Here is a 115,343-nt window from a genome sequence, read left to right as displayed (position 1 = left end):
ACCACCCGCATCGTCGCGGGCGTGGGCGTGCCGCAGGTCACCGCGGTGGCGATGGTCGCCGAAGCGCTGCAGGACCGCATCCCGCTGATCGCCGACGGCGGCATCCGCTACTCGGGCGACATCGGCAAGGCCATCGTGGCCGGCGCCTCGACGGTGATGATCGGCGGCCTGTTCGCCGGCACCGAGGAAGCGCCCGGCGAAGTCGAACTGTTCCAGGGCCGCAGCTACAAGAGCTACCGCGGCATGGGCTCGCTGGGCGCGATGGAGCAGGGTTCGAAGGACCGCTATTTCCAGGATGCCTCCGACGCCGACAAGCTGGTACCGGAGGGCATCGAAGGCCGCGTCCCGTATCGCGGCCCGCTGCGCAACGTCGTGCACCAGCTCGCCGGCGGCCTGCGCGCCACGATGGGCTACGTCGGCTGCGCAAGCATCGAGGACATGCGCAAGAAACCGAGCTTCGTGCGTATCACCAATGCCGGCGCGCGCGAGAGCCACGTGCACGACGTGCAGATCACGAAGGAACCGCCGAATTATCGGGCCAGCTGACGCTGGCCCGACGTGATTCGTGATTCGGGATTGGTGATTCGAAAGAGCCGATCCCGGCACAGTCGCCGGGCTTCTCCTCGAATCACGAATCACCCATCACGAATCACGCCCGAATGACCAACATCCACAGCGACAAGATCCTCATCCTCGATTTCGGCGCGCAGTACACGCAGCTGATCGCCCGCCGCATCCGCGAGATCGGCGTCTACTGCGAAATCTGGGCGTGGGACCACGATCCGGCGGAGATCGCCGCGTTCGGCGCGAAGGGCATCATCCTGTCGGGCGGTCCGGAGTCGACGACGGAAGAAGGTGCACCCCGCGCCCCGCAGGAGGTGTTCGATTCGAACCTGCCGATCCTGGGCATCTGCTATGGCATGCAGACGCTCGCCGCGCAGCTGGGCGGCGCGACCGAAGCGGCCGACGCGCGCGAATTCGGCCACGCTGAAGTCGAACTCGTCGCGCACGACGCGCTGCTGGGTGGGCTGACCGACCACGACGGCGAGCCGCGCATCGACGTGTGGATGAGCCACGGCGACCATGTCGCCAAGGCGCCGCCGGGCTGGACCGTCACCGCCGTAACCGACCGCATCCCGGTCGCCGCGATGGCGCGCGAGGACAAGCGCTGGTACGGCGTGCAGTTCCATCCGGAAGTCACGCACACCAAGCAGGGCCAGACGCTGCTGCGCCGCTTCGTCGCCGACATCTGCGGCTGCAAGACGCTGTGGACCGCGGCGAACATCATCGAGGACCAGATCGCCCGCGTGCGCGAGCAGGTCGGCTCGGACGAGGTGATCCTCGGCCTGTCCGGCGGCGTGGATTCCTCCGTCGTGGCCGCGCTGCTGCACAAGGCGATCGGCGAGCAGCTCACCTGCGTGTTCGTCGACACCGGACTGCTGCGCTGGAACGAAGGCGACCAGGTGATGGCGATGTTTGCCGAGCACATGGGCGTGAAGGTCGTGCGCGTGAACGCCGCCGACCGCTACTTCAAGGCGCTGGCCGGCGTCGAGGATCCCGAAGCCAAGCGCAAGATCATCGGCAACCTGTTCGTCGAGATCTTCGACGAGGAGTCGGCCAAGCTCGCCAACGCGAAGTGGCTGGCGCAGGGCACCATCTACCCGGACGTGATCGAGTCGGCCGGCAGCAAGACCGGCAAGGCGCACGTCATCAAGAGCCACCACAACGTCGGCGGCCTGCCGGAAGACATGAAGCTGCGCCTGGTCGAACCGCTGCGCGAGCTGTTCAAGGACGAAGTGCGCCGCCTCGGCGTCGAACTCGGCCTGCCGCGCGCGATGGTCTACCGTCATCCGTTCCCGGGCCCCGGCCTGGGCGTGCGCATCCTCGGCGAAGTAAAGCGCGAACATGCCGAACTGCTCGCGCGCGCCGACCACATCTTCATCGAAGAGCTGCGCAAGGCCGATCTCTACGACCGCGTGAGCCAGGCCTTCGCCGTGTTCCTGCCGGTGAAGTCGGTGGGCGTGGTCGGCGACGCGCGCGCCTACGAATGGGTGATCGCGCTGCGCGCGGTGGAAACCATCGACTTCATGACCGCGCACTGGGCGCACCTGCCGTACGATTTCCTCGGGCGCGTATCGAACCGCATCATCAACGAGTTGCGCGGCGTGTCGCGCGTCGTGTATGACATCAGCGGGAAGCCGCCGGCCACGATCGAGTGGGAGTGAACGGCTCCGATGTGAAAAGCCCCGCGTTTGCGGGGCTTTTGTATTGACGTTGGCGAAGGTCGAAGATTTGCGTCCTCCTGCAACCGGGATCGCTTCGGCGCCGTCAGTCTCGAACACGCATCGGCCTTTGTAGCCCGCGTAAGCGAAGCGCACCCGGGAAGCCGCCGAATCGCCAAGAGAATCGCAGTTCGCCGGTGCGACGCGCTGCGGCGCGTTCATCGCCACCGGGGCGGATTGGACAGTGGCGCGGTGCGCTCCGCTTGCCCGGGCTACAACTGCGTGTTCAGAACGAATCCGCCGGCACCCGCACCCAGCCTTCCATCAGCACGCGCGCGCTGCGGCTCATGATGGCTTTCGTCACGGTCCACTGTCCGTCGACGAGCTTCACCTGCGCGCCCACGCGCAACGTGCCGGAGGGATGGCCGAAGCGCACCGCCTCGCGTTCGCCACCGCCTGCCGCGCGATTCACCAGCGTGCCGGGAATCGATGCCGCCGTGCCGATGGCGACCGCTGCCGTGCCCATCATCGCGTGATGCAGCTTGCCCATCGACATCGCGCGCGCGCGCAGATCGATGTCGCCGGCCGCCACCTGCTTGCCGCTCGACGCAACGTAGTCGGCCGCCGGCGCGACGAACGCGACCTTCGGCGTGTGCTGGCGGGTCTTCGCTTCGTCCAGGTGTTTGATCAGGCCCATGCGCAGGGCGCCGTGCGCGCGGATCTTCTCGAAGTTCGCCAGCGCGGTGGCGTCCTTGTTGATCGCGTCCTGCAGTTCGCTGCCGGTGTAACCCAGGTCCGCGGCGTCGAGGAAGATCGTGGGAATGCCGGCGGTGATCATCGTCGCCTTGAACGTGCCCACGCCGGGTACTTCCAGGTCGTCGACGAGATTGCCGGTGGGAAACATCGAGCCGCCCGCATCGCCGTCGTCCGACGGATCGAGGAATTCCAGCTGGATTTCCGCGGCGGGGAAGGTCACGCCGTCGAGTTCGAAATCGCCGGTTTCCTGCACCTGCCCGTTCGTCACCGGCACGTGCGCGATGATCGTCTTGCCGATGTTCGCCTGCCAGATGCGCACCGTGCACAGGCCGTCCTGCGGAATGCGATCGGCGTCGATCAGCCCGGCGGCGATCGCGAACGGACCGACCGCCGTGCTCAGGTTGCCGCAGTTTCCGCTCCAGTCGACGAAGGATTCCTCGATGGCCACCTGGCCGTAGAGGTAATCCACATCATGCCCCGGCACGGACGACTTCGAGATGATCACGCACTTGCTGGTGCTCGACGTCGCACCGCCCATGCCGTCGGTGTGCTTGCCGTACGGATCGGGCGAACCGATCACGCGCTGCAGCAGCGCATCGCGCGCCTTGCCGGGCACGCGCGCGGCTTCGGGCAGGTCGTCCAGGCGGAAGAACACGCCCTTGCTGGTGCCGCCGCGCATGTAGGTGGCGGGGATGCGGATCTGCGGTGCGTGGGTCATGGTCTATTCGTTCGTAGGTTGCTTTTCGATGCCATTCCGGCGAAGGCGGAAATCCAACTTGCCGACGCGTCACACTTTCGCAGGTCAAGACATGCCGGAGAGTTGGATCCCCACTTTGCGCGGATGACGCCAGTCATCACGCCCCGTCCGGGATCTCCGGCTCCACCAGCTTCGCCAGCATCTCCAGCGATTCCTGCCAGCCGAGGTAACAGAACTCGACCGGGATCGAATCCGGAATGCCCTTCTGCACGATGCTCACGTCGGTGCCAACCATCCCGGGCTTCAGCGTGACTTCCACTTCCATCGTGCCCGGGAGCTCTGGATTGTCGAACTGGTCGTCGTAGCGCAGCTTTTCGCCCGGGACCATCTCGCGGTATGTGCCGCCGAAGGAATGGCTGCCGCCGGTGCCGAAGTTGGTGAACGACATGCGGTAGCTGCCGCCGACACGCGCGTCCATCGAATGCACGTCGCCGGTGAAGCCATGTGGCGGAAGCCACTTGACCATCGCCGCGGGCGTGATGAAGGCACGGTAGATGCGCTCGGCGGGGGCGCGGATGACGCGGTGCAGGGTGACGGTGCCGGGCATGTCGCTACTCCTTGCGGGTTGGGAAGGGACGTTGCGAAAGCGGGCGCGCGACGGTCAGGCCGCGCGCGCCGACGATTCCAGGAAGTCCTGCGCGAAGCGCTGCAGCACGCCGCCGGCTTCGTAGATCGAGACTTCCTCGTCGCTGTCGAGGCGGCAGGTGACCGGCACCTCCACGCGCTCGCCGTCACGGCGATGGATCACCAGTGTGAGATCCGCGCGCGGCTTGCGCTCGCCGATCACATCGAACGTCTCCGTGCCGTCGATGCGCAGCACGGTGCGGTTGAAGCCGGCCTTGAACTCCAGCGGCAGCACGCCCATGCCGATGAGGTTCGTGCGGTGGATACGCTCGAAACCCTCGGCGACGATCGCCTCCACGCCCGCCAGGCGCACGCCCTTGGCGGCCCAGTCGCGCGAAGAGCCCTGGCCGTAGTCGGCGCCGGCGATGATGATCAGCGGCTGCTTGCGTTCCATGTAGGTTTCGATCGCTTCCCACATGCGCACGACCTGGCCGTCCGGTTCGATGCGCGCCAGCGACCCCTTCTTCACTTCGCCGTCGACCACGGCCATCTCGTTGACCAGCGTGGGATTGGCGAACGTCGCGCGCTGCGCGGTGAGGTGGTCGCCGCGATGCGTCGCGTACGAATTGAAGTCCTCTTCCGGCAGGCCCATTTTCGCCAGGTATTCGCCGGCGGCGCTGTTGCGCAGGATCGCGTTCGATGGCGACAGATGGTCGGTGGTGATGTTGTCGCCCAGCACCGCCAGTGGGCGCAGGCCGCGCAGCGTGCGCTCGCCGGCCAGCGCGCCCTCCCAGTAAGGCGGACGGCGGATGTAGGTGCTCTGCGGGCGCCAGTCGTACAGCGGGCTGACGCGCTCGCCATGTTCGACGCGGAGGTTGAACATCGGCTCATAGACGCGGCGGAACTGCTCCGGCTTCACGCTTTGCGCGACGATGGCGTCGATCTCCTCGTCGCTCGGCCAGATGTCCTTGAGCGTGACCGGCTTGCCGTCGGCGTCCGTGCCCAGCGCGTCGCGTTCGATATCGAAACGCACGGTGCCTGCGATGGCGTAGGCGACCACCAGCGGCGGCGAGGCGAGGAAGGCCTGCTTCGCGTACGGATGGATGCGCCCGTCGAAGTTGCGATTGCCCGACAGCACCGCCGTCGCGTACAGGTCGCGGTCGATGATTTCCTGCTGGATCGCCGGATCCAGCGCGCCCGACATGCCGTTGCACGTCGTGCATGCGAACGCGACGATGCCGAAGCCGAGCCGTTCGAGTTCCGGCAGCAGCTTCGCGTCTTCCAGGTACAGCTGCACGGCCTTCGAGCCCGGCGCGAGCGAGGTCTTCACCCACGGCTTGCGCGTGAGGCCGCGCGCGTTCGCGTTGCGCGCGAGCAGGCCGGCGGCGATCACGTTGCGCGGGTTGCTGGTGTTGGTGCAGCTGGTGATGGCGGCGATGATCACCGCGCCGTCGGGCATAAGGCCTTCGGCTTCCTGGGCGCGCGCGGCATCGAGGTTGCCGGCGATGCCGCGCTCGGTAAGGTCGGACGTCGGCAGGCGCTTGTGCGGATTCGACGGCCCGGCCATGTTGCGCACGACGCTCGACAGGTCAAACGTCAGCGTGCGCTCGTACTGCGCGTGCTTCAGGTCGTCGGCCCACAGTCCTGCGGTCTTCGCGTAGTTTTCCACCAGCTTCACCTGCGCGTCGTCGCGGCCGGTGAGTCGCAGGTACTCCAGCGTCTGGTCGTCGATGAAGAACATCGCCGCCGTCGCGCCGTACTCCGGCGCCATGTTCGAGATCGTCGCGCGATCGCCGAGCGTCAGGCTCGCGGCGCCTTCGCCACGGAATTCCAGGTACGCGCCGACGACCTTTTCCTTGCGCAGGAATTCGGTGAGCGCGAGCACGATGTCGGTCGCGGTGATGCCGGGCTGGCGCTTGCCGGTGAGTTCGACGCCGACGATGTCCGGCAGGCGCATCCACGACGCGCGGCCGAGCATGACGTTTTCGGCTTCAAGCCCGCCGACGCCGATCGCGATGACGCCCAGCGCATCGACGTGCGGCGTGTGACTGTCGGTGCCGACGCAGGTGTCGGGGAACGCGACGCCGCCTTGCGACTGGATCACCGGCGACATCTTTTCGAGGTTGATCTGATGCATGATCCCGTTGCCCGGCGGGATCACGTCGACGTTCTCGAATGCGCGCTTGGTCCACTCGATGAAATGGAAGCGGTCCTCGTTGCGGCGATCCTCGATGGCGCGGTTCTTCGCGAACGCATCGGGGTCGTAGCCGCCGCATTCGACGGCGAGCGAATGGTCGACGATCAGCTGCACCGGCACGACCGGGTTCACCTTCGCCGGATCGCCGCCCTGGTCGGCGATGGCGTCGCGCAGGCCGGCCAGATCCACCAGCGCCGTCTGGCCGAGGATGTCGTGGCATACCACGCGCGCGGGGAACCACGGGAAGTCGAGGTCGCGGCGGCGTTCGATGAGCTGCTTCAGCGAGGCGACCAGCGTGGTCGGATCGCAGCGTCGCACCAGATTCTCGGCCAGCACGCGCGAGGTGTAGGGCAGGCCGGCCCAGGCGCCGGGCGCGATGGCCTCGACCGCCTCGCGCGCGTCGAAATACTCCAGCGACGTGCCGGGCAGCGGTTTGCGGTGTTGGGAGTTCATGGGCGTGGAATTCATGGACGAAGCGCGGTCCTGGTTTGGCGGGCGGCCGTGGCGCGGGGCCGTCGGTGGCTGGCTGTCCGCGAGGCGCGGGGAACGTCAATTTTAGCGGTTCCAAGCGCGCGGCGGCTGATCGAATGGGGCGCAACGAGCGGGATTCGCGCCTGGAGCGTGGCGGGGGCGCGCGGGCTCGGGCATCCTGTCGCGATGGTTCAGGAAACGACGAATACCCGGCCTGCGGACGACGACGAGCGCTGGATGCGCCACGCGATGGCGCTGGCCGAACGCGCCGAGCGCGAGGACGACGAGATCCCGGTCGGCGCGGTGCTGGTGTCCGCTGACGGCGAGGTGCTGGGCGCGGGCTGGAATCGCAACATCACGCTGCGCGATCCGACCGCGCACGCGGAGATCGTCGCGATGCGCGAAGCCGGGCAGCGCGTGGGCAATCACCGCCTGCTCGGTTCGACCCTGTACGTGACGCTGGAGCCGTGCGCGATGTGCGCGATGGCGATGGTGCACGCGCGCGTGTCGCGGGTGGTGTACGGCGCACGCGATCCGAAGACCGGCGCGGCGGGAAGCGTGTTCGACCTGCTGGCCGATCCGCGCCACAACCACCGCGTGCAGGTCACAGGCGGTGTGCTGGGCGAGGAGTCTGGTGCGCGGTTGACGGCGTATTTCAGGCGCAAGCGGGGGAAGGTGACCCCCGCGTCGCCGCAAGGCTAGGCGTTTGTAGCCCGGGCAAGCGAAGCGCACCCGGGTTGGGCGGGACAGGTCCCGGGTGCGCTTCGCTTACCGGGGCTACAAGAGCGGTCACGCGCCATCGTCGCAGGCATCGCAAGCGCGCGTTGACTCTCCACCACCCTCACCCCAACCCCTCCCCGGAAGGAGAGGGGCTGAAAGCCTCACTCCCGCATTTCAAGCCTATCCTTCGCGAGCTGCTCGTCCAGCTCCCGATCCAGCATCCGCAGCCCCAGCTTCGCCTCATGCCCGAGGCAAAGCGACGCCGCGAACATCAGCAGCACACCCACCACCGCAAGCCCGGTCGGCACCAGATCCAGCCGATAACCGAAGAACGCATCCACCGCGATGCCCAGGCTGGTGCCGACGAACGCGCTGATCGCGGCATACAGCATCCGCACCGACGCCAGCACCAGGTAGGAGCGGCGGCGATGGATCGCGATCCGTGCTTCCTGCTCCACGCGCGCCGGGCCCTGCGGCAGGCCGCGCAGGACCTCGATGTCCGCACGCATCCGGTCCACGACGCGCGCGAGCCGGTTGTTCGAGGAGATCAGCATGGAACTGGCGGCGGTCAGGAAGAACGCCGGGGTGATCATGGCCGAGACGACGGCGTAGTGCGAAGGATCGATCGCGACGGGCGAGGGCATGCGTGGCGTTTCCGTGAGCGCGGCGCGAAGCCGACGGGCGGGCTGGCTGTATGATGCGCCGGACCTCATTCCAGTGCGAGCGCATGGCGGCCGTCCCTTCACCGAACGACGAACACCTGATCTGGATCGACCTGGAAATGACCGGGCTGGACACCGATCGCGACTCCATCCTCGAGATCGCCACGGTGGTCACCGACAAGCAGCTCAACGTGTTGGCCGAAGGGCCGGAACTGGCGATCGCGCATCCGCTCGCGCGACTGGAAGCGATGGACGAGTGGAACCGCAACCAGCACGGGCGTTCGGGCCTGTGGCAGCGCGTGCTCGACAGCAAGGTTTCACTGGCCGATGCCGAAACGCAGACGCTGGCGTTCCTGCAGCACTGGGTGCCGGCCGGCAAGTCGCCGATGTGCGGCAATTCGATCTGCCAGGACCGCCGCTTCCTGCATCGCCTGATGCCGCGGCTGGAGAGGCATTTCCATTACCGCAACCTCGACGTCAGCACCATCAAGGAACTCGCGCGCCGCTGGGCGCCGGACGTGCTCGCCGGCGTCAACAAGGACGCGCGCCACACCGCGCTCAGCGACGTGCGCGATTCCATCGCCGAACTGCGCCACTACCGCGGCTTCATGGGCCGCCTCGGCGGCGACCCGCTGCCCTGAGATCCTCAGCGCGGACCGGGCGGCGTCTGCTGCTCGGGTGAGGGCGACGAGGTCGAGGACTGCTCCTCGGGCGACGGCGTCTGCGAGGCATCGGTCACCCCCGCCGCGCTGGTCACCGACGATTGCACCGCTTCGAGCACGCGCCGCTGCGCGCGGATGTCGCGCTGTGCCTGCTGGATGCTGATGCCGGCCTTGTCGAACGCCTTCTTGATGCGCTCGTTGAGGTCGCACCTGGTCGCGAAATGGTCGGCGTTGCTGACGTGGCAGCGCACCCCCAGGCGCACCGCGATGTCGGCCAGCTCGTACACGACGACGTCGGGCGCCGGCGTCTCGTGGATGCGCTTGTCGGCCTGCATGATCCGCATGATCGCGGCGCGCGCCGCGTCGATGTCGTCCTCGTAGCCGATGCCGATGATCAGCTCGATGCGGCGCACCGTGTCCGGCGTGAGGTTCACGATCGGCGCGGTGGTGATGAGGTTGTTCGGCAGCACGATGGTCTGGTTGTCGGCGCCGCGCAGCTTCGTCTGGAAGATGCTCACCGCCTCGACCGTGCCGCTGCTGCCGCCGATCTGCACGACGTCGCCGACGCGGAACGGCTTGAGCGTCACCAGCATCACGCCCGAAGCCACGTTCGACAGCGAATCCTTCAGCGCCAGGCCGATCGCAAGACCCGCGGCGCCGAGGATCGCGATGAAGGAGGTCGGCGCGATGCCGAAGAAGCCCTGCAGGATCGCCAGCAGCAGCACGATCAGCAGCGCGATGTAGATCACGCGGCTGATGAACTGCAGCGACGTGGCTTCGACATGCGCGCGCGTGAGGCCGCGGCCGGCGGCGCGCACGATCCACTTGGCGATGTGGTGGCCGATGTAGAAGACGAGCAGGGCGCCGCCGACCTTGATGCCCACGTCGATCGCCCAGGCCCAGAACTGGTCGGCGGTCATCGCGCTGAGATGGACGGGCGGCGCGAGCCCGTTGGCGAGATCGGGCAGCGTGGGCTTCGGCGTGGATGCGGCGGTCAAGACTGCCTCCTTCGATGCATCGGCAGGGAACGGCGGGCGAGGTGCCCTCACAAAATACGACGCCCCGCATAAGCGGGGCGTCGATGCGGCGATGCGGGCCTCAACGGCGCGCGATCACGCCACGGCCTTCGCCTTGGCCTTCGCCAGGCGCAGCCAGGTATCGACGACGGTGTCGGGATTGAGCGACACCGACTCGATACCCTGTTCCATCAGCCATTGCGCCAGGTCCGGATGATCGCTCGGGCCCTGGCCGCAGATGCCGACGTACTTGCCCTTCGCGCGCGCGGCCTTGATTGCCAGCGACAGCAGCTTCTTCACCGCCGGATCGCGCTCGTCGAAGAGCTTGGCGACAATGCCCGAATCCCGGTCCAGGCCCAGCGTGAGCTGCGTCAGGTCGTTCGAACCGATGGAGAAGCCGTCGAAGATCTCGAGGAATTCGTCGGCAAGCAGTGCGTTGGACGGCACCTCGCACATCATGATGATCTTCAGCCCGTCCTTGCCCTGTTCCAGGCCATTGGAACGCAGCACCTCGACCACCTTGCGGCCTTCGTCCAGCGTGCGCACGAACGGGATCATCACCCAGCAGTTGGTCAGGCCCATCTGCTCGCGCACCTTCAGCACCGCGCGGCATTCCAGCGCGAAGGCCTCGGTGAAGCTCGGATCGACGTAACGGCTGGCGCCGCGGAAGCCGATCATCGGGTTTTCCTCATGCGGCTCGTAGCGCGAGCCGCCGATGAGGTTGGCGTACTCGTTGGACTTGAAGTCCGACAGGCGCACGATCACCGGATACGGCGCGAACGACGCGGTGATCGTCGCGATGCCTTCGGCCAGGCGGTCCACGTAGAAATCGACCGGGCTGGCGTAGCCGGCCATCTTCTCGTCGATCTTCTTCTTCGTCGCGGCATCCTGCTGGTCGTATTCGAGCAGCGCCTTGGGGTGCACGCCGATGTGGCTGGCGATGATCATTTCCAGGCGCGCCAGGCCCACGCCCGCGTGCGGCAGCATCGCGAAGTCGAACGCGCGCTCGGGGTTGGCGACGTTCATCATCACCTTGAGCGGCGCCTCGGGCATCTTGTCGAGGTCGGCCACGTGGCGCTCGAAGGGCAGGGTGCCCTTGTAGATGAAGCCGGTATCGCCTTCGGCGCAGCTCACCGTGACTTCCTGGCCGTCCTGGATGGTGTCCAGCGCGTTGCCGGTGCCCACGACCGCCGGCACGCCGAGTTCGCGCGCGATGATCGCCGCGTGGCAGGTGCGGCCGCCGCGGTTGGTGACGATGGCCGCCGAACGCTTCATCACCGGCTCCCAGTCGGGGTCGGTCATGTCGGCGACGAGCACGTCGCCCGGCTGTACGCGGTTCATGTCGGCCAGCGAGCGCACGACGCGCGCCACGCCGGTGCCGATCTTCTGGCCGATGGCGCGGCCTTCGCACACCACGTCGCCGCGCTGGGTGAGCTGGTAGCGCTCGATCTGCGTGGCGTGGCCGCGCGACTTCACCGTCTCCGGACGCGCCTGCACGATGAAGAGCTTGCCGCTCACGCCGTCCTTCGCCCATTCGATGTCCATCGGACGGCCATAGTGCTTCTCGATCGTCAGCGCCTGGCGCGCGAGTTCGTGCACGTCCTCGTCGCTGATGGAGAACGTGTTGCGAAGATCTGCCGGCGTTTCCTCGGTGCGCACGCGCTCGCCGGGCGTGTCGGAATAGACCATGCGCAGCTGCTTGGCACCCATGCCGCGGCGCAGGATGGCCTGCTTGCCCTGCAGCAGCGTCGGCTTGTAGACGTAGAACTCGTCCGGATTCACCGCGCCCTGCACGACCATTTCGCCCAGGCCATAGCTTGAGGTGATGAAGACGACGTCACGGAAACCCGATTCGGTGTCGAGCGTGAAGAGCACGCCGGAGGAGCCGACGTTGGAGCGCACCATCAGCTGCACGCCGGCCGAGAGGAACACGTCCTCGTGCTTGAAGCCGTGGTGCACGCGGTAGGCGATCGCGCGGTCGTTGTACAGCGAAGCGAAGACTTCCTTGACCTTGTGCACGACGTCGTCGGCACCGGTCACGTTGAGGAAGGTTTCCTGCTGGCCGGCGAAGGACGCGTCCGGCAGGTCCTCGGCGGTGGCGGAGGAGCGCACGGCCACGGCGACGTCGCCACCGCCGTTCTCGTCGCACAGCTGGCGGTAGGCCTTGCGGATGTCCGCATCCAGATCAGGCTGCAGCGGCGCGTCGATCACCCAGCCGCGGATCTCGCCGCCGGCGGCGGTGAGCGCGTTGACGTCCTCGACATCCAGCGAAGCCAGCTTGTCGTAGATGCGCTGGTGCAGGTTGTTGTGCGCGATGAAGGCCTTGAAGGCCTCGGCCGTGGTGGCGTAGCCGCCGGGCACGGAGACGCCCAGGTTCGAGAGGTTGCCGATCATCTCGCCCAGCGAGGAGTTCTTGCCGCCGACGCGGGCCAGATCGGTGAGGCGCAGCGCGTGCAGCCAGAGGATGTTCTCGTTCAAGCGGGCGATCTCCAGGCGATCGAACAGGGAAGTCGGTGTGCGGCCGGCGCGCCCTCGGCGCGTGCCGCGCAACGATCCGGATATGATCGCCCGGGCGCCGGAGGCAGACAAGCTTGATTCATCGGCGTTTTTTGTATTGTGAACGCCCAGTTCAGGAGAAAACCGATGGCCGGCGTGCGTCCCGTCTTCTATGTATCCGATGGTACCGGTATCACGGCCGAGACCATCGGCCACAGCCTGTTGACCCAGTTCACCCAGACGCGCTTCGTCACCGACCGCATCCCGTTCGTGGACAGCGTGGGCCGCGCGCATGAAGTGGGCGAGAAGATCCGTGCCGCCGCCGAGTCCTACGGCGTGCGCCCGGTGGTGATCAATTCGTGCATGGACGCGGAGGTCAGCGCCGCGCTGGCCGAGAGCGGGGCGCTGATGCTGGACGTGTTCGCGCCCTTCATCGAGCCGCTGGAGCGCGAACTGGAGCAGACTCGCGAGCGCCGCATCGGCCAGGCGCACGGCATGGTCGATTTCGACACCTACCACCGCCGCATCAACGCGATGAACTTCGCCCTGACCCATGACGACGGGCAGAGCATCGATTACGACGATGCGGACCTGGTGCTGGTTGCGGTATCGCGCGCCGGCAAGACGCCGACCTGCGTGTACCTGGCGCTGCATTACGGCGTGCGTGCGGCCAACTACCCGCTGACCGAGGAAGACCTGGAGCACGACCGCCTGCCGCCGCGCCTGCGGCCGTACCGGAACAAGCTGTTCGGGCTCACCATCGATCCGGTGCGGCTGCAGCAGATCCGCCAGGAACGCCGGCCGAATTCGCGCTACGCCCAGCTGGAAACCTGTCGGCGGGAAGTGGCCGCCGCCGAGGCGATGTTCCGCGCCGAGCGCATTGCGACGCTGAGCACGACCAATACCTCGATCGAGGAAATCTCGAGCAAGGTCCTGACCACGCTGGGAATCCACCGCGAGATGTTCTGAACGGCGGGGCGCCGGAAAGCCCGGGAAAAACCGTGGCGGGGAATGCTTACCGTAGGCCGATGGCCGGCACGCGTCAACGCTGCCGCGCGGAGGTTGTGCCGTGTAGCATCGCCTCCATATCGGTGTCCATGCCCATGTCCCTTGCCACCCGTCGCGCACGCATTCCCCGGCTCAGCCGCTTCGGCTGGCTGATGGGGCTGTACGCCGAAAACCATGTCCGCTTCTCGCGCCTGTTCCCGTCCACGGCGCTGGCGGTCGGTACGTATCGATCCAGCGTCGGCGATGGACTGGACCTTCAGCTGGACGTGATCGAACGCCATCCGTACACGACCGAGCTGCGCCTGACCTACGCGATGCGCGATCCGGTCACCGGCGAGCAGGATCCGTCGGCCTACCTGCGCCTGTACCACGACGCGCGCCAGCTCGAAGTCACGAACTGTTACGTCGGCCGTCGCTGGCAGGACGTCATCGGCATGTACCCGCCGGCGGCGGAAGTGCTCGACCACCGCACGCGGATGAACACGTTCCTCGGAAAGTGGCTCGAGTATCTGGCGGAGCGGGGACATGGTGTGGCAACATTGCGCCCCGTTGACGCCGGCACCACCGCCGGCGACTTCGACGAAAAAAATCTGGCAGCGAACGCTTGACGACATCGCTGAACGCCCGCTAGAATTTTCGTCTTTCCAGCAGCAAGTGGGGCCATAGCTCAGCTGGGAGAGCGCCTGCATGGCATGCAGGAGGTCGCCGGTTCGATCCCGGCTGGCTCCACCATCTCTTCGGGGATGATGCTGAAAAACCAGTTTTGTCCCCATCGTCTAGAGGCCTAGGACATTACCCTTTCACGGTAGCGACCGGGGTTCGAATCCCCGTGGGGACGCCAAATGGTTGACGACGCAGGGCTCCGGAAACGGGGCCCTGCGGCGTTTTGTGCGTTTGGTTTTTTACTCGGGCTTGGTGATTGGTGATTGGATCGATGATCCGCGAATCCACTTCACCGTCATCCCGCGAAGGCCGGGATCCGGGCCCTCACCCTGCAGGCACTCCCTCACTCGCCGTCATCACCCCGTGGCGGCTTCGCAAGATCTTCCAGGATCGGACACTCCGGACGCTCATCGCCGTGGCATCGCAGCGCGAGGTCCTGCAGCGTCCGCTGCATCGCCTGCATTTCGGCGATCTTTTCCGCCAGTTCGTCCACGTGCGCCTGAGCCAGGCGCTTCACTTCCGCGCTGGCACGCGAGCGGTCGTCCCACAGGCCGAGCAGCGCCTCGATCTGTTTGATCGAAAACCCGAGCCCGCGCGCGCGGCGGATGAAGGCGAGTCGATGCAGGTCGGCTTCGTTGTAGAGGCGATAGCCGGCGAAAGTACGGCCGGCGGGCGGGATCAGGCCGATGCTTTCGTAGTGCCGGATCATCTTCGCGCTCACGCCGCTCAGTCGCGCGGCTTCGCCGATGTTGTGCAGGCCCTGGTCGCGTGCGTCGGCGAGTTCGGGTCGTGGCATGCGGGGCATGAGCGGCTCCTTGCGATTCAAACGTGCGTGGTTCATGACGAAGTGCGGTTCAAACGCGATGTGGGGCGCCAGCGACGCAGCAGCAGTGCATTGGTGACGACGCTGACCGACGAGAACGCCATCGCCGCGCCGGCGATCACCGGATCGAGCAGTCCGAACGCCGCCAGCGGCAGGCCGACGACGTTGTAGACGAAGGCCCAGAACAGGTTCTGGTGGATCTTGCGCGTGGTGCGGCGCGAGATTTCGATGGCATCGGCGACCAGCACGGGCTCGGCGCGCATCAGCGTCACGCCGGCGGCATGCATGGCGACGTCGGCGCCGCTGCCCATGGCGATGCCGACATCCGCGGCGGCCAGTGCGGGCGCGTCGTTGATGCCGTCGCCGACCATCGCGACCGTGCCGTCGCGACGCAGTCGTACGATCGCGTTCGCCTTCTCTTCCGGCAACACGTTGGCGCGCACATCGTCGATGCCCAGCTGCGCGGCGATCGCGCGCGCCGCGCCTTCGTGGTCGCCCGACACCATCACCGTGCGCAGTCCCAGCGCATGCAGGCGTTCGATCGCGTCGCGCGCGCCGGGCCGCGGCATGTCGCGGAACGCGAGCAGCCCGTGCAGGCGAGGGCGTTCGCCGTGTTCGCCGACGGCGACCCACGACACCGTGTGACCGCTGGCGGCCAACGCTTCGGCGCGTGGCGACAGCAATGCGGTATCGACGTCCGCTTCGCGCATCATCCGTTCGCTGCCGATGAGCACCGCTTGCGTGTCGATGTCTCCGCGCACGCCTCGACCGGGCACCGCATGGATGCCGCGCGCCGAGACCGCCGGCGCGTCCTGCGCCGCCTGCAGCACCGCCGCGGCGAGCGGGTGTTCGCTGCCGCGCTGCACTGCCGCGGCCCGGGCCAGCAGCGATGCGGTGTCGCCATCGAGCGCGACCGCTTCGGTCAACGTCGGCCGGCCCTGCGTCAGCGTGCCGGTCTTGTCGAAGGCGACGATGTCGATGCGCTGCGCGGTTTCCAGCGCCTGCGCGTCCTTGATCAGGATGCCGGCGCGCGCGGCGACGCCGGTGCCGGCCATGATCGCGGTCGGCGTTGCCAGGCCCAGCGCGCACGGGCAGGCGATGACGAGCACCGCGACGGCGTTGAGCAGCGCCTGGTTCCAGTCGCCGGTCGCAAGACCCCAGCCGAGCAGCGTGACCAGCGCGATGCCGAGCACCACCGGCACGAACACCGCGCTGACGCGATCGACGATGCGCTGGATCGGCGCCTTCTGCGCCTGCGCGTCCTCGACCAGGCGGATGATGCGGGCCAGTGCGCTTTCCGCGCCGACGGCGGTGGTTTCCACCACGATGCGGCCTTCGCCGTTCACCGCGCCGCCGGTGACGCGTTCGCCTTCCGAACGCGCGACCGGCAGCGATTCGCCGGTCAGCATGGATTCGTCGACGTGCGTGCGGCCTTCCAGGATGCGGCCGTCGGCGGGAATGCGTTCGCCCGGACGCACGACGAGTTCGTCGCCCACGCGCACCTGCGCCAGCGGGACGTCGGTTTCGATGCCGTCGCGACGCACGCGCGCGGTCGCTGGACGCAGCGCCTGCAACGCGCGGATCGCGGCGGTGGTCTGGCGACGCGCGCGCGTTTCCAGGCGCTTGCCGAGCAGGACCAGCGCGATCACCACGGCGGATGCCTCGAAATACAGCGGCGCGTGATGTCCGCCTTCGAGCAGATGCCACACGCTGAGCCCGTAACCGGCGCTGGTGCCGAGCGCGACCAGCAGGTCCATGTTGCCGCTGCGCGCCTTCAGCGCATGCCAGCCGGCACGATAGAAACGCGCGCCGAGCCAGAACTGCACCGGCGTCGCCAGCGCGAACTGCACCCAGCCCGGCAGCATCGCGTGCACGCCGAACGGCATCGCCAGCATCGGCAGGACCAACGGCAGCGACAGCGCGAGGGCGAGCCAGAGATGGCGGCGTTCGCGTGCATCGCTTTCGTCGGTCGCGTCGTCGTGCGGTTCGCCCGTGGCGTCGGCGGACTCCGCGTCCGGAGCACTCGCGCGATAGCCGGCCTTTTCGACGGCGTCGACCAGCGCTTCGATCGACACCGACGGCAGCACGCGCACGTGCGCGCGTTCGGTGGCGAGGTTGACGTTCGCTTCGATCACGCCCGGCACGGCCCGCAGGGCCTTTTCGATGCGGCCGACACAGGAGGCGCAGGTCATGCCGCCGACGCGCAGTTCGAACGTGCGCTCCGGAACCGAGTAGCCGCTGCGTTCGACGGCCCGGGTGAGGACGGGCGCCGCGACGCTGCCGTCGGTGGCGACATCGGCGGTCTCGGTGGCGAGGTTCACGGTCGCGCGCAGCACGCCCGGCACGGCGCCGAGGGCGCGTTCGATGCGGCCCGCGCACGAGGCGCAGGTCATGCCGGCGATCGGCAGGCGCAGGGCGGTGGTGGTGGTGGCGGTATTCATGCGTGCTCCATCGGGTGCGAGCTCCATGGGAGCCGGGATGGACGCAGCCTGAGCCTTCCCACGATGGGAAGGTCAACGCACCGCCGACCGCCGCCGCCGTGGAAACGGGGCAGGACCGGCCGGCGGTGCGTCGCGACGCGCATGTCAGAACCAGAGCCGCAGGCCAGCGACGACGCGGGTGTCCTCGACGTGCTCGCCTTCGTCGCGACGATGGTCGGCGGTGCCTCCGTACGCGCGTTCCCACACCAGCCCGACGTAGGGGGCGAACCGGCGGGTGAACTCGTAGCGCAGGCGCAGGCCGGCCTCGGCCGTGGACAGGCCCGAGCCCGTGCCGCGCACCGGATCGTCCTTGCCGAATGCTTCCAGCTCCACGCGCGGCTGCAGGATCAGCCGGTTGGTCAGCAGCACCTCGTACTCGGCCTCGACGGTTGCCGCGGTCGCGCCGCCTTCGCCGAGATACGCGGTCGCGCTCACTTCGAACTTGTACGGCGCCAGCCCCTGCACGCCGAAAGCGGCCCAGTCGCGCGACGGGCCGGGCTTGAAGTCGTGCTTCAGTCCCGCGACCACGTCCCACCACGGTGTGACGCTGCGCCCGTAGAGCACTTCCAGGTCGGCCGATTCGGTGCGTCCGCGTTCGCGTTCGCCCTCGCTGCGCAGCCACAGGCGGTTGAGGTCGGAGCCGACCCACGCCTGCGCTTCCCAGGCTTCGCCGCGACCGTCGTCGAGGTCCACCGCCTCCAGACGATCGAACAACACGAAGGTGTTGATCTCCGGCGCGTGGTGCATGCCGTGCGCGATCGGCGGGAACGCGGCGGCGCGATCCGCGTCGGTGACGGGCGGGATCGGTTCCACCGGTTCATCGCGCCCGCCGTGTCCCATCGCGGCGTGATCGACGTGCTGCTGGTGCGCGTCGTGGTCCATCGCGGCGTGATCGTGCGACGTCGACGGTTCCGGCTGCTGCGGCGGCGCGTGGTGATGCGAATGGTCCTGCGCCCAGGCCGGCGCCAGCGCGAGCGACAACGCGCAGGCCAACACGCCACGTGACGCGTTCATGCGTATCGCCTTCATGCGCGCTCCTCCACGCGCACTTCGCGCATCATCCCGGCTTCCATGTGGTAGAGCAGGTGACAGTGGTACGCCCAGCGACCCAGCGCATCGGCGCGCACGCGGTAGCTGCGCTTCGTTCCTGGCGGCATGTCGACGGTGTGCTTGCGCAGGTGGAACTCGCCGGCCTCGTTCTCGACGTCGCTCCACATGCCGTGCAGGTGGATCGGGTGCGTCATCATCGTGTCGTTGACCAGCACGATGCGCATGCGCTCGCCGTAGTTGAGCCGCAGCGGTTCGGCGTCCATGAACTTGAGACCGTTGAACGACCAGGCGAACTTCTCCATGTGCCCGGTGAGGTGCAGTTCGATCGTGCGCGAAGGCTCGCGGCCGTCCGGATCATCGAACAGGCTGCGCATCGCGCCGTAGGTGAGCACCGTGCGGCCGTTGTCGCGCAGGCCGATGCCGGGGTCGTCGAGCTTCGGCGCCGGCGACATCGTCTGCATGTCGATCAGCGGATTGCCATTCTCGCTCGCCGGGTGCGATTGCATGCCGCCGCCGTGATCCATGCCGGCCATGTCGTGACCCATCGCCATGTTGGCGCCGCAGCCGCCTTCCATGCCCTTCATGCCCATGTTCGCGCCGCAACCGCCTTCCGTGCCTTTCGCGCCATGGTTCATGCCGGCGTGGTCCATGCCGCCGTGACCCATGTCGTCCATCGTCAGGATCGGTCGCGGGTCCTGCGCCGGCAGCGGCGCTTCGATCCCGTGGCGCACGGCCAGCGTGCCGCGTGCGTAGCCGGTGCGGCCCATGTCCTGGGCGAAGATCGCGTACGCGTCCTGGCCCGACGGCTCGACGATCACATCGAAGGTTTCCGCCACCGCGATGCGGAATTCGTCCACCGTCACCGGATGGATGTACTGCCCGTCAGCGGCGACCACGGTCATCTTCAGGCCCGGAATGCGCACGTCGAAGTACGTCATCGCCGAGCCGTTGATGAAGCGCAGCAGCACCTTCTCGCCGCTGCGGAACAGGCCGGTCCAGTTGCCCGACGGCGCGGTGCCGTTGAGCAGGTAGGTGTAGGTGTTCGCGTTGATGTCCGACAGGTCGGTCGGCGTCATGCGCATGCGCCCCCACTGGCCGCGGTCGCGCAGCGTCGCCGACAGCCCGTCGCGCGAGACGTCGTCGAAGAAGTCGCCGACCGTGCGCTTATGGAAGTTGTCGTAGCCGGCCATCTTCTTCATGCGCCGGAACAGCGCCGCCGGTTCCAGGTCGGTCCAGTCCGACAGCAGCACCACGTGCTCGCGATCGAACGCGTACGGCGCCGGCTCGCGCGGGTCGATCACGATCGCGCCGTACAGGCCGGCCTGTTCCTGGAACAGCGAATGGCTGTGGTACCAGTACGTGCCCGACTGGCGGATGTCGAAGCGGTAGGTGAACGTCTCGCCGGGATGGATGCCGTCGAAGCTCAGGCCCGGCACGCCGTCCATGCCCGCGGGCAGCAGGATGCCGTGCCAGTGCACCGAACTCTGCACCGGCAGGCGGTTGGCCACGCGCAGGGTAACGGTGTCGCCTTCGCGCCAGCGCAGGATCGGCGCCGGCAGCGAGCCGTTGACCGTCACCGCCGGACGCGTGCGGCCGGTGAAATTGACCGGGGAGGCGTCGATCGCCAGGTCGAACTGCCTGCCGGCCAGCACGGCGGGTGAGTTGGCGCCGGCGACGGACGCCGCGCCTGGCAGATGCCACAGGCCCGCGCCCGTGGCGACGCCGCCGGCCGCCAGGCCGGTGACGAAACGTCGTCGCGACGGCGAGGCCGCGCGACGGCTGGATACATCGGATGTCATGGACTGCTCCGTGCAGATGATCGGAATGCGTGCGCGGGCCGTCCTGCGGCCGTGGCGCTCGCGTCGGGATCGGCGCGCGGGAACGCGCGCCCGGAGTCAGGCGATGGGTGGCCGCAACAGGTTCGGCAACGGTGGCGCGCGGCGATCCGCAACGCCAGGTTGCGCGATTTCGCCACCGGGCGGCGGGCCGGCGGGCAGGGCGACGACCGCCATCGCGGCGGTCGCATGCTGGAGGCAATCGCACACGCACTGCGAGGACTGGCAGCAATCCGGCGCGGCGGAACCGGCCTGGCCGGTGTCGCAGTCGGCGTGCGAATGCTGCGTAACGCCCGTGTTGTCCGGGGTTTCGGCGTCGTGGCAGGGCGACGCGGCCTCGGCTTCGTGCATGGCCATCGCCATCGCGAGATGCGCGACGTGCATGTCCGTGGCCGCCACGGCGTAGCCCGTCCCGTTCAGGACGAGCAGCACGCAAAGCAGCAGGCGGACGGCGAGGCGACGCATGGAAACAGTCTAGCCTGAATGGTCGTCGCGGACGTCACGAAGCCTGAACGGGCGGGTATATACTCCCGCCGAATGCGAGGGCCGACGCCGGCCACCATTCCGAACGGGCTGCTTCGAGGCGCCTTCCGCGAGTGAGCCGCGTTGCAAGTGAAGCTGAGGAGCCCGCTTGGTTTTCCATATCGTTCTCGCCGATGACCACCCGATCGTCTCCAGCGGCGTGCGTGCGCTGCTGGAGCAGAGTCCGGGTTTTCGCGTCGTCGCCGAGGCGACCTCGCCGGACGAGCTGATCCGCGTGCTCGACGGCACCGCCTGCGATCTGGTCGTCACCGACTTCAACATGCCCGGCGAACACGCCGCCGACGGGCTGAGTCTGCTGCAGCTGCTCGGCCGCCGCTGGCCGGACCTCAACATCGTCGTGCTCACCCAGCTCGCCAACCCGGGCGTGCTCAACAACATCGCGCGGCTGTCGAACGTGCGCGGCGTGGTGAGCAAGTCGGATGCGATGAAGGAACTGCCCACCGCGGTGACCGCCGCGACTGCCGGCCGCAGCTACCAGAGTTCCGCGGTGCGCAAGCAGATCGAATCGGCGCAGGGCGAGAGCCCGGATTCGACCACGGCGCTGTCCAAGCGTGAAGCCGAAGTCATGCGCCTGTTCGCGCTGGGGCATACCGTGTCGGAGATCGCCCGCCAGCTCAACCGCAGCGTCAAGACGGTGAGCAGCCAGAAGGTCGAGGCGATGCGCAAGCTCGGGGTGAAGAGCGACCTGGAGTTCTACGCCTACGCGCGCGAGCACGGGCTGGGATCTTGAGGCTGAGGAACGAGTAGGAAGGAACGGGTCGGGAGAGACGTGCTTCCTCCAGGTCCTCGTTCCCGACCACTCGTTCCTCGCACCCTCAGTGCCGCTTGAGCATCTCGTCCCGCGCCTGTTCCGCACGCGAGGCGCCGATCGCCGTTTCGACCTGCTTCACCTCTTCCGGCGGCGGCAGCACGGCCGGGAAGCCGAGCGACTGGATCCACAGTTCACGTGTCCAGCCCTTGGTGTGATAGAGGTGGTGGTCCTCGTCCTTCTCGACGGACTGGTACGCCTGCTTGAGCACGTCGGCGTACTCGGCCTTCGCCTTCAGCGCGACCTGGCCGATCAGTTCCCAGTTCGAATGATCCTTGGTTTCGGCGAGCACCACGCACTCGGCCGCGACGAGTTCGGCCGCCGCGGGCTCGGCGTTCTCGATTGCCATCTCGATGGCGGCAACCAGCGACTGCCCCAGGTGCGCGACCACGGCGCGGCCGGGGCTCTGCTCCTCGGTGTCCATGCCCAGCTGTTCGAACACGCGCGTGAGCACTTCCTCGTGCGTCTGCGTTTCCTCCAGGTATTCCTGGAATTCCTTCTTGAGATCGGGGTTCTGCGCGGCCCGGATCGCCGCGTTGTAGACCTGGATGCCGCCGCGCTCGGTTTCCAGCGCCTGCAGCAGCAGTTCGTGGACCTGGGCCTGATCGAACTTCGAGGTACGTGCCATGGATGGAGTCCTGTCGTGTGGGAGCGTGCGTCCGTTATAGGAATCCGCGCAGCCACGTTGCGTGAAGAATCGCGCGCGCGATCGTTCAAGCGTGCGATGCATCGCATGCGAACGGCGCGAATGTCGGGTTCAGGTTTGTCGCGTCCGCATCACGCATTGTGATGCGCGCGTGCATCGCGCGATTCACGCCGGGCGGCCGAGCAGCTCCGAAACGCCCAGCCACGTGATCTCCACGCCGATGCAGAAAATCACGAAGGCCATCAGGCGCACGGTGATCTGCGTCCCGGTGCCGCCGAGCATGCGGCTCAGCGCGCCCGCGTAGCGCACGCAGACATAGATGCACGCACCGAGCAGCGCGATCGCGCATGCGACCGCGACGATGTGCGTCGCGCGCAGGCCGTCGCCCGGTGAACTCGTGCCCAGCGCGATCGCGACCGCGATCGAGCCCGGACCCACGGTGATCGGCAGCGTGAGCGGAAAGAACGCCTGGTCGGCGAGCGATGCGTCGCCGTGCGCGTCGGGCACCGCATCGACGTTCGCGTGGCCGACCGCCGCAGCGGCCGTGTGGTCCACGCGCGCCGGCGCCTGCAACAGCTTCCAGCCCGCCGCCGCGACGACGAGCCCGCCGGCCACGCGCAGCACGGGAATCGAGATTCCGAAGAACGCGAGCACGTAGGCGCCGACCCAGATCGACACCGTGAGCAGCACCACGCCGTAGAACGCTATCCGCGCCGCGAGGCCCGCGCGTTGTTTGTCGCTGGCATCCGGCACAAGGCTCAGCACCACCAGCGCCGTGCTCGGTGGATTGATCACCGGCAACAGGCCGGTGAACACGACCAGGAAGGCGTGCGCGAAATCGTTCCACATGCGCGGAACCCCGGACGGGCGCGGGCGTGGCGGACAGGGTAGCGCGGGGCGTCGATGTGGCGTGAAGGTGGTCGATCGTTTTCCGGACTGGAGATTCGGGATTCGTGGTTCGCAGGAGCAACACACACGTCATCCCGGCGAAGGCCGGGTCCAGGCATTCCATCCGAAGACCAGCGCAACCGGTCGCGGTGGCCGTTGCGTCTACTCCTTCAACTCCATCCGCCCAAGCGGTTCTCCCGCCGGCCCATTGAGGATCGCTCCCGTCGACGCTTCGAATCGCGAGCCATGGCACGGGCAATCCCACGACTTCTCCTCGCTGCTCCAGTGCACCACGCAACCCAGGTGCGGGCATCGCGCGTTGAATGCGTGCAGCTCGCCATCGCCGCTGCGGTACACCGCAATCCGATGCACGCCGCGCCGCAGCACCGCGCCGCTGCCCAGCGGGATTTCGTCCGTTCTGTCGATCGCTGCCGGCCGCAGCCAGTCGCGGAACTGCAGCGCCGCGTTCGCGTTCTCGCGCACCCATTCGCCCGCCGCGCGCACCGGTTTGCGCGCGGGGTCGTACAGACCGGCCCACGGATTGTCGCGGCCCTGCACCAGGTCGCACACCAGCAATCCGCCGAGCGTGCCGTGGGTGAGCCCGTTGCCGGAATCGCCGGTGATCAGGAACACGTTGTCGTGATCCGGATCGGCACCGATGAATGCCAGCCCGTCGATCGGTTCGATGATCTGCCCGGACCACGCATGCGTGAACGGCCCCGCGTCGGGGAAGCGCTCCAGCGTCCATTCGTGCAGGCGGGCGTACGCGGTCGGATCGTCGTCCTGCCCGGTCTTGTGGTCCTCGCCGCCGACGATGATCCAGTCCGCGCCGTCCTCGTCGCGATACCGGCGGATGTAGTGGTAGGGATCGCCCGTGTCCCAGAACAGCGCGTCGGCGAGATCCGAAGGCGCCGCGCCCGCGACGACGTAACTGCGGTATGGCGCCTGCTTCATGTAGGTCGCGTTGGTGTCGTGCACCGGTACGTCGGTGGCCGCGACCACCGTGCGCGCCGATATCGTGCCGCCGCCGCGCAGCGCGATGCGGCAGGGCGAACCGCCTTCGATGCCCGCCACTTCCGCGCGCACGAACACGCCGCCGGCATCGCGCACTTCGTGTGCTAGCAGCCGCAGGTACGCGGAGATGTCGATTCGCGCCTGGTGCTCGAAACGCAGCATCGGCCCGAGCATCCCGGGCGCCCGCGCGCCGGCGTCGATCATCGCGACCTCCAGGCCGGCTTCGGTCGCTGCTTCGAGTTCCTTCTGCAGCACCGATACATCGCCGTCGTGCGTGAACAGATACCCGGGAATGCGCTTGAAACCGCAATCGTGCACGCCGTCGCGGCAGAGCGATTCGATCCAGTCGATCGCAGCCGCGTGGCTTGCTGCCGCGAGCCGCGCGCCGTCCTTGCCGTGCTGTCGCGCGAGCGTGTAGTAGCGGTCGTCGAGCGCGTTCGACAGGTGCGCCGAGGTGCGCAGGGTTTCGCCGGCGCCGATGCCTTCGCGTTCGATCACCGCGACGTGCCGGCCCTCGCGCAGCAGCGACAGCGCCGTGGTAAGGCCGGCGATGCCGGCGCCGACGACGGCCACGTCCAGCGACTTCGCCTTGTCGGGCACGGACCAGCCGCCCGGCGGCGCGTCGATGGATTTCCAGACGGGAAGGGTGCGTGCAGTGCTCATGCGCGGACTCCCGGTGATCGGCGGATGAGTCCGATGCTCGGCGATGCGCGGTGAAGCAACGGCGAATGCGCGTTTCGTTCACGCCCGCATGGCCGGACGCGTCACCCCGGTTCGCCCGTCACCGGCCAGACGCCGTGCGAGGCGGCTTCGACCTCGTCGATCCGCGCCATCGCGATCCGCAGCATCGCCTCGCGGGCGCGCGTGCCAGCCGCGGCGCGCGACAGCCCGGTCAGGTGAAGCGTCGCGAGGCAACGGCTGGGCGAGGTGGTCGATGCGATCGTCGCCTTGCCGCTCCACGGGTCGGCGACATCGAGCCGGTCGAGCACGATCGTCACGCGATAGCCACGATGGATCGCCGCCGGCGCGCACACGATCGCCAGCGCATCGGTGTTCGCCCAGCGCTGGCGCGAGCATGCGTTCGCGCGGTACGCGCCGACGCGCGCAAGTCGCGAGACGATGCGACCACGCGCCGCGGCCTGCCGCCGCGTTCGCGCCGTCGTCACTTTCATCGATACGGTTACTTCCATCGGGCTTCACTCTCCACAACTCATCGCTCGTGTAGCCCGGGTAAGCGAAGCGCACCCGGGAAATGCCGCTCGGCAGACCCATGCATGACTCCGCAAATAAACTCCCGCAAGTCCCATGCCAGCGCGCAGCGGGCTCTACACGGGACGGACGATCGAGCGAAACGCCCGAATTTCCCGCACCCGGAACATCTTTCCACCGCGAGCGCTCAGGCCGGCCGCGCCACCATCAGGTAGAAGATCACCAGGAAACTGATCAGCGCAGGCACGCCCAGTGCGGCCCATGCGCCGAGATAGCCGTCGTAACGCAGCGGCAGCGGTTCGTTCTTCGCCGCCGCTTCCACCGCCATGTCGCGCAGCCGCATCTGCAGCCAGACCACCGGCAGCCAGCACAGCGCGGCGATCGCGAACAGCACGATCGACCAGTACAGCCACGGCGACGTGAGCGGATATCCGAGCCGATGCGCGAGGTAGAGCCCGCTGATCGGCTGGAAGACGATGGTGGTCGCCGTGAAGATCCAGTCGGCGACGACGACATAGCGCGAGATCGCGGCGATCACGCGCACGTCGCGCGCGCGGCTGGCGACCAGCAGGTAGAACGCGGTGCCCACGCCCGTGCCGAACAGGAACGTCGACGACAACACGTGCAGGTACTTAACGACGATGACGTCCATGCGGTGCGTCCAGTTCGCGGGCCAGTACTATCGCCGCCAGCAGCGGCAGGTTCTTCAGGATCGGGCCGTACGGATGCGCCCATTGTTCGGGCAGGAAGATGGTGATGATCACGGTGTAGGCGGCGATCAGCAGCAGCTGCAAGGTGTACGACAGCCGCCGCCATCGCGGCGCGAAGAGCATCAGTCCGAGCAGCGCATCCAGTGCGGCGGCGCCGTACAGCGCGATGCTCGCGACGTCGCCGTGCAGGCCGGTGCGCGCGAGCAGCGCCAGGCTGTCGCGCACCGGATAGACGAACGCCGAGACGAACGCGGTTCCCAGCCACATCGCTATCAGCGACAGGCGCAACAGCGGGCGCAGCCAGTGCAGGGTGGCGGCGCGTCGGAGTCGGGCGCGGTTGCCTTCGTCGACGAAGGTGTCGACGTCGCGCGGCTCGCGTCCGAGCAGGTGGGTGAACGGCGCCGCCGCCGCGGTGGAGCCCGCTTCGAGCATCCGCATCGTCTCGCCCGACAGCCACGGGCTGAAGCGTCCGAACGCGTGAGACATCGCGCGCAGCAGACGCAGGGGAATCGTCATGAAGACGCCACGCGCGCCCAGCGCATCGCGCAGGGTCGCCAGGTAATGCCGCAGCGTGATCGCGCGTGGCCCCACGGCCACCAGCTCGGACGGTACGTTCTCCGTTTCCACGAGGCGCACGATCGCCTGCGCGAGGTCGTCGAGGTGCACCGGCTGGATCGGCTGTCCGCCGCCGCCGGGAAGCGGGCTCAGCGGCAACACGGCGAGCGCCGCGAACCATTGCGTGCTCGGCCCCTCGGGCGAGAAGACCAGCGACGGCCGCACGATCGTGCTTTCGATCTTCAGCGCCGCCAGTTGCGCGTCCGCGCGGCCCTTCGACGACAGGTACGCCTCGTCGCGATACGGGCTGGCACCCAGCGCCGACACCTGGATCACGCGCCGCACGCCGGCCAGTTCCGCCGCGCGGAACAGCGCCACCGGCCCCTTCACGTGCACTGCATCGAAACTCTGGCCTGCTTGCTCGGTGAAGATGCCGACGGTGTTGATCGCCACGTCCACGCCGCGCAGGTAATCGGACCAGGGCGTCGCCTCACTCCCGGGCGCATCGCCGAACTGGCCGTGCACCACCTGTGCGTGCGGCCAGCGCGCACGCGCCGTCTCCACATCGCGCACGACGAGCACGAGTTCATGCCCCGCATCCGAAAGACGCCGCACCACCGCGCTTCCGATCAGGCCGGTCGCTCCGGTCATCAGCACGCGCATGAACGCCTCCGGCCGCGCATCGTGCGCTGGCTGGTTCGAACGCTGGTGTCGGGCTCGATCGCGAGCATCGCGTCAACCGTGGCGGTGGCGCTGCATTCTCGCGCGCGGACGGGCAGGGCGGCCAGCGGCGTCAACGCGACCAGCCACTGGGCATGGGGCGAGCGCGCGATGTTCCGGCACGACACCAACCTGCGCCACACCGCGCTGGGTTACGGCATCCACCACGCGAGCTCGATGTGGTGGGCTTCGATGTTCGAAGCCTGCGCGCATCGCAGGCCGCCGCGCACGGTGGCGGCGCTCGCCGCCGCGACGGCGGTGACGGCGTACGTCGTCGATTACCACGTCGTGCCGCGCCGCCTCACGCCGGGCTTCGACCGTCATCTCTCCGCGACCGGAATGGTGTCGGCGTACGCGGCCTTCGGTGCGGGCCTGGTGGTGGCGCATCTGCTGTTCAGGCGCGTGCGGCATCGCGATTCCCATGCGCCACGCGCCATGCGGCGCGGAATTCCAGCAGCGCCGGCGCAATGCACAGCACCAGCGCAGGCAACAGCACCATCGCCCACGTCGATGGCGGAAGCGGCGACTGACGGAAGCTGAGTGACCACTGCGTCGCCGGCGCACGCCACGCAAGCCACGCCGTTGCGACCAGGCCGACCCACGGCGCGACGTCGAGCACGCTGTGCAGGTGCTGTTCGACGGGGCGGATGATGCGTCCCGAATCGAAGGCGGTGCGCGTGTCGCGCCAGCCCGCCCAGGCGTGCGCGATGACGATCGCGGCGAGGATCGCCGCCAGTCCCGCCGTGCTCTCCAGCGCCAGCCACATCACCACGCCCGCGCCGCACAGCGCGAGTTGCAGCAGGTGCAGGCGCGATTCGGCCAGGCCGGAGGTCGCGGGCAGGTGGGTCGCGCGATGGCAGGCGAAATCCAGGCAGCCGGCGATCGTCCACAACCAGTAGAGCACCAGCGCGCCCCACACCAGCAGCGTGCGTGCGTCGGCGTCGTGGCTCGCGGCGATGGCGGAGAGCGCGGCGGTCGGCATGATCGCCCCGGTCGTGGGCGTCGTCAGGTGTTTCCCGGCGATCCAGCGGCGTCCGCCTTCGGCGGATCCGGAAGCGGTTTGCCGGCCGCGTCGAGCAGGCTCCAATGGCCCCACTGGTCGCGCACGCCGTGGCCGCCGGTGCGTCCCGCGCCGGTGTCGGCGTTGTAGCGGTACAGCGGCTTGCGATCGTAGGTGACCTGCGTGGTGCCGTCCGGACGACCGACCGTGCCGAGCAGGTCCGCACGCAGCCCTTCGCCCACGCCGCTGCGCGCGTCCGTGGTCAACAGCGGCGGCCACACCTGCGTGCAGGCTTCGTCGCAGCGATTGCCGTTGACGTCGCCTTCCAGCGCGTACACGGCCGAGCCGGCGGAGTTCACCAGATAGGCGTTGCCCGGAGATGCAGCAGCGCCGCCCTGCGCCTGCGGCTGCGTGCGTGCGAGCGCGAGCACCGGCCCGTTCGCCGGATCGGACGCCGACGGCGTCGCACCGCCCGGCGTCGGCTGTGTCGTCTGTGCCGGCTGCGGCGTGGTGGGCTCGCGTTCGGTCGTGGCGCCGGGCGTGTCGGTGGCGCCGTCGACGCGGTCGCGGCAGGACGTCGCCGCGAGCGCGGCGGCAACGAGGCAAAGCGTGGCGAAGCGGGCGGCGACGTGCATGCGATGGTTCCCGGTCGTGATCGCCCGTGCATACCGCCGCGCCGGTGAAGCGTTCGTGCACGTGCTGAACGGCGTGTCCGCAGGTCCCATCCACCCGCGCGATGCGCGAATGCTGCGTTCGCAAGGAAGCTTTTTCGCGCCGACGCCCCGTAGAGGCCGCCACGACGCGTCGCGGCGATGGCACGACATTTGCGGGACTGCACTTGTCGGCAGCATGCGAACGCGAGCTTCGCGGGAGGACCACATGGCCACTCGGATGATCAGCTACAGCCAGCTGGTGGCCGTCATCGGCGAAGGCGCGCGCGAGATCTACGGCGCCGACTGGACGACGGCCGAGCGCGCCGCGGCGGCGCTGTGGAAATCCTACGAACAGGCCACGGGCCTGTCGTGGGAAGAGGTCGAGCCCGACGTGCACGCCGCATGGGAACGCGCGAGCCTGCGCCCGCCCACCGGCGGCTCGTTGCGGATTCACTGAATGCCTTCGACGAACCGGCATCGCAGGAATCGCAAGTCACTTCCAACCAGGACATCGACATGAACCACGCATTGAAGCTCTCCTTCGCGATCGCACTGGCGCTTGTCGCCATCAGTGGCTGCAGCCGCGACTACGACACCACCGCCGACGACGCCGCGCGGACGGACACGCCGGCCGCCGACGCGACCACACCATCCGCCGATGCCACCGGTGCCGCTCCCACCACCGCCCCGGAGCCCGGCACCGCACCGTCCACGCCGAACGCGCCGGCCACTGGCGCGCTCACGCAGGGCCAGGCGGTCGCGCTGGTCGGCGCGGTCGACAAGCACGAGATCGCGGCGGCCGAACAGGCGCGCGGCAAGAAGGTCACCGGCGAGGTGCTCGATTTCGCGAACCTGCTGCATCGCGAGCATTCGACCAACCTGCAGGCGGGCGAGAAGCTCGGAATGAGCGAGACCAGCCCGGAGGTCACGGCGATGGAGGAGAAGGGACGCTCCGAACTCGCCACGCTCGACCAGCAGACCGGCAAGGACTACGAGAAGGCCTACATCGACGCGATGGTGAAAGGCCACCAGGAAGCGCTGTCGCTGATCGACGATCGCCTGCTCCCGGCCGCGCAGGACGCCAACGTGCGCGCGTTCCTCACCAACTCGCGCGAACACGTCGCGATGCATCTGGAGCGCGCGAAGTCGCTGCAACAGAACGCCGGCGCGACGCAGTGACGCGGCGCCTCCGCGCGACCGCCGCGACGGCGTTGCGCCGTCGCGGTGAAGCGCTTTCGTCCCCGGCCCGTTCGCAGCCGCTGCGGCTGCGCGGCCGGGCGCCGCGTATCGATGAATCGACGACCAGGAGCTGTGAATGAAAGCACTGACATGGAATGGTTCCTTCGACGTGCGCGTCGAGAACGTGCCCGATCCGGCGATCGTCGACGACACCGACCTCCTGCTGCGTGTCACCGCGACCGCGATCTGCGGTTCGGACCTGCACCTGTATCGCGGCAAGGTGCCGGGCATGAAGGACGGCGACATCCTCGGCCACGAGTTCATGGGCATCGTCGAGGACGTCGGCCCGGGCGTCACGCGCGTGCGTCGTGGCGACCGCGTCGTGGTTCCGTTCACGATTTCCTGCGGCGACTGCTTCTTCTGCAGCCGCGCGCTCTTCGCCGCGTGCGAGCGCACCAATCCCGATCGCGGCGCGATCCTCAACAAGAAGGACGTGCGCTCCGGCGCCGGCATGTTCGGTTACACGCACCTGTACGGCGGCTACGCGGGCGGGCAGGCGGAGTTCGTGCGCGTGCCGCACGGCAACGTCGGGCCGCTGGTGATTCCCGACAGCACGCTCGGCGACGAACAGGTGCTGTTCCTGTCCGACATCCTGCCCACCGGCTACCAGGCGGTGATCAACGCGGCGGTGGGGCCGGGGTCGTCGCTGGCGATCTTCGGCGCGGGGCCGGTCGGCATGATGGCCGCCGCGAGCGCGCGGCTGCTCGGCGTCGAGCGCATCTTCATGGTCGACCACCATCCGTACCGGCTGCAGTTCGCGCGCGACACTTACGGCGTGGAGACGATCGACTTCGACGAGGAAGAGGACCCCGCCGAGCGCATCGTCGCGATGATGGACAACCGTGGCGTGGACGCCTCGATCGAAGCGGTGGGGTTCGAGGCCAAGGGCAGCAAGCTGGAAACCGCGATGACGACGCTGAAGCTGGAAGGCTCCAGCGGCAAGGCGCTGCGCCAGTGCATCGCGGCGACGCGGCGTGGCGGCGTGGTGAGCGTGCCGGGCGTGTACGCGGGCTTCATCCACGGCTTCCTGTTCGGCGACGCGTTCGACAAGGGCCTCACGTTCCGCATGGGCCAGACCCACGTGCAGCAGTACATGCCGCAGTTGCTGGAGCACATCTCCAACGGCGAGCTGCACCCGGAGATCATCATCAGCCACCGCATGCCGCTGTCGGACGCACCGAGGGGATACGAGGTCTTCGAGAAGAAGCAGGAGGATTGCCGGAAGGTGGTGCTGTATCCGGATTGAGAAGGCGGAGGAGCGAGAGGTGAGTGGAGCGCTGCTCGCTTCTCGCTCTTTTCACTCACTCCTGCTTCACAACCACTTGCGCCACCACGCCAGCGTGAACCCCACCGTGGCCAGCGCCCCCATCCCGCAGATCGCCACGACGAACCCGGTCAGCCCCGTATCGAAGAACGGCGCCTTGAAGTTCATTCCCAGCACGCCGGCGACCACCGCCAGGCTGCCCGTGACCGCCGTGAGGATCGTCAGCACGCGCATGATCGCGTTGGTGCGCAGCGCGGTCTGGTTGCTGAACAGTTCGAAGGAGCCGATCACCACGTCGCGCGCGTTTTCCACCGCTTCCATGGCGCGCTGGTAATGCGTGTCGACGGTCTGGAAGTGGCGGTTCACCTCGCCGTCGGCGGTGGGGCGGAAGTCGGGCCGCGCGATCGCCGAGAACACCGTCCGATGCGCCGACAGCATCCGCCGCAGGCGCGATGCGGCCTTGCGCAGACCGCGCAGGTCGCCGAGACAGTGGCGGCGACTCTCGTCGAGGATGTCGTTCTCCAGCCGCTCGTCCGCGCTCTCGAAATCGGCGACCGCTTCGAAGTACGTGTTCAGGTGCCAGTCCAGCAGGGACGCGGTGAAGCTGTCCGCACTGAGCATGCCCAGGCCGGGATCGTCGCTTTCGCGCTCGCGCAGTTGCTTGAGGAATTCCACCGGTTCCTGGTGCGCGGTGACGACGAAGTTCTTCCCCGTGAGGATCGACACCACCGTGCCGTTGTAGGCCAGGTCACCGTCGTTGCGCACCGCCACCACGCGCACGAAGAACACGCCGTTGTGCACGCGCAGTTCCGGACTTGCGCTGCGGTCGGCGAAGTCGCGCAGGCTCTCGCCGGCCAGTCCCAGCTGCTCGAACGCCTGCTCGATGCAGGCATCGCCACCGCCTTCCAGGTCGACCCAGAGCAGCTGGTGTTCTTCCAGCTTCGGAAGGTCCACCGCGTGCAGCTCGATGTCCTCGACCTTGCCATTGCCGTCGAACAGGCGGATGTCGAGGGAACCGGTGTCGAGCGGGCCGTCGGGCGAGCCGGGAGTTTCCTGCGTGGGCATGCGAAACCGCAGCGCGTGGGGAACACGCCACGAATCTGCTGGGCACGGCGTCTCCCCGGCGTGAGCGCGCCGGGGCCGGTGCCGCGTCCGTTCAGCGGGTGGAGCGGTAAGGCTCGTCGGTGTCGCGTACGCGCCGGTCGATCACCCGGCTGCCGCGTTCGCGCGCGCCCGCGCGGCCTTGGTCGTGGGCGAGGGCGCAAACGACCTGTCCGGAATTCATGTTCGATCGCAGCCACCAGGTGCTGCTGATGCCACTGGGTGCGATCAGGCGGAGCCGGCAGCGTCCGTCGGCGGTGGCGGGCTCGGCATAGATGCGCCAGCCCTTCGGCAATTCCCCTGCGTGCATGAAGTCCCCTCGTCGGCCCTGTCGAGCAGGCTGTCGCAAGGCGCATGCCAGCGGCGTCGATCGCGCCCGATGCTTCGTTGCGCAGGCGCATGACGCAGGCGACGTGGAAGCGGACGCGGGCGCGGAAGAAACTTCGACGCGGAGCGAAGAAGTGGCGCATGCACGGGTGGGCGGCGCGAGCGGATGAATCGGCGACGGGCACGCCGTCTTCGCCAACATGAACATCGATGCGCCGCGCACGACGCAACGTCCACTTCGCAGACGTCAAGCTCCGGCGAGGTCAGGGCGCGCCGTGCGTTTTCCTGTCCGCACGCCCCTGCGTCCACACGCGCCAGCATCGAAGGAGAACACTTCATGGCCAGCCGGAAGAAGACCGCCCCGACCAAGACCTCCGCACGCAAGTCCGCGACGAAGAAGAACGTCGGCTCGCGCGCCGCGCGCCACGCGCCGACCGACAGCGGCCCGGCGAAGATGTCCGGCGGCGCCGACGATCCGCTCGTGCAACAAGGCCTGGACGTGCAGGCAGCTGCGGCCACGTTCGACCACAATCCGACCAAGGCCGCCGAGTACGGCCGCGACAACGCGCTCGCGCCGCCGGAAGGCGCGCACGTCGTGCCGACGCCGCTCGCCAGCGCAAGCACGCTCAGCGAAGCGCAGCAATCGCCCAAGACCGGCACGCAGGCGCAGCCGGGCACCAATCCCACCGTGGGCCCGCTCGATCGCGTGCGCGTGGATTCGGGCGGGCAGTTCCTCACCACCAACCAGGGCGTGCCGATCGCGCAGAACCAGGATTCGCTGAAGGCCGGCCTGCGCGGCCCCGCGCTGCTGAAGGATTTCATCCTGCGCGAGAAGATCACCCACTTCGACCACGAGCGCATCCCCGAGCGCATCGTGCACGCGCGCGGCTCCGGCGCGCACGGCTTCTTCGAGTGCTACCGCTCGCTGCGCCGGATCACGCGCGCCGCGCCGTTCCAGGAGGACGGCAAGATCACCCCGGTGTTCGTGCGCTTTTCCACCGTGGCGGGCGAGCGTGGATCGAAGGACACCGCGCGCGACGTGCGCGGCTTCGCGGTGAAGTTCTACACCGACGAAGGCAACTGGGATCTGGTGGGCAACAACATGCCGGTGTTCTTCATCCAGGACGCGATGAAGTTCCCCGACCTGGTGCATGCGCTCAAGCCCGAGCCGCACCACGCGATGCCGCAGGCCGCCTCCGCGCACGACACGTTCTGGGACTTCGTTTCGCTGATGCCCGAATCCACGCACATGCTGCTGTGGCTGATGAGCGACCGCGCCATCCCGCGCAGCTTCCGCATGATGCAGGGCTTCGGCGTGCATACGTTCCGCTTCGTCAACGAGGCGGGCGAATCGCGGCTGGTGAAGTTCCATTGGACACCGCGGCTGGGCACGCACTCGCTGGCGTGGGACGAGGCGGTGAAGATCGCTGGCGCCGATCCGGACTTCAACCGGCGCGATCTGTGGGAAGCGATCGAGGCCGGCGAGTTCCCCGAGTACGAACTCGGCGTGCAGGTCTTCACCGAGGAACAGGCGAACAAGTTCAGTTTCGACGTGCTCGATTCGACCAAGATCGTGCCGGAGGAACTGGTGCCGGTGGAGCCGATCGGGCGAATGGTGCTCAACCGCAACCCGGACAACTTCTTCGCCGAGACCGAGCAGGTCGCGTTCTGCACCGCGCACGTGGTGCCCGGCATCGATTTCACCAACGATCCGCTGCTGGCGGGGCGCATCCATTCGTACGTCGACACGCAGCTGCTGCGCCTGGGCGGGCCGAATTTCCACGAGATCCCGATCAACGCGCCCGTCGCGCAGGTGCACAACAACCAGCGCGACGGGTTCCATCGCCAGGCGATCCATCGCGGTCGTGTTTCATACGAACCCAACAGCCTCGGCGGCGGATGTCCGTTCCAGGCGGGAACGGCGGGCTTCGTGTCGTTCCCCGAGCCGCTGCGCGGTGAGGAACTGCGCGGCCGGCCGGAGAAGTTCGCCGAACACTACAACCAGGCGACGCTGTTCTACGAGAGCCAGAGCGAGCCGGAGAAGGCGCACATCGTCGGTGCGTTCCGCTTCGAGCTGAGCAAGGTGACGGTGCCGGCGGTCCGCGAACGCATGGTGGCGAACCTGATGAATGTGTCGCGCGAGCTGGCGACGTCGGTCGCGGCGGGGCTTGGCATGGGGCCGGTGGAACCGACACCGCGCGCACTCGCCCGCGTGCCGCGCGCGGAAGTGCGGCAATCGGCGGCGTTGTCGCTGCTGGCGCATCCGGGCGATGGCGGCATTCGTTCGCGGAAGATCGCGCTGCTGGTGTGCGATGGCGTCGCCGGTGCACCGCTGGCCGCGGTGCAGCGGGCGCTGTTCGACGCCGGTGCGGTGCCGCGCCTGGTCGGCCAGCGCATCGGTCCGTTCATCACCGCCGAGGGCGAAACGCTGCAGGCGGACGCCTCGATGGAGAACGAACCGGCGCCGCTGTTCGACGCGCTGGTACTGCCCGACGGCGAGCGGGCGATCAAGGTGCTGGCGGTCGATGGACGCGCGGCGGAGTTCGTCAAGGAACAGTATCGCCACTGCAAACCGATCCTCGCGCTGGGCGCTTCCACGACGCTGCTGGAAGGCGCGGGGGCCTCGCGCGTGTTGCCGGACGGCAGCGAGGACCCGGGCATCGTGCATGGCGATGGCGAGGATGAGGAGACGATCGCGGCGTTCATCGACGCGGTGTCGCAGCATCGGCATTGGGTGCGGGAGACGGATCCGCCGATGGTGTGAGGGTTGCCGAAGACGGGCGCCTGCTGTCGTAGCCCGGGTAAGGCGAAGCCGTACCCGGGTGCTTTTGCTCGTCTCGTGCTGGTGCACATTCAAGGGATCATCAACGCCAACGCGCCGCCGCCCCTCGCCCCAACCCCTCTCCCGTGGGGAGAGGGGCTGACAACCACGCCGTCCTCACGTCCCCGTCTGCGAATGCGGGGCCTCCACCGGCTTGCTCTGCGGCGAGCCGTCCTGGCGCAGCCAGATGCTCAGCAGCACCAAAGCGAGCACGGCCAGGAATTCCGACTGCCAGTTCTGGAACGACTCGAACCAGAACTGCGACTCCGTCAGGTAATCCATCAGCGGGATCGGCGCCTCGCCGCGCAGCGCACGCTCGGCCAGTTCGCGCCGCCAGCTACCCGACAGGTGCAACACGAACGACATCGCGAACATCAACCCGAACGCGATCGCCAGCGAATGCCCGTACAGCGTCCGCCAGATCCCGCCCGCGCGCACCGGCCACGGCGTCGGGCCCGGGTCGACCGTGGGCTCGTCCTCCTCGGGCGGTTCCATCGGCCGCGATTCCGCCGAGCCGCGCTGCCGCAGCGACACCGTCAACAGCACGTACATGCCCATCTGCAGGAACTCGCTTTCCCAGTTCTCGAAGACCGACGACACCAGATGGCCGCTGGTCAGGTACGCGGCCAGCGTCAGCGGCGCGCCGCCTTCGCGCACCAGTTCCTCGTTGTAGACCTTGTGGCCGGTGAGCACCTGGCCGACGAGCGGCACCAGCAGGCAGGCGAGCAGCACCAGCGACAACCCGTTGTTCCTCAGGAATTCGCGCATCGTCTCCAAGCCTCCTGGTCCAGGCCGCTCAGCGTAGGGGCCCGCGCGTGGCGCTTTCGTAAACGAACGCCGCCGCGAGCGTCCACGCGCGGTCGACGCCGGCCGCGCGATCCTGTCGCGACCACCGCCGGCCACAGACCCACGATGGGCGACAGGCACCCGCACGAACGAACGCAGCGAAGCGGCCACGACGCGGGGGAGCCGATGCTGCGCCTGTACCGCGTGGTCGCGGAGAAGGATGCGGACACGGCGTTCTCCCGCGAAGGCGCCTCCGGCGGCGGTCGCTGGACGACCACGGGAACCCCGGTGGTGTACGCATCCTCGTGCTGCTCGTGCGCGATGCTGGAGTTCCTCGCGCATCTGGACGGCGAACCGGAGGAGACGCTGTTCCTGGTCGAGGCGACGATCCCGCGTGAACGCGCGCGGCACGCGCCGTCGCTTCCGCCGGACTGGCACGAGCGCCCGTACCGCGCGCACGTGCAGGCCATCGGCGATGCGTGGGTGCGCTCGCACGAATCGCTCGCGCTGCTGGTGCCCAGCGCCATTTCGCCGACGGAGCACAACGTGCTCGTCAACGTGGCGCATCCGGAGGCGGCCTCGCTGGAGGAAGTCCGCCGCTCGCCGCTGCACCTGGATTCGCGCCTGTGGCGGCGCGAAGGCGAGGGCTGACGTCCGTGCTTCAACCGCAGGCGAACGCCATCGCCATGAATCCCGCGTTCGCCGCCTGACGCGTATCGCAGCGGCCGAACTGCACCACCACCGGCACATCGCTGTCGAACACCAGCGAGTACGCCTCGCCCAATCGCACCGCCTCGGGAAAGATCAGGTCGTTCACGCGCAGCTGGCGCATGCGCTGCGGCGCGACGGCGACGCGGAACGGGCCGACGATTTCGTGCATCGCGTAGACGACCCGCACGCGAACGTGCGCGATCGCATCGTTGGCGTTGAGGATGGCGAACACGTCGCGGCTGGTGAACTCCGGCTCCGGTCCGGTCGAATCCGTCGGGATGCAGCCGGCGGACACGGCCCAGCGCAGGCGTCCGATCGGAGCGGGATGCGGCGCGGCATCACGCGCGGCCATCGTCCACCTCCAGCAGTCGCCGCAGCGGCGCGCCCATGAACGCCCTGCGCGGATCGAGCACGGCGCGCACCTGCGCGAAGGCCGCCCATTGCGGATACAGCGGCGTGAGGCCGGCCGCGTCCATGCCGTGTTTCTTCGCCCAGTGGGGACGCCCGCCGTGATCGCGGAAAACCGGCTCCATGTCGTCGAAGAACGCGCGCCAGGGCAGGGTGCTGTTCTGGTGCAGCGAGATCGTCACGCGATCGCCTCCGTGGCACGGACTGAGCAGCGCGTCGTCGCCCGCCACCGTCCGCACCAGCACGCGCCAGCCGACGACGTGTCGCCAGCGCGACCGCATCCGCCGGCGCACCCGGTCGAAGCACGCGCGCCATGCGTCGGCCGGCAGCGCGTACTCGCATTCCTCGAACCGGTGCGGAATGCCGCTGTGCGTGGGGATCACGTCGTACGGCGCGCCGCCGCGCACTTCGAGCAGGCGCGCGCCGGGCAGGCTCACCGTGCCGCCGCCGGCGACGTTGACCATGCGCAGCTTCACGTCGTCGCGCCTGGGATACCAGTAGAAGTCGAAGGAACGGTTGCGCCGCGCGAGGTCGTCGAACATCGCCAGCGCGTGGTCGGTGTGCACCGCGAACTCGCGTCGTTCCACGTCGGCATAGGGCTCCAGCTGCAGCGTGACGCGGGTGAAGATGCCGAGTGTGCCGAGCGCCACCTTCGCCGCACGCAGGCGTTGCGGATCGTGCTCGTCGATCGTGTTCAGCCGGCCCTGCGCATCGACCAGTTCCGCCGCCACGAGCATGTCCGACAGGTTGCGCAGCTCCAGTCCGGCGCCGTGCGTGCCGGTGCCGATCGCGCCGCCGATGGTCTGCGTCGCGACGTCGCCGAAGTTGGGCAGCATCAGGTCGTGCGAATAGAGCAGCTCGCCGAGTTCCTTCAGCTGCGTGCCGGCGCGGACGGTGGCGCGCCGCGCGGTGGCATCCACCGACACCAGGCCGCGAAGCTGCCCGGTCGACACCAGCGTGCCGTCGACTTCGACCACGCCGCTGGAGGAATGCCCGGTGCCGACCGCGCGGATCGGCCAGTCGTCGGGAGCGAGCGTCGACAGCGCCCGGCGCAGTTCGTCCTCGTCCGGAGGCTGCAACCATCGGCGCGGATGGTTGACGATGCTGCCGGACCAGTTGCTCCAGTGCGTCGCCATGCCATGCCGCGCGCGATTCATCCCTGTCCGAAGGCGATGGTGCTCATCAGCGCGTTCTCGGCCTGGCGCGAATCCAGCCGCGTGTGCTGCACCACGATCGGCACGTCGGATTCGATGACGCTCGCGTACGGCGTGTCGCGCGGAATGGGTTCGGGATCGTCGAGCTCGTTGAAGCGCAGATGCTTCGTGCGGCGCGCCGGCACGGTGAGTTCGTAGGGGCCGACCGGGTCGCGGTCCTCGTAGTACACATGGATGCGGACGTTCGCCGCTTCGTCGGTCGCGTTCAGGATGCAACAGGCTTCGTGGCTTTCCAGTTCCGGCGCCGGCCCGTTGCTGCGGCCGGGAATGTAGCCTTCGGCGATGGCCCACCGCCGGTGTCCGATCTTCGTGTCCATGAATGCGATGTAGCACGCGTGGCGGCAAGGGCGTGTCACGGGCGCGCGATGGCATCGCGTTCACGCCGCGCGCGTAGGCTCGATGGCGAAAGCGCATGGCGCGAAGGCACACGCATGTCCCGCATCGGATTCCACGCATCGCACGAACAGTTTCCGCCGGGCGAGCTGCTCGAACTCGTCGCGCGCGCGCGGGAAGCGGGCTTCGACGGGATGATGTGTTCGGACCATTTCCATCCGTGGAGCCGCGCGCAGGGGCACAGCGGCCATGCGTGGAGCTGGCTCGGCGCGGCGATGGCGCGCACGGATGCGACGTTCGGCGTGGTCAATGCGCCGGTCGGGCGCTACCACCCGGCGGTGATCGCGCAGGCCGCGGCGACGTTGGCGTCGATGTTTCCCGGGCGATTCTGGATGGCGGTGGGCAGCGGCGAAGCGCTGAACGAATGCATCACCGGCGAGGAATGGCCATCGAAGGACGCGCGCAATCGTCGGTTGCTGGAGGCGGTGGAGGTGATGCGCGCGCTCTGGCGCGGCGAGACGGTGAACCATCGCGGTGCGTTCCGTGTTTCGCATGCGCAGCTGTTCACGCGGCCCGGGGCGCCGCCGGACGTGCACGTCGCCGCGCTGTCGCCGGAGACCGCGGCATGGGGCGCCGGCTGGGCCGACGGGCTCATCACCATGAGCCAGCCGATGGAGACACTGCGGCCGATCGTCGAGGCGTTCCGCGCGAACGGCGGCGAGGGCAAGCCGGTGATCCTGCAGGTGAAGCTGTCGTACGCGCGTTCGGAGGACGACGCGCTGCGCGGCGCGCACGAGCAGTGGCGCACGAACGTCCTGGAGGCGGACCTGTCGGAAGACCTGTGCACGCCGCAGGCGTACGAGGCGCTGGGCGAACAGGTGGCGCCGGAGAAGGTCGCCGAAGCGGTGCACGTGTCGGCCGATCCCGCGCGGCACGTGCAGTGGTTGCGCGAATACGCGTCGCTCGGGTTCGATGCGTTGTACCTGCACAACGTGAACCGGTGGCAGCGGGAGTTCGTGGAGGTGTTCGGGCGGGAGGTGTTGCCGCGGCTGCGGTAGCGTGTGCGCTTTTGTAGCCCGGGTAAGCGGAGCGCACCCGGGTGAGCGTGACAGGCCCCCGGGTGCGCTGCGCTTACCCGGGCTACAAGAGCTGCAAGAGCGGAGTTGTTGCGGCCATTCACACGCCGAACCGCTCGCGGATCTCCCCCTGCGTCGCCATCACGTCGCGCCACTGCGCATGCGCCGCGCGCACCGTCAGCTCGCCTTCCAGATCCCGCACCTCGAACCGGCTTCGTCCATCCGCATCGCGCCGGAAATGCAGCGTCACGCGCGCCTTGCCGACGCGCAGCCGGTACAGCGTCAGCGCGGGCAGCCAGCGTGGAAGTTGCGGATCGACCAGCAGCAGCCCCAACGCGGCGAACGGCTGCAGGCCCAGCAGCGACTGCACGTACATCAGCACCGCGCTGGCCGACCATGCCTGCGGCGAGTTCGCCGGCGGGTACGTCGCCGGGAACGGATGCCGCTTGTCGCGCGGATGGCCGCTGAAGCATTCGGGCAGGCGGTCCTGGTCGAACGCGGACGCGATCTCGAACTGCGCGCGGCACAGCTGTTCCAGGCGATCGAACTGCGCATGGTGGAAGAGGCCGCGCACGATCGCGCCATGTTCCACCGGCCATACCGTGCCGCGATGATAGGCGTACGGGTTGTAGGCCGGATGGTCGCTGGACAGCGTGCGGATGCCCCAGCCGCTGAAGATGTCCGGCGCGAACATGCGCTCCATCAGGCGCGGGATGCGCTCGTCCGGCACGATGCCCGAACCCACGCAGCGCAGCGCGTTGGAACCGACCGAACGCACCAGGTGGCCGTCGCGTCCGAGCGCCATCGCGTAGCAGCCCACGTCGTCCATCCAGTACGTTTCGTCGAAGCGCTCGCGCAGCGATTGCGCGCTGTCGGCCAGCCGTTTCGCCTCGCGCTTGCGGCCCAGCGCGTCGAGCACCTGCGCCATCGCGTGCTTGGCCGCGTACGCCTGGCCCTGTTCCTCGCAGGTCGCGACGGGGTGATCGGCGGTGCGACCGTCTTCCTCGACGATGCTGTCGTCGGAATCCTTCCACGTCTGGTTCTTCAGCCCGTCGCGCGAACGCGTGGCGATCGCGTGGAAGCCGTGCGCCTCGTCGCACGCGCGTTCGTCGAGCCAGCGAAGCGCGGCCATCGCCGGTTCGATGAGCGGTGCGACCGCGTGGCGATCGCCGGTCCATTGCCACAGATGCGCCAGCGCCGTGCAGAACAGGCCGGGCCCGGTGAGCGTGCCGTAGTAGCGGTCCTTCGGTTTGAACTGGAGCTGGGCGAGCGGGCCCGGATGCGCTTCGTGCAGGATGCGGCCGGGCGCTTCATCGCGCCATGGATCTTCGTGCCGGCCCTGCCAGTCGGCCATCACCGGCAATGTGCCGCGCAGCACTTCCGGCCCGAGGATCGCGACCTGCTGCGCCGTGGTGAGCGTGTCGCGACCGAACAACGCGATGTACATCGGCAGGCCGGCGGCGACCGTCCAGGCGTCCGGTCCGCGATCGAAGCGTGGCAGCCGCAGCGCGGCGAGATCCATTCGCGCACGATGCACCGCACTGTCCACTGCGCCGGACAGACTGTCGCGATCGAGCGCGTCGATGTCGGTCGCCACGCCCAGGTAGCTGCCGTGCGGATCCTGTTGCGATTCCGCGCCGTCGAGTTCGCGATCGGGCGCGGGGCAGGGCAGGGTGTCCTCGCCGAAGCGCGCGATCCATTGCAGCCGGCCTTCCCAGGTCTGGCCCGGCGCGAGCTCGATGTCGAACGCGATGCGTCCGTCGCGATGGCGTGGCACCACGTCGTCGTCGGTTTCGATGCGCAGCGTGAGGCCGGCGTCGAAGCGCAGCCGCTGGCGCTTGCCGTCGCGGCGCACCTCGCGCGCGACGGTGTAGTCGAAGGTGAGTTCGTGATGGTCCCCGCACCGCCGCCAACGGCGTTTGGTCGTGCCTTTCTGCAGGCGCTGGGCGCGGGCTTCCTCGGTGTCGGCGAAATCGGCGTCGACGTCCAGTGCGAGGCGGAAGGCCACCGCTTCCTGCGTGAAGTTGGTCAGCGCGTATTCCTCGCGCATGCCGTCGCCGACCCATCGCGAGACGCGCAGCTCCAGCGCCTGTTGCGCGGCGGCGGAGGCGAGGTCGTCCGGCTCCGCTTCGCCGACCCCGGGCGCGGGCACGACGTAGTACCCCATCCAGCTGTCCTGGCGCACGCTGCTGAGCGTGACCGGACGCGGCCTCCGGCGCCCGATGAAGCAGCGGTAGCGGCTGAGCAGCCGCGTCTGCCGGACGTACAGTCCTTCCTCGCCGCCGTCGATGAAGCCCGTGGTGCCGGTCGCCAGCACGGTGTCGCTGGCGCTGACGTAGGCCGCATGTTCGCGTACGCGCAACCGGATGAGGCTGCGCTCGACGGGGAAGGGTTCCATGTCGCGGAATATCGGCGGGCGGGCGTGATGCTGCCGTCCATGTTCTTCGTGGGTGTGGAGAGCGTTTGGCTGCCTGCCCTGCGAATGCAGGGAGGTTAGGGGAGGGGTGAAGCCGCTCGCGGCGAGCGCGCCGAAGAGAAGCGTGTGCTGTCCGTGTCGAGACATCACCGCACCGCACGTCGCGACCCTCACCCCAGCCCTCTCCCGTAGTGCGAGGGGCTCGAAAACTCACATCCGATCCACATCCACCACCGCCTGCGCGAACGCGCGCGGCGCTTCCTGCGGCGGGTTGTGGCCGATCCCGCCGGTCAGCAGGCGATGTTCGTACTTGCCCGTGTAGCGCTTCGCATAACTTTCCGGCGAAGGATGCGGTGCGCCGTTGGCGTCGCCTTCCAGCGTGATCGTCGGCACCGCGATCGACGGGAAGCCCGCCAGCCTGCGTTCGATCGCATCGTACTTCGCCTCGCCTGGCGCGAGCCCCAGGCGCCAGCGATAGTTGTGGATGACGATGTCCACATGGTCCGGGTTCTCCAGCGCGGCGGCGCTGCGGTCGAAGGTCGCATCATCGAAGGCCCACTTCGGCGAGGCGAGTTTCCAGATCAGCTTCGCGAACTCGTGGCGGTTGCGTTCGTAGCCGGCGCGACCGCGATCGGTGGCGAAGTAGAACTGGTACCAGCACTGCAGCTCGGCCTGCGGTGCGAGCGGCGCCTGCGAGGCCTGCTGGCTGCCGATGAGGTAGCCGCTCACCGCGACCAGCGCCTTGACGCGCTCCGGCCACAGCGCGGCGACGATGTCGGCCGAACGGCCGCCCCAGTCGTAACCGGCGACGACGGCGCGCGGAATGTCCAGCGCATCCATCAGCTGCACGACATCGTCCGCCAGCGCGGCGGGCTGGGCGTTGCGCGGCGTGTCGGGCGAAAGGAAGCGCGTGCTGCCGTAGCCGCGCAGGTGCGGGACGATCACGCGATACCCGGCGGCCGTGAGCAGCGGCACCACCTCGGCGTAGCTGTGGATGTCGTACGGCCAGCCGTGCAGCAGGAGCACCGGCGCGCCGTCGGCGGGACCGGCATCGACGTAGCCGACGTCGAGCACGCCGGCGCGGATCTGCCGGACGGGGCCGAGGGTGGCGTTCGCGCCGGAGCCGGCCGTGCCGCGCGCCGGCGGACGCGGCGTGGCGGCGCTGGCGGAGGCGGTGGTCAGGCCGAAGGAAGCGGCGGCGAGGCTGGCGGCGGCGGTGCCGAGGAAGCGGCGGCGCAGCGGGTCGATGCGGTCTGGGGCAGTGCGGTCCATGGTCGTGCTCCGGGATGGGGCGCCTTCAGCGGCGCGGCGGAGACAGCGTCGTGGAACCGCGTATCGCGGATGTGTTCGCGGGGCGGGGGTTTTGTATCGGTGTGTAGCGCGCGTCGAGGCCGACGCTGCAAGAGCCGGACGACCGTGCGCGGGATCAACGCGACCCGTGGATCCGGCCCGCCTCGCCCGGCGTGTACAGCGTGCCCATCGGATTGCGCGGCGCCTCGTCGCGCTGCTGTCGCTGCGCCTGTTTCGCCGACATGCGATCGGCCAGTCGCGGGAACAGGTGCGAGGTCGCGGTGTTCACGCGCGCCATCGCGCCGACCTTGACGTCGCGTCCGCCTTTCTCGGCCGCGTGCAGGATCGCGTCGGCGACCTGTTCCGGATCGATCTGCGGCGTCGGCAGCTTCGGCTCGCGCGGCATCGTGTTGCGCGCGTGCTCGGGGAAGGGCGTGTCGACGGCGGTGGGCTGGATCAGCACCACGCACACGTTCGCATCCTCAACGTTCTCCAGTTCGACGCGCAGGGTGTCGGTGAATCCCTTCACCGCGTGCTTGCTGGCGGCGTACACGCCCTGCAGCGGCACCACCGCTTCGGACACCTCGCTGCCGACGTTGATCAGCACGCCGCCGTTCGCGCGCAGGTGGGGGAGGGCGCACAGGCTGCCGTGCACCACGCCCCAGAAGTTGGTGTCGAACAGGCGGCGCGCGTCGTCGAGGTTGGTGTTTTCGAGCATGCCGTAGATCGACACGCCCGCGTTGTTCACCCACGTATCGATGCGCCCGAATTCCGTGGCGACCGCCCGCGCGGCGGCCTGCACGGCATCGATGTCGCCGACGTCGGTGGGAATCGCCAGCGCCCGCCCGCCGCCGGCGTTGATCTCCTCGACCACGTCGCGCAGCGTTTCCGCGCTGCGCGCAAGCAACGCGACGGCCGCGCCGCGCTGCGCGGCCGCGACGGCGGTCGCCAATCCGATCCCGCTGCTCGCGCCGGTGACGACGATGACCTGGTCCTGGATGGCTTTGAAAGCGCTCATTGCGGCCTCCGTTCGCACTCCGCGTGTGCCTCGACGCTCGCATCCGCGTCGTTGGACAGGCGTGACGCGACGGTGGATTCATCTTCACGATGGCTTTGCGCGGGGCGGAGCGCGACGTCGAACGGATGCCCTCACGTCGCATCGATGTTGTCGGGCGTGACGCGGTCAGGATCCCATCGCGAACTGCGCCGCGCCCAGGTTTCGGCCGTCTGCGGCTTGACGAACAGTGCGGTGACGTCCGGGTGCGTGCGCTGCACGGCGCGTTCGATGCGCATCACGCAGGCTTCGATCTGCGGCGTGGTGAGCGCGTCGTGGAAGTCGGCGCTGAGCGCGGCGATGATGCTCTCCGGCCCCAGCTGCTGCGTCAGCACGCCGTTGGCGCAGCGCACGTCGGGGTCGTCGTCGGCGATGCGCAGGATGTCGTTCACCACCTGCCGCTGCGCCGCCTCGCCCAGCAGCAGGCCCTTGGTTTCGCGAGCGAGCAGGATCGCGGTGACCGCCAGCACCGCGCCGATGCCCAGCGACGCGTAGCCGTCGAAGCGCGGATCGCCGGTGACCTGCGCGGCGACGACGCCGGCCAGCGCGATCAGCAGGCCGAGCATCGCCGCGGTGTCCTCGAACAGCACGGTGAAGGTGCTGGCGTCCTTGCTGTCGCGGAAGGCGCGGATCCAGCCGCGTCGTCCCTTCGCCGCGCGGAATGCGCGCAGCGCCACGTACCAGGTCGCGCCTTCGAAGACGAGGGATGCGCCCAGCACGATGTAGTTCACCAGCGGATTCTCGATCTCGCGCGGGTGGCGCAGGTGCACGATGCCCTCGTAGAACGAGATGCCCGCGCCGAGCGCGAACACCATCAGCGCGACGATGAACGCCCAGAAGTACAGCTCGCGTCCGTAGCCGAAGGGATGCGCGGCGTCGGGCGGTTTCGCCGCGCGCCGCAGGCCGTGCAGCATCAGCACCTGGTTGCTGGTGTCCACCAGCGAATGCACGCCTTCGCTGAGCATCGCCGAGGATCCGGTGAACGCCGCCGCGATGAACTTGGTGACCGCGACGGCCGCATTGCCGAGCAGCGCGGCGACCACCACCATGCGGCCGGATCCGGCCATGCGTTCGCTCCCGTGGAATCGTGCGTTGCGGTGATGGTCGGGGGAGCGGGGTAAATGTGTCGTGCAGGTGGTGTGGTCGGTTTGAACCCCTCTCCCTGCGGCGACCGGAGGGAGTGCAGAGCTGAGAGGGGTTGGGGTGAGGGGCAACGTCTCGCGTCGAAGCAGAGCCCCAGGAGCAGAATGGGCTCGAGCTTTCGCTGGAATGTCGGAGGAAGGCTGCGCCGGAGTCTTTATCCCCCAGCCACCCGCGCCCCCACCTCGAACGTCATCGCCTCGAAATCCAGCGTCCAGTGCTCGAACTGGTCCAGCACGTCGCCGCCCATCAGGCCGAAGTTCTGCGCCTGCACGTGGGCGCCGTCCTCGACCACGACCGGCAGCTCCGCCAGCGTGGCGCGCGCACCGGCCACATCGACGTGCGCGTTCGGCATCAGCGCGGAAACGCGCGTGGTGGAGCCGCCGGCGCCGGCCATGCGCTCGTCCTTGCGCGGCAGGCCGTCGACGAGATGCGGATGACGCTGCGCGAAGCGCGTGGTCAGGAACGAGCGCGGGCCGCCGCTGTCCAGGTGCAGCGCGAGCGGCACGTCGCGGACTTTCGCGTCCACGTACAACGCATTGGACACCACGCGCAGGTTCTCCGTCGTCGCGGCGCGCGCCCCCGGTTCCGGCACCAGCGCGCCGTCGCGTTCGAAGCGCAGGCGCCGGAATTCGCGCAGCACCGGGAAGCCGATGATCGCGTCGATCGAATAACCGCCCGGCACCGGCAGTTGCAGTTGCGCGTCGTCGAGCACGAGGAAGGCGACGTCGCGCAGTTCCAGCCCGGCGAAGGCGAAACGTTCGGCGATGCCGATGCGCGTGGGCACGGCCTGGCGGGCCGCGCTGCCGATGGTCGCCGCGCCATCGAGCATGCGCAGGCCGAGCTTCGTGGCGGTGCTTTGCGACACCACCGACAGGCCCGCGCCCGTGTCGAGCACGGCGTCCTGCACGAGACCGTTCACCGTCGCGTCGGCGCGCGACAGGCCGACCTTGTCGCGGCGCGTCGTCACCGTCTCCGGCGCGAGCGTTTCCACTGCCTGTCGCGGCGCGGCCGACATCGCGCCCGCCAGCGCGGCCAGGCGTTGCGCGTCGTCGATGTCCTTCTGCGGCGCGCGGCGTTCGCGCAGCACGTCCTGCCAGCGCTGCGCGGCGCGGGCCGCTTCGGCGTAATCGCCGGAAGTGAACGCCGCATCGGCAAGCACCGCCCAGGCGCGCGAGCGATGCGCGGCCGACGCTTCCGCATCCTGCGCGACCGGGCGGGCGAGGGCGATGGCCTCATGCGAACGCAGGCGCGCCGCGGCGATGCGCGCCGTCGCGATGGCGGCGAGTTCCGGCTCGACGCCGGCGATGTCCAGGCGTTCGAGCGCGAACACGTCGCCGGCGTCGGCGTCCTCCAGCGCCTGTTCGACGGCGGCCTGTTTGGAAGGGACCGTCAACGCGGCCGGAGGCGTCGAGTCGGAAGCGGACGCAATGCCATGGGCGACCAGCAGCGAGGCCGCGAGAAGGGGCGCCCGAAAGGCGGGATGTGGATTGCCGATGCGCATGTTAGTATTTGCCTGACATGAAATAATTTCTGTAAAACAGAAACTAATATGCGCAAGTCGGAAATGTCAACGAGCCTGGCGCGGCACGCGCGCCTGCTTCGCTATGCCGCGCTCGCGGCGGGCGCCTTCTATATGGTCGCGACGCTCGCCGCGCTGCTGGCCCTGAACGGCTGGGGCGGGCGCTTCGTCTCGGCGACGCTGGAGCCTGGCGCACTTCCGCTGCGCTGGGCCGCATGGACGGCGGTGGTCGTCGCGCTGCTCATCGGTACGGCGCTGTTCGAACTGGCGCGCATGCTCGGCCGGGTGGGACGCGATCGCGTGTTCTCGGCCGACGCGACGCGGCACTTCCGGCGCTTCGCGTTGCTGTTCCTGCTCGCGGCCATCGTCCGCGTGGCGTTGCCGGCGGTCGTCATGTCCGCCGACGCGATCGCGCGCGCCGACGGCCTGCTGCGCATGAGCTTCGATGCCGGCGACCTCGTCACGCTGACCGTGGCGGCGCTGTTCTGGCTGGTCGCGCGCCTGTTCGACGAGGCGGCGCGGCTGGAAGACGACAGCCGTTCGATCGTCTAGGAGACGCCCATGGGAATCGTCGTACGCCTGGACGTCATGCTCGCCCTGCGCAAGATCCGTTCGAAGGACCTCGCACAGCGGATCGGCATCACCGAATCGAACCTGTCGCTGCTCAAGTCGGGGAAGGTGCGCGGCATCCGCTTCGAAACGCTGGCGGCGATCTGCCGGCACCTGGAGTGCCAGCCCGGCGACCTCCTCGTGTTCGATCCGGACGTCGCCGACGATTGAACGTTATTGCCCCTGCGCCTTGAACCGGTCCCAGGCGATCTCGTTCGCACCGGCCGGCGGCTCGAAGACGAACGCGGCGTCCGGCACGCGCGCGCGTTCGTCCCAGGTGAGTTCGGCGCTGTAGCCGGGCAGGTTGGGATCGCGCGTGTCGACGAAGGCCAGCTTGCACGGCAGGTGCTGCGCGTCGGCGAAGACTTCCCATGCGACGCCGGCCTTCTTGTACGAGTAGTGCGCGCAATCGCGTCCGCCGACCAGGGCCTGGCCGGAATACGTCGCGCGCTCGGCCCCTTCCAGCAGCCTGGCCTGGTCGTCCCAGTGGAACAGCTGCGCGATGGGAATGGCCAGCCCGGTGCGCTGCTCGACTTCCGACACCATCGTCGCGAGCGTGCCCGGCGCTTCGATGCGCGCGTAGGTGTTCTGCGCGGGCGAGAAGACCGCGATGGTGCGGCCGTCGAACACCACGTCGCGATCGAAACCGATGCCGCGGATGGACGCGTGCAGGCGGTCCGGCGTGCGCACCTGGTAACGCACGTTGCCGCGGAAATCGCGGTATTCGCCCGAAGCCAGCGGCGCGCGCGTCTGCAGCTCGGCCGAGACGGTGTATTCGCGCAGGCCGCGCAGCTTCGTGCCGATCTGCGCGAGCGCCTTGACCGCCTTCGGATCGAACGCGCGCTCGGCCGGCGTGCCTTGCCGGGCGGCAGTGGGTGCGAGCGCGGCGGTGCAGGTTAGGGCGAGGACCAGCGCGATTGCCTTCATGGTGGATGTCCCGTGGCTCAATCCGATGCGGCCGTGCGTTCGCCGGCTTCGGTCCAGCTGCTGTCAGGATCGAAGCTGGTCATGGTGCGCGCGATCTGCTCGCCCTGCGGGCCGAGGTCCTTCTCGAACACCTCGCCCTCGTGGCTGATCATGAAGCTCATCACGCCGCTGTCGCCGTAACGCGCGGGCCATGCGACAAGCGCGAAGCCGCGCGTCATCGCGTCGCCGAGCTTGTAGTCGTACGCGCCGCCGGGCGCCGACGGGCCCTGCGCGGTGAGGATGCGGTAGCGGTAGCCGTGCCATTCGCCGTTGGGCGTGTCGTCGCCGAACAGCGGGCCGATCGGGCTTTCCTCGCCGCCGTCGTCGGCCCAGTACAGCCCGTCGTGGCTGCCGTTGGCGCTGACGAACTTCTGCGCGTACTCGAGCACGCCGTTGCCGTTGCGATCGACGGATGCGTAATCGACCTGCGCGTCGTGGTAGGCGAGCACCGCCTGTTCGGCCTCGCGTTCGTTGCGGCCGATGCGACGCGCGCGGATCTCCGGCTCGCCGGCCTTCAGGTCGAACGTCCAGCCGTTGGCGTTCTTCACCAGCGGCACCGGCAGGGTCCACGCTTCCTTGCCGACCGCGAGCACCTGGTGGGTCGCGTCCTGCGGCTGGAAGGCGCGCTTCTCGCGATAACGCGCGAGGAAGGCGTCGACGTCCTCGCGATCGACGCTGCCGCGCGGGATCACTTCGTCCCATTGCGGGCCGAGCACCGCGTCCAGGCGCGTTTCATCGGCGGTCTTCGTGCCGAGCGCGCCGACGAGCGCCTCGGCGGCGGCTTCGGGCGTGGCGAAGGTTTCTTGCGCGTGCAGCGGCGCGACGATGCACGCGGCGAGGGCGAGCGGGAGCCAGCGGACGGATGCGGTCATGTCGTCGTTCTCCTGCTCAGCGCCGGCGTCCGCCGCCGCCGCGCATCGGCGGGCGCGAGGGACGGCTCATCTGGTGGCCGCCGCCGCGCGAGGCCGCCGGCCGTTGCGATTGCTGGTAGCTGCGATGGCCGCGTCCGGCATCGCCGCGCGACATCGCCGGATTGCTCGCGCCGGTGAACGCGTTGCTGTTGCGCGCGCCGCTCGAACCCAGGTGCTGGTCGCGTGCGCTCTGCCGCGCCTGCGCGTTGTCGAGGCCGCCGCTGCGCTGGAAATCGCCGCGGTTCGGGTTGGAGGCGATATCGCGCGAGGCCTGCCCGGCGCGATCGCGCGCTTCGCGGTTGCTCGTCGCCGGCGCTTCGAAACCGCGCTGTTCCATCGCCTGGCGTGCGCGGTCGCGTTCGGCCGAGCGCGCGGGATCGCGCGTGGCGACGCTGGACGGATCGCGCCCCCGCGCCGCTTCGCGCTGGCCGGCGCCGTCGAGCTGGCGGCCGTAGCGTTCGCGGCTGGCGCTGTCGCGGTACGGCACGCCGTCGCGATTGGCCGCGTTGTGCTGCCACTTGCCGTCGCGGCTGATCTGGTCGCGGTTGACGGTGCGGTTGGTGTTGCGGTTGAACTCGTTGTAGCGGTCCACGTCGATGTCGATGTCGCTGTGTCCCCAGTCCAGATCGCCCCACAACGCACCGCCCACGGCCATGCCGATGCCGAAGCTGATCAGCGCGCCGCCCGGGTAGTAGTACGCCGGTGGCGGGTAGTAGTACGGCGGGTACGACGGATACGCCCAGGTGCCGTAGACCACGCTGGGGTTGTAGCTGGGGACGTAGACGACGTCCGGCTGCGCGGATTCGATCACGATCGTCTGCGGCGCGGCGGCCGTGCCGCCGGCCGGCGCGGCTTCCCTGGTGACCTTCTGCTGTTCGTTCGATTTCAGGTTGCCGGCCGCATCGGCCTGCCTTCGCAAGCGCTGCGCCGATTCCATCACCGCGTCGGGCTGCGCGAGGAACGCGTCGCCCAGGCGCTGCACCCACTTGGGGTCCTGCCCGAGCACGGCGAGCAGCTGCGGGAAGGCCACCAGCGACTGCACGCTGGGATCCCACGGCTGGCCCTCGACCTGCTTCACCGCGTCCTCGCCCTTGGCGTCCTTGTGCGCCTTCGACCACTCCACGGCATCGGCGACGTCGCCGGGATAGGTCGAGGCCATCAGGATCTGCGCGAGCAACGCGTCCGGATACAGCGCGATCGGCGCCATCATCTGGTCGAGTTCTTCGCGGGTGAACGTGCCGGACGATGCGGTCGACGGGTTCGCCGCAGCGGGCGATTGCGCCGGCGCGGCGGATGCGACGCCGGACGTCGCCAGCAGCAGCGCGGCAGTCGCCGCGGTAAGCATCGCGATGCGCATGGAACCCTCCACTCGCGCGGCGGCAGGTGGGGGAGGGAACCCCGCCGTCGCGATGGCTGCGTTATTTGCCTGCCTGCACGCCCTTGTCGACGATCAGCTTCACCACGACCTTGCGCGCGCCCGCATTGCTGCCGCTGCCGGCATCGGTGGCCACGCCCATGCCGTCGCCCGCGCGCACCCGGCCCGGCTGGAGGCCGGCCTGCTGCTGCAGGTAATCGGCGACGGCGTTGGCGCGGCGCACGCTCAGGCGTTCGTTGGCTTCGGCATTGCCGGTGGAATCGGTGAAGCCCTGCAGCACGACCTGGTAATCCTGCGTTTCCTTCGCCTTGGCGGCGAAGGCGTCGAGGTCGGACTTCCCGGCGGGGCTGATCTTCGCGCTGCCCGAATCGAACAGCACCTCGGCGGTGGCGAGCGCTTCGTACTTGCCGAACTCGTTCATGCGCGCGGTGGTCGGCGCCAGGCCGGCCTGCACCTGCTGCGCGGTGCGGAAGTCCTCGGACTTGAACGACACCTCCGTCGCGTCGAAGCCGCTTCCCGCCGCGACCGCGTCGATGGTGACCGGCAGCCCCGGCATCAGCGCGCCCTGTTCGGCCTTCTCGTGCACCACGCCGGTGAGGCCCTTGGTGCGCTTGTACTTCGTCGTGGGCGAGAGCGTGACCGTCTGTTCCGCGTTTTTGGCGTCCTTCACGACGATGGTGTCGCCCTGCACGGAGGTGATCAGGCCCTTGATCCTGCTCTTGTCGCCGTCCGCGGCGGACGCGGACGAGACCGCCAGCACGGCCGCGACGGCGACGGCGAGGGACAGCGACTTCAGGAACGTCGGCTTGTTCATCGTGGAGTCCTCGTGATGTCCGACGGGCGGCCCCGTCCGGTGATCCCCTTCTTCTACGCCGTTCGCGGCGGGGCTCAATTGGCCCTTGGGCCAAGGTGGCGCGGCGGGCGGCGCGCGGGTTCGGGCAGGTTTCGGGCCAACCGGCGCTCGTCATGCAGCTCATCACCGCGGGCGGGGAATGGCCGTTTCCCGCCGTAATCGCCAACCATCGCTTGCGACACCCACTTTCGGCGTGTGCTCGTCCAACTCGAAGACGAACGCGAAACGTGGAAATTCCGTGGAACTTCTTCCTTCGATGGAAAGAAGATGCACCGCATCGTGATGCGGTAACGCAAACGCGGCGGCGTTGCCGATGTCGGGGTTTGCCGCACTGCGTGGAGAAAAGCGCGACTTCTTCGAATTGCGACGGACTTTGGGACGTGGGTAAAACGGCGGCTTCGCTTTGACTTCAACGGAGGAAGGATGCGGTCGGACGTAAGATTTTCCATCGCCTTGGGTGACGGGCTGGCGTTGGATGTGGTCCGTTTCGAGCTGACCGAAGGCGTTTCGCAATCGTTCCGGCTGGAGCTCGATCTTTCCAGCGCCGATGACGCGATCGATGCGGCGGAATTGCTGGATCACGAGGCGGTGTTCGCCATCGAGCGGGAAGGCGTCGCGGAACGCAAGGTGGCCGGCATCTGCACCGCGTTCGAGCAATGCGAAACCGGGTTTCGGCTCACTCGCTATCGCGCCGTCGTCGAATCACCCTTGGCGCGTCTGGCGCTGCGCCACAACAGCCGCATCTTCCAACAGGTCACCGCGCCGGAGATCCTGGCGACGATCCTGAAGGAGCACGGCCTGCAGGGCGCGAAGACGACATACCTCGCCAGCCACGAGCCGCGCGAGTATGCCGTCCAGTATCGGGAACACGACGACCAGTTCCTGTACCGGCTCGCGACCGAAGAGGGCATCGTGTACTGGCACCAGACCGAAGGCCGCCAAGGCCGCCTGGTGCTGAGCGATCGCATCGACACCGCGCCACTGCTCGACGGCGAGGTGCTGTACCAGCCGGCGCCCGCCGGCGATGCACCGGTGCCGCACCTGTGGCACTTCGCCCACCGCCGCCAACTCGCGCCGACGCGGGTGACCCAGCGCGAATACAGCTTCCACAATCCGCCCTACAACCAGGAACAGGAGGCCCGGCCGTGGGCCGCCGAGCGCGCGATCGGGGAACTGGAGTTCTATGACTACGCCGCGGGGTACAAGCGGGCAGAAGTGGGCCGGCCTTTCACCCGCACCAAGCTGGCCGGCCTGCGCAACCTGGCCGAGCACGCGCTGATCGAAGGCGACGACGCGCGCCTGTGGCCGGGCCTGGCGTTCGATCTCACCGGGCATTCGAACGACGCGCTGAACGCGCGTTGGCGCGTGATCGCCATGCACCACCGAGGCGAGCAGGCCGCCTCGCAGGAAGCCGACGCGGCCGGCGCCGAACACGGCAGCCGCTACGAATACGCCGCCACCGTGGTGCCGGCCCATTACGACTGGAAGCCCGAACCCGCACCGCACCCGGTGATGGACGGGCCGCAAGTGGCGGAAGTGGTCGGCCCGGAAAATGAGGAGATCTACTGCGATATTCACGGGCGCGTAAAAGTCTACTTTCCGTGGGATCGTGAAACGGATAGGCAGGAATCCAGCTCCTGCTGGATCCGCGTCGCGCAGGGCTGGGCCGGGCCGATGTACGGCTTCATGGCGATCCCGCGCATCGGCACCGAAGTGATCGTCAGCTACCTCGATGGTCGGGTCGATCAGCCGATCATCACAGGGCGCACGTACAACGCGGCCAATCTTCCGCCGTACGAACTTCCAAGGCATAAAACAAGAACAGTTTTCAAGACAAAGTCGCACAAGGCGAACGGCTACAACGAACTGCGCTTCGAGGAACGCACTCTCAATCACCGGCAACGCCGCCGCAGCGCTCGTCGAAGCCCAAGGCCCCTACAGCGGCCGCTATCTAATGGTCAAGGACGACGGTCGCAGCTTCGCGGGCTACGGCTACAAGGTGGTCGATGGCGACCGTGTACTCGCCGAAGGCAAGACGGACGAGCAAGGCGGCACCGCCTGGATCGACACCCCACGGTCGCAGCGCGTACAGGCCTATAAGACCGTCATGCGCGACGACCAGCGCATCGCCGAAGCATGGGAGTCGGTGATGGCGCTTGTCGATTCCGCCCAGCCGATGAACGAACCCTCGCCCTTCGAAGATATCTATTTGGATGAACAGGAAGGAGACGCCTGATGCCGCTGCCCGCCGCAGCCGCCGCCCTGGTCTGGGGCTACCGCGCCTATCGCGCGTACGAGGCCTACGAAACGGCCATGACGGTCAAGGAAACCGCCGAGATGATGCGCGACATCGCGCAGCGCAAGGAACAGGTGAAACAGGTTCTGCGCAACACCATCGAATCGTTCTCGAAGGAGATCGACACGAAGAGTTCCACCTTCGCGCTGGTCGACAAGGGCGGCAACAGCACGGTGTCGCGGCGTGGCACCGAGGGCGCGACGTACAAGGAGTACATCGAGCGCAAGATTCCGTTCCGCCCGGCCATCAGCATAGCCAGTCAATGGGCGCTGGCGATGCCGATCAAGGTGCCGCGCCGGGTGCGCAGGAAGATTCCGGGCGAGGTGGTCGAAACCACGATTGAAATCGCACTGAAACAGACCACCGCGTCGCTGATCTTCGAAGCCATCGACGGTGCACTGGACTGGAAGAGCCCGCTGAAGGCCGAGCCGAACTACTACCGCACCAGCCGCAAGGCGGCGCTCGACCGGCCGGGCAGCACCAAGCCGTACCGCGTCACGACATCTTTCCGTTCTGGCCGCGTCCGCGCGGCTGCATCGCGCCGGACCTGGTGATCGTCGAGTACCGGCAGCAGCCGTTCGAGGTGCCGAACGTGTTTGCGGCAGTGGAGATCAAGTTTCCGGGGGATTGGGTGAGGAAAGATCAGTTGGACGACTACGACGACGTCATGGGCGGCAAGGACCAGAAGAAGGTCGCGCTGCTGCGCGTGCCGGAGGATTGCACGGATGTCACGCCAGGCAACGATCAAAAGCCCAATGCTCCCGGCAGGAGGAAGAACAAATGAGCACAACGCAGCGACTTATGAGCGATGAAGATATCGCCGGCATGGTGGCCGATTTGAAGCTCTGGCCCAATGTGGCTAACGATAACGGCGACTTCGAACTCGCGATCAGCCCGTTCCTGACGTTCTATTTCCAGTACGAACCGACGCGCTACCTGGACGCGTCGCTGGCGCTGATCGAGGTGCACGAAGCGAGTCGCTGGCCGACAAACCCTACACCATCGCCACGCATCCGGATTCGGAGCGCCCTCACCCCTATGGGTCCACGCGTGCGGGCGACCTGCGCGAGTGGGCCAGGAAGAAGCCGCTTCATAGGAACTTTTTGTTTGAGTTCACCGACGAGAAGAACCATCGCAGTTCGCCCACGACCGCCGGGTACTTCTGGCGCGCGAAGGATTGGGGAAACAACGAGACCGCTTACTCCTACGGCCAGTTCTACTATCGCTGGCAATGGTGGCTGGACAACCGCGACGGATGGCGCCGCTTCGTGCACGAGACCATCGAACGGCTCAAACCCGAGCAGGTCTACAGCGGCTTCGCGATGGCCAACCCGCTGGAGTTCGGCACGCGCTCGGAAGTGACGGTATGGGACCGTGCGCTGGCCCCGCACTTCTACGGACTGGATACGGACTATCCCTTCGGCATGAAAGGATTCCATGACCTGGTGCAAGGCATCCGCCCGCCCACTTGGGCGTTCTTCCTGTCCGATGTGTGGCGCGCCAAGCTCGGCAAGAGCCGCGAGGAAGTGCACGAGGCGCTCGACCACCCCCGTATCCGCATCGATGAGCTGAGCTGCGGGCAGTGGATCGAGCTGGGCGAGCAGCCTGACTTGTATCCGGTCGAGGATGGCGTTCCGCTGCTGCCGGTGATGCTCAACAAACTGCTCAAGCCGATCCGCCATCCGAAACTGGACCTGCTCGGCTTCGGCGAATGGGATGGCGACCCCAACGTGCGCTTCAACGCCCAGGACACGCGCCGCTGGCTGGGCCGGTTCGACGAGGACAGCGACTGGCCCGACGCCGCCACGCGCGCGCGTTCGCCCACGCCGAGCACATCGCGCGGCCTGCGCGTGCGCTCCGGGCAACCCTGCCCGTATCCGGCCGTATGGCAATGCTTGGAGCGCCCGATCGGCCCGCAGACGATCGCCCACGGCGTACCGATGCCACAGGTCGAGGGCCAGGATGTGACATGGCAGATGGTGCGGCTGGTGTAGCGGTGGCTGTGGCTATCTGCATGAACAGGAAGGAGACGACTGTCGACGGCGCCAGCGTGAAGCTATGGCAGGGCTGGCTGAACGACCTGAATAGCCCGCCGTTCCAAGCGTTGACGCTGCGCCACAAACCGCTGCTCGACAACCTGCAACCCCACAAGAATGGCCAGGGCGAGCGCGAATGGAACGACACGCAAAAGCTGCACGACGCCCTCAACAAGCTCATCGGCAGCCAGGACTTCGGCGAGAAACTGCTCTTCGCCAGCGTGAAGGATGCCGCCGCGCAAACCCTGCTGGCGGTGAACTCCGCCGCCACCCAGCTCAAACCGCTGCTGGCGGCCGGCATCGAGAACCTGACCACGCGCCTCACGGTCAGCGGCCTGCTGCTGCACGAACGCGTGCATGCCACGCAGTTGAAGGTGACGATGACCGTCGCCGACTACTACGCGCTGCAATGCAGGACCCTGCGCGAGCAGCAGGCGAAACTGGCGCGGCAGGCCGGCCGCAAGACCGGCCAGCAGGTCGTCTCGCCGCAGGCGAGGATTACGTGGACAACGCGGCCAATGCCCCATATCGCAGACGTCCTTGAATGATCTGATCGCAGGTGCGCCGTCGCGGGAATACGAAATGATCATGAATTCGATTGCTGCGCATGAGCCACGCGCCTGGTCTGAAGATCCCGCCTTTGGCAGGCGGGTTCTTATCCCATTGGCTATTCTGATATGCGGTTTGATGGGTGCGGCTTATCGCGGATCCGTCCGGCAAAGCGAACTGGAGGCGAAGCCGATGCAGCAGCAAGCGGACAAGGAGTAGAGTTTCGCCTCAGGCCGAAAAGGCCCGGCCATTGCTGGACCCATCATGCATCGGATGGGAACGCGATCTACCGGCGCCGAGTGATCCTCCGGGAGTGCTGGAGGCATTCGGCGACCCGCCGAATCATGTTGACGACGTGTATTTGGAGTTCCCCCGATCCACAGTGGGGGCCAGGGGCATCATTCTCTTGCTAGGGATGATTACCCTCTCCGTCGGCTTGTTAGGTGTTACGTGGCTTCGTGAAACACCTTCTTTTCATCCGGGCCTATTACTAATCGGATTATTTGTTATTGCCATGGCTACTTGGCTCGGAGGCTTCGCAATCAAGCGCGCTACCGTGCGGGCGTCGCCCCACGAAGGCAGCGAGTCAAAGCCGCGGCGGGTCGTAGAAGATCATCAGCCGGAAATCGTCCAGGTCCCATTCGATCGGTCCCTCCTGCCGCACGTGCGAGTAGCGCAGGCGCACCAGCAGACCCTGCAGGAAACCGTCCGCGACGGCCCACTGGAAATTGACGTTGTATTCGTCCTTCGCGTACTCGGTGGGTGATTGCGGGTCGGAGCCGTCGACGTACAGCGCGTACACGCTCGCACCCTTGATCCACGGGAAGGTGTAGCCGGCACGCAGCAGCCACGCCGATTCGCCGTCGCGGTTGAAGTCCTCCACCTGCACGCTGGTGAAGCCGGGATAGCCGCTCCACGGGTTCTGCATGTTGGTGTCGCCGCCGGCGCGTGTGTAGGCGGCGGTGAACAGCGCGGCGCCCTGGGTGAGTTCGGCCTTCGCGCCCCACTGGTCGGACGCGAAATCCGTGCCGCGCAGCCGGTCGTCGCCGACGCTGGTCTGGTCGGAATACTGCAGCGTGAAGGCGAGCCTGGTCTTCTCCGCCAGCGAAAAACCGTACTTACCTTCGGCGTAGAAGATGTTGATGATGTCGTCGCTGTAGTAGTCGATCGCGCCGAAGGAGAATCCGCCGGACTTGAAGTTCGCGCCCAGCGCGTACACGCCGCGCTCCACGCCCGCCGGCGCGCCGGCGTCGCGCGCCATCGACACGAAGTCCTCCGAGTTGCGCTCCTTGATCTTGTCGAAATACCCGCCGCCCACGCGCCATTCCGGCCGGCCTTCGTCGCCGCCGTACAGGCCCTGGAACAGCACGGCCTGGAAAGTGTTCGGCGTCATGCGCGCGTCGTTGCGGTTGATGTAGGGCGTGTCGATGCCGCGCCGGCCCAGGGTCAGGCGCGAGTCCTCGTTGATGAGGAACTCGCCGTAGACCTCGCCGAGCACGGTGTAGCCTTCCTGGCCGGGCGCGAGCAGCAGCGTGCCGTCGCGGTCTTCCGGGCCGAACAGCTTCTGCGAGGTGTAGCCGGTCGCGCCGAAGGCGAAACGCTCGCGGAAATAGCCCGTCTTGAAACCGACCGATCCGCCCAGTGCCCAGGCTTCGCTCGCGGTGTCGTCGTACTTCTCGCGGTCGAGGTAGAACGAGCGCACCTGCAGGTCCCACTTGGTGTCCTGGAACGCCTTGCGCCGCGTGTCGCGTATCCACTGCGCGCGATCGCGCGGGGCGAACGCCTCGTTCATGCGCGTGGCGCCCTGTTCGGTCGAGGTGGGCTCCGACGGCACGTACACGTCGTCTTCGGTTTCGTCGGCCGCGTCGGCCTGCGGCGGCGCGGCGCCCTGCGCGGGCGTGGTCTGCGCGTGCGCCGGCATTGCCAGCGCACACGCCACGCATGCGACCGCGAGCGCGATCCGGGCTTCGTCACGCCTGGTCTTCACGTCGTTCTCCCTGCGCCTACTGCGACAACACCATCGCGAAGTAGCCGAACACCGTGTAGAGCACGCCGGAAATCGCATAGCCCACCGGGAAGCCGACCCACGGCACGGTGCTGTCGATCTCCTTCGCCGCCTCGCGCGCGGGGCCCGAGTGCGAGCGCGAGCCCGCCACGCCGCCCATCAGCACCGCCGGATTGATCTTGAAGAAGTGGTAGCCGATCGCCCAGGTGATGAACGGCGGGATCGTGCTGGCGACGAAACCGGCGATGAAGATCTTCAGCGCGATCGATCCGGTCAGCTGTTCCAGCAGCGTCGCGCCGGCGTTGATGCCGACGATGGCGATGAAGGTCACCAAGCCCAGGTCTTCCAGAATGTTGCGCGCGGCGTTCGGCGTGCTGCCGAAATAACGCAGCCGCGACACGATGGACGAGACCAGGATGCCGGACAGCAGCAGTCCGCCCGCGTTGCCCAGGCCGACGGAGAAATCGCCGACCGGCACGTTGATCTTGCCGATCAGAAGGCCCAGCACCATGCCGCCAGACAGCGTGAGCAGGTCGGTGGACGTGCTCGGCCGCGCGATCTTGCCCAGCAGACCGGCGGCCTTGTCCACGGCGCTCTTCAGGCCGGTGACGAACAGCACGTCGAGGCGCTTCAGTTCGGTTTCCGCGCCGACGGGAATCGGCTCTCCGGAGCGTTCCATCCGCGTCACCTGCACCTGTCCCGCGAAGTCCTCCGTCGCCAGCGAGCGCAGCGGCTTGCCGACGAACTCCTTCTCCGTGACCAGGATTTCCGCCTGGTCCAGCGGCACGTTCAACGCCTTCGGATCGTCCACCTCGCTGCCGAGCAGGCCGAGGTTGCTGGTGAGGTCCCCGAGCTTTCCGCCCAGCGCGACCACGTCGCCGTGCAGCAGCACCATGTCGGGCGCGGCGCCGAGCGAATCCTCGCCGCGGCGCACGTTGACGATGCGGTACTGCGGGAACTTCGCGCGGAACTCGGCGATGGTCTGGCCGCTGGCCTGCTCGTTCTCGATGCGGTACGCGCGAAGTCCGCCGCCGCGATACCCGGTGAGCGCCGCGTCGTCGACGTTGCGCACGCCGTGCGCCTGTTCGTACTCGCGCGCGGCGGCCTTCGCATCCACGCCCCACCAGCGCGGCAGGTACTTGCAGATCAGGATGATGCCGACCGTGCCCCAGATGTAGGTCACGCCGTAACCCAGCGCGATCATGCCGGTGACCTGTTCCGGCGTGGTGCCGGCGGGCACCTTGTACGCACCCTGTTCCATGGCCATCTCGGCCGTGCCGATGGCGGCGGACATCGTCTGCGAACCGGCGAGAATGCCGCCTGCCGAACCGGCCGGCAGGGCGAGCCACTTCGTCATCAGCACCACCAGTGCCAGGCCGAGGAACGAGCAGATCACGGCGAGGATGGTGAAGGTGATGCCGTCCTTCTTCAGGCTGTTGAAGAACGCCGGCCCGACGCGCAGGCCGACGCCGTACATGAACAGGTAGTAGAAGAGCGACTTGGCGAAGTTGTCCAGCTGCAGCTTCACGCCGTAGGTCGAGGCCCACGTCGCGAGCGCGGCGCCGACCACGACCGCCGCGGCGACCATGCCCAGCCCGTACCCCTTCACCGCGAACTTGCCGACGAGCACCGCCATTCCCACGGTGAAGAACAGCAGGATGTACGGATTGTCGGCGAGGAACTGGAAGAAACCTTGCATGGCGGCGGTCTCCGGTTTCGTGTGGCGTTGCTTCGCGCGGGATCACTGCGTGGACGAGGCGCGCCGGTCGGCGAGCTTGGACGGCTTGATCAGCTTGATTCCCTGCGCGGCGTGGTAGCCGTGGATTTCCTTCACGTCGAGCTTGCGCATGAAGGCGATGGTGTCGGCGGTGATCACCTGGCCGGGCACCATGATCGGGAAGCCCGGGGGGTAGGGGATGACGAAGTTCGCCGAGACCATGTCCGGCCCGTCGCGCAGGCGCTGGTCGACTTCCTCGCTGCGCAGCTTCACGAACTCGCAGTTGTCTTCCTCGTAGGCCATGAAGAACGCCGGGCGCATGTGGCCCTCGTTGCTGGCGCCGGAGGGATCGTCGCGGAAGGCGTCGTGGAAACGGCTGAAGTTCGGCAGGTCGGGCACGTCGGTCATCAGCGAATCCACGCGGTCGGCGAACACCTGCCGGCCAATCGCGCCTTCCTGCGCAAGGCGCGATTCGATCTCGCGCGACAGGTCCGCCAGCGCCTTGATCAACAGCGCCGCATCGCTGTGCGTGTTGTTGATGTTGGTCTGCACGAGGATGCTGTTGCGCGAGGTCTTGTTGATCTGGATGTCGAAGCGCTCGGCGAGCAGGCCCTTGAACTGCGTGCCGTCGAAGCCGGCGGCGCCGCAGATCAGCGTCAGGCGCGTGGGATCGAGCGCGAACTCGTCCGAGTCCCACGCCTCCACGGATTCGGCCCAGCTGGCGTTCGGCGGCCCGTAGTCGGCGATGCCGGACTCGCGGAATTCGGCCGGGATCATGTCCTCCGGCGTGGCGACGCGGAAATACTTGGAGATCAGCGGATGCGTGTTGACCGCGCGGCGGATCTTCAGCGCCAGATCGGTCATCTTCATCGTCAGCGCGTAGCCTTCCAGTTCCATCTGCCGGCGCGCGAGATCCAGCGACGCGATCAGCTGCAGGTTCGGCGACGTGGAGGTGTGCGCGAAGAACGCTTCCTCGAACGGGCCTTCGACCTGGTGGAAGTCCTCGTCCCACACCAGCATCATCGAGCCCTGGCGGAACGCCGACATCGACTTGTGCGTCGAATTGGTCTGGTAGACGCGAATGCGCACGCGGTCTGGGTCGGGCAGCCCGCGCTCGTCGATGAGCGAGGGATCGGCGGGATCGCGGTCGCCGATCTTCGCCTTCCATGCCTCGTACTCGTCGCGATACCCGCTGCTTCTATATCGGCGCGTCAACGCAGCCGCCGCGCCCATCGCCGTGCGGCGACGATGCAGCGGGCTGAACCGCGCGAAGCCGAACCACGCCTCGTCCCACAGGAAGATCAGGTCGGGCTTGATCGCCAGGCATTCCTCCATCACCCGGCGCGGGTGGTACATGTGGCCGTCGAAGGTGCAGTTGGTCATGTCGATGACCTTCACCCGGTCGAGCTTGCCGGCGGCGGCGCAGTCGATCAGCGCCTGCTTGATCGTGCGCAGCGGCACCGCGCCGTACATCGAATACTGCGTGAGCGGGAAGGCTTCGACGTAGTACGGCTGCGCGCCGGCAAGCACGAAACCGTAGTGGTGCGACTTGTGGCAATTGCGGTCGACGATGACGATGTCGCCCGGCTTGCACACCGCCTGCACGACGATCTTGTTCGACGTGGACGTGCCGTTGGTGCCGAGGTACGCGCGCCTGGCGCCGAACGCACGCGCCACGGCGTCCTGCGCCTTTTTGATGTTGCCGGTGGGTTCGAGCAGGCTGTCGAGCCCGCCCGTCGTCGCCGAGGATTCGGCGAACAGGATGTTGGTGCCGTAGAAATGGCCCATGTCGCGTATCCAGTTCGAACCGAAGATCGACTTGCCGCGCGCGATGGGCAGCGCATGGAACGTGCCGATGGGCCGCAGCGCGTATTTCTTGAGGTTGTCGAAATAGGGCGTCTCGTAACGGTCCTTGATGCCGTCGAGGATGGAAAGATGAATCTCCATGGGTTCCTCGACATGGTGGAACACGCGCCGCAGCGGCGCGGCCTCGTCGCTGCCGGCGAGCGATTCGGGCGCGCGGTCGGACAGCAGGTACAGGTCGAGTTCCGGACGGAAATCCTTGAGCGTGCGCGCGAGCCCCAGCGACAGCGTGCCCGGGCCGAGCCGATCCTCGTCCAGCGCGATGTGCCGCGCGAGGAATGCCTTCAGGTCGGGAATGTCGTGCTTCGACGCGAAACCGAAACCGTCGACCAGCACCACCGCCTGCAGGTCGGTGTTCACCATTGCCGCGAGCGCGGCGTCCTCGAAGCTGCCCGCGTGCACGGCGGCGTAGTGGAACAGGTCTTCCGGGCGTCGCATGCGCCGCATCTCGTCCTTCGAACGCGCCCACTGCGCCGGCTCGCTCGGCGTCACCACGAGCACTTCGAAATAGGGCTTGTCGGCGAGGCCGGCGATGTCCGGCGGCAGCGCGTCGAGCGTCGCGCGGTCGAGGTCTTCCTCCAGGTTCCACACGGTTTCGTCGCGGCGGTAATCGCCGGAGAGGATCGCGCCGGAAATCTTGCGCACCAGCCGCGCGAACAACGGCGCATCGCCCTGCGCGAGCGCATCGCGCAGCGTGCCGATGAGGCGCTCGCCGGGATACGCCCAGCAGTGTTCCATGCGCAGCAGCTCCTCCAGCTGCGATTCGCATTGCGACCGCAGCGGCGAGGCGGAGCCGGCCTGGGCCCAAGCGCGCGCGTTCGCATTGAGCTGTCGCCACTGATCGGCGCGCAGGGATGCGGCGACCAGCACGTTGGAGAGGCGGGTCGGCGCCTCGCTCTGCAGTTCCTGGTTCATGGAACACCTCGGGGGACGGTTCTGGATGGGACGTCGCGCGCACGCGCGGCCAGGACGGCGGCAAGCCGTACGCTAGGACTGCAGGGCGCCGCGCGGAATTGGCCCTTGGGCCTAATTCGTTCGCGCCGCAACGCGTTTCCGGCACGGTCCTTGCCGCGCGTGCTTCATTCCGTCGGTTCGGTGGACGGACGGCCTTCCCATTGCGCGCGTGGCACGATTTTTGGCGCTTCCGGGTCGGCCTCGTAGTTGGGCGACATGATCTGCACGCCGGCTTCGTTGAAGGTGTCCTGGATGTTCGCGTGAAGCGCGCTGCGGAACGCGAGCCGCTGCTGCACGTCGGCGATGCGCGCGCGCAGCACGTACTCGACGTAGAAGTCCGACAGCGCGGCCTGCGCGACGAACGGCGTCGGCGTCGTCTGCACGCCGGGCGTGCGATGCGCGGCGTCGAGCAGCAACCGGTGCACCTGCCGCCACGGCGCGTCGTAGCCGATGGTCACCGCGGCCTCGATCCACATGCCGGGGCCGTCGGGATTGCGCGAGAAGTTCTGCAGTTTCCCGCCCAGCACGACGTTGTTCGGATAGCTCACCTCCACGCCGAGCGGCGTGCGCAGGCGCGTGGTGAACAGGCCGATCTGCTGCACGGTGCCTTCGGTGTCGTCGATGCGCACCACGTCGCCCGGCGCCATCGTGCGCGAGTACAGCAGCGTGAATCCGCCCGCCGCCTGGCCGACGATGCTCGACGCGCCCAGCGACACCATCAAGCCGACGAATACGCTCAGGCCCTTGAACGCTTCGGTTTCCGCGCCCGGAAGGTACGGATACGCCATCGCCAGCGCGAACAACCAGATCAGCACCGTGATGATCTTGCGCGTGGGTTCGGCCAGCTGGTGGTCGACGCCGAGGAACTGGAAGCGTCCGGTTTCCACGCCGTGGAAAGTGACGCGTATCGCCTGCGTCACCAGCCGCGCGAGCAGGAAGATGAGGAACGCGCTGAACAGGCCGGGCAGGGCGGACACGACCGCGTGGCCGAATCCGGCGGTACGCGCGGCGACCCATTGCGTCATCGCCGCCGCCCACGGCTGCGTGTACGGGAAGCGGCCAAGCGCGAAGCGCAGCCACTCCTCGAAGGTGAGCAGCACGATCACCCACATCGCCAGCCGCGCCAGTCCGCGTGCGCTGGCGATCAGGCCCGACAGCATCTGCCGCGCCGACTCGCTGCGCAGCTGCGCGAGCCGGTGCGCGACCCACGCATCGACCCGATGCCGCACGCGGCGCACCAGCCATCGCAACAGCCACAGCACGCCGACCGCCACGACCGTGCCGGCCAGCACCCACGCCAGCCCTTCGAGGATGCGCTGCGGACGGCGTGCCTGTTCGGCGGCGGCCACCGCGACCGACAGCCGCGAGACGGTCTGCGCGCGCAGCTGGTCGAGCGTCTGGCCGCGCAGCGCGTCGCGATCGCCCGGCACCAGCACGGTGACCAGCTGTCCGGACATCAGGATCGCTACGCCCTGCGGCACGTTCTCGTATTCGACGTCCGCTTCGCCGACCTCGTCGACGATGCGCGCGATGTTCGCCTCGGCCACGCGCGCGCGGCGTTCGGGCGAATTGCCGAAGAACGGCACGCGCATCACCACGATGTCGCGGTTGAAATAGCGCAGCGTCGCGTGCGCGTGCACCGGCGCGGCGGCCGGAGGCGGCGTCGCCGGGGCCGGCTGCGCGCTGGCGTTCGTCGCCGCCAGCAGGGCGGCGATCGACACGAACCCGCACAGGATCAGCGCCGCGAACGTGCGCCGTGCGATGTGCGATGACGTGGTCCCGGTGGCGATCATCGCGCGCGCCCTTGCGTCAGAACCGGTAGGTCAGGCCCAGCCGCAGGCCGCTGTCGATGAATTCGAGGTTGCCGGCGAAGTCCGAACCGTCCGCGTCCGCCTCGATCCTGCGACGCGTGTAGTCCAGCGAGATGCCGGCGCGCTCCCACGGGAACCATTCCACGCCGATGCGGCCGAAGGTGATGTCGGCGTCGACGTCGTCCACGTTCGCCGAGAAGTAGCCGACGTCGGCCGAGAACCGCCACTGCTCGGCGGGCGCCCAGCGCCAGCTGCCGCCGATGCTCGGTGCGGGCAGGTCGGCGTCGACGGTTTCGCTGATCGCGCCGTCGATGGTGTTGCCCTGCGAATCGAGCTCCATCGACAACCCCAGCCGCATGCCGTACCACACCAGGCCGAAGCGCGGGCCGAGCGCCCAGCGTTCGTTGTTCGCCGCCCACCAGACGTAGTAGAGGTCGTACGCATCCAGGTCCACGGAGGCGCGCACGGTGCTGTCGGCCTCGTAGGTGGTGCCGTCGAACTCGATGGTGCGGGTGATGCGGCGCGTGGCGTCGGCATCGTCCTGGTAGTACGAGAGGCCGAACTCGTGGTTGTCGAACGGGCGCCACGTCACGCCGAGGAAGGCGACGGTGTTGCGGTCGTCCAGGCCCAGGTCGCGCTGCAGGTCGACGTTCGTGCCGCCGCGCGTCTCGCCGTCGGCCCGCACCTGCGTGTCGAAGTCGGTGACGTAGCCGCCGATGCGGGCGCTGAAGGTGTCCAGCGGCTCGATCGCGCGGCACTCCACGGGCGCCAGCGCGGCGATCAGCCCGGCGAGCGACGCGGTCAGGGGCAATGCGGTGCGGGTGTTCATGGAGCCTCTCCTTGGGATGGCAGCGTTCATCGTGAATGCGCGGCGGTCTGCAGCCCGACCAGTCGCGCCACCAGCAGCGCCAGGTAGAGCTGGCCGATCACCGCTTCGAAGACCGCCAGCCCGCGCATCGCGGGCGTGGCCGGCGTGAGGTCGCCGTAGCCCAGCGTCGCGAGGGTGACGAAACTGAAATAGATGGCATCGCCCATGCCGATGCCGGTCGGCGGAACCGCGCCGGCGTACAGCAGCGATCCGGGCGACACGCGCGCGACGGCGGCGTAGACCACCCCCCAGCACACGCCGATCAGCAGGTAGGCGCTGAGCGCGGCGTACACGCGTTCGGCGTCGATGCGCACGCTCGACAGCGAATGGCGCACCGCGCGGTACGCGGCGACCAGCGCGATCGTGCCCCATGCCAGCGCCGCGAGGATCGACATCGCCGGCGCCTGCGCGCCACGCGGCGCGATCCAGCGCAGCAGCACGGCCAGTGCGATCAGCGCGTACAGGGTGCGGCGTTCGGCCTTCGCGACGATGGGGAAGACCGCCGCGAGCAGGTTGATGGCGAGGAACGCCTCCATCGCCGTGCGGCCGAAATTCACCGCTTCCAGCAGCGGCCCCACCGCGACGGTGAGCAGCAGCGAGAAGAACAGCACCGCGTACCGGTGCCGGTCGAGCAATGTGCGCGGCGCGGGCGCGGCGTCGTTCATCGCGCCCCCGAAACGTCCGGCACGTAGAAGAACACCGCGGCGAGAATCAGGTACACCGCGAGCAGCTGCACGCCGCGCAGCCAGTCGGTGCGGCCGTCGCTGGCGATCTGCCCGGTGATCACCACCGAGAACAGGATCGTCAGCACCAGCCCCGGCCCGAACACCAGCCCCATCGGATGCGGACCGATGACGTAGCTCAGCAGCACGAGCAGCGGCGCGACCAGCAGCGCGAGCTGCACGCTCGCGCCCAGCGCGATGGACATCGACAGGTCCATGCGGTTCTGCCGCGCGGCGACTATCGCGGTCGCCTGTTCGGCGGCGCCGCCGATCACCGCGAGCACGAACACGCCGGTGAAGGCGTCGGACAAACCAAGTTCCTCGCTCGCCGGTTCGACCGCGCCGACGAGGATCTCGCTGAGCCAGATGATGCCCAGGCTCACCGCGGCGAGGACGATCACCGCCTTCTTCGGGCTCCATTCCGGCGCGTGGTGCGCGTCGTGCACGGCGACCGCGGCTTCGTCGACCTGCGCGGGCCTGCGCGCCCGCGCCGCGCGGCTGGCCATGAGCGTGTAGGCGACGTTCGCGACGTAGACCAGCAGCAGGGCGATGGCGATCCACGCGCTGATCGGGTCCAGCTGTTCCTGTGTGTCGGGCACGATCGCGCCGTACGCGGCCGGCATGATCAGCGCGATCACCGCGAGCGTCAGCATCGTCGCCTGCGTGCGCGCGGCGCGTCCGTCGTAGCGCTGTTCGCCGTGGCGCGCGCCGCCGAGCACCATCGCCACGCCGAGCACCAGCAGGATGTTGCCGATGATGGTGCCGGCGATGGAGGCCTTCACCATGCCGTGCAGGCCTTCGCGCAATGCAGCCAGCGCGATGATCAGTTCGGCGGCGTTGCCGAAGGTCGCGTTCAGCAGGCCGCCGATGCCGGGCCCCAGCCGCACCGCGAGCGAGCCGGTCGCCTGCGCCATCAGCGAGGCGAGGGGAACGATGCCCAGGCCGGCGACGAGGAAGATCAGCAGCGCCCGCTGCGGCGCGAAGTGCTCCAGTGCGATCGCCAGCGGCATGAGCACGAGCAGCCATTTCATCGGCACGGCCTCATTGGGTGGCGGGTGCGGCGCCGGCGTCGGGCGGCTGAGGCGCGCCGAAATCGCCACCGAGCGCGAGGTGCAGATCGACGCGGCGGCTCAGGCGTTCGCGCTGCACGCTGAGCAGCGCGATCTCCGCCGCCCACGTCGCGAGCTGGCGCTGGCTCACCGCGCGCAGGTCGGAGCGGCCGATGCGGTAGCTGGATTCCTCCATGCGCACGATGTCGCGGTTCGCGCGCGCCGCGTCGCCGAGGATGCGTTCGCGTTCGGCCAGCACGCGTTCGGCGGTGAGCGCGTCCTCGACTTCGTCCAGCGCGTTGAGCGCGCGGCGCGCGTAATCGGCGACGGCTTCCTTCTGCTCGGCGGTGCGCAGCCGCACCTGGCCGGTGAGCGCGCCGCCGCTGTAGATCGGCACCACGGCGGTGGCGGCGACGGTGGAGGTGGTCTGTTCCAGGTCGTCGCGGATTTCCAGCGCCTCGTTGCTGATGCGCCCGTAGCCGGCGGACAGCGACAGCGTCGGCAGCATCGCGGCCCTGGCTTCGCCGACCAGGTCGAATGCGGCGGCCACGCGGCGCTGCGCGGCGATCAGGTCGGGTCGGCGATCGAGCACGTCGGCGGGAATTCCCGCCGGCACCGGCGCGGGGAACGGCGTGAGCGTGCCGGCGATTTCGAGCGTCGCGCCCGGATAACGTCCGAGCAGCAGCTCCAGCGCCCGCAGCGCCTGCCGGTGCGCGAGTTCGATCTGCTGCTGCGCGTCCTGGTAGGTCGCAAGGTTGGTCCGCGCGATCATCACGTCGGTCTGCGTGCCGGCGCCCACGCGCAGGCGCTGGTCGGACAGCTCGACCAGCCGCGTGCCGGCATCGCTCATCTCGGCGGCGAGCTGCATCTGCATGCGCGTTTCGTTGGCGACGAACCACGCGCGCGCCACGCTCGCCGCGAGCGACTGCTGCGCGTAGCGGTAGTCGGCGCTGCTCGCGTCGCGCGCCGCGCGCGCGGCGTTGCGCGCGTAGCGCATGCGGCCCCACAGGTCGATTTCCCAGCTCAGGCGCAGCATCACGCCGCTGAGCAGCGGGACCAGGTCGGCGATGGGTTTGGAACCGGCGCGGCCGAGCAATCCGAGCGCGGGCTTGAGCCTGGCTTCGGCCAGGTCGACCTGCGCGTTGGCCTGTTCGACGCGCGCGGCGGCCATCAGCAGGTCGGGGTTGTGCGCGAGCGCTTCGTGCACCATCCGCGTGAGCGCGGGATCGTTGAAGCTCGCCAGCCAGCCTTCGTCCACCCGTGCGGCGCTGGCCTGCGCGGACCAGTTGGGCGGGATCGTGGTGTAGCCCAGCGCCTGTTGCTGGACCTCGTCGGCGGTGGGTTCGGGCAACACGGCGCAGCCGGTCGCGACGACGAGCAGGCATGCGCCCAGCGCCGTTTTCGTCGCCAACCTGCGGGCCGCGCGGTCGCTCATCGGTGCCTCAGTGCAGTTTGAGCACGAGCCAGTCGAGCTTGCTGCTCACCCGCAGGATGACCTTGCGGATGATGTGCAGCAGCTTGCCGTGCTCGGTGTAGATCGCGCCCTGGCCCTGTGCGCCCATGGCGATGAAGACATCGGCGTCGCGGCCGGTCGGACGCAGGCGCACGGCGATGCGGCCCAGCGGCGGCGGCTGCGTGCCACTGGGCGGCACCATGCCGCTGATCGGCATCTGCCCGGTGCCCGAGGCCCACACCACCGAGTCCACCGCGCACTTGATGATGCGGTTCGGATAGGTTTTCAGGGCGATTTCCGCCTCGTTCCCCGAGGCGACGTTGGCGAGTTCGTTCTGCGCGAACATCGCGATCACCCACTGTTCCTTCTCGACGAAGCTCATCACCGGCGTGAGCGGAAGGCTCGCGGCGTAGGAGCCTTCGCGCAGCTGCAGGTTGATCACGCTGCCGTCGGCCGGCGCGTATACGGTGGTCTGCTCCAGCTGCCAGCGTGCCTGCACGATCTGCGCCTTGAGCTGTTCCACCGCCGCGTGCGCCTGGGCGATCTCCGACAGCTGGCCCTCGCGCGTCTGCGCCGACAGCTTCTGCTGCACCTGCGCCATCTGCGCGGTGGTGGAGGCCAGTTCCGAGCGCAGGCTGGCCGCTTCGGTTTGCGCCTGTTCCTGGTCGAATTTCGAACCCGCGCCGGTCTGCGCCAGTTCGGCGGTCTGCTGCTGGCGCTTGTTCGCCAGCGCCAGGCGCGAGGACAGCGCATCGCGCGTGGAGCGCGCGGACTTGAGCTGTTCGTTCAACTCACGCTGGTAGGCCTGCGCGCTGTCGAGCTTGGCCATCATCTCCGGCAGCTTCGCTTCCAGCGCGGAGAGTTCCTGCTGGTACGGCACCGGATCGATGCGGAACAGCACGTCGCCCTTCTTCACCGGGCGATTGGGCTCGACCGGCACCTCGATCACGCGGCCGGTCACGCGTGGCACCACCTGCACGACGTAGTTCATCACGCGTACGTCCGAGGACGAGGGCGCCACCACGTTGAGGATCAGGATCATCGCCGTCAGCGCGAAGATCGGCAGCGACACCACGATGATCTGCGAGACGAAGTTCCACGGCAGCCATTTGAACTTGAAGAAGATCAGCCAGACGAAGAACGAGTAGATCAGCAGCAGGATGATTTCCATGGGCTACTCCTCGTCGCCCCCGGGCGTGGTGCGCACGGCCGGCCGTTCGCCCATGGCCAGCGCCATCTCCAGCGAGCGGATGCGGCGACGCAGTTCGTCGACTTCGGCATGCGATTCGGCGGCGCGTGTCGCCGGTTCGGCGACGGGTTCCGGCTCCGGCGCGGCTTCGGCGTCGTGCAGCGGCGTGAGCGCGTCGCCGCCGTGGCCGTGGTGGTCGGCGACGTCGGTGCCGTAGGCCATCTTGTGCAGCACGGGCTTGGTGTACGCCCACAGCCACGCGAGCGGCCAGAGCAGACCGCCGAAGACGAGCGAGAGCAGGCACAGCGTCTTGATCGCATCCAGCTGCGGATGGCGGCGTTTCTCCGCGATGCGCTCGGGCAGGATGTGCACGATCCAGAACACCGCCAGCAGCACCACCGGCACGATGATGATCGCCAGCCACGCCACGACATTCGCGGCGGTGTCGAGCGCTTCGCCGCTCAGCAGCGAGGCGCGTGCGAGGCAGGGCTGCAGCAGCGCCAGGCCGAGGCCGAAGCGCCGCGCCGCGTGTGTTTTCCGCGAGGGAGTGTGGGTTGGACTCATGATCGTGCGCCTTCTGCCTGCTCGCTCATGCGCCGGGCCCCGGCGAAGCCACCGCGGCCAGGATCGCCCCGATCAGCGCCTCGTCGTCCACCGGCTTGCTCAGGAACGCCCTCGCGCCGTTGTCGAGCGCGCGCTTGCGGCCTTCGGCCGTGTCGTTGCCGGTGAGCACCACCACCGGCAGCGGCAACGCCCATTCGTGCAGCTGGTTCTGCACGTCGAAGCCGTTCAGCCCGCCCATGTGCAGGTCGAGCACCACGCAGTTCGGGGCGCTTTCGCGGGCGTGGCGCAGGAATTCCGAGCCCGTGGCGTACACGAGCACTTCGAAACCCGCGGAACGGAGGAGGCGGTGCAGCGCGTGGCGCACATCCTCTTCGTCGTCCACGACGGCGATGGTGAGCGGGCGATGGGCCATGCGGCCACTAGAGGCCAAGGCGCATGCCCGTTCAATTGGCCCTTGGCCCATGCTCGGGCAGGTAGGGGAACCGGTGCGACGGCACGTTTCTTGCCAGGCACGCGCGCGTTCGCGGGACCGATGGCACTGGACGCACGCGTGCGGATCGCCGAATAATCCGGCCCGTAATGCGTCTGCTACCGGTTGCACTCAGAGGGAGTGTCCGCCATGTCCGCAGTCGTACACATCATCGACGACGATACCGAGGTGCTTGCGGCCCTGGGTCGCATCCTGCGCATCGAGGGGCTGGAGGTGGTCGCCAGCCGCTGCACGCGCGAATTCCTCGAACGCTACGATCCGGACGTTCCCGGCTGCATCCTGCTGGACCTGTCGATGCCGGAAATGGACGGCCTGCAGACGCAGGCGTTGCTGGAAAGCCGCGGCATCGCCAGTCCCGTGATCTTCCTGACCGGCTTCGGGGACGTGCACAGTTCGGTGCGCGCGATGAAGGGCGGGGCGATCGATTTCCTCACCAAACCGGTGGAAGCCGACGAACTGATCGAGGCCGTCGGTCGCGGCATCGAGCGCGACCGCCTGCTGCGCGAGCGTTCCGAGGAGCAATGCCGCAACGCCATGCGTTTCGCCGCGCTCACCCCGCGCGAGCGCGAAGTGCTGCGGCACGTGCTCGCCGGGCGGCTCAACAAGCAGATCGCCGCGGACCTGGGCATCGTCGAGAAGACGATCAAGGTCCATCGCTCGCACGTGATGCACAAGCTGGGCGTGCGGTCGGTGGTGGAGCTGGTGCAGCTGGCGGAACGCTCGAGTACGGCGAGGAACGAGTAGGCAGGAACGAGCAGGCAGGAACAAGCAGACAGGAACGGGAAACGAGTCGTGGCGGCCCGGAGCATCCACTCGTTTCCCGCTCCTCGCTTCTTCTAGTTCCTGTTGCGAAGCACGTCCGCGGTCGGCAACTCCACATGAAAGGCCGCCCCACGCCTGCCGACGCCGTTCTCCGCCCACAACCGGCCATGATGCGATTCGACGATCGTGCGGCAGATCGCGAGCCCCAGGCCCAGTCCGTTCGGCTTGCTGGTCTGGAACGGTTCGAAGATGCGGTCGAGCATGCCGACGGGAATCCCCGGGCCGTCGTCGGACACGGTGATGCGCACGCTGTCGCGGCGTCCCCGCGAGTGCACGGTGATATGCCGGCCTTCCGTCGAGGCCATCGCGTCGCAGGCGTTGAAGATCAGGTTGAGCAGCACCTGCTGCAGCTGCACCTGGTCGCCTTCCACGCTCGGCAGGCCCGGCGCGAGGTCCAGCACCACCACCACGTCGCGATTGCGCAGGTCGCTGCGCAGCAGGCGCAGGCATTCGCGCACGGTCTCGTTGACGTCGAGCCGCGACAGGTCGTGCGGCCCCTTGCGCAGCAGCGTGCGAAGCCGGCGGATGACGTCGCCCGCGCGGCGGTCGTTGTCGACGATGTCCGACAGGATCTCGCCGATCTCCGACAGGTCCTCCGGATTGCGCAGCAGCATGCGCTGCGCCGCCTGCGCGTTGCTGAGGATCGCCGCGAGCGGCTGGTTGAGTTCGTGCGCGAGCGATCCGGACAGCTCGCCCAGCATCGTCACGCGCGAGAGGTGCGCGACCTCGTCGCGACGCTGCGAGAGCTCGGCTTCGCGGCGCTGGCGTTCGGAGGTGTCGGTGACGGCGGCGAGGGTGAGGGTCTGGTCGCCGAAGCGGATCGGGTTCAGGCCGACTTCGATCGGGAACTCGGTGCCGTCCTGGCGCAGGCCGTGCAGTTCCAGGCCGTCGCCCATCACGCGCTTGGTCGGACCGAGGCTGTAGCGCTGGCGATGGCGCACGTGGTCGGCGCGCATCGAGACGGGCAACAGGCGTTCGATGTCGCGGCCGAGCAGTTCGCCGCGCGCGTAGCCGAACATGCGTTCGACCTCGGCGTTGAGCAGGCGGATGCGGCCGGCTTCGTCGATCAGCAGGATCGCGCTGGGCGCGGCTTCCAGCAGGGCGCGGAAGCGTTCGCTGGACAGCCGGCTGTCGGTTTCGTCGCGCGCGATGCCGCGCATCGCCAGGCCACGACCTTCGGAGTCGAATTCCATTTCGCCCTTCACCGACAGCCAGTGCTCCGGTCCTTCGTTCACCAGGCGGAAGCTGGTGGTGAACGCGCCGCACTGGTAGGCCTCCTCGATCGCCTTGCGCAGCTGCGGGCGATCGCCGGGATGGACGCGGCGCATCACGCCCGCCAGCTCGCATTCGCCGTCGTGTTCCTTCCCGCCGAACCATTCGCGCGCGCGCGGCGAGCCGACGAAGCGGTCGTCGGGGATGTTCCAGGACCACAATCCCAGGCCCGCCGTGTCCGCCGCGCTTTCCAGGTCGCGCTGGCCCTGCAGCCGCGCCAGCTCGCTTTCGCGCAGGCGCGCGGCGAGGCGGTTGGATTCGAACAGGTTGGTGCCGAGCTGGTAGCTCATCGCCGCGATCACGATGACGAAGCTCGGCGTACCGATGAACGGGGTCCGGCCGACGTTGAGCGTCATCACCACCGCGGCGGTGACCATCAGGCCGACGAACAGCAGCCAGCCGCCGCAGATGATCACCGCGTGGCGCCGCAGTTGCGGATCCGGCGAGCGCAGCGTGTGCGCGAGGACCATCACCATGTAGGCGGCGATCACCAGGTTGCTCAGCTGGGCCAGGATCACCCATGGATTCGGCTCGCCGATCGGGTAGGCGATGACCATGCCGCCCGGCCAGCGCACGTGGCCGACCTCGTGGATCGCCGCGAAGTTGAGGTTCGCGCCCGTGGTGAATTTGGCGAACAGCGCGACCAGCCGCAGCGCGACCGCGCAGACGCCCAGCGCGAAGTATTTCGCGCCGAAGGACAGGCGGACGAAGGCGACCAGCGACAGCACCAGCACCATCAGCGGCAGGTGCATCCAGCGGATCAGCGTGCCCAGTTGCGCGGGCGTGCGCGCGTGCAGCGCGAGCATTTCCAGCACGGTGAGCACCGCCAGCGCCGCCGCGGCGCAGGCGAACGCCAGGTGCTGCGGCATGTCGCGCTGGCGGACCCAGATCAACGCATGGATCAGCCCGAGCGTCAGGCTGGCGGCAGCAAGCATCGGCCACGCGATCTGCACCCACGACATGCCGGCCCACCCCTCGTCCCCAGGGTACGTGCCGAGGATAAACGGGTTCGCGTGATGGCGCAGGTCACCCCCCGGGCTACAAGGGCGCATCGCCTTGCCGGCACTCGCGCAGCCGGTATTCCACATACCGCCCGAACAACGTCGTATGCACGTTGTGCAGCGCCAGTTCGATACGGAACGGCGTGCGCGGATTGCGGTCGAGCAGGCGCGCGATGTGGAAGCCCACCGGCTTCACGCCCTGGCGGTGCACGTAGACCTGGAAGCCGCGATAGAACGGATCGGCAAGTTCCGCGTCGAGCCGCGCCAGCGTTTCGCGCGCCCGCGCCGGCAGGGAGGCGCGCAGGTCGGCGTCGCGCTCATGCAGCAGGCGCTGGAAATAGCGCTTCGGCCGATACGCCGGCATCGATCTGGCCAGCGTCCAGATAACCCGGTTGCGTTCGTTGTAGTGCTCGAAACCGCCGTGTTCGCGCAACGCGGCGGCGGCCGGCGCGCTCACGTCGTAGACGACGAAGTTCTCGGCCTGGTTGTTGAGGTCGTCGAGTTTGCTGCGATCGAACACATGGAAGACGAAGCCCGGCAGCCCCATGAACGCCTGGCGCCCGGCGCGGGACGCGGCGACGGCGCGGCCGTCGCGGGTGAACTCGCCGGCCGAGGCGCCGAGCAGGAGGCTGCGCGTGTCGTGCAGCCGGGTGAAGGTGCCGATCACGATCTCGTCCGCGTCGAACGCGGCATCGAAGCCCGCCGGCCCATAGAGTTCCGCCTGCGCGGCGTACTGCGCGATCTGCCGTCCGAGGCCGCATTCGCCGCGCACATGGCCGGTGTAGAAGCCTTCGATCGCGCGCCAGTTCGAATCGCGCGGCCGGTAGCCGCGACCGAACGAGGCGATGGGCTCCCAGCCGTCGCGCGCGGCGCCGGTCGGACCGAAGCCGATCCAGCCGGTCTGCAGGCCGGAAAAGCGGAATCCGGAATTGCCCGCCAACCGGTCGACCGCGCGGCGTGTCGCGTCGCCGAGCAGGAAGCCGTAAGCGCAATGCGTCGCCGGGTGCCCGAGCAGCGTGTCGTGCAACCGCGCGCGTGCCGCCGCATCGAGGGCGCGCGGCACGCGCACGACCAGATCGCCCGCGGCCCGCGCCTGCGCCAGGTCCGCGCGATCGCAGGGCGATCCGGGCTCGATCGAAACCTCCGCTGCGTCCGTTGGAACGAACCGCCATCCCAGCGATTCGAGCACACGCATCGTGCAGTCCGGTGCATCGGCGGACGCCGCGAAGCTGGCGAACATCGCGCATGCCATCGCGAAACCCCGTGTTCGCGCCGCTACATCCACAACCGCTGCGCCATGTAGGCCACCGTCGCGCCGATCAGGATCGTGAGCGGAATGCCGACGCGCAGGAAATCGGCGAAACGGTACTGGCCGGGATTGAGGATCAGCAGGTTGCCGTGATGGCCGATGGGCGTCAGGAACGAAGCGACCGCGCCCATCGCGATGCACACCACCATCGGCAGCGCGGGCAGCCCGAGGCTGTCGGCCATCGCCAGCGCGATCGGCACCAGCAGCACCGTCGTCGCCGCATCGGACAGGATCTGCGTCAGCAGCGCCGCGGCCGTGAACAGGATCGCCAGCAACACGAACGGCGTCAGCGATCCCGCGTAGCCGGAGAGCAGGTTGGCGAGCATCTGCGCGGTGCCGGTCCTGCTCATCGCCAGGCCCAGCGGGATCACGCCGGCGATCATCACGAAGATGCGCACGTCGATCTCGCGATAGGCGCGCTCAAGGCTCGTGCAGCCGGTCAGCACCATCGCCGCGGCGCCGGCGAGGAAGGCGATCTGCGGCGGCAGCATCTCGGTGGCGGCGGCGACGAGCGTCGCGGCGAGGATCGCCAGCGCGACCGGCGCGCGGCGCGGCGAATGCCATTCGGCGCGGAACGGAATCAGCATCAGGAAATTGCGGGTTCCGCCGAGTTCCGACAGCGCTTCGGGTTCGCCGGAAAGCACCATCAGGTCGCCTTCGCGCAGCACGATGTCCGACAGCTCGCCGTGCAGCCAGCCGTCGCGACGCCACAGCCCGACCACGACCACGCCATAGGCGCGGATGAAATCGACCGAGGCGATGGTGTGGCCGATGAACTCGGAGTTCGGCGCGACCACCGCCTGCACCAGCTGATGGCGCGCCTTCGCCTTCTTCGAATCGCCATCGCCATAACGCACCACCGCGTGCAGCAGCAGGCCGGGTTCGTCGTCCTTGAGCGCGGCGATCTGTTCGGGCGAGGCGCGCACGAGCAGCACGTCGCCGCCTTGCAGTTCCAGGTCCTCGGTCTGGTTCGGCAGGCGTTGGCCGTGGCGCAGCCAGTCCACGGTTTCCAGGCGCTTGGCGAAATGGCTGCGGAATTCGCCGAGGGTCCTGCCGATCCACGGCGAGTCCTCGTCGACCAGCAGCTCGGTGTAGTAGCGGTCGAGCTTGAGGTAATCGTTGCCGGCTTCGCCCTGGCGTCGCGGCAACAGGCCGCGGCCGAGCAGCATGAACACCGTGCCGAGCACCACCAGCACCGCGCCGATGGGCGTGAAGGTGAACAGGTCCAGCGGCGGTTCGCCGTGGCGGCGCAACAGGTCGCCCGCGAGCAGGAAGGCCGGCGCGCTGATCAGCGTGAGCGTGGTGCCGAGCGAGGCCGCCAGCGACATCGGCATCAGCAGGCGCGAGGCCGCCATGCCGGAATCGCGCGCCACGCGCAGCACGATGGGCAGCATCATCGCCGTGACCATCAGATGGTGCGAGAACGCGGCCATGCACGCGGTGGCGGGCATCAGCACGGCGATCGCCCGCCACTCGCTGGTGCCGGCGGCGCGCCCGATCGCGGCGCCGATGCGCTCGGTGATGCCGGTCGCCGACAATCCCGCCGACAGCACGAACACCGCCGCCACGATGATCGCCGGTTCGCTGGAGAATCCCGACAGCGCTTCGCGCGGCTCCAGCAGGCCCGTCAGTACCAGCGCGAGGGTGGCCAGCATCGCGACCAGGTCGACGCGCAGCTTCTCGCTGATGAACAGCGCGAGCGTCGCGGCCAGGATCGCAAGGAACATCCCCTGTTCGACGGTGACCGTCATCAGGCCACCTGCCACGTCGTCTGCATGCACGTTCCCGCCGGATGCTTGGTTCGCCACGACGCTAGCGTGGGCGGTGCGCGTGGTGCGTGAACGTTGCGAGGGAAAGGATCGGCGCGTGCTGCGTCACGTCCCGTCGAGCGCGGCGATCGCCGTTTCGAGCACCTGCGCCGGTGCGTCGTCGTCGACGGCGATCGTGATCACGTCCGGCTCCGCGACCGGCGGCTCCAGCGCGTCGAACTGGCTCGCGAGCAGGCTTGCCGGCATGTAGTGATCGCGGCGCGTGGCCAGTCGTGTCGCGATCGACGCCGCCGGTACGCGCAGGAACACGAACCGCATCGGCACGCCGCTTTCGCGCAACCGCTGCCGGTGCGCCGCGCGCAGGGCGGAGAACGCCAGCACCGACGATTGCCCGAGCGACGCCAGGCGCCGCAGTTCGCGTGCAAGCGCGGCGACCCAGGGCTCGCGTTGCGCGTCGTCCAGCGGTACGCCCGACGCCATCTGCGCGCGTGCCTGCGCGGAGTGGAAGTCGTCGGCGTCGAGGAACACGTGGCCGTAGTGCCTCGCCAGTCCGCTGGCGAGCGTGGTCTTGCCGCTGCCTGCGACGCCGATGACGACGATGGCATGGGGAAGGGTGGGCATGTTGCGGCGTGGGCGTGGGATCGCGCGTCAGCGTAGCGCGTGCGGTGCCTCACGAGGTGAGGGAACGGAACGCCGGTGGTAAGGTCGGCATCGCGAAGGCCGCCCCGGATTCGCACGAACGCGCATCCTGCAGGAACCCGCGCCATGACCCGTCGCGTCGCCTCATGCAATTGCGGACAACTCACCGCCGTCGTCCACGGCGAGCCCGTCCGCGTTTCGATCTGCCATTGCCTGGCGTGCCAGAAGCGCACCGGCAGCGTGTTCGCGGTGCAGGCGCGGTTTCCGGCCGATGCGGTCGAGATATCGGGCGAGAGCAGGCGGTACGCGCGCACCGGCGACGAAGGCACCACGGCGCGTTTCCACTTCTGCCCGGAATGCGGCGCGACGGTCTTCTACTGGCCGGAAGCGATTCCCGGCTTCGTCACGATTCCGGTCGGCGCGTTCGCCGATCCGGATTTCCCGCCGCCGCGCGTATCGGTGTACGGGGTGCGACGGCATGCGTGGGTGCGAGAGCCCGAGGGCATCGAGCATCTGGATTGAATCGCGGACGCCGCGGCACTTATTAGACGCAGGATTTCGCGCGGGAGTGACGTCGCCGCCAGTTCCACGCATGCGCGCTCGCGAGCAGCACGCTGCCGGCCACGGTGATCGCGGTTTCCCATGCATGCGAAGGCCAGCCGATCGCGCCCATCGCCAAGGCCGCGACGCCGCCCGCGCTCAACATCCATAGCGCTTTCGGCAACGCGCTCACCCGGTGCGACCGCCACAACGCGATGCCGGCCAGCGGCACGGCGAGCATCACGAACAGCACGTGCACCCATTCCGATGCCTGCCAGAACGCCAGCGCCGGAAGGAATGCCGCCACGACCGGCAATGCGAGGCAATGCAGCAGGCACAGACCGGACAGACCGATCGCCGAGGCATCGAAGAAGCGCGCATCGGAGGGTTTCATCGGCTTGATCCTTGTGTAAATTGATATGTTATAACATATCGAAACAAGGGGAATCCGATGTCCGCAACTCGTCTCACCGGTCCTGCGCTAACCGTCGCGCTGACCATGCCCGGCGCTGCCGCCGCCAATGGTTTCGCCTCCGAACTTCCCGCCGTGGTGGTGACCGCCACGGCCACCGAACGACAGCTCGACGACGCGCCTGCGTCGATCTCGGTCGTCACCCGCGAACAACTGCAGCAGCGACCGGTGATGGACCTGTCCGATGCGGTTCGCGGCAGCACCGGCGTGACCGTGGGCGGCATCGGCCTGGGCCGGCGCGGCATCCGCATCCGCGGCATGGACAGCGAATACACGCTGGTGCTGGTCGATGGCCGTCGCATCAACGCGGCCAGCGACGCGATCGCCCACGCCGATTTCGACCTGGGATGGATGCCGGCCGAAGCCATCGAACGGATCGAAATCGTGCGCGGACCGATGTCCTCGCTCTACGGCTCCGAGGCGCTCGGCGGCGTGGTCAACGTCATCACCCGCAGCGCGACCGACCACTGGCTCGGCAGCGCGACGGTGAATGGCGGTCGTGTCGCGGGCGATCTCGGCGGCGACACGTGGCAGGCCGGCGTGTACGCCGGTGGTCCGCTGGTGGATGGCGTGCTGGGCGTGAGCTTCCAGGCCGAGTCGCGGCGCAAGGAGGCGAGCGTGGATCCGGCCGACGATCGCCTGACCGAACAGGAAGGCCGCGACGCCGACAACGGCAGCCTGACGCTGAGCTGGACGCCGGACGACGCGCAGCGCATCGACCTCGCCCACCTGGAAGGCCGCGAGGAACGCTGGCGCGATGCGTTGCAGTCCGGCGGGCCCGCGTACGTGTACGAGACGCGCGACCACATCGAGCGCAGCCAGACCTCGCTCACCCATCGCGGCACGTGGGCGTGGGGCGACAGCGTGCTGCGTGCGTACCGGTCCACGCTCGACCGCGACAACACGCGTTCGCGTGGCGAGCCCACGAGGCCGCAGCGGTTGCGCGAGGACATCGTCGATGGCCACGTCAGCGCGCAGCTCGGGCTGCGCCATCGGCTCAGCGTGGGCGGCGAGTGGCGCCGCGAGGAACTCGACGACGCCACCGTCAACGCGCTCGCGCATGCCGCATCGATCCAGCGCGCCCTGTTCGTGCAGGACGAGATCGAACTCGCGCCGGACGCGTCGCTGGTCCTGGGCGATCGCGCGGACCATCACCCGCAGTTCGGCTGGCATCACAGCCCACGCGCGTACGTCGTGTGGCATCCGCATGAGGCGTGGACGCTCAAGGGCGGCGTGGGCAGCGGTTTCAAGGCGCCGACCCTGAAGCAGCTGTCGCCGCAGTACTCGGCCGTGGGCGGCGGTGGACGCTTCACCATCTACGGCAACCCGGACCTCAAACCCGAGACCGCGACTTCGTACGAACTGGGCGCGACGCGCCACGGCACGGGCTGGTCGTTGGGCGCGACCGCGTTCCACAACGAGCTGGAGGACCTGATCCAGACGATCTGCGTCTCCGCCTGCGGCGTGCGCGGCCGGGAAGTGCGCAACTACGTCAACGTGGCCGAAGCGCGCCTGCGCGGCGTGGAATTGAACGGCCAGCTCGATCTGTCCCCGCAACTGCAGGTCGATGCGAACTACACCTGGCTGCAGGCACGCGACCGCACCACCGGCCTGCCGCTCAACGAACGGCCGCAGCACAGCGGCGCCGCCACGCTGGCATGGATGCCCACGCCGGCGCTGCGCGCGGCGCTGCGTTCGGAATACGTCGGCACGCAGTGGCAGCTGTCGGGCACGCAGCGGGTGCGACTGCCGGCGTACATGCTGTGGTCGCTCGATGTCGGCTATCGCATCAGCGAGCGGCTGAGCGTGCGCGCCAGCATCGAGAACCTGGCCGACGAACGCCTCGACGAACGCTCGGCGCTGTATCCGTATCCGGAAACCGGCCGATACTACAACGTCGGCCTGACGCTGGGCTTCTGATGCGTCGGCTCGGCAAGGTGCTCGGGTGGCTCGGCGTGGCACTGGTGTCGGTGCTGTCGCCGGTGGCGTTCGCGCAGGAACGTCCCGCGACGGCCGCGCCACTGCGCGTGGCGGTGATCGCCAACGATTTCGTGCTTCCCGGCAAGACGGCGCGGCTGTCCGCATGGGGACGCGACAAGGGCGTCGTGTTCCGCCACGTCGCGATCGGACGCGCGGATGGCGAGGCGTCGCGATGGCTGCGCGACACCGACCTGGCGATCCTCGACACGCCGCGTCCGTCCGACGCGGAGCAGGTACGCGAGGCGCTCGGCGACGCGCTCGATCGCGCGGAGGTTCCATGGGTGCAGGTCGGCGGTGGCGCGCCACGCTTCGGCGCGCTGCGCGCAGACACCGCACGACGCCTGATCGGCTATTACGCCGCCGGCGGCGAAGCGAACTTCCGCGCCATGATCGACCATCTCGCCGCATGGCGATCGAACGCCGACGCGTCGTCGATCCCGCCGCCGCAGGCGCTTGCGTCGACCGGCCTCCATCACCCGTGGGCGCCCGGCGCGTTCGCCGATGCCGGGCAGTACCTGCACTGGCGCGCCGGCCGTGGTATCGCCGCCGATGCGCCGACGGTGGCGATGCTGATCGCGCCGGGCGCCATCGCGTCGATGCAGACGGCGGTGGTGGACGCCGCCATCGAGCGCAGCCAGGCGCACGGGGTGAACGCGGTGGGCGTGTGGTTCGACGCGGGCGATCCGCACGGGCTCGAGAACGCGCTGCGTGGACTGCGCATCGACGCCATCGTCAATTTCACCCATCTGCAGAACGGCGAAGCGCGGCGCGAGGAATTCGAGCGCCTCGGCGTGCCGGTGCTGCAGACGCTCAACCATCGTCAGGGCCCGCCGGAAGCGTGGCGCGCGGCGCCGCAGGGCGTGGCGATGCCGCTGGTGGCGACCTTCCTGGCCGTGCCCGAAGGTTGGGGCATGAGCGATCCGCTGGTGCTGGGCGCGGTCGAACGCGGCGAGCAGGTGCCGATCGCGGAACAGGTCGACGCGCTCGCCTCGAAGCTCGCGCGCCTGTCCGCGTTGCGACGCAAGCCCGCCGCGCACAAATCGCTGGCGCTGATGTTCTGGAATTATCCGGCGGGGGAGAAGAACCTCTCCGCCTCGCACCTCAACGTGCCGCGCAGCCTGGAGCGCCTGACGCACGAACTCGCGCGCGCCGGGTATCGCGTGCGTCCCGCCGACGAAGCGCGGCTGATCGCCGATGCGCAGGCGATGCTCGGCGGCCTTTACCGGCCGGAGACGCTCGACGAACTGCTGCGTCGCGATCTTGCCGCGCCGTTTCCGGTCTCGCGTTACCGCCAATGGTTGCAGGCCCTGCCGGCGCAGCGGCGCGATGCGCTGCTGGCGCGCTGGGGTGCGCCGGAAGAGCATCCGGCCGTGCGCGACATCGATGGCGAACCGATGTTCGTCATTCCGCGCATGCAGCTCGATCGCCTCATCGTGATGCCGCAGCCGCCACGCGCCGGACGCATCGGCGAGGCCACGCACGACCAGGCCTCGCTGCCGGGCCATTACTATCTCGCCGCGTACCTGTTCGTGCGCGAGGGCTTCCGAGCCGACGCGCTGATCCACTTCGGCACGCACGGCACGCAGGAATGGACGCCGGGCAAGGATCGCGGGCTGTGGATCAACGATTTCCCGTTCCTGACGCTCGGCGACCTGCCGGTCTTCTATCCCTACATCCAGGACAACGTCGGCGAAGCGGTGCAGGCCAAGCGGCGCGGGCGCGCGGTGACGATCAGCCACCAGACGCCGGCGTTCGCGCCCGCGGGCCTCTACGACGAGCTGCGCGACCTGCACGCGCTGGTGCACGAATACCAGCAGCTGGAAGACGGCGGCGTCCGCACGCGCACGCAGCAGGCGATCCTCGATGCCGCACGAGTCGCCGGGATGATGGACGACATGGGCTGGCAGGCCGATGCCGCGCGCGCGGATTTCGCCGGATTCTTCGACGCGCTGCACGATCACCTGCACGAACTGGCGCGCAGCGCCATGCCGCTCGGCCTGCACACCTTCGGCGAACCGGCCGCGCCCGCGCATCGGCTGGCGACGGTGATGCAGCAGCTGGGCGAGCCGTACTACCGCGCACTGGGGCTGGATCCGGACGAGGTGTTCGCCGGCGATTTCAACCGACTGCAAACCTCGCCCGCGTATCGCGTGCTGCATCGCCACCTGCGCGAAGGCGTGCCGCTGGACGACGTGCGCGACGACGCATTGCGCGGGCTGCTGCGGCGGGCGAAGGACCTCGATGCGGCGCTGGCCGACACGCAGGAGATCGAGTCGCTGCTGATGGGCCTGGCGGGCGGTTTCGTGCGACCCGGTGCGGGCGGCGATCCGGTGCGCAATCCGGACGTGCGCGGCGGTCGCAACCTGTTCCCGTTTGAGCCGGACCGGATCCCCACGAAAGCCGCGTACGACGCCGGCGGCGAAGCGCTGGAGCAGCTGCTCGCCGCTTATCGCGAGGAACACGATGGACGCACGCCGGAGAAGCTCGCCTTCAGCCTGTGGTCGTCGGAGGCGATCCGCCACCTGGGCGTGCTCGAAAGCCAGGTGCTGCACGCACTCGGCCTGCGCCCGGTGTGGAACGAAGGCGGACGCGTCGCCGCGCTGGAGATCGTGCCCGACGCCGAACTGCGACGTCCGCGCATCGATGCCGTCGTGCAGGTGACCAGCGTGTATCGCGACCAGTTCGATGGCTTCATGCGGATGCTCGCGCAGGCGATCGACCGCCTCGCGGCGCAGGACGATGCGAAGACCAATCCGGTGGCGCGCAACAGCGACGCGGTGGAACGTGCCCTGATCGAACGCGGCGTGGATGCGGCGCGTGCGCGGCAACTCGCGCGCCTTCGCCTGTTCGGCAACGCGCCTGGCGAATACGGCAGCGCACTGCCCGACGCGGTGCTCGCCGAAGGCGGCGACAAGGATGACGCGACGCTCGCGCGTGGTTTCCTGCAGCGCCTGCAGTACGGCTACGGCGTGGGCGAATGGGGGACGCCGCTGGAGCCGGGGCAGGGCAACCTGTTCGCCGAACAGCTGCGCGGCGTGCAGGCGGCGGTGCTGGCGCGTTCGTCGAATCTGCACGGCATGCTGTCCACCGACCATCCGTTCGAATACCTCGGCGGCCTGTCGCTGGCGGTCCGTCATCTGGATGGCGCCAGTCCCGCGCTGTACGTCTCGGACCTGCGCGGGCAGCGACCGCGCACCAGCAGCGCGAAGGGCTTCCTCGCCGCCGAGCTGCGCAGCCGCCAGCTCAATCCGCAATGGATCCGCGCGATGCAGCAGGAAGGCTATGCCGGAACCCTGCAGGTGCTGGACACGGTCAACAACCTGTTCGGCTGGCAGCTCGCCGACCCGTCGATGGTGCGCGACGCGCAATGGCAGGCGATCCACGACACCTACGTGCGCGACACGCGGCGGCTCGGCATCGACGCATGGTTCGAACGCGCCAATCCGACCGCGCAACGGCAGATGATCGCGCGCATGCGCGAGGCGATCGAACGCGGCCACTGGCACGCCGATGCGCGCACGCGGGCGGAGCTGCGGCAGCGCATGCGCGAACTCGATGCCCGGACGCATCCGCCGCCCGATTCCGCCGCACGCGTGGGCGCGGGTTCCGGTTTCGGCCTTGCCGTCGACGTTCCGACGATGGCGAACGACGCCAGCGGCGAAAGCGCATCCACTTCCGCGAGCACCGCCGACGCGGTCGCGCCGCCGTCACCGACACCCGCGCCACCGCAGGTGCGCGGACGCGTGCTGCGCGAAGTCGGCGAGGCCGAACCCGTCGTCGCCGATCGCTGGCATTCATGGCTCGGCCTGGCGCTGCTCGCGTCCTGCCTCGGCCTGGGCGCGTGGCGACAGCGCCGCCCGATCCACGTTTCGATCCCCCCGGAGCCTTCCCGATGAACCCGTTGGAAACCCTGCTGTACGACGTCTCGCACCTGTTCCTGGTGCCGGTGCTGTTGTTGATCCTGCTGTCGCTGGTCTATGCCTTCGTCGTGCTGGGCGCGTTCACGATGGAAGCGTGGCAGCGCGGTCGCGGGCGGCACCGCTCGGCGCTCGCGGCGTGGCAGGCGCGCAGTGGGGCGGACAGCGAGGACATGGAGCTGTGGATCATGAAGCGCCTGGAGGGGTTGCGGATCGTCTCGCGCACGGCGCCGATGCTCGGCCTGGTGGCCACCATGATCCCGATGGGCCCGGCGCTGCTGGCGCTCACGCGCAGCGACGCCGCCACCGTCGGCGAGAACCTGGTGGTCGCGTTCTCCGCGGTGATCCTGGCGCTGGTCGCCGCGAGCGTGAGCTTCCTGGTGCTGACCGTGCGGCGCCGCTGGCTGCTGCAGGAACTGCGCGAGGTCGAACGCAACCGCACGCACGCCACGGCCGCCGCCGCGCCGATGCGGGAGGCGGCGTGATGCGCTTCCTCGAACACGACGAGGCCGACGATCCAATCCTGTCGGTGGTCAACCTGATCGACCTGTTCCTGGTGGTGATCGGCATCCTGATGATCGTGATCGTGCGCAACCCGCTCAATCCGTTCTCGCAGGACAACGTGGTCGTGGTCGAGAACCCGGGCGAGGCCGACATGCGCATCGTGGTGAAGGACGGCGAGGAGCTGACGCGCTACGAATCCACCGGCGAGATCGGCGAGGGCGGCGGCATTCGCGCCGGCGTGACCTACCGGCTGCCGGACGGGCGGATGGTGTACGTGCCGGAAGGCGGGCAGGCGCCCGCATCCGGCGACGCCGCGCGGTGAGGTGACCCGCGGCTCGACGATCCGGAAGGCGCGAACCGCATCACCCCGGCGCCTGCGCTCCCACGCGTGCCGCAAGCTCACTCGCCGCCGCGACGCGATTGCGTCCGTTCTCCTTCGCCAGGTACAGCGCCGCGTCGGCGCGATCGAACAGCGCGTCGGCGGTGAGCGGGGCTTCGGGGTCGCTGGTCGCCAGGCCAATCGTCAGCGTCGGCGCGCGCAGGCCGGCGGTCTGGAAGACCGGAGCGAGATCGGCCATGCGGACGCGGAGTTTCTCGACGCGCTCGCGCGCCTGCGCGGCGTCGGTTTCGGGGAAGACCAGCGCGAATTCGTCGCCGCCCAGGCGCGCGGCCATCTCGCGCGGGCGCAGCAGCATGCCTTCGAGCAGGCCCGCCACGCGCATCAGCAGCCGGTCGCCGCGCGTGTGGCCGGCGGCGTCGTTGAAGAGCTTGAAGTGGTCGACGTCGATCAGCGCCAGGGTCAGCGGTTCGCCGTCACGCGCGCAGGCGGCGAGTTCGCGGCCGAGCGAGGCGGTGAAATCGCGGCGGTTCGATAGTCCGGTCAGCGTGTCCAGGTGCGCCTGCCGGCGCCAGTGGCGAAGGTGCGCGGTGACGGCGAGCAGCGCCGTGGCGATCAGCACGAACACCACCGGCATCGGCCCGAACCACACGTGGGTGAAGCGCAGCACGGCGACGGCCAGCGCGATCACCGCCACCGCCGGCACCAGCAGTAGCAGCACCGCGCGGCGCATGCTGCCGCCCAGTCCGAGCCACGCGAGCAGCGCGGCGATGCACGACGCCGACAAGGCATGCCACGCCGGCGAGGCATCGCGCGTCGCGTTGCCATGGCGCAGCGTGTCGAACGCGTTGGCGAGGAACTCCGCGCCGGTCATCCGGCCGCTGCCGTAGGTCGGCGTGAGCAGCGGCGCGGCGAGGCCGGGCGCAGTCGCGCCGACGATGATCCAGCGATCGCGCAGCGCATGCGCCGGAACGGTTCCATCCAGCACATCCGAATACGACACGCGCGGATACGTGCCGTCCGGCCCGGCGAACCGCAGGCGCACGCGCCCGCTGCGCACCCAGTCGAACGGTGTCGCCGAAGGCACGGTCGACGCGTGTTGCGAAGGTGCACCACGCCCCACGCCGAGCAGCGCTTCCGGCAGCGACGGCCAATGCGCGTCCCCCAGCCCCGCGCGCGACACGAGGTCGCGCATGCGTCCGTCGGCGTCGCCGGGCAGGTCGGTGTGGCCGTAACCGGCGGCTGCCGCGGCGATGACCGGCGTCGGCAGCAGTTCCTCGGTGGGGCCGTTCGATTCCGACGCCGACGGCGCCACCGGCAGCACGACGCCGCCGTGGCGACGCATCGCGTCGGCGAGCGCGACGTCGTTCGCCGCGCCGGCGCGATCGGGCTCGGACAGCACGAGGTCGAGCGCGACCGCACGCGCACCGCTTTCGCGCAGGCGGTCGACCAGGCGCGCGTGCACGTCGCGCGGCCATGGCCACTGGCCGAGCGCGGCCAGGCTGCGCTCGTCGATGGCGACGATGAGCGTGCGGCCGTCGGGTTCGGCGGTCCAGTCGGCCATGTGCGCGTCGTACAGCGCGGTGTCCAGCCGCTGCAGCACGCCGCCATACGCGAGCACGGCCGCGAGCACGCCGGCGACCAGCGTCAGCAGGGTGCGGCGCGACATGCTCAGCGGCAGGCGGGTCATAGCAGGAGCAGCACCAGCGCCGCGCCGGCGCCGCCGGCGACGTAGCACAGGCGGCAGGGCAGGCGGATTTCCTGCACGCCGCCGATCCGCATCTCGTCGCCCGCCTGGTCGAACGCATGCACGCGCACGTACCAGCGACCGCCGCCCGGCCGCGCGACGCGCAGTTCGGGCGTGGCCACGACCTCGTTCACCCGCACGTCGCTGAAGTCGGCCTTGCGCGAGAGTTCGACGCGATAGCGCGGCGCATCGCGGAACGCGCGCCAGCGGATCACCAGGCGGCCGTCGTCGGTGGACGGCTCGGAGAGTCCGGGGTCGGCCGGCGGATCGGCGATCTCGAACGGCAACGCTTCGCCGAACAGGCCGATCTGTCCGTCCGCGTCCTCTGCGGCCACGCGCCACCAGTAACGGCCCGGCACCAGCGCATCGGCGGCGCGCGTGCGCAGGTCGTCGCTGCGCAGTTCGGCGACGCGGTCGGCCATGCCGGCATCGCGCGCGATCTGCACGTGCGCGCGCACCGCGCCTTCGCTGCGCGCCCATTCGAAGCGCGGCCTGGGCTGGAACACGACTTCACCGTCGGCCGGACGCAGCGTCAGCGGCGGCGCGGGGCCGGCGGGAATGTCGATCGCGTGCACCGCGTCGCGACCGGCGATGCCTTCGGCATCGAGCGCGCGCACGCGCAGCAGGTAACGTCCGGCGGGCAGCGCGTCGATGCGCGCGGGCGACGCCGCGACGGTGGTTTCGGCGTGCTGCACGTCCGGCGAGCCGGCATCGACCACGTCGACCTGGTACGCGGACGCGCCTTGCACCGGCGCCCACGCGAGCGAGAGCGGCAGCGCATCGACCTTGGTCGCGCCTTCGTCGAGCGTTGGCGCGGGCAGCAGTGCGCGCGCGCGGACGCGGCCGTCGTTGCGGCTGCCGAAGCCGGCTTCCAGATCGGCGTCGCCGTGGGAACCGTCGACGGCGACGCGGCCTTCGAGTACCTCGGTGGTTTCGCGGCCCTCGTCCACGCTGGTGCGGAACCGCGTGCCGCGCACGCTCGAGGTGGCCGACGGCGCGCCGACGTCGTAATGCGCGGCGGCGCCACGCTGCTTCTCGACGCGATGCGTCGCGCGGCCCTGCTGCACGCGCATGCGCGTGTCGACCATTCCGGTGCGGCCGTAACGCACCAGCCGGTCGAATTCGATGCGCGTGCCGGGGGAGAGCATCACCCGCGAGCCGTCGGCGAATTCGACGGTCGCGCTCGCGTTGGCGTCGGTCGCGATCCAGCCGCCGATGCCGATGCGCTGGTCCTGCGTCGCGGCGGTTTCGGGCATGCCGGCGCCGGCGGAGAGCTTCACCGCGCCGCGCACGAAGGCCACGCGCGCGCTTTCGGGCTGTTCGCGCAGCCAGGCCACCGGCACGCGGATGCGCGTTCCCGGCGGCAGCGTGTACGGATCGGCCACGCCGTTGTGGCTTTGCAGGCGTCGCCAGTCGACGTCGCTGCGCAGGTAACGCGCGGCGAGGTCCCACAGGTTGTCGCCGGGGCGCACGTGGTACGTCCATTCGGTGGCGAAGGACGGCAGGGATGCGACCAGCAATACGATCGCCAGCGCAGCGGCGCGCGCGAACCGGTGCATCGGGCGGCGCGGCTGCATCGAACTGTGCGACATCTGGCGACTTTCTCCCATTGGCGGCGGCGCGGGATTATGCATTAGCTCCGCGGCGCCCGGCCGCACCGCATCGGGCGGCGAGGGGATCCGGACGCGATCGCGACGACGCGCGTTGTGCGGGCGGTCATGCGGGGGTGAGATTCCGCAAGAATTCGCAATAGTTCGTTATTGCCCGCCCGGCACTCGCTCTTTACCTTCGGCCCGAACCCGGGGAGGCGGGGACGGTGCGGGACCTCGCGCATGAGGGCTTTCGAATGCGCGCGACCGCACCGTTCGAGGACGCGCAGTGCCCCGCTTGCAACGGTGATGCGCATGGGACGGCGGAACGTGTCGCGACGATCAGGGAAGTCCGGGCCGGCCGCGATGCGACTGCCATCGCCACTGCGCGAGTGTCCGCGCGACGTCGTCCTTCGCGCCAACGACCCTGAAGCCGCTTCGCCGCAGTCGCTCCGTCATCGCGCGCACGACGCGCACGTTCCGCACGCACTCCACGCCACTCGCCGTGTCCCGCGCGGCGCTGCGCGTTTCCACGTCCGTTCGTTGCGCGACAGCGCGCGTGCGGCGCATTCGATCCGAAGGGGAATCTCATGAATCGCGTCTTCCGCATCATCTGGTCCAAGGCCCTGCGCGCGTGGGTGGTGACGTCCGAGCTGGCCACGAGCGGCGGCAAGGGCGGCGGCGGTTGCGACGAACGCGAAGGCATGAATTCCTCGGGCCACTGGGCGATGCGCGCGTGCGTGGCGGCGGTGCTGTTCGCGTTGTATGCGCCGGCGTGGGCGGCGGACCGCTACTGGGACGTCAACGGCACCGCGATCGGGCAGGGCGGCACCGGCACGTGGAATGGAAGTTCGCTGTTCTGGAACTCGTTCAACGACGGCGTGACCGGCCCGATGGTCGGCTGGAACAACGCCGCGCCCGGCGGCGACAACGCGTTCTTCATGGGCACCGCCGGCACGGTGACGCTGGCCGGTCCGATGACCGTGCACAACCTCACCTTCGGGGTTGACGGCTTCACGCTCACCGGCGGTTCGCTGGCCTTCACCGGGTCGACGCCGACGATCAACGTCACGGCGGGCACCGCGACCATCGCCTCCACCATCACCGGCCCGGCGAACCTCACCAAGTCCGGCGGCGGCACGCTGTCGCTGACCGGCACGAACACCTTCACCGGCAACGTGAACGTCACCGGCGGGCGGTTGATGCTCGGCAGCGACGCGGCGCTGGGCGCGGCCGGAAACGGCATCACCCTGGCCAACGGCACGCGCGTGGATTCGACCGGCGCGCTCGCCAGCAGCCGCGTGATCACGATCACCAGCGGCCGGGCCGTCGTCGGGGGCGGCGCGCTTTCGGCGCGCATCACCGGCGCGGGCGGCGTGCAGGTGACCGGCGCGATCACCAACGATGCGAACGACTTCACCGGCGGCGTGGTCTTCGGCGCGGGCACGCACAGTTTCAGCTCGGTCGGCAACCTGGGCGAGGCGAGCGCGCTGGGCGCGGCGACCGACGCCACGCTGGGCACGATCCATTCCAGCGCGGGCGGTGGCCTGGGCAACACGCTGGTGTACACGGGCGACGGCGACCGGTCCGATCGCAACTGGCAGTTCAACAACACCAGCAGCGGCGGCAATTCGCTGCAGAACCAGGGCACCGGCACGCTTACCTTGACCGGCAACATCTTCGCCGCCGGCGCCAACTGGACGCAGATGGTGTTCAGCGCGACGTCGGCCGACATGGAACTGCTCGGCGTCATCAGCGGTGCTGCGGGCCGGCAGATCAACTACGCCGGCAGCGCGGGACGCACGATCACGCTGGGCGATGCGAACACCTACGACGGCACGACGGCGATCTCGAACATCACCGTGAGGGCCGGCACGCTGGCCGATGCCGGCACCAACAGCTCGCTGGGCAGCGGCAGCACCATCGCCCTCGGCAACGGCACGCTCAGCTACACGGGCGGCGCGACGTCCACCAACCGCACGGTGACGGTCTCGGGCAACAGCGCGCTGCGCAACGACGGCACCGGTGGGTTGGCCTTCACCGGGCCGACGTCGTTCGTCGCGGGCAATCCGGTCGACACGTTCACGCTGGGCGGCAGCTTCGCCGGCACGAACACGTATGCCGGCGTGATTTCCGGCGCCGGCAGCCTGGCCATGAACGGCGCGGGCACCTGGCTGGTGAGCGGCGACAACACCTTCACCGGCAATGTCACCGTGCAGAACGGCACGCTGCTCGCCGGACACGACAACGCGTTCGGCACGGCGAACGCGCTGGTCGTGGACGGCGGCACGCTGGACCTGGGCGGCTTCGACGTCGTCGCCGCGTCGCTGGCCGGCACGGGCGGCACCGTGGACCTGGACACCGGCTCGCTGACCATCGGTGCGGACAGCGGCAACACCGCATACGGCGGCGTCATCGCCGGCAGCGGCAGTCTGACGAAAACCGGTGCGAGCACGTTGACGCTTTCGGGCGCCAACACCTACACGGGCGACACCAACGTCGCCGGCGGCACGCTCGCGCTGGACTTCGCCAGCGCCTCGGCGCCCGCCGCCAACATCATTTCCGCCGATTCGCACCTGAACCTGGCCGGCGGCTCGGTCAGCCTCATCGGCGCCGATGGCGAGGCGAACAGCCAGGCCTTCGACGGCGTCACCGTCGCGGCCGGCAACAACACGTTGCGTGCCGCCTCCGGCACCGGCGGCAGCATGACGGTGAACCTGGGGGCGATCTCGCACACCGGCGGCATCCTCAATTTCGTCGCCCCCGGCAGCGGTGCGTTCCTCACCAGTACCGCGGACGGCGCGCTGGGCGGCTGGGCCACGGTGACCAACGGCACGACGACCGACTACGCCGAGGTCGTCGGCGGACAGATCGTCGCCTTCAACGCCTACACCAACCAGGACGATGCCAGCCAGTGGCAGTCCGGGCAGTTCATCAGCGACGAAGACGGCACCGCCAACACGGCCTTCTTCAATACCGTGTCCGGCAGCCAGCAGATCGCCGGCCTGAAATACACCGCCGCGGCGAATTCGATCGTCGCCATCGACCCGGGCCAGACGCTTGGCGTGGACGGCACGATCATCGTCAACTCGACCACGGGATCGGCGAACCAGACGATCCAGGGCGGCTCGCTCACCGGCGCGGCCGGCGGCGGCACGCTGGGCGTGCTGAAGAACAGCGCGGGCACGTTCCTTGTTTCCTCCGACATCGTCGACAACGGCGGCGCCGTGGGCTTCGTCGTGGGCGGCACCGGCGGCGGCACCGCGGATGCGCTGGGCAGCGGCACGGTGTCGTTGACCGGCAACAACCGCTACACCGGTTCGACCACCGTGAGCGGCGCCGCGTTGGCCTTCGACAGCGTCGCCAACGGCGGCACGGCGAGCGCCATCGGCGCGTCGTCGAGCGATTCGTCCAACCTCGTGCTCGAGAACGGCACGCTGCGCTATACCGGCACCACGGCCACCACCGATCGCGGCTTCACGCTGGTCAACGCCGGCTCCACCCGCAACATCGAAGTCGTCGAAGCCACCACCGAGCTGACCTTCACCGGCCAGGTGACCAGCCCGGACGATGCCGGCTTCACCAAGACCGGTGCCGGCACGCTGACCCTGGCCAACGGCGGCAACGACTACATCGGCGCGACCACGATCTCGGGCGGCACGCTGTCGGTGAACACGTTGGCCGACGGCGGGCAGGCCAGCGGCATCGGCGCGGCTTCGGCCGATTCGGCGAACCTCGTGCTGCAAGGCGGCGGCACGCTGCGCTACACCGGCGCGACGGCGAGCAGCGATCGCGGCTTCACCGTGACCAGCGGGCTGGGTGGCACCATCGACGTCAGCAACGCGGCCACGACGCTCACGCTCGGCGGCATCGCCACGGGCGACGCGCTGCTGCGCAAGCAGGGCGACGGCACCCTCGTGCTGTCGGGCACGAACACCTATCGCGGGCAGACCTTCGTCGACGCGGGCACGTTGCGTGCCGGATCGACCGCGGCCTTCGGCGTCGCCAACATGATGAACCTGGCCGACGCGGCGGGCGTGACGCTCGACCTGGACGGCTTCGACAACAAGGTCGGCGGCCTGCAGGGCGGCGGCGCGAGCGGCGGCAACGTGCTGCTCGGCGACGCGATGCTCACCATCGGCGGCAACAACGGCGTGTACGCCGGTGCGATCAGCGGCAGCGGCGGGATCATCAAGGAGAACACCAGCACGCAGACGATGACCGGCTGCAACAACACCTACACCGGAACGACGACGATCCGCGGCGGCACGCTCATCGTCGACTGCCTGGCGGATGCGGGGCAGGCGAGCGGCATCGGCGCTTCGACCGACGTCTCCGGCGGGCTGGTGATCACCGGCGGCGCGAGCCTGGACTACACCGGCGGCTCGGTCGACATCGATCGCGGCCTCACGGTGAGCGGTGTCGGCATCCTCGACGTGACCCAGGCCGCGACGACGCTGACGATGTCCGGCGCCGTCGTCGGCAGCGGTACCTTCGCGAAGGACGGCGCCGGCACGCTGGTGCTTTCCGGCGACAACACCTACGCGGGCACGACGCTGATCTCCAATGGCACGCTGCGCGCCGGTTCGGACACGGCGCTGGGCAACAGCGGGGTGCGCATGGGCCCGGCGGGCACGCTGCTCGACCTGGGCGGTCACGACATCGGCGTCAGCTGGATCGACGACAACGTCGGCAACGCCGACGCCCCCACCGTCGGCAACATCGCGCTGGGCGGCAACACCCTGACGATCACCACCGGCGCCGCCGCGCTCGGCAACGGCTCCGTCGTCAACTACGCCGGCGTCATCAGCGGCACGGGCGGCATCGTCAAGAACGGCGGTTCGTCGCAGCAGTTCTCCGGCTGCAACAACACCTACACCGGCGCCACCACGATCAACGGCGGCTGGATCATGGTCGATTGCCTCACCGACGGCGGCCTTGACAGCAGCATTGGCGCCTCCACCAGCGACGCCGCCAACCTCGTGCTCGACGGCGGCCGCCTGCGCTACCTCGGCGCGGGCGACAGCACCGATCGCCAGTTCACCGTCGGCCAGAACCACGCCTGGCTCGACGCCTCCGGCACGGGCGCGATCGAATTCACCAGCACCGCGCCGGTGGTGTTCTCCGGCACCGGCAACCGCGCGCTGACGCTCGGCGGCATCAGCACCGACGACAACGCGCTGGCCGCCCGCATCGACAACGCCGCCGGCGGCACGACCGCGCTCACCAAGGAGGGCACCGGCACCTGGGTCCTGCGCAACACCGGAAGCACGTACACCGGACGCACGACGATCAACGGCGGCGTGCTCGCGGTGGACAAGCTCGCCGACGGCGGCCAGGCGAGTTCGATCGGCATGTCCGGTTCGGCCGCGACCAACCTGGTGATCGGCAACGGCTCGACGCTGCGCTACACCGGCGCGGGCGACACGACCGACCGCCTGTTCACGCTCTCCACCGGCGTGAGCTTCATCGAATCCTCCGGCACCGGCGCGATCACCTTCAGCAACACCGCTTCGGCGTCGTACAGCGGCGGCGGCGCGCGCACGCTCGCGCTGGGCGGCACCAACACCGGGCTGAACACGATGGGCAACACCATCGTCGACCAGAACGCGACCACCGGCAAAACCACGCTCGCCAAGAACGACCCGGGCACCTGGGTGCTCACCGGCAACAACAGCTACAGCGGCAACACGGTCATCAACGACGGCAACCTGATGATCGGCAACGGCGGCACCTCGGGCAACGCCGGCACCGGCAACGTCATCGTGGTGAATCCGACCTCGACGCTGTCGTTCAACCGGTCCGACAGCTTCGATTTCACCGGCACGCTCAGCGGCCTGGGCAACATCGCCCAGGTCGGCACGGGCACGACGGTGCTGACCTCGGCGGGCAACGCCATCGGCGGCGTGACCGGCGTGGACGCCGGTGTGCTGCAGATCGACGGCGGCCTCACCACGGGGTCGGCCGAGATCGATGCGGGCGAACTGCGCGTGTCCGCCAGCGGCACGCTGACCGCGCCGGCCATCGCGATGAACGACGGCTCGCTGCTCACGGTGGGCGGCACGGTGCAGGGCTCCGGCGGCGTGGCCAGCACGCTGACCGGCGACGCGGGCAGCGCCACCATCGACATCGCCAGCGGCGGCGCGCTGCGCGCGAACGGCGACCTGGGCGACGGCGCGGATGCGGTGAACGTCGCCGGCACGCTCGACACCGGCGCGGGCGCGCTCAGCCTCGGCACGGGCGACGACACGCTCACCCTGCGCGACGGCGCGGTGCTCGCCGGCCTGGGCGTGGACGGCGGTGCGGCCGGCGACGACGCGCTGGTGCTCGACATCGCGGGTGCGATCACGTTCGACGGCGCGAAGACCACGGCGTTCGAGCGGCTGGTGAAGCGCAACACGGGCACGGCGACGTTCACCGGCGCGCAGGCGTTCGCGGGCGGCACGTCGATCGAAGGCGGCGCGCTCGACGTCGCCGGCGACCTGCTCACGCCGACCGTGGGGCTCGCCGACGGCACCGCGCTGAACCTGATCGCCGGCGCCGGCGTGGAGGCCGGCGGCGGTATCGCGACCACGCTCACCGGCAGCGCGGGCGCGAACACCGTGACGGTCGCGGCGGGCGCGAGCCTGGTCGCCAGCGGCGACCTCGGCGCGGGCAACGACGTGCTCGACGTCGCCGGCGTCCTCGACACCGGCGCGGCGTCGCTGGCGCTGGGCGACGGCGACGATCGCCTCACCATCCACGACGACACCACGCTCATCGGCACCGTCGTCGCCGGCAGCGGCAACGACACGTTCGACACGAACATCGCAGGCGTCGCCGACCTCGGCGCGGTGCAGGGCTTCGAGACGCTCGACAAGACCGGCGCCGGCACGCTCAACATCAACGGCCCGATGGGTTCGGACTTCGCCACGGTCAACGTGCGCGCCGGCACGCTGCGCATCACCGCGCCGGACGGCGACGTGATCGCGCCGCCGGGCCTGCCGATCACCACCACGGTGTCGAATGGCGCGACGTTGCAGGTCGACGGCAGCTACGGCTGCGGCGCGGGCAACGATTCGATGACCGTCGCCGGCGCGGTCACCGGCAGCGGCACGATCGGGATGTGCGACGGCGACGACACGCTCGCCGTCACCGACGGCGGCGACTTCAGCGGCTTCACTGGCGTGATCGACGGCGGCAACGCCGCCGTCGGCGACCGCGTGCTGCTGGACAACGCCTCGGCGCTGGAGTTCGGCGTCGGCAACCTGGTCGGTTTCGAGATCCTGCGCAAGGAGAACACCGGCGAAGCCACGCTCACCGGCAACCAGACGTACGGCAACGTCGTGGACATCAACGCCGGCACGTTGACGGTCGGGGCGGGCGCCAGCCTCAACACGCCGGCGGTGGTGCTCAACGGCGGCACGACGCTGTCCGTGGACGGCTTCCTGCAGGGCGCGGGCGGCGGCGCGGCGAACATCCTCGGCGGCAACGGCGTGGAGACCGTGCGCATCGCCGGCACCGCCAACGCCACCGGCGACCTCGGCGCGGGCGACGACGTGCTCGACGTGAGCGGCGTGCTCACCACGTCCGGCAGCGGCTTCAGCCTCGGCGCGGGCAACGATCGCCTGATCGTGCACGACGGCACCTTCATCGGCGGCACGATCGACGGCGGCGACGGCCTGGACACGCGCGTGTACGACATCGCCGGCGTCGCGACGCTCGGCGCGCTGGCGAACTTCGAAGGCGTGACCAAGCAGGGCACCGGCCGGCTCAACATCGACGGCCCGGGTGCGACCGATCTTCAGCAGGTGGAAGTGCTGGGCGGCACGCTCAGCATCGGCGCCGGCAGCAGCGTCACGGCCAAGCCGGGCGATTCGCTCGCGATGCGGGTGGGCGCCGGCGCGACGCTCGACGTGACGACCGGCGGCAGCATCGGTTGCGGGCTCGGCGCGGACACGCTGTCGATCGCCGGCGACCTCACCGGCGGCGGCACGGTCGGCCTGTGCGATGGCGACGACACGCTGACGCTCACCGATGGCGCGGACCTGTCCGGCTTCACCGGCGTGATCGACGGCGGCGCGAACGGCGCCGGCGACCGCATCGTGCTCGCCAGCACCGGCGCGATGACGGCGGACCTGGGCGACGCGATCAACTTCGAATTCCTGCAGAAGGACGGCGCCGGCGAAGCCACGCTGTTCGGCGACGTGGCGTTCGACGCCGCGCAGATCGACGGCGGAACGCTGACCATCGCGGACAACCTCGTCACGTCCTCGGTGGCCATGGCCGGCGGCACGACGCTGAACGTCGACGGCACCCTGCAGGCGGGCGCCGGCGTGACCACGATCACCGGCGGCGCGGGCGTGGAGACGGTGAACATCGCCGGCAGCGCGATCGCCACCGGCGACCTCGGCGGCGGCAACGACGTGCTCGACGTCACCGGCACGCTCGACACCGGCCCCGGAATGTTCGGCCTGGGCGGCGGCGACGACCGCTTCACCGTGCACGACGGCACCACCGTCACCGGCACCGTCGACGGCGGCGCGGGCTTCGACACGCGCGTGTACGACATCGACGGCACGGCGACGCTCGGCGCGCTGGTCAACTTCGAGGGCATCACCAAGACAGGCACCGGCACGCTCGAGATCGCCGGCCCCGGCGCCACGCTCGTGCAGGACGTGCAGGTGCTCGGCGGCACGTTGCACGTGGCAGCGGGCGGCGACGTCGCCGGCGTGCGCAACGCGGTGGTGGGCAGCGGCGCGACGCTCGACATCGACGGGAACTTCGATTTCACCAACGATGCCGACACCTTCACCGTGGCCGGCGCCGTGACCGGCACGACCCTCGACCTGCTCGGCGGCGACGACACGCTGACGTTGCAGGACGGCGCGGACCTGTCCGGCCTGGCGAATCCGATCGACGGCGGCGCGGGCACCGACACGCTGGTGGCGGACCTGGCCGGAACGGCGACGCTGGGCGGCGCGACCGGTTTCGAAACGCTGACCAAGACCAACACCGGCACGCTCGTGGTCGCCGGCCCCGCGCCGTCGACCTTCAGCACGGTGAACGTGATCGGCGGCACGCTGGATGTCGGCCCGGCCGGCTCGCTCAACGGCGTGGTCGCCGGCAGCATCGGCAACGGCGCGACGCTGAACCTCGACGGCACCTACACCGGCACGGCCGGTAACGACACGCTGAACGTGGCCGGCGCGATCACCGGTGCCGGTTCGATCGCGCTCGGCGACGGCGACGACGCGCTGGTGCTGCGCGACGGCGCCGACCTCGGCGCGCACGGCGGCAGCATTGACGGCGCGGCCGGCACGGACCACGTGGTGCTCGACAACGCCGCGCGGTTGCAGATGACCGGCACGCTGTCGAACTTCGAGGTCCTGCAGAAGCGGAACACGGGCGAGGCGGTCCTCGCCGGCGCTTCGACCTTCACCGGCGGCACGCGCATCGACGGCGGCACGCTGACCGTCGCCGGCAGCCTGGTCACGCCGACGATCGCCATGGCCGACGACACCACGCTGCGGATCGACGGCGCGGTGTCCGGCGGCAGCGCGGCGACGCTCACCGGCAGCGCCGGCACCAACACGGTCGTGGTGAACGGGATGGCCACGCTCGACGGCGACCTCGGCGCGGGCGAGGACGTGCTCGACGTGGTCGGCACGCTCGACACCGCCGCCGGGGCGCTGTCGCTGGGCGATGGCGACGACCGTTTCGTCGTGCACGACGACACCGTGGTGACCGGCACCATCGACGGCGGCGCGGGCATGGACAGCCGCGTCTACGACATCGAACGCACCGCCGAATTCGGCGCGCTGCTCAACTTCGAAGGCGTCACGAAGCTCGGCGGCGGCACCCTGGACGTGAGCGGCCCGGGCACCACCGCGCTGCAGAGCGTGGAAGTGCTGGAGGGCACGCTGCATGTCGGCGCGGCCGGCAGCATCGCCGCCATCGCCGGCGCCGCGCTGGACACGGTGGTCGCCGCGGGCGCGACGCTCGCCGTCGACGGCAGCTTCGGCTGCGGCGCCAGCGCGGATCGCATGACGGTCGGGGGTACGGTGTCGGGTTCGGGCACCGTCGCGATGTGCGGCGGCGACGACACGCTGACCCTGCAGGACGGCGCGACGCTGGCCACCGTGATCGACGGCGGCGCCGACATCGACACCGTCGTGCTCGACAATGCCACGGCGATGAGCTTCGACGCGGCGCAGACGATCAACTTCGAAACGCTGCGCAAGGACGGTGCGGGCGTGGCGACGCTGACCGGGGATGCGACCTTCAGCCACGGCACGCACATCGACGGCGGCACGCTGGCGATCGACGGCGCGCTCGACACCGCCACGGTGACGATGGGCGATGGCACGGTGCTCGACGTGGCCGGCACGCTGCGGAGCGTGGGCGGCGGCGTCGCCACGATCGACGGCAGCGCCGGTGCGAACACCGTCGTCGTGTCGGGCACGGCGTTGCTCGCGGGCGACCTCGGCGACGGCAACGACGTCGTCGACGTCACCGGCACGCTGGACACCGGCAGCGGCGTGCTCGCGCTCGGCGCGGGCGACGACATGCTGACGATCCACGACGGCACGCGCCTGGTCGGTACCGTCGACGCGGGGCAGGGCGTGGATACGTTGAACACCGACATCGCGACCCACGCCGACCTCGGCGCCGTGCAGGGCTTCGAAAGCCTGCGCAAGACCGGCGCCGGCACGCTCGACGTCAATGGCCCGGCGGATTCGGAGCTCACCAACGTCGACATCGCCGCCGGCACCGTCCATGTCACCGCGAACGGCAGCATCGCCGCGCGCACGACCACCGTCGCCAGCGGCGCGAGCCTGCGCGTGGACGGCACGTACACCGGCACCAGCGGCGACGACACGTTCACCTCGATGGGCACGGTCGCCGGCGCGTTCTCCTTCGGCGCGGGCGACGATGCGGTGCATTTCGCCGCGGGCGATGCGAGCGGCGTGATCGCGCTGGACGGCGGCGCCGGACGCGACGTGGTCGGCTTCAGCGGCATGCAGATGAGCGGCGCGCCGTCGCTCACCGGCTGGGAACGCGTGGAACTGCGCAACGGCACGACGCTCGCGCTCGCCAGCGCGCTGCAACTGGGCGGCGGCACGCTCGCCATCGACGGCACCTCGACCCTGCTCGCCAACGCGGGCGCGGCGATCGGCGGCGACGTCGAGAACGCGGGCGCGATCGAGCTGGGCATGCACCGCGTGGCGATCGGCGGCCGTTACGCCAGCAACGGCGGCACGGTGCGGATCGGCGTCTCGGCGACGCAGGCCGGCGGCATGGATGTCGACGGCGACGTCGCGGGCGACACGCGCGTGGAGTTCATGGGCGATGGCAGCGACCTGAGCAACGCCGGCCCGGTGCTGGTGGTGTCGAGCCCGAACGACGACGCCGCGACCGCGGGCCGCTTCGTCCCGACCGACGTGGAAGGCGGCAAGGTGCGCGTGGGCGGCAGCGTCACGCCGTGGAGTTTCGACCAGAACGCCGACCGCAACTGGTACCTCACGCCGGAGTCGGCGCAGCTGCTGCCGGAAGTCGCCGGTTACGGCGCGCTGCCGGGTCTGGGCGCGGCGTTGAGCCAGCACGCGACGAGCATGGCGCAGCAGCGCCTGGGCGACATCCGCAACATTGGCCGTCCCGCGTGCGACCAGGGCGTGCGCGACGCGTCCACCGGCGGCGCGGGCGAGGGCGTGGTGGAGGACTGCCACGGCGCGTGGGTGGCCGCTACCGCGAACGAACTGGAACTCGGCGCGAACCCGGGCTTCGCCGTGTCGGGTGACGACGTCGGCATGTACGCGGGCATCGACGGCGACCTGGAGCGTCCGAACCGCGCGTTCCGCGCCGGCGGCTACATCGGCTACACGCGCGGCGTGTACTGGTCCAGCGGCGCGAATTCGAGCGGGCTGGCCGGCATGAGCCAGGCGCGCATCGAACTCGACACGCCCACCGTCGGCATGTACGCCAGCCACCTGTGGAACGGCGGCAGCTTCCTCGACCTGAGCCTGGCCGGCAGCCGGCCGTCGGCCGACATCCGCACGCCGGACGGCTTCACCCAGCGCATCGTCGGCAACTACCTGACCTTCGACGCGCGCGCCGGCAAGGCGTTCTCGCTCGACAGCGGCTGGACGCTGGAACCGCAGGTGGAACTGATCGCCAGCGCGGTGTCGTGGCAGGACCTGGTGGACGCGGCGAGTCGCGAGCTGCACATCGACGACGCCGTGGTCGGCACCGCGCGCGCCGCGTTGCGCATCGAGAAGGCGTTCACCACGAACGCCGGCTCGCGTGTGCGGCCGTGGGCGAAGTTCGCCGTGCAGAACATCGTCGGCGAACAGGACAGCGCGCTGGACGTGCGCCAGGCCGGTTCGACCGCGACGCCGCAGGCGTTCCCGACCCACGACCTGGGCACCTCGGCCACGCTGGACGTGGGCGTGGAGGCGGCGGTCGGCCGCAACGTGAACGTGTTCGGCCAGCTGTCGGCGAGCCATGAGCTGGACGGCACCGATTACGAGCAGCGTTCGGCGACGGTGGGGGTGAATGTGCGGTGGTGAGCGTGGGCCATCGCGGTGCTTCAACCCCGCCTGGGTGAGCGGCGGACCTGCGGTGCTTGAGCCCCGCTCCCTCCGGGAGAGGGATTGCGGTGAGGGCAGGGGCGTGCGGTGCTCCGACGATCGCCGTAGTTCGCTTTCGCTGGAATGCGCATGCCATCCGCGCGTCGACGAAAATCAAAACGGGTTCCAGCTTTCGCTGGGATGACGGCGGAGAAGCGCGCGAAAGCTATTCCAGGCCCTCGACGCCCCGCACGAATCCCCGCATCAACCCCGCGCACCGCGCGGCATGCGTCTCCAGCAGCAGGTGCGGCCCGTCGAGGATGTGCGCCTCCATGCGCGGCAGCGCCTTCATCCACGACAGCGTTTCGTCCAGGTCGAAGAACACGTCGTGCCGTCCCCACAGCATCAGCGCCGGCGGCTGCCGTTGTTCCAGGTACCGCGCGATCTCGCCGAAGCGCGCCACGTGACGGCGATAGTCGTACACCAGCGCGCGCTGCATCGCGATGCGGCCGGGCAGGGACATGACGCGCCAGTCCTGCTCCCATTGCGCCGGATCGATCCGCGCGGCGATGTCTGGCGGAATGTCGCCCACGTACTGGTAACGCGTTCCCTCGTACGTGAGATGCGCGGTCGCGGCGGCTTCGTTTTCCGGCGTCGGATCGCGCCAGTACGCTTTCGTCGCCTCCCACGACGGTCCCATGCCGCTGGCGTGGACGTTCGCGTTCTGCACGATCAGGCCGCGCACCGCGTCCGGCGCGCGCGTGGCCAGATGCAACGCCACCGGCGCGCCGAAATCGTGGACGTAGAGGTACCAGGAGTCCACATCCAGTTTCGCCAGCAGGCGCTCGACCGCGTCGGCATGGCGCTCGAAGGAGGGCGGCTCGATCGGTTCGGACTGCCCGAAGCCGGGCAGGTCCGGCGCGATCACGAAACAGGTGTCGGACAGCGGCGCGATCACGTCGCGGAACGATGCGGACGACGCGGGAAATCCGTGCAACAGCAGCAACGCGGGGCGGCTGTGATCGCCCGCCGTGCGCACCGCGAGGCCTTCGATCGTGGTCGGCGTGGTCATCGTTCCGGCGTCCGTGCGGGTGAGGCGCGAGTGTCGGATGCAGGGCGTCAAGGGAATGCGGTCGATCGGCGGCGGCCATCCGCACGCGTGCGTACGTCGTCGGGATCCCTGCTGCACTGCGTCATGGTTGCGTGCGCATCGCATCGCCAATTCGATAGCAAATCTATCGTCTGAATCTCCCTTCGCGTGGGTCCTGTCCGGTTCCGCTTCGCCGACACTCCAGTCCATGACGAGGCGGGGACATGCGTAGCAAATTGTTCGTACCGGGGTGCCGGCCGGAGCTGTTCGTGAAGGCCATGGACGGTGCGGCCGATGCGCTGTCCTTCGATCTGGAGGATTCCGTCGCGCAGGCCGGCAAGGCGCAGGCGCGTGCGGACCTGGCCGCGTTCCTGCGCTCGGCGCGCGCGCTCGCGAGCGACAAGACCCTGATCGTGCGCACCAATGCGCCGGATTCGGCGGATTTCGAAGCGGACCTGCAGGCGCTCGCCGGCGCGCGCGTGGACCTGTTGAACGTGCCGAAGGTGGAAAGCGCCGACGACGTGCTGCACGCCATCGAAGCGCTCGAACGCCACCTGCATCGCGACGGCGGTTTGCCCGGCCTGCTGGTCAACATCGAAACGCCCAAGGGGCTGCGCGATGCGGCGCGGATCGCCGCCGCGCATCCCGGCGTGGCCGGATTGCAGCTGGGCCTGGGCGACCTGTTCGAACCCTTGGGCATCGATCGCCGTCGCGGCGAGAACGTCCATTCGGCGATGTTTGCCGTGCGCCTCGCGGCGGCGCAGGCGGGCGTGTTCGCGTGCGACAGCGCGCATCCGGAGTTTCGCGACGGCGCGCAGTTCCAGGCCGAAGCCGAACTCGCGCGCAGCCTGGGGTTCGTCGGCAAGAGTTGCATCCACCCGCGCCAGGTCGAATGGGCGAACGCGATCTTCCGCGTCGGCGAGGCCGAAGTGGCCGCCGCGCAGCGCGTCGTCGAGGCGGCGCGGGTCGCGCGCGACGCCGGGCGCGGTGCGTTCTCGGTCGACGGCCGCATGGTCGATCCGCCGTTCCTGCGTCGCGCCGAAGCGATAATCGCCGCCGCGCAACGCCAGTCCACGCACGTTACGGAGCCGAATCGATGAACCTGCCGCAATGGCTTCGACGCGTCGCGGCGGTGTGCCTGCTGGCGTTCGCGAGCGCGCCGTGCGCCGCGGAAAGCCTGGCGTCGGTCGAAGCCGACAGCCTGCCCGCACTGCCTTCGATCGAGTCGCCGCTGGTGCTGGCGACCGTCGCGCAGCGTCCGGTGGTGCTCGGTGCTAGCGGGGCGTCGGTGCTGAACGTCGATCGCAGCGGCTGGTCGCCGCTGGCGTGGGCGGGCGATGCACCGGTGCGTTCGGCGTTCGGCAATGGCGATGCGGCATTCGCGCTGACCGGTGCCGGGCCGCAGCGGATCGAGGGTGTCGCGCGTCTTGCTCTCGCCGGGGATCGGTTGCAGGCACAGGCCCTTCCGTCGCTCCCGTTCGCATTGCGCGACGCGCAGGGCGCGTTCGGCGACAACCGGGTCTACGTCGCCGGCACCGACGAGAGCACCGGCGAAACGGCGGTACTGCAGCTGGATACCGCATCGCCGACGCCCTCGTGGAGCCTCGGGCCGCGTGGGCTCGCGCAGGGACGCGTCACCTCGCTCGTCGCGCAGCGCGGCCAGCTGCTGGCGACGATCGCCGCCGACGGCGGCCCGGATCGGCTGTGGCGCTGGTCCGGCGAACACGGCTGGCAGGCGATGCCCGACGTGCCCGGCACGATCCAGCCCGGCTCGGCGCGCGCGATGGGCCAGGCGCACGTGCTCTATCTCGTGCGCGATCCGGCGGCGCCGGACGCGGCGCCGTCGATGATGACGTTCCAGATCATCGTGCAGGCGTGGGCCACGCTGCCGGGACGCGGCGTCGCCGGTCCGGCGCTCAGCGCCGCGTGGCGCGACGGCCTGGTGCAGGTCGCGCCGGGCACCGGCGGCGCGCTCGCGTCGTTCGTGCAGGTGCAGGCGCGCAAGCTGCTGCTCAGCTGGCTCGACTGGGCGGTCATCGTGGTCTACCTGGTATCGATGATCGGCATCGGCCTGTACTTCTACCTGCGCGAGAAGCGCAAATCGACGTCGGACTTCTTCGTCGGCGGGCGCTCGATCCCGTTCTGGGCCGCCGGCGTCAGCCTGTACGCCGCCAACACCAGTTCGATCAGCTTCATCGCGATCCCCGCCAAGGCGTTCGAGACGAACTGGCAATACCTCACCAACAACCTCGTCGCGGTGCTGGGCCTGGTGTTCGTGGCCATCGTCATCGTCCCGCTGCTGCGGCGGCTGAACCTGATGTCGGTGTTCAGCTACCTGGAAACGCGCTTCCACCCCTCGATCCGCATGCTCGCGAGCGCCCTGTGCATCGTGATGCAGATCGGCAGCCGCATGAGCGTGATCCTGTTCCTGCCGGCGCTGGGCATCTCCACCATCACCGGCATCGACGTGGTGTGGAGCGTGCTGCTGATGGGCGGCTTCACCATCGTCTACACCGCGATGGGCGGGATGAAGGCGGTGATCTGGACCGACTTCGTGCAGGTCATCGTGAAGATGGGCGGCGCGATCTTCGCCATTGCCTTCATTGTCTGGCACGTGAAGGGCGGCTTCCCCGAATTCGCGCAGGTCGCCGCGGCGGCCGACAAGACCAGGCTGCTGGACTTCAGTTTCGACCTCACCAAGGCCACCGTGTGGGGCTTCATCTTCCTGGTGATCTTCGATGTGGTGCTGACCTTCCCGAAGGACCAGGTGCTGATGCAGCGGGTGCTATCCACCGAATCGGACAAGGAAGCCGGGCGCTCGGTGTGGGCCTTCGCGGCCATCATGATCCCGGGCGGTTTCATCTTCTACGGCATCGGCACCGCGCTGTACGTGTACTACCAGTCGCATCCGGAACGCATGAATCCGCTGCTGCCCGTGGACGCGACCTTCCCGCTGTTCATCGCCGCCGAGCTGCCGATGGGCGTGACGGGACTGATCATCGCCGGCATCTTCGCCGCGGCGATGGCGACGCTGTCGGGGATCATGAATTCGGTCGCGACGCTCATCTCGGTCGACTTCTACGAAAAACTCGCGAAGAACCCGACGCCGAAGCAGAGCGTGTTCTTCGCCGAGGTGATGACCGTGGTCGTCGGCCTGATCGGCATCGGCGCGGCGCTGCTGCTGGCGCGGTTCGACATCCATTCGCTGTTCGACGTGTCCATCGAACTGGCCGGCCTGCTCGGCGGCGGTTTCGCCGGCGCGTACACGCTGGGGATGTTCACCCGGCGCGCGAACTCGCAGGGCGTGGCGATCGGCATCGCCGGCAGCATCGCGCTGACCATGCTGGCCTGGTCGATGGACCTGGTGCACCCGTACTTCTACCTGGCGATCTCGATCCTGCTGTGCATCGTGATCGGCTACGTGGCGAGCCTGTTCTTCCCGCCACCGCAGCGATCGCTGGCCGGACTGACGATCTACCGGCGCGACCAGGTCAAGCCAGGGGCCGCCGTCGCCGAAGGCGCCGCGGGCTGATGTTTCCACCCGCGCGCCCGTTGTGTAGCCTTCTGCGCCGCACAGCGAGGTAGCCGGTGGACACGCAGTTCCTGAACACGTTCGTCATCGTCGCCGACCGCGGCTCCATGGCCGCGGCGGCACGCGAGCTGAACATCACGCCAGCGGCGGTGTCGCAGCAGATCCGCACGCTGGAACGCGAACTCGGCGCGCCGCTGATCGCGCGCGCCGGCCGCACGGTGAGCGTCACGGAGGAGGGCGCGCGCATCCTGGAACGCGCGCGCGACCTGCTGCGCGACGTCGCCGACCTGCGCAGCGTCGCCAACGACAAGGCGCTGTCCGGCGAACTGCGCCTGGGCGCCTGCCCGACGGCGCTCGCGGGCATGCTGCCGGACATCCTGGTGCGCATGGTCCAGCAGTTCCCGCAGATCAACGTGTTCATCAAGCCGGGGTATTCGGCCGACCTGTACCGCGCGGTGGAAGCGGGCGACGTGGACGCCGCCATCGTGCTCCAGGCGCCGTTCTCCCTGCCCAAGACCTGCGACTGGCGGCTGCTTCGCGAAGAGCCGCTGGTCGTGCTGGCGCCGGAATCGATGGCGCACCGCGATCCGCACGAACTGCTCGCGAACGAGCCGCTGATCCGCTACGACCGGCATCAATGGGGCGGTCGCCAGGCCGACGAATACCTGCGCAACGCGGGCATCGTGCCGCGCGAGCGCTTCGAACTGAACGCCCTGAACGCGATCGCGGTGATGGTCGACCGCGGGCTGGGCGTGTCGCTGGTGCCCGACTGGGCGCAGCCGTGGCCCGAGGGCCTGCGTCTGGTGCGCATGCCGCTGCCGAACGAATGCGTGCCGCGCCGCATCGGCATCGTGTGGTCGCGATCGAGCGTGCGCGTGCGGCTGGTGCACGTGCTGCTCGAGGAGAGCTGCAAAGTGTGCTGATTCCGCCGGTTTTCTGCTGCGACGCAATAAATCGTCACATCGCTGCAAACAAAAACTAGCCTCTGAACATACCGCGCGACGGTTCAATGAGGCCCTGCAAGGGCATACGTTCTGTGCCCGAAACACATGCGTTGAAAGACGGTGTTTCTGAAGGCGCCGGGAGGGGCGTCGTCCGCGCGATCCGCCACACGGAACGCGCGGGCCGAACGTAGAGCGCAGGCCGCAATGGCCGGCGCAGCCACCAGAACAAAAAATAGAGATCCGTCATGATCAAACCGTTGACCGCAGCGATAACGTGCGTGCTGCTCGCATCCGCCTTGCCGGCGAATGCGCAATCGATGAACCCGCCGTCGCAGGGCGCGGAAGAAGACCCCGGCAGCGAGCAGGAAGCCACCAACCTGGACAACGTCATCGTCACCGGCGTGCGCACGCCCAAGGCGGTGGACAAGATTCCCGGCGCGATCACGCTGGTGTCCAAGGAAGAAATCAAGAACACGCTGCTGGTCACCGAGGACGCGACCGCGGTGCTCGCGAAGACCGTCCCGGGTTACGCAGAGGCGTCGCAGGCGATGAGCAACTCCGGCGAGACGCTGCGCGGTCGCGTCGCGCTGCGCCTGTTCGACGGCGTGCCGCAGGGCTCGCCGCTGCGCGACGGCAGCCGCAATGCGACCTTCACCGACATGGGCATCGTCGATCGCGTGGAAGTGATCAACGGCCCGTCCGCGTCGGAGGGCATCGGCGCGGCGGGCGGCATCATCAACTACCTGTCCGCCACGCCGACGAAGGAAGGCAACGAGTTCCGCTTCGTCACGCGCTATTCGACCCAGTTCAAGGACGACAGCGAAGGCTGGAAGGTCGGCATGAACTTCATGCGCAAGCAGGACGCCTACGACATGGTCGTCGGCCTCTCGCGCGTGGAGCGCGGCATGGGCTACGACGGCGACGGCCGCCGCCTGGGCATGAACACCAGCGGCTCGACCCACGATTCCTCCTCGGAGAACGTGTTCCTGAAGGGCGGCATCAACTTCGGCGAGAGTGGCGAGAAGCGCCTGCAGGCCTCCTACAGCCGCTTCAAGATCGAGGGCAACGGCGACTACATCCAGGTCGACGGCTGCCGCTACGATCCGGTGGAGTGCCCGAACCCCTCGACGAACACGTCGGAGAAGGGCCACCTGTTCGGCAGCAAGTCCGAGTTCAACGACTTCGAGCAGGTCAACGTCATCTACACCGACAGCGACTTCGCGCAGGGCACGCTGAGCATCAACGGCTACTGGGCCGACCAGGCGATGCGCTATCCGCCGGAAGCCGGCGAGGATCGCTACGACCCGCTGATCCCGGTCAACGGGCCCGACGGCCAGATGTGGGACCAGTCGGAAATCCTGTCGGAGAAGGAAGGCCTGCGCCTGGCGTGGGCGCGCCCGATGCTGTTCAACGTGGACGGACTGGAACTGCGCACCGGCGTGGACTGGGTGCGCGACACGGCCGAGCAGCGCCTGGCGCTGACCGACCGCCTGTGGGTGCCGCCGATGGAATACACCAGCGTCGCGCCGTACATGCAGCTGAGCTACGACATCGGCCCGGTCACCCTGAGCGGCGGCATCCGCCGCGAGGACGGCGAGCTGAAGGTCGACGACTACACCACCACGTATTTCCGCGATCGCCGCTTCGTCAACGGCGGCACGCTGGAATACACCGAGAACCTGACCAACCTCGGCGCGATCTGGCGCATCGGCAACGGCTGGTCGACGTTCGTGGCGTACGGCGAAGGCTTCGGCCTGCCGAACGTGGGCATCCCGCTGCGCAACATCTCGTGCCCGGACGATCCGGACGACACCAAGCCGGACGGCTGCCCGGGCGATCCGTCGATCTCCGTCGGCGACATCTTCGACCTGCAGCCGGTCGTGGTGGAGAACCGCGAGATCGGCGTGAACTGGATCGGCGATCGCGCCTCGTTCGGTGCGTCGTACTACGACTCCGAGTCGGAGTACGGCACCTCGTTCGTGATCGATCCGGCCACCGACGACTACGTGCTGTTCCGCGCGCCGACGCGCATCAAGGGCATCGAGCTGAGCGGCGACTACCGCTTCAGCGACCAGTGGCGCCTGAGCGGCGTGTACTCGCGCATCCGCGGCAAGACCTCGTTCTGGAGCGAGGATCCGGAAGGCCGCTTCGGTGCGGGCGACCTGAACAAGCCGATGGGCGCGCTGGACGTGAACCCGGACAAGATCGCGCTGAACCTGCGCTACCGGCCGGTGCAGCAGATGGAACTGGTGCTGGGCTCCACCACGCTGCTCTCGCGCGACCTGAGCGGCAGCGACGTGCGCGAGTACGACGGCGCGCAGTTCAGCTACGAGGAAAGCACCACCGGCTACACGCTGTTCGACTTCACCGCCAGCTACACGCTGCCGAAGAACGGCCGCATTTCGCTGGGCATCGAGAACCTGACCGACAAGCAGTACATCCTGACCTGGTCGCAGGTGCCGGGCTGGCGCAATTACTGGGCTGGTCGCGGTCGCATGACCTCGCTGACGTATGAAGTCACGTTCTGAAGCCGCGCGGCCCCAGCGGGGCCGCCATCCCGCGCGCGACGCGCACCGCACCGCCAGGCCCCGTGCGTGGCGGGCGCGGTTCCGCGTGCTGCTCGCCGCGTGGATCGCAGTCGCGCCCGCGCAGGCGGTGGCGGCGGACGTTTCGCATGAAGCGTCGATGGACGCGTCGCGCCTGCAACGGATCGACGCGTTCCTCGAACGCGCGACCGCGCCCGGCGGTTACACCGGCGCGGTGGCGCTGGTCGCGCGCGACGGGCGCATCGCCTACGAGCGCGCGTACGGTCATGCCGACCTTGGATCGAACAGGCCGATGCGGCCCGACGCGATCTTCCGCGTGTACTCGATGACCAAGCCGCTGACCTCGGTCGCCGCGCTGATGCTGGTGGAGGAAGGGCGGCTGGGGCTGGACGACCCGGTCGCGCGCCATCTGCCGGAATTCGCCGGAATGAAGCGCTTCGCCGGCGGCACCGCGCGCTCGCCGGAACGGGTCGAGCCGACGCGCCCGATCACCATCCGCCATCTGCTCACGCACACCGCGGGGTTCGCGACGGGCGGGAACGGGGAAGCCGTGCGCCTGCTCGACGAGCAGCACCCGCAGGATGCGCCGACGCTGGCCGAGTTCGCACGGCGCGTCGCGCGCGCGCCGCTGGCCGACGATCCGGGCACGCGGTTCCGCTACGACGGCGTCAACACCGAAGTGCTCGCGCGGGTGATCGAAGTGGCGAGCGGGCAGCGCTTCGCCGACCTCCTGCAGCAACGCATTCTCGCGCCGCTGGGCATGCGCGACACCGGATTCGAGGTGGCGCCGGGCCAGCGCGACCGGGTGGTGGACATCACCACGCGCGACGCCGACGGCCGCCTCGCGCTGGCCGGCAGCGCCGACGCGCGCACGCCGGGCGAACGCCTGCGCGCCTACGACAGCGGTGCCGGCGGGCTGTACTCCACCGCACGCGATTACTTCCGCTTCGCGCAGATGCTCGCCGACGACGGCCGGGCCGGCGCGACGCGGCTGCTCTCGCGCAAGAGCGTGGAGCTGATGATGAGCGACCAGCTCGCGACCTTCGATCCGCCGCTTGCAGGGCCGGCGGCGGGCGAGGGCTTCGGGCTGGGCGGTTACGTCGTTACCGACGTCGCCCGTCGCGGGCGCCTGGGCAGCGTCGGCCAGTTCGGCTGGAGCGGCGCGGCGTCGACGTACTTCACCATCGACCGCAGCGAGCGCCTGGTCGCGCTGCTGCTGTGCCAGCATCTTCCCGACGACGCCCCTGGCGACCTGCCGCGGTTGTCGGTTCCCTTCTTCAACCTCGTTTACCAGGCGGTGCCATGAAGCCGGCGCAGGGCCATGTCTTCGTTGCTGGATCGGCCAACCTCGATTTCGTCGTGCGTGCCGCGCACGTTCCCGCGCCGGGCGAAACCGTGCTCGGGCGCGGGCTCGAACTGCATCCGGGCGGGAAGGGCGCCAACCAGGCGCTCGCGTGCGCGCGGGCCGGCGGAGCGGCGACGCACATGCTGCTGGCGCTGGGCGAGGATGCGTTCGCCGCGACGCTGGAGACCTCGCTTCGCGATGCCGGCGTGCAACTGCACATCGTGCGGGCGCAGGGCGCCGCGACCGGCACGGCGTTCATCTGCGTCAGCGACGACGCGGAGAACGCGATCACCGTCGCGCCCGGCGCGAACGACGCGCTGGCGCCGCATCACCTGCCGCCGCTCGGCGAGGCGACGCACCTGCTGCTGCAGCTCGAAACCCCGCTGGCGTCGGTCGAAGCCTATGCGCGCGCGGCGCGCGACGCCGGCGTGCGCGTGGTGCTGAATGCCGCGCCCGCGCGTGCATTGCCGGCCTCGCTGCTGGCGCTGGTGGACCTGCTGATCGTCAACGAAGGCGAACTGGCGATGCTCGCCGGCACCGACGACATCGCAGGCGGGCTCGAACGCATCGGCGTGGACGACGTCGTGGTGACGCTCGGCGCGCGCGGCTGCATCGCGCGCAGTGGCGGCGTCATGCACGTGCAGCCGGCGTTCCGCGTGCAGGCCATGGACACGACCGCTGCCGGCGACACGTTCTGCGGTGCGCTGGTGGCGCGACTGGGCGCGGGCGATGCATTGTCCGATGCGCTGCGCTACGCGGCCGCGGCTTCCGCGCTGGCGTGCACGCGCGCCGGCGCGCAATCGAGCGTGCCGACGCGCGAGGAGGTCGTCGCCATGCTGTCCGGTTCGAACGACCAAGACTCGAACGACCACGACGCGCTTGCCGCGCATTGCGGCCTGGCCGCATCTTCCTGCTGACTTCCGGAACACCCCCGCATGAACCGCCAAGACCACGAGCTGCCCTCGGACGATCGCCCGCGCCACGTTCCGAAGACCGAATACAAGTTCTCCCACGTCACCACGCAGCGCTACCTGCCCACGCCCGGCAAGGCGCCGGGCTGGCCGTTCGCGGAGATCGGCCACTGGAAGATCGACGTCAACGCGACGTCGGCGGACTGGATTTCCGAGCTGCGCGACTGGCGCCGCGAACATCTCACGCGCATCGGCTTCGACGACGCGAACTACCGCCGTCCGGAACTGCAATGGGCGCAGCGCAACTTCGTGCATGCGCAGATGATGGCGGAGGACCGCTATTTCTACGATCCGGTAGAGGGGCGCTACACGGTCGATCGCTACCTGGACGATCTGGAACAGCGCTACGGCGGCCTCGACAGCGTGCTGATCTGGTACGTGTACCCGAACATCGGCATCGACGACCGCAACCAGTTCGACATGGCCGCCGACCTGCCGGGCGGTATCGAAGGCCTGCGCTCGGCGGTCGCGGATTTCCATCGCCGCGGCGTTCGCGTGTTCCTGCCGACCATGCCGTGGGACAACGGCACGCGCGAGCAGGGCGAGGCGGACTGGAAGGCCATCGCGCGACTGGTGAAGGAGGTCGGCGCCGACGGCATCAACGGCGATACCTACAACGGCGTGCCGCGCGCGTTCTTCGATGCCTGCGACGCGCTGGGGCAGCCGGTGGTGGTGCAGCCCGAGTCGACGATCAGCGCCGAGGAGCACCTCATCTGGAACGTGCAGAGCTGGGGCAAGAAGGCGCCGAACGAGGTCGTGCCGCCGGTGGCGAAGTTCAAGTGGCTCGAGCCGCGCCACATGATCAATTACGAGAACCGCTGGGGCCGCGATCGCAACCACGACCTGCAGTACATCTTCTTCAATGGCGTGGGTTACAACGCGTGGGAGAACATCTGGGGCATCTGGAACCAGTTCACCCCGCGCGATGCCGAGTCGCTGCGTCGCATCAGCACGATCTACCGCGCGTTCGCGCCGTTGATGGTGAGCGCCGACTGGACGCCGTACTTCCCGACGTTGCAGGCCGGCGTGTTCGCCAGCCGCTTCCCGGGCGAAGGGCGGGTGCTGTGGACGATGGTCAACCGGCATGAGTACGCCATCGAAGGCGAACAGCTGGCCGTGCCGCACCGCGAGGGCGTGCGCTACTTCGATCTGTGGAACGGCGTCGAGCTGTCGCCGCGCATCGTCGATGGTTCGGCCGTCGTCGAGATGCGCATGGAGGGCAAGGGTTTCGGCGCGCTGCTCGCCTGCGATGCGGCGTCGTGCGAGGGCGTGGACGCGCTCCTCGCGTTGATGGCGAACTACGCGCGCGTGCCGCTGGCGTCGCTGTCGTCGCAGTGGACGTCGATTCCGCAGCGCATCACCGACATCGCACCGACCAAGCCGGTCGCACGGGCGCCCGAGGGCATGGTGACGATTCCGGCGGGCGAGTTCGTGTTCGCGGTCGGTGGCGTGGAGATCGAAGGCCAGACCTGGGACGGGCTGGACGTGCAGTATCCGTGGGAGCCGAGCGCGCGTCGCAACCACCGCCGCCGCATGACGATGAAGGCGTTCCACATCGATCGTCATCCGGTGACGAACGCGCAGTTCAAGCGCTTCATCGACGAGAGCGGCTATGTGCCGCGCGACGCGCACAACTTCCTGCGCGACTGGTGCGACGGCGCGCCGCGGCCGGGCTGGGAGAACAAGCCGGTGACGTGGGTGGCGCTGGAGGACGCGCGCGCCTACGCCGCGTGGACGGGCAAGCGCCTGCCGCACGAGTGGGAATGGCAGTACGCCGCGCAGGGCAGCGACGGCCGCCTGTATCCGTGGGGCAACGAATGGCGCACCGACGCGGTGCCGCCGGTCAACCGCGAACGCCGCCTGGCGCCGCCGGCCGACGTCGATGCGCATCCGCAGGGTGCGAGTCCGTTCGGCGTGATGGACCTGGTCGGCAACGTGTGGCAGTGGACGGACGAATTCGCCGACGAACACACGCGCGCGGCGATCCTGCGCGGCGGCAGCGCGTACCAGCCGCAGACCTCGCACTGGTATTTCCCGCAGGCGTATCGCCTCGACCAGCACGGCAAGTACCTGCTGATGGCGCCGTCGAAGGATCGCTCCGGCATGCTGGGCTTCCGATGCGTCGTGGATGCGGAGTGACGCCGTGGAGACGATTGCGATGAACCTGCGCGCGGCGCAACAGCGCACCGCCGCCGATGCGGTGCGGCTGGACGGCGTGCTGGGCGAGGCGATCGAGGCGAGCCGTCGCGGACGGCTGAGCCGTTTCATCACCGACGAGGACAGCCCGGCGATCGCGCTGTTCCAGCCCGCGCGTGTCGAGGGGAACCTCGAAGGCGACTGGTACGGCGAACACGCCGGA

90 protein-coding genes and 2 tRNA genes (2 of these 92 running past the window's edge) are annotated in these 115,343 nt (G+C 69.0%); 39 read left to right on the top strand and 53 right to left on the bottom strand.

Annotated features, from left to right (window positions below; all coding sequences use genetic code 11):
- Both guaB and guaA read left to right on the top strand, forming a co-directional pair.
- Positions 1-546 carry the 3' end of an IMP dehydrogenase gene (gene guaB, locus I4U41_RS00725; RefSeq protein ID WP_206858792.1) on the top strand. 912 nt of this gene lie to the left of the window's left edge, so 546 of the gene's 1,458 nt are visible here — the last part of the coding sequence; its start codon lies beyond the left edge, outside the window; it ends in the stop codon at positions 544-546.
- Positions 547-659: 113 nt separating this feature from the next.
- On the top strand, positions 660-2,225 hold the full coding sequence (guaA, locus tag I4U41_RS00720; RefSeq protein WP_206858785.1) for a glutamine-hydrolyzing GMP synthase: 1,566 nt from the start codon (positions 660-662) through the stop codon (positions 2,223-2,225).
- A 283-nt stretch (positions 2,226-2,508) separates the two neighbouring features.
- Here guaA and prpF read toward each other — a convergent pair whose 3' ends face one another.
- The 3 genes from prpF to acnD all read right to left on the bottom strand — a co-directional run bounded on the left by prpF (position 2,509) and on the right by acnD (position 6,949).
- Complete coding sequence (prpF, locus tag I4U41_RS00715; protein ID WP_206858780.1) at positions 2,509-3,696, bottom strand: 2-methylaconitate cis-trans isomerase PrpF; 1,188 nt, start codon at positions 3,694-3,696, stop codon at positions 2,509-2,511.
- A 136-nt stretch (positions 3,697-3,832) separates the two neighbouring features.
- Entirely contained in the window at positions 3,833-4,282 is a 450-nt protein-coding gene (locus I4U41_RS00710; RefSeq protein ID WP_206858779.1) for an SRPBCC family protein, read from the bottom strand.
- 54 nt (positions 4,283-4,336) lie between these two features.
- Complete coding sequence (acnD, locus tag I4U41_RS00705) at positions 4,337-6,949, bottom strand: Fe/S-dependent 2-methylisocitrate dehydratase AcnD (RefSeq protein ID WP_206858778.1); 2,613 nt, start codon at positions 6,947-6,949, stop codon at positions 4,337-4,339.
- Positions 6,950-7,153: 204 nt separating this feature from the next.
- Between acnD and tadA the strand changes: the two genes are divergently transcribed.
- Positions 7,154-7,669: a tRNA adenosine(34) deaminase TadA gene (gene tadA, locus I4U41_RS00700; protein ID WP_206858764.1), complete on the top strand. Its 516-nt coding sequence runs from the start codon at positions 7,154-7,156 to the stop codon at positions 7,667-7,669.
- Positions 7,670-7,848: 179 nt separating this feature from the next.
- Here the strand turns inward: tadA and I4U41_RS00695 are convergent, their stop codons facing one another.
- Positions 7,849-8,331: a DUF2721 domain-containing protein gene (locus I4U41_RS00695; RefSeq protein WP_206858762.1), complete on the bottom strand. Its 483-nt coding sequence runs from the start codon at positions 8,329-8,331 to the stop codon at positions 7,849-7,851.
- A gap of 83 nt (positions 8,332-8,414) precedes the next feature.
- On the opposite strand from I4U41_RS00695, the gene orn reads away from it, so the two are divergent.
- Positions 8,415-8,990 carry an oligoribonuclease gene (orn, locus tag I4U41_RS00690; RefSeq protein WP_206858759.1) on the top strand — a complete coding sequence of 192 codons (576 nt, stop codon included), beginning with the start codon at positions 8,415-8,417 and terminating at the stop codon, positions 8,988-8,990.
- A 5-nt stretch (positions 8,991-8,995) separates the two neighbouring features.
- Here orn and I4U41_RS00685 read toward each other — a convergent pair whose 3' ends face one another.
- Both I4U41_RS00685 and ppsA read right to left on the bottom strand, forming a co-directional pair.
- Positions 8,996-10,009, bottom strand: a complete 1,014-nt coding sequence (locus tag I4U41_RS00685; protein WP_206858755.1) for a mechanosensitive ion channel family protein — start codon at positions 10,007-10,009, stop codon at positions 8,996-8,998.
- A 114-nt stretch (positions 10,010-10,123) separates the two neighbouring features.
- Positions 10,124-12,505 carry a phosphoenolpyruvate synthase gene (gene ppsA, locus I4U41_RS00680; protein WP_206858751.1) on the bottom strand — a complete coding sequence of 794 codons (2,382 nt, stop codon included), beginning with the start codon at positions 12,503-12,505 and terminating at the stop codon, positions 10,124-10,126.
- 165 nt (positions 12,506-12,670) lie between these two features.
- Here ppsA and ppsR point away from each other — a divergent pair, with 165 nt between their 5' ends.
- The 4 genes from ppsR (at position 12,671) to I4U41_RS00660 (ending at position 14,372) form a co-directional block, all read left to right on the top strand.
- Positions 12,671-13,492, top strand: a complete 822-nt coding sequence (gene ppsR / locus I4U41_RS00675) for a posphoenolpyruvate synthetase regulatory kinase/phosphorylase PpsR (protein ID WP_206858749.1) — start codon at positions 12,671-12,673, stop codon at positions 13,490-13,492.
- Positions 13,493-13,626: 134 nt separating this feature from the next.
- Positions 13,627-14,139: a DUF1249 domain-containing protein gene (locus I4U41_RS00670; RefSeq protein ID WP_425492442.1), complete on the top strand. Its 513-nt coding sequence runs from the start codon at positions 13,627-13,629 to the stop codon at positions 14,137-14,139.
- A 48-nt stretch (positions 14,140-14,187) separates the two neighbouring features.
- Positions 14,188-14,263, top strand: a tRNA-Ala gene (locus tag I4U41_RS00665).
- A 33-nt stretch (positions 14,264-14,296) separates the two neighbouring features.
- Positions 14,297-14,372, top strand: a tRNA-Glu gene (locus I4U41_RS00660).
- 165 nt (positions 14,373-14,537) lie between these two features.
- Here the strand turns inward: I4U41_RS00660 and cueR are convergent.
- From cueR to I4U41_RS00635, 5 genes are all read right to left on the bottom strand, one after another.
- Positions 14,538-14,999 (bottom strand): Cu(I)-responsive transcriptional regulator, encoded by a 462-nt coding sequence (gene cueR, locus I4U41_RS00655; RefSeq protein WP_206858743.1) that lies wholly within the window; start codon positions 14,997-14,999, stop codon positions 14,538-14,540.
- 32 nt (positions 15,000-15,031) lie between these two features.
- Entirely contained in the window at positions 15,032-17,458 is a 2,427-nt protein-coding gene (locus tag I4U41_RS00650) for a heavy metal translocating P-type ATPase (protein WP_206858730.1), read from the bottom strand.
- Between the two features lie 144 nt (positions 17,459-17,602).
- Entirely contained in the window at positions 17,603-18,511 is a 909-nt protein-coding gene (locus I4U41_RS00645; RefSeq protein ID WP_242524935.1) for a copper resistance protein B, read from the bottom strand.
- 11 nt (positions 18,512-18,522) lie between these two features.
- Positions 18,523-20,346, bottom strand: coding sequence for a copper resistance system multicopper oxidase (locus I4U41_RS00640; RefSeq protein ID WP_206858724.1), 1,824 nt, complete (start codon positions 20,344-20,346; stop codon positions 18,523-18,525).
- A 96-nt stretch (positions 20,347-20,442) separates the two neighbouring features.
- Positions 20,443-20,847, bottom strand: coding sequence for a CopL family metal-binding regulatory protein (locus tag I4U41_RS00635; RefSeq protein WP_206858709.1), 405 nt, complete (start codon positions 20,845-20,847; stop codon positions 20,443-20,445).
- A gap of 166 nt (positions 20,848-21,013) precedes the next feature.
- On the opposite strand from I4U41_RS00635, the gene I4U41_RS00630 reads away from it, so the two are divergent.
- A complete protein-coding gene (locus I4U41_RS00630) occupies positions 21,014-21,655 on the top strand; it encodes a response regulator (RefSeq protein ID WP_206858707.1) in 642 nt (213 codons plus the stop codon).
- 85 nt (positions 21,656-21,740) lie between these two features.
- Here the strand turns inward: I4U41_RS00630 and I4U41_RS00625 are convergent, their stop codons facing one another.
- The 8 genes from I4U41_RS00625 to I4U41_RS00590 form a co-directional block, all read right to left on the bottom strand.
- Complete coding sequence (locus I4U41_RS00625) at positions 21,741-22,361, bottom strand: DUF892 family protein (RefSeq protein ID WP_206858705.1); 621 nt, start codon at positions 22,359-22,361, stop codon at positions 21,741-21,743.
- A gap of 183 nt (positions 22,362-22,544) precedes the next feature.
- Complete coding sequence (locus tag I4U41_RS00620; RefSeq protein WP_206858702.1) at positions 22,545-23,228, bottom strand: MarC family protein; 684 nt, start codon at positions 23,226-23,228, stop codon at positions 22,545-22,547.
- Between the two features lie 201 nt (positions 23,229-23,429).
- Positions 23,430-24,944 (bottom strand): FAD-dependent oxidoreductase, encoded by a 1,515-nt coding sequence (locus I4U41_RS00615; protein ID WP_206858692.1) that lies wholly within the window; start codon positions 24,942-24,944, stop codon positions 23,430-23,432.
- Positions 24,945-25,045: 101 nt separating this feature from the next.
- Positions 25,046-25,453, bottom strand: coding sequence for a hypothetical protein (locus I4U41_RS00610; RefSeq protein WP_206858688.1), 408 nt, complete (start codon positions 25,451-25,453; stop codon positions 25,046-25,048).
- A gap of 224 nt (positions 25,454-25,677) precedes the next feature.
- Positions 25,678-26,142: a DUF2269 family protein gene (locus tag I4U41_RS00605; protein ID WP_206858686.1), complete on the bottom strand. Its 465-nt coding sequence runs from the start codon at positions 26,140-26,142 to the stop codon at positions 25,678-25,680.
- On the bottom strand, positions 26,123-27,418 hold the full coding sequence (locus tag I4U41_RS00600; RefSeq protein ID WP_242524934.1) for an SDR family oxidoreductase: 1,296 nt from the start codon (positions 27,416-27,418) through the stop codon (positions 26,123-26,125). Before I4U41_RS00600 ends, I4U41_RS00605 begins: the two co-directional genes overlap by 20 nt.
- Before the next feature lie 451 nt (positions 27,419-27,869).
- Positions 27,870-28,457 (bottom strand): hypothetical protein, encoded by a 588-nt coding sequence (locus tag I4U41_RS00595; RefSeq protein ID WP_242524933.1) that lies wholly within the window; start codon positions 28,455-28,457, stop codon positions 27,870-27,872.
- A 23-nt stretch (positions 28,458-28,480) separates the two neighbouring features.
- Positions 28,481-29,110: a COG4315 family predicted lipoprotein gene (locus I4U41_RS00590; protein ID WP_206858684.1), complete on the bottom strand. Its 630-nt coding sequence runs from the start codon at positions 29,108-29,110 to the stop codon at positions 28,481-28,483.
- Between the two features lie 244 nt (positions 29,111-29,354).
- Between I4U41_RS00590 and I4U41_RS00585 the strand changes: the two genes are divergently transcribed.
- From I4U41_RS00585 to I4U41_RS00575, 3 genes are all read left to right on the top strand, one after another.
- Positions 29,355-29,585, top strand: coding sequence for a hypothetical protein (locus I4U41_RS00585; RefSeq protein ID WP_206858682.1), 231 nt, complete (start codon positions 29,355-29,357; stop codon positions 29,583-29,585).
- A gap of 59 nt (positions 29,586-29,644) precedes the next feature.
- Entirely contained in the window at positions 29,645-30,307 is a 663-nt protein-coding gene (locus I4U41_RS00580) for a DUF4142 domain-containing protein (RefSeq protein WP_206858680.1), read from the top strand.
- A 136-nt stretch (positions 30,308-30,443) separates the two neighbouring features.
- On the top strand, positions 30,444-31,613 hold the full coding sequence (locus I4U41_RS00575; RefSeq protein WP_206858676.1) for a zinc-dependent alcohol dehydrogenase: 1,170 nt from the start codon (positions 30,444-30,446) through the stop codon (positions 31,611-31,613).
- A gap of 66 nt (positions 31,614-31,679) precedes the next feature.
- On the opposite strand, the gene I4U41_RS00570 is transcribed toward I4U41_RS00575, so the two are convergent.
- Both I4U41_RS00570 and I4U41_RS00565 read right to left on the bottom strand, forming a co-directional pair.
- Positions 31,680-32,696: a magnesium transporter CorA family protein gene (locus tag I4U41_RS00570; RefSeq protein ID WP_206858673.1), complete on the bottom strand. Its 1,017-nt coding sequence runs from the start codon at positions 32,694-32,696 to the stop codon at positions 31,680-31,682.
- Positions 32,697-32,787: 91 nt separating this feature from the next.
- Positions 32,788-33,042, bottom strand: a complete 255-nt coding sequence (locus tag I4U41_RS00565; RefSeq protein ID WP_206858670.1) for a hypothetical protein — start codon at positions 33,040-33,042, stop codon at positions 32,788-32,790.
- Positions 33,043-33,396: 354 nt separating this feature from the next.
- On the opposite strand from I4U41_RS00565, the gene I4U41_RS00560 reads away from it, so the two are divergent.
- Positions 33,397-35,823 carry a catalase gene (locus I4U41_RS00560; protein ID WP_242524932.1) on the top strand — a complete coding sequence of 809 codons (2,427 nt, stop codon included), beginning with the start codon at positions 33,397-33,399 and terminating at the stop codon, positions 35,821-35,823.
- Positions 35,824-35,997: 174 nt separating this feature from the next.
- Here the strand turns inward: I4U41_RS00560 and I4U41_RS00555 are convergent, their stop codons facing one another.
- On the bottom strand, positions 35,998-36,648 hold the full coding sequence (locus I4U41_RS00555) for a DUF6766 family protein (RefSeq protein ID WP_206858667.1): 651 nt from the start codon (positions 36,646-36,648) through the stop codon (positions 35,998-36,000).
- A 144-nt stretch (positions 36,649-36,792) separates the two neighbouring features.
- Between I4U41_RS00555 and I4U41_RS00550 the strand changes: the two genes are divergently transcribed.
- Complete coding sequence (locus I4U41_RS00550; protein ID WP_206858664.1) at positions 36,793-37,317, top strand: RES family NAD+ phosphorylase; 525 nt, start codon at positions 36,793-36,795, stop codon at positions 37,315-37,317.
- 10 nt (positions 37,318-37,327) lie between these two features.
- On the opposite strand, the gene I4U41_RS00545 is transcribed toward I4U41_RS00550, so the two are convergent.
- From I4U41_RS00545 to I4U41_RS00535, 3 genes are read right to left on the bottom strand one after another with little or no spacing between them, the layout of a single operon-like run.
- Positions 37,328-37,729, bottom strand: coding sequence for a sensory rhodopsin transducer (locus I4U41_RS00545; RefSeq protein ID WP_206858662.1), 402 nt, complete (start codon positions 37,727-37,729; stop codon positions 37,328-37,330).
- The gene (locus tag I4U41_RS00540) at positions 37,716-38,921 is read right to left on the bottom strand and encodes a D-arabinono-1,4-lactone oxidase (RefSeq protein WP_206858658.1); all 1,206 of its coding nucleotides are present in this window, start codon (positions 38,919-38,921) and stop codon (positions 37,716-37,718) included. Before I4U41_RS00540 ends, I4U41_RS00545 begins: the two co-directional genes overlap by 14 nt.
- Positions 38,922-38,938: 17 nt before the next feature.
- Positions 38,939-39,316: a sensory rhodopsin transducer gene (locus I4U41_RS00535; RefSeq protein ID WP_206858641.1), complete on the bottom strand. Its 378-nt coding sequence runs from the start codon at positions 39,314-39,316 to the stop codon at positions 38,939-38,941.
- 114 nt (positions 39,317-39,430) lie between these two features.
- Here I4U41_RS00535 and I4U41_RS00530 point away from each other — a divergent pair, with 114 nt between their 5' ends.
- Positions 39,431-40,390, top strand: coding sequence for a TIGR03885 family FMN-dependent LLM class oxidoreductase (locus tag I4U41_RS00530; protein WP_206858638.1), 960 nt, complete (start codon positions 39,431-39,433; stop codon positions 40,388-40,390).
- Between the two features lie 118 nt (positions 40,391-40,508).
- Here the strand turns inward: I4U41_RS00530 and I4U41_RS00525 are convergent, their stop codons facing one another.
- The 5 genes from I4U41_RS00525 to I4U41_RS00505 form a co-directional block, all read right to left on the bottom strand.
- The gene (locus I4U41_RS00525; RefSeq protein ID WP_206858623.1) at positions 40,509-42,806 is read right to left on the bottom strand and encodes an amylo-alpha-1,6-glucosidase; all 2,298 of its coding nucleotides are present in this window, start codon (positions 42,804-42,806) and stop codon (positions 40,509-40,511) included.
- A 228-nt stretch (positions 42,807-43,034) separates the two neighbouring features.
- Positions 43,035-44,096: an alpha/beta fold hydrolase gene (locus I4U41_RS00520; RefSeq protein ID WP_206858619.1), complete on the bottom strand. Its 1,062-nt coding sequence runs from the start codon at positions 44,094-44,096 to the stop codon at positions 43,035-43,037.
- A 154-nt stretch (positions 44,097-44,250) separates the two neighbouring features.
- Complete coding sequence (locus tag I4U41_RS00515) at positions 44,251-45,132, bottom strand: SDR family oxidoreductase (RefSeq protein ID WP_206858616.1); 882 nt, start codon at positions 45,130-45,132, stop codon at positions 44,251-44,253.
- Between the two features lie 131 nt (positions 45,133-45,263).
- The gene (locus I4U41_RS00510; RefSeq protein WP_242524931.1) at positions 45,264-46,235 is read right to left on the bottom strand and encodes a cation diffusion facilitator family transporter; all 972 of its coding nucleotides are present in this window, start codon (positions 46,233-46,235) and stop codon (positions 45,264-45,266) included.
- A 230-nt stretch (positions 46,236-46,465) separates the two neighbouring features.
- Positions 46,466-47,704 carry a retropepsin-like aspartic protease gene (locus I4U41_RS00505; RefSeq protein ID WP_206858611.1) on the bottom strand — a complete coding sequence of 413 codons (1,239 nt, stop codon included), beginning with the start codon at positions 47,702-47,704 and terminating at the stop codon, positions 46,466-46,468.
- Positions 47,705-47,875: 171 nt separating this feature from the next.
- Between I4U41_RS00505 and I4U41_RS00500 the strand changes: the two genes are divergently transcribed.
- Positions 47,876-48,382, top strand: coding sequence for a DUF2975 domain-containing protein (locus I4U41_RS00500; RefSeq protein WP_206858606.1), 507 nt, complete (start codon positions 47,876-47,878; stop codon positions 48,380-48,382).
- A 9-nt stretch (positions 48,383-48,391) separates the two neighbouring features.
- Entirely contained in the window at positions 48,392-48,610 is a 219-nt protein-coding gene (locus tag I4U41_RS00495) for a helix-turn-helix domain-containing protein (RefSeq protein ID WP_206858603.1), read from the top strand.
- Positions 48,611-48,613: 3 nt separating this feature from the next.
- Here I4U41_RS00495 and I4U41_RS00490 read toward each other — a convergent pair whose 3' ends face one another.
- The 4 genes from I4U41_RS00490 to I4U41_RS00475 form a co-directional block, all read right to left on the bottom strand.
- On the bottom strand, positions 48,614-49,366 hold the full coding sequence (locus I4U41_RS00490) for a DUF2092 domain-containing protein (RefSeq protein ID WP_206858580.1): 753 nt from the start codon (positions 49,364-49,366) through the stop codon (positions 48,614-48,616).
- 17 nt (positions 49,367-49,383) lie between these two features.
- Positions 49,384-50,277, bottom strand: coding sequence for a DUF2950 domain-containing protein (locus I4U41_RS00485; RefSeq protein WP_206858578.1), 894 nt, complete (start codon positions 50,275-50,277; stop codon positions 49,384-49,386).
- A gap of 16 nt (positions 50,278-50,293) precedes the next feature.
- Positions 50,294-51,673 (bottom strand): DUF3300 domain-containing protein, encoded by a 1,380-nt coding sequence (locus tag I4U41_RS00480; protein ID WP_206858573.1) that lies wholly within the window; start codon positions 51,671-51,673, stop codon positions 50,294-50,296.
- 61 nt (positions 51,674-51,734) lie between these two features.
- Positions 51,735-52,505: an OmpA family protein gene (locus tag I4U41_RS00475; RefSeq protein ID WP_206858571.1), complete on the bottom strand. Its 771-nt coding sequence runs from the start codon at positions 52,503-52,505 to the stop codon at positions 51,735-51,737.
- A gap of 462 nt (positions 52,506-52,967) precedes the next feature.
- On the opposite strand from I4U41_RS00475, the gene I4U41_RS00470 reads away from it, so the two are divergent.
- From I4U41_RS00470 to I4U41_RS00445, 7 genes are all read left to right on the top strand, one after another.
- Positions 52,968-54,644: a type VI secretion system Vgr family protein gene (locus tag I4U41_RS00470; protein WP_206858569.1), complete on the top strand. Its 1,677-nt coding sequence runs from the start codon at positions 52,968-52,970 to the stop codon at positions 54,642-54,644.
- A 7-nt stretch (positions 54,645-54,651) separates the two neighbouring features.
- Positions 54,652-54,780 (top strand): hypothetical protein, encoded by a 129-nt coding sequence (locus tag I4U41_RS18480; protein ID WP_255541960.1) that lies wholly within the window; start codon positions 54,652-54,654, stop codon positions 54,778-54,780.
- Complete coding sequence (locus I4U41_RS00465) at positions 54,780-55,394, top strand: hypothetical protein (protein ID WP_206858558.1); 615 nt, start codon at positions 54,780-54,782, stop codon at positions 55,392-55,394. The genes I4U41_RS18480 and I4U41_RS00465 overlap by 1 nt, the downstream gene beginning before the upstream one ends.
- Positions 55,391-55,624, top strand: a complete 234-nt coding sequence (locus tag I4U41_RS00460; RefSeq protein ID WP_206858556.1) for a hypothetical protein — start codon at positions 55,391-55,393, stop codon at positions 55,622-55,624. The genes I4U41_RS00465 and I4U41_RS00460 overlap by 4 nt, the downstream gene beginning before the upstream one ends.
- Positions 55,625-55,943: 319 nt before the next feature.
- Positions 55,944-56,834, top strand: a complete 891-nt coding sequence (locus I4U41_RS00455) for a type VI immunity family protein (RefSeq protein WP_206858554.1) — start codon at positions 55,944-55,946, stop codon at positions 56,832-56,834.
- A complete protein-coding gene (locus I4U41_RS00450; protein WP_206858552.1) occupies positions 56,810-57,424 on the top strand; it encodes a hypothetical protein in 615 nt (204 codons plus the stop codon). The genes I4U41_RS00455 and I4U41_RS00450 overlap by 25 nt, the downstream gene beginning before the upstream one ends.
- Positions 57,417-57,644, top strand: a complete 228-nt coding sequence (locus I4U41_RS00445) for a hypothetical protein (protein ID WP_206858548.1) — start codon at positions 57,417-57,419, stop codon at positions 57,642-57,644. The genes I4U41_RS00450 and I4U41_RS00445 overlap by 8 nt, the downstream gene beginning before the upstream one ends.
- 367 nt (positions 57,645-58,011) lie before the next feature.
- Here I4U41_RS00445 and I4U41_RS00440 read toward each other — a convergent pair whose 3' ends face one another.
- From I4U41_RS00440 to I4U41_RS00390, 11 genes are all read right to left on the bottom strand, one after another.
- On the bottom strand, positions 58,012-59,412 hold the full coding sequence (locus tag I4U41_RS00440; protein WP_206858544.1) for an OprD family outer membrane porin: 1,401 nt from the start codon (positions 59,410-59,412) through the stop codon (positions 58,012-58,014).
- Between the two features lie 16 nt (positions 59,413-59,428).
- On the bottom strand, positions 59,429-61,129 hold the full coding sequence (locus I4U41_RS00435; RefSeq protein WP_206858521.1) for an aspartate:alanine exchanger family transporter: 1,701 nt from the start codon (positions 61,127-61,129) through the stop codon (positions 59,429-59,431).
- A 42-nt stretch (positions 61,130-61,171) separates the two neighbouring features.
- The gene (locus I4U41_RS00430) at positions 61,172-63,925 is read right to left on the bottom strand and encodes an Orn/Lys/Arg family decarboxylase (RefSeq protein ID WP_206858519.1); all 2,754 of its coding nucleotides are present in this window, start codon (positions 63,923-63,925) and stop codon (positions 61,172-61,174) included.
- 164 nt (positions 63,926-64,089) lie between these two features.
- Entirely contained in the window at positions 64,090-65,757 is a 1,668-nt protein-coding gene (locus I4U41_RS00425; protein WP_206858517.1) for a mechanosensitive ion channel family protein, read from the bottom strand.
- Between the two features lie 16 nt (positions 65,758-65,773).
- A complete protein-coding gene (locus I4U41_RS00420; protein WP_206858509.1) occupies positions 65,774-66,604 on the bottom strand; it encodes a hypothetical protein in 831 nt (276 codons plus the stop codon).
- 26 nt (positions 66,605-66,630) lie between these two features.
- Positions 66,631-67,308, bottom strand: a complete 678-nt coding sequence (locus tag I4U41_RS00415) for a potassium channel family protein (RefSeq protein ID WP_206858506.1) — start codon at positions 67,306-67,308, stop codon at positions 66,631-66,633.
- Positions 67,305-68,396 (bottom strand): calcium/proton exchanger, encoded by a 1,092-nt coding sequence (cax, locus tag I4U41_RS00410; RefSeq protein WP_206858503.1) that lies wholly within the window; start codon positions 68,394-68,396, stop codon positions 67,305-67,307. The genes I4U41_RS00415 and cax overlap by 4 nt, the downstream gene beginning before the upstream one ends.
- Before the next feature lie 10 nt (positions 68,397-68,406).
- On the bottom strand, positions 68,407-69,849 hold the full coding sequence (locus I4U41_RS00405) for an efflux transporter outer membrane subunit (protein ID WP_206858494.1): 1,443 nt from the start codon (positions 69,847-69,849) through the stop codon (positions 68,407-68,409).
- A 7-nt stretch (positions 69,850-69,856) separates the two neighbouring features.
- Positions 69,857-71,038 (bottom strand): HlyD family secretion protein, encoded by a 1,182-nt coding sequence (locus tag I4U41_RS00400; RefSeq protein ID WP_206858493.1) that lies wholly within the window; start codon positions 71,036-71,038, stop codon positions 69,857-69,859.
- A 3-nt stretch (positions 71,039-71,041) separates the two neighbouring features.
- Positions 71,042-71,620 (bottom strand): DUF3302 domain-containing protein, encoded by a 579-nt coding sequence (locus I4U41_RS00395; protein WP_206858490.1) that lies wholly within the window; start codon positions 71,618-71,620, stop codon positions 71,042-71,044.
- Between the two features lie 25 nt (positions 71,621-71,645).
- The gene (locus I4U41_RS00390) at positions 71,646-72,032 is read right to left on the bottom strand and encodes a response regulator transcription factor (RefSeq protein WP_206858488.1); all 387 of its coding nucleotides are present in this window, start codon (positions 72,030-72,032) and stop codon (positions 71,646-71,648) included.
- Between the two features lie 207 nt (positions 72,033-72,239).
- Between I4U41_RS00390 and I4U41_RS00385 the strand changes: the two genes are divergently transcribed.
- On the top strand, positions 72,240-72,854 hold the full coding sequence (locus I4U41_RS00385; RefSeq protein WP_206858485.1) for a response regulator transcription factor: 615 nt from the start codon (positions 72,240-72,242) through the stop codon (positions 72,852-72,854).
- A gap of 92 nt (positions 72,855-72,946) precedes the next feature.
- On the opposite strand, the gene I4U41_RS00380 is transcribed toward I4U41_RS00385, so the two are convergent.
- From I4U41_RS00380 to I4U41_RS00365, 4 genes are all read right to left on the bottom strand, one after another.
- Positions 72,947-75,166: a sensor histidine kinase gene (locus I4U41_RS00380; RefSeq protein WP_206858483.1), complete on the bottom strand. Its 2,220-nt coding sequence runs from the start codon at positions 75,164-75,166 to the stop codon at positions 72,947-72,949.
- A 76-nt stretch (positions 75,167-75,242) separates the two neighbouring features.
- Positions 75,243-76,445 carry a hypothetical protein gene (locus tag I4U41_RS00375; RefSeq protein ID WP_206858481.1) on the bottom strand — a complete coding sequence of 401 codons (1,203 nt, stop codon included), beginning with the start codon at positions 76,443-76,445 and terminating at the stop codon, positions 75,243-75,245.
- A 35-nt stretch (positions 76,446-76,480) separates the two neighbouring features.
- A complete protein-coding gene (locus tag I4U41_RS00370) occupies positions 76,481-78,265 on the bottom strand; it encodes an SLC13 family permease (RefSeq protein WP_206858479.1) in 1,785 nt (594 codons plus the stop codon).
- A 123-nt stretch (positions 78,266-78,388) separates the two neighbouring features.
- On the bottom strand, positions 78,389-78,904 hold the full coding sequence (locus tag I4U41_RS00365) for a gluconokinase (protein WP_206858467.1): 516 nt from the start codon (positions 78,902-78,904) through the stop codon (positions 78,389-78,391).
- A gap of 144 nt (positions 78,905-79,048) precedes the next feature.
- Here I4U41_RS00365 and I4U41_RS00360 point away from each other — a divergent pair, with 144 nt between their 5' ends.
- A complete protein-coding gene (locus I4U41_RS00360; RefSeq protein WP_206858465.1) occupies positions 79,049-79,444 on the top strand; it encodes a GFA family protein in 396 nt (131 codons plus the stop codon).
- 22 nt (positions 79,445-79,466) lie between these two features.
- Here the strand turns inward: I4U41_RS00360 and I4U41_RS00355 are convergent, their stop codons facing one another.
- Positions 79,467-79,856, bottom strand: coding sequence for a MerC domain-containing protein (locus I4U41_RS00355; RefSeq protein WP_206858463.1), 390 nt, complete (start codon positions 79,854-79,856; stop codon positions 79,467-79,469).
- A 57-nt stretch (positions 79,857-79,913) separates the two neighbouring features.
- Here I4U41_RS00355 and I4U41_RS00350 point away from each other — a divergent pair, with 57 nt between their 5' ends.
- The 4 genes from I4U41_RS00350 to I4U41_RS00335 are packed head-to-tail and all read left to right on the top strand — an operon-like array spanning position 79,914 to position 86,657.
- Complete coding sequence (locus I4U41_RS00350; protein ID WP_206858460.1) at positions 79,914-81,854, top strand: TonB-dependent receptor domain-containing protein; 1,941 nt, start codon at positions 79,914-79,916, stop codon at positions 81,852-81,854.
- Positions 81,854-85,810 carry a cobaltochelatase subunit CobN gene (gene cobN, locus I4U41_RS00345; protein WP_206858451.1) on the top strand — a complete coding sequence of 1,319 codons (3,957 nt, stop codon included), beginning with the start codon at positions 81,854-81,856 and terminating at the stop codon, positions 85,808-85,810. The genes I4U41_RS00350 and cobN overlap by 1 nt, the downstream gene beginning before the upstream one ends.
- Positions 85,807-86,316, top strand: coding sequence for a MotA/TolQ/ExbB proton channel family protein (locus I4U41_RS00340; RefSeq protein ID WP_206858448.1), 510 nt, complete (start codon positions 85,807-85,809; stop codon positions 86,314-86,316). The genes cobN and I4U41_RS00340 overlap by 4 nt, the downstream gene beginning before the upstream one ends.
- The gene (locus I4U41_RS00335) at positions 86,316-86,657 is read left to right on the top strand and encodes a DUF2149 domain-containing protein (protein WP_206858438.1); all 342 of its coding nucleotides are present in this window, start codon (positions 86,316-86,318) and stop codon (positions 86,655-86,657) included. The genes I4U41_RS00340 and I4U41_RS00335 overlap by 1 nt, the downstream gene beginning before the upstream one ends.
- Before the next feature lie 40 nt (positions 86,658-86,697).
- Here I4U41_RS00335 and I4U41_RS00330 read toward each other — a convergent pair whose 3' ends face one another.
- Positions 86,698-88,362, bottom strand: a complete 1,665-nt coding sequence (locus I4U41_RS00330; RefSeq protein WP_206858435.1) for a CHASE2 domain-containing protein — start codon at positions 88,360-88,362, stop codon at positions 86,698-86,700.
- Positions 88,359-90,011, bottom strand: coding sequence for a FecR family protein (locus I4U41_RS00325; protein ID WP_206858421.1), 1,653 nt, complete (start codon positions 90,009-90,011; stop codon positions 88,359-88,361). Before I4U41_RS00325 ends, I4U41_RS00330 begins: the two co-directional genes overlap by 4 nt.
- A gap of 587 nt (positions 90,012-90,598) precedes the next feature.
- Here I4U41_RS00325 and I4U41_RS00320 point away from each other — a divergent pair.
- On the top strand, positions 90,599-102,556 hold the full coding sequence (locus tag I4U41_RS00320) for an autotransporter-associated beta strand repeat-containing protein (RefSeq protein ID WP_206858418.1): 11,958 nt from the start codon (positions 90,599-90,601) through the stop codon (positions 102,554-102,556).
- Between the two features lie 226 nt (positions 102,557-102,782).
- Here I4U41_RS00320 and I4U41_RS00315 read toward each other — a convergent pair whose 3' ends face one another.
- On the bottom strand, positions 102,783-103,628 hold the full coding sequence (locus I4U41_RS00315; protein ID WP_206858406.1) for an alpha/beta fold hydrolase: 846 nt from the start codon (positions 103,626-103,628) through the stop codon (positions 102,783-102,785).
- Between the two features lie 242 nt (positions 103,629-103,870).
- Between I4U41_RS00315 and I4U41_RS00310 the strand changes: the two genes are divergently transcribed.
- The 8 genes from I4U41_RS00310 to I4U41_RS00275 form a co-directional block, all read left to right on the top strand.
- On the top strand, positions 103,871-104,746 hold the full coding sequence (locus I4U41_RS00310) for an HpcH/HpaI aldolase/citrate lyase family protein (protein ID WP_206858393.1): 876 nt from the start codon (positions 103,871-103,873) through the stop codon (positions 104,744-104,746).
- Positions 104,743-107,178 (top strand): sodium:solute symporter, encoded by a 2,436-nt coding sequence (locus I4U41_RS00305; RefSeq protein WP_206858390.1) that lies wholly within the window; start codon positions 104,743-104,745, stop codon positions 107,176-107,178. Before I4U41_RS00310 ends, I4U41_RS00305 begins: the two co-directional genes overlap by 4 nt.
- 56 nt (positions 107,179-107,234) lie before the next feature.
- A complete protein-coding gene (locus I4U41_RS00300; protein WP_206858387.1) occupies positions 107,235-108,101 on the top strand; it encodes a LysR substrate-binding domain-containing protein in 867 nt (288 codons plus the stop codon).
- A 266-nt stretch (positions 108,102-108,367) separates the two neighbouring features.
- A complete protein-coding gene (locus tag I4U41_RS00295; RefSeq protein WP_206858384.1) occupies positions 108,368-110,650 on the top strand; it encodes a TonB-dependent receptor in 2,283 nt (760 codons plus the stop codon).
- Positions 110,634-111,974, top strand: coding sequence for a serine hydrolase domain-containing protein (locus I4U41_RS00290; protein WP_206858382.1), 1,341 nt, complete (start codon positions 110,634-110,636; stop codon positions 111,972-111,974). The genes I4U41_RS00295 and I4U41_RS00290 overlap by 17 nt, the downstream gene beginning before the upstream one ends.
- Positions 111,971-112,930 carry a ribokinase gene (locus tag I4U41_RS00285; protein WP_206858380.1) on the top strand — a complete coding sequence of 320 codons (960 nt, stop codon included), beginning with the start codon at positions 111,971-111,973 and terminating at the stop codon, positions 112,928-112,930. Before I4U41_RS00290 ends, I4U41_RS00285 begins: the two co-directional genes overlap by 4 nt.
- An 18-nt stretch (positions 112,931-112,948) precedes the next feature.
- On the top strand, positions 112,949-115,123 hold the full coding sequence (locus tag I4U41_RS00280; RefSeq protein ID WP_206858377.1) for a formylglycine-generating enzyme family protein: 2,175 nt from the start codon (positions 112,949-112,951) through the stop codon (positions 115,121-115,123).
- Between the two features lie 4 nt (positions 115,124-115,127).
- A protein-coding gene (locus I4U41_RS00275; protein WP_320415120.1) for a glycoside hydrolase family 127 protein crosses the window boundary here: on the top strand, positions 115,128-115,343 show its beginning. The gene runs 1,683 nt beyond the window's last position; 216 of the gene's 1,899 nt are visible here — the first part of the coding sequence; the start codon lies at positions 115,128-115,130; the stop codon falls past the right edge of the window.

The sequence above is a fragment of the Lysobacter changpingensis genome, assembly GCF_017308985.1.
Lineage (GTDB): Bacteria > Pseudomonadota > Gammaproteobacteria > Xanthomonadales > Xanthomonadaceae > Lysobacter_J > Lysobacter_J changpingensis.
Note: the sequence above shows the minus strand (reverse complement) of the source record. Positions and strands in the feature narration are given on the sequence as shown.

What these genes read in the sequence shown, in the direction of transcription:
- I4U41_RS00340 (WP_206858448.1), top strand. Translation starts at nt 85,807, where the DNA reads ATGAACCCGTTGGAAACCCTGCTGTACGACGTCTCGCACCTGTTCCTG.
- I4U41_RS00420 (WP_206858509.1), bottom strand. Translation starts at nt 66,604, where the DNA reads ATGAACACCCGCACCGCATTGCCCCTGACCGCGTCGCTCGCCGGGCTG.
- I4U41_RS00530 (WP_206858638.1), top strand. Translation starts at nt 39,431, where the DNA reads ATGTCCCGCATCGGATTCCACGCATCGCACGAACAGTTTCCGCCGGGC.
- I4U41_RS00595 (WP_242524933.1), bottom strand. Translation starts at nt 28,457, where the DNA reads ATGCCGACCGCCGCGCTCTCCGCCATCGCCGCGAGCCACGACGCCGAC.
- I4U41_RS00540 (WP_206858658.1), bottom strand. Translation starts at nt 38,921, where the DNA reads ATGGCGACGCACTGGAGCAACTGGTCCGGCAGCATCGTCAACCATCCG.
- I4U41_RS00385 (WP_206858485.1), top strand. Translation starts at nt 72,240, where the DNA reads ATGTCCGCAGTCGTACACATCATCGACGACGATACCGAGGTGCTTGCG.
- I4U41_RS00495 (WP_206858603.1), top strand. Translation starts at nt 48,392, where the DNA reads ATGGGAATCGTCGTACGCCTGGACGTCATGCTCGCCCTGCGCAAGATC.
- I4U41_RS00615 (WP_206858692.1), bottom strand. Translation starts at nt 24,944, where the DNA reads ATGAGCACTGCACGCACCCTTCCCGTCTGGAAATCCATCGACGCGCCG.
- I4U41_RS00405 (WP_206858494.1), bottom strand. Translation starts at nt 69,849, where the DNA reads ATGAGCGACCGCGCGGCCCGCAGGTTGGCGACGAAAACGGCGCTGGGC.
- ppsR (WP_206858749.1), top strand. Translation starts at nt 12,671, where the DNA reads ATGGCCGGCGTGCGTCCCGTCTTCTATGTATCCGATGGTACCGGTATC.
- I4U41_RS00295 (WP_206858384.1), top strand. Translation starts at nt 108,368, where the DNA reads ATGATCAAACCGTTGACCGCAGCGATAACGTGCGTGCTGCTCGCATCC.
- I4U41_RS00285 (WP_206858380.1), top strand. Translation starts at nt 111,971, where the DNA reads ATGAAGCCGGCGCAGGGCCATGTCTTCGTTGCTGGATCGGCCAACCTC.
- I4U41_RS00560 (WP_242524932.1), top strand. Translation starts at nt 33,397, where the DNA reads ATGGCCAGCCGGAAGAAGACCGCCCCGACCAAGACCTCCGCACGCAAG.
- I4U41_RS00500 (WP_206858606.1), top strand. Translation starts at nt 47,876, where the DNA reads ATGTCAACGAGCCTGGCGCGGCACGCGCGCCTGCTTCGCTATGCCGCG.
- I4U41_RS00525 (WP_206858623.1), bottom strand. Translation starts at nt 42,806, where the DNA reads ATGGAACCCTTCCCCGTCGAGCGCAGCCTCATCCGGTTGCGCGTACGC.
- I4U41_RS00580 (WP_206858680.1), top strand. Translation starts at nt 29,645, where the DNA reads ATGAACCACGCATTGAAGCTCTCCTTCGCGATCGCACTGGCGCTTGTC.
- I4U41_RS00625 (WP_206858705.1), bottom strand. Translation starts at nt 22,361, where the DNA reads ATGGCACGTACCTCGAAGTTCGATCAGGCCCAGGTCCACGAACTGCTG.
- I4U41_RS00695 (WP_206858762.1), bottom strand. Translation starts at nt 8,331, where the DNA reads ATGCCCTCGCCCGTCGCGATCGATCCTTCGCACTACGCCGTCGTCTCG.
- I4U41_RS00710 (WP_206858779.1), bottom strand. Translation starts at nt 4,282, where the DNA reads ATGCCCGGCACCGTCACCCTGCACCGCGTCATCCGCGCCCCCGCCGAG.
- I4U41_RS00365 (WP_206858467.1), bottom strand. Translation starts at nt 78,904, where the DNA reads ATGCCCACCCTTCCCCATGCCATCGTCGTCATCGGCGTCGCAGGCAGC.
- I4U41_RS00430 (WP_206858519.1), bottom strand. Translation starts at nt 63,925, where the DNA reads ATGAACCAGGAACTGCAGAGCGAGGCGCCGACCCGCCTCTCCAACGTG.
- I4U41_RS00325 (WP_206858421.1), bottom strand. Translation starts at nt 90,011, where the DNA reads ATGTCGCACAGTTCGATGCAGCCGCGCCGCCCGATGCACCGGTTCGCG.
- I4U41_RS00635 (WP_206858709.1), bottom strand. Translation starts at nt 20,847, where the DNA reads ATGCGTCGCCTCGCCGTCCGCCTGCTGCTTTGCGTGCTGCTCGTCCTG.
- I4U41_RS00620 (WP_206858702.1), bottom strand. Translation starts at nt 23,228, where the DNA reads ATGTGGAACGATTTCGCGCACGCCTTCCTGGTCGTGTTCACCGGCCTG.
- cobN (WP_206858451.1), top strand. Translation starts at nt 81,854, where the DNA reads ATGCGTCGGCTCGGCAAGGTGCTCGGGTGGCTCGGCGTGGCACTGGTG.
- I4U41_RS00585 (WP_206858682.1), top strand. Translation starts at nt 29,355, where the DNA reads ATGGCCACTCGGATGATCAGCTACAGCCAGCTGGTGGCCGTCATCGGC.
- I4U41_RS00475 (WP_206858571.1), bottom strand. Translation starts at nt 52,505, where the DNA reads ATGAACAAGCCGACGTTCCTGAAGTCGCTGTCCCTCGCCGTCGCCGTC.
- I4U41_RS00465 (WP_206858558.1), top strand. Translation starts at nt 54,780, where the DNA reads ATGCCGCTGCCCGCCGCAGCCGCCGCCCTGGTCTGGGGCTACCGCGCC.
- I4U41_RS00375 (WP_206858481.1), bottom strand. Translation starts at nt 76,445, where the DNA reads ATGTTCGCCAGCTTCGCGGCGTCCGCCGATGCACCGGACTGCACGATG.
- I4U41_RS00650 (WP_206858730.1), bottom strand. Translation starts at nt 17,458, where the DNA reads ATGAATACCGCCACCACCACCACCGCCCTGCGCCTGCCGATCGCCGGC.
- I4U41_RS00315 (WP_206858406.1), bottom strand. Translation starts at nt 103,628, where the DNA reads ATGACCACGCCGACCACGATCGAAGGCCTCGCGGTGCGCACGGCGGGC.
- prpF (WP_206858780.1), bottom strand. Translation starts at nt 3,696, where the DNA reads ATGACCCACGCACCGCAGATCCGCATCCCCGCCACCTACATGCGCGGC.
- I4U41_RS00425 (WP_206858517.1), bottom strand. Translation starts at nt 65,757, where the DNA reads ATGATCGCCACCGGGACCACGTCATCGCACATCGCACGGCGCACGTTC.
- I4U41_RS00400 (WP_206858493.1), bottom strand. Translation starts at nt 71,038, where the DNA reads ATGGAAATCATCCTGCTGCTGATCTACTCGTTCTTCGTCTGGCTGATC.
- orn (WP_206858759.1), top strand. Translation starts at nt 8,415, where the DNA reads ATGGCGGCCGTCCCTTCACCGAACGACGAACACCTGATCTGGATCGAC.
- I4U41_RS00305 (WP_206858390.1), top strand. Translation starts at nt 104,743, where the DNA reads ATGAACCTGCCGCAATGGCTTCGACGCGTCGCGGCGGTGTGCCTGCTG.
- I4U41_RS00370 (WP_206858479.1), bottom strand. Translation starts at nt 78,265, where the DNA reads ATGACGGTCACCGTCGAACAGGGGATGTTCCTTGCGATCCTGGCCGCG.
- I4U41_RS00645 (WP_242524935.1), bottom strand. Translation starts at nt 18,511, where the DNA reads ATGAACGCGTCACGTGGCGTGTTGGCCTGCGCGTTGTCGCTCGCGCTG.
- I4U41_RS00350 (WP_206858460.1), top strand. Translation starts at nt 79,914, where the DNA reads ATGTCCGCAACTCGTCTCACCGGTCCTGCGCTAACCGTCGCGCTGACC.
- acnD (WP_206858778.1), bottom strand. Translation starts at nt 6,949, where the DNA reads ATGAACTCCCAACACCGCAAACCGCTGCCCGGCACGTCGCTGGAGTAT.
- I4U41_RS00535 (WP_206858641.1), bottom strand. Translation starts at nt 39,316, where the DNA reads ATGGACACGAAGATCGGACACCGGCGGTGGGCCATCGCCGAAGGCTAC.
- cueR (WP_206858743.1), bottom strand. Translation starts at nt 14,999, where the DNA reads ATGCCCCGCATGCCACGACCCGAACTCGCCGACGCACGCGACCAGGGC.
- I4U41_RS18480 (WP_255541960.1), top strand. Translation starts at nt 54,652, where the DNA reads ATGCGCGACGACCAGCGCATCGCCGAAGCATGGGAGTCGGTGATGGCG.
- I4U41_RS00600 (WP_242524934.1), bottom strand. Translation starts at nt 27,418, where the DNA reads ATGCGCGTGCTGATGACCGGAGCGACCGGCCTGATCGGAAGCGCGGTG.
- I4U41_RS00435 (WP_206858521.1), bottom strand. Translation starts at nt 61,129, where the DNA reads ATGCAAGGTTTCTTCCAGTTCCTCGCCGACAATCCGTACATCCTGCTG.
- tadA (WP_206858764.1), top strand. Translation starts at nt 7,154, where the DNA reads ATGGTTCAGGAAACGACGAATACCCGGCCTGCGGACGACGACGAGCGC.
- I4U41_RS00290 (WP_206858382.1), top strand. Translation starts at nt 110,634, where the DNA reads ATGAAGTCACGTTCTGAAGCCGCGCGGCCCCAGCGGGGCCGCCATCCC.
- I4U41_RS00280 (WP_206858377.1), top strand. Translation starts at nt 112,949, where the DNA reads ATGAACCGCCAAGACCACGAGCTGCCCTCGGACGATCGCCCGCGCCAC.
- I4U41_RS00570 (WP_206858673.1), bottom strand. Translation starts at nt 32,696, where the DNA reads ATGCCCACGCAGGAAACTCCCGGCTCGCCCGACGGCCCGCTCGACACC.
- I4U41_RS00310 (WP_206858393.1), top strand. Translation starts at nt 103,871, where the DNA reads ATGCGTAGCAAATTGTTCGTACCGGGGTGCCGGCCGGAGCTGTTCGTG.
- cax (WP_206858503.1), bottom strand. Translation starts at nt 68,396, where the DNA reads ATGAAATGGCTGCTCGTGCTCATGCCGCTGGCGATCGCACTGGAGCAC.
- I4U41_RS00490 (WP_206858580.1), bottom strand. Translation starts at nt 49,366, where the DNA reads ATGAAGGCAATCGCGCTGGTCCTCGCCCTAACCTGCACCGCCGCGCTC.
- I4U41_RS00380 (WP_206858483.1), bottom strand. Translation starts at nt 75,166, where the DNA reads ATGTCGTGGGTGCAGATCGCGTGGCCGATGCTTGCTGCCGCCAGCCTG.
- I4U41_RS00450 (WP_206858552.1), top strand. Translation starts at nt 56,810, where the DNA reads ATGGCAGATGGTGCGGCTGGTGTAGCGGTGGCTGTGGCTATCTGCATG.
- I4U41_RS00545 (WP_206858662.1), bottom strand. Translation starts at nt 37,729, where the DNA reads ATGGCCGCGCGTGATGCCGCGCCGCATCCCGCTCCGATCGGACGCCTG.
- I4U41_RS00480 (WP_206858573.1), bottom strand. Translation starts at nt 51,673, where the DNA reads ATGCGCATCGCGATGCTTACCGCGGCGACTGCCGCGCTGCTGCTGGCG.
- I4U41_RS00515 (WP_206858616.1), bottom strand. Translation starts at nt 45,132, where the DNA reads ATGAGCGCTTTCAAAGCCATCCAGGACCAGGTCATCGTCGTCACCGGC.
- I4U41_RS00510 (WP_242524931.1), bottom strand. Translation starts at nt 46,235, where the DNA reads ATGGCCGGATCCGGCCGCATGGTGGTGGTCGCCGCGCTGCTCGGCAAT.
- I4U41_RS00590 (WP_206858684.1), bottom strand. Translation starts at nt 29,110, where the DNA reads ATGCACGTCGCCGCCCGCTTCGCCACGCTTTGCCTCGTTGCCGCCGCG.
- I4U41_RS00335 (WP_206858438.1), top strand. Translation starts at nt 86,316, where the DNA reads ATGCGCTTCCTCGAACACGACGAGGCCGACGATCCAATCCTGTCGGTG.
- I4U41_RS00565 (WP_206858670.1), bottom strand. Translation starts at nt 33,042, where the DNA reads ATGCACGCAGGGGAATTGCCGAAGGGCTGGCGCATCTATGCCGAGCCC.
- I4U41_RS00470 (WP_206858569.1), top strand. Translation starts at nt 52,968, where the DNA reads ATGCGGTCGGACGTAAGATTTTCCATCGCCTTGGGTGACGGGCTGGCG.
- I4U41_RS00330 (WP_206858435.1), bottom strand. Translation starts at nt 88,362, where the DNA reads ATGACCCGCCTGCCGCTGAGCATGTCGCGCCGCACCCTGCTGACGCTG.
- I4U41_RS00605 (WP_206858686.1), bottom strand. Translation starts at nt 26,142, where the DNA reads ATGGACGTCATCGTCGTTAAGTACCTGCACGTGTTGTCGTCGACGTTC.
- I4U41_RS00395 (WP_206858490.1), bottom strand. Translation starts at nt 71,620, where the DNA reads ATGAGTCCAACCCACACTCCCTCGCGGAAAACACACGCGGCGCGGCGC.
- I4U41_RS00485 (WP_206858578.1), bottom strand. Translation starts at nt 50,277, where the DNA reads ATGACCGCATCCGTCCGCTGGCTCCCGCTCGCCCTCGCCGCGTGCATC.
- I4U41_RS00520 (WP_206858619.1), bottom strand. Translation starts at nt 44,096, where the DNA reads ATGGACCGCACTGCCCCAGACCGCATCGACCCGCTGCGCCGCCGCTTC.
- I4U41_RS00415 (WP_206858506.1), bottom strand. Translation starts at nt 67,308, where the DNA reads ATGAACGACGCCGCGCCCGCGCCGCGCACATTGCTCGACCGGCACCGG.
- I4U41_RS00610 (WP_206858688.1), bottom strand. Translation starts at nt 25,453, where the DNA reads ATGAAAGTGACGACGGCGCGAACGCGGCGGCAGGCCGCGGCGCGTGGT.
- I4U41_RS00670 (WP_425492442.1), top strand. Translation starts at nt 13,627, where the DNA reads ATGTCCCTTGCCACCCGTCGCGCACGCATTCCCCGGCTCAGCCGCTTC.
- I4U41_RS00320 (WP_206858418.1), top strand. Translation starts at nt 90,599, where the DNA reads ATGAATCGCGTCTTCCGCATCATCTGGTCCAAGGCCCTGCGCGCGTGG.
- I4U41_RS00550 (WP_206858664.1), top strand. Translation starts at nt 36,793, where the DNA reads ATGGGCGACAGGCACCCGCACGAACGAACGCAGCGAAGCGGCCACGAC.
- guaA (WP_206858785.1), top strand. Translation starts at nt 660, where the DNA reads ATGACCAACATCCACAGCGACAAGATCCTCATCCTCGATTTCGGCGCG.
- I4U41_RS00355 (WP_206858463.1), bottom strand. Translation starts at nt 79,856, where the DNA reads ATGAAACCCTCCGATGCGCGCTTCTTCGATGCCTCGGCGATCGGTCTG.
- I4U41_RS00390 (WP_206858488.1), bottom strand. Translation starts at nt 72,032, where the DNA reads ATGGCCCATCGCCCGCTCACCATCGCCGTCGTGGACGACGAAGAGGAT.
- I4U41_RS00640 (WP_206858724.1), bottom strand. Translation starts at nt 20,346, where the DNA reads ATGACATCCGATGTATCCAGCCGTCGCGCGGCCTCGCCGTCGCGACGA.
- I4U41_RS00575 (WP_206858676.1), top strand. Translation starts at nt 30,444, where the DNA reads ATGAAAGCACTGACATGGAATGGTTCCTTCGACGTGCGCGTCGAGAAC.
- I4U41_RS00555 (WP_206858667.1), bottom strand. Translation starts at nt 36,648, where the DNA reads ATGCGCGAATTCCTGAGGAACAACGGGTTGTCGCTGGTGCTGCTCGCC.
- I4U41_RS00360 (WP_206858465.1), top strand. Translation starts at nt 79,049, where the DNA reads ATGACCCGTCGCGTCGCCTCATGCAATTGCGGACAACTCACCGCCGTC.